The following is a 113,478-nucleotide window of genomic DNA, read 5'->3' on the forward strand; positions in this document are numbered from 1 at the left end:
CCGGGCGTCTCGCACCAGCACGCGGTCCTGGTCCAGCAGCCGGACGGCAGCTGGGCGGTCGTCGACCAGAACTCGACGAACGGCACCACGGTGAACGGTGGCGAGGAGCCGATCCAGCCCTTCGTCCCGGTACCGCTGCAGGACGGGGACCGGGTGCACGTGGGCGCGTGGACGACGATCACCGTCCGGCGGGGCTGAGCGTCGGCGCCCCTCCGGGGGCGCGCCCCGTCCCGTCACGTCTCCGTATCCTCTCCGGGTCCTAAGCCTGGAGTCCTCGGTCACCCCGTCTGAGACCATGGAGGGGTGACAGAGATTCGGCGCGGCACGCTTCAGGAGAAGACCTTCTACGAGCTGGTCGGCGGGGAGGAGACCTTCCGTCGGCTGGTCCACCGTTTCTACGAGGGTGTCGCCGAGGACCCGCTCCTGCGGCCGATGTATCCGGAGGAGGACCTGGGGCCGGCCGAGGAGCGGCTCACCCTGTTCCTCATCCAGTACTGGGGCGGCCCCACGACCTACAGCGACAACCGCGGCCACCCCCGGCTGCGGATGCGGCACGCGCCGTTCACCGTGGACCGGGCGGCGCACGACGCCTGGCTGCGGCACATGCGGGTGGCCGTGGACGAGCTCGGCCTCTCCGCCGAGCACCGCGAACAGCTCTGGAACTACCTGACCTACGCGGCCCAGTCGATGGTCAACACCCCCGACTGACCGGCGTCGTGCCGCCGGCGGTCAGCGGACGCTGACGCCCAGCGCCCCGAGTCCCGCCCGCCGTACGGCGATCGACCCGAACGGGGTCCGCAGCCGCAGCCAGGCCCCCGAGGACAGCAGCACGACCTCGTCGCTCGAGTCGGCGGCGTCGGCCGCACCGGACGTCCGCAGGAAGCCGAGGGACTGGGCGGCATGCACGGCCCGTACCGGGAGCGGGGTGCCGCCCACGGTCCGGGACCAGATGTCCCGCCCGATCCGGTCGAGTTCGGCGCGGGTACGGCCGTCCGGGGCCAACTCCTCGGTACGGGACCGGAATTCACCGACCGCGGCGGTGACGGTGGCGCGCAGCGCCTGCGGCGCGGGCAGCCCCGGCTCGGGCCGCCAGCCGCCCCGCGGCGGCAGCACCCCGGCCCACGGTGGCCCGGTGACCGCCTTCGGCACGGCGGCCGTCGCGGCCCGTTCGTCCAGCGACTCCAGCAGTTCGCCCGCCGACACGGTCACGTCGAGGGTGACGTCCAGGCCGTCCTCGTAGGGCTTGGCGAGCCGCACCGCGCGGATCGCCAGCACCTCGAAGGAGGGGGGCCGTCCGAAGACGGCGAGCGCGGTGCCGACCGCCTGCAGCCGTACCGCGGCCGAGCGGTCGTAGCGGAGCAGCCGGGAGAGGAAGGCGGCGAGGTCCGCCGCCTCCCCGTCGTCGGCGAGGTGGAGCACCGTCATGCGGCGACGGCCTCCTCCTTGTCCTCGTCGCGGTACTCCGCGAGGAAGTCCCGCTCCTCGGCGGTGATCCGGCGCGGCCGTCCGGCGTCGAAGTCGAACGGCACGATCACCGTCGAGGCCCGTACGTAGACCAGGTCGTCGTCCTTCACCTCGTAGGTGACGGTGAAGGACGCGGCCCTGATCTCGGTGACCCACAGCTCGATGTCGACCGGGTGGTGCCGGTGGACGAGCTGCCGTTTGTAGTCGATCTCGTGGCGCGCCACCACCGACCCCTGCTTGAAGTCCTTGTCCGGGCGGAACAGGAAGTCGATACGGGCCTCCTCCAGGTACCGGAGGAAGACCACGTTGTTGACGTGGCCGTACGCGTCCATGTCCGCCCAGCGCAGGGGGCAGCGGTAGATGTGGCGCAAGATCGATCAGCCCCGGGTCAGCTTCTTGTAGGTGGCACGGTGCGGACGGGCGGCGTCCGGGCCGAGCCGCTCGATCTTGTTCTTCTCGTAGGACTCGAAGTTGCCCTCGAACCAGAACCACTTGGACTCGCCCTCGTAGGCGAGGATGTGGGTGGCGACCCGGTCCAGGAACCAGCGGTCGTGGGAGACGACGACGGCGCAGCCGGGGAACTCCAGGAGCGCGTTCTCCAGGCTGGAGAGGGTCTCCACGTCCAGGTCGTTGGTCGGCTCGTCGAGGAGCAGCAGGTTGCCGCCCTGCTTGAGGGTGAGCGCGAGGTTGAGGCGGTTGCGCTCACCGCCGGAGAGCACACCGGTCGGCTTCTGCTGGTCCGGGCCCTTGAAGCCGAAGGCCGACACGTAGGCGCGGCTCGGCATCTCGACCTGGCCGACGTTGATGTAGTCGAGCCCGTCGGACACGACCTCCCACAGCGTCTTCTTCGGGTCGAGGTTGGAGCGGCCCTGGTCGACGTAGGAGATCTTGACGGTCTCGCCGACCTTGATGTCGCCGGAGTCCGGCGTCTCCAGGCCCTGGATCATCTTGAAGAGGGTGGTCTTGCCGGCGCCGTTCGGGCCGATGACGCCGACGATGCCGTTGCGCGGCAGCGTGAAGCTGAGGCCGTCGACGAGGACCTTCTCACCGAAGGCCTTGTTCAGCTTGTCGACCTCGACGACGATGCTGCCGAGCCGCGGGCCCGGCGGGATCTGGATCTCCTCGAAGTCCAGCTTCCGCATCTTGTCGGCCTCGGCGGCCATCTCCTCGTACCGCGCGAGACGGGCCTTGGACTTGGCCTGGCGTCCCTTGGCGTTGGAGCGGACCCACTCCAGCTCCTCCTTGAGGCGCTTCTGCCGCTTGGCGTCCTTCTGGCCCTCGACCTTGAGACGGCTCGCCTTGCTCTCCAGGTAGGTGGAGTAGTTGCCCTCGTAGGGGTAGGCGCGGCCTCGGTCGAGTTCGAGGATCCACTCGGCGACGTTGTCCAGGAAGTACCGGTCGTGGGTGATGGCCACGACGGTGCCGGCGTACTTGGCGAGGTGCTGCTCCAGCCAGTTCACCGACTCGGCGTCGAGGTGGTTGGTGGGCTCGTCGAGGAGCAGCAGGTCGGGGGCCTCCAGCAGCAGCTTGCACAGCGCCACACGCCGCTTCTCACCACCGGAGAGCGTGGTGACGGGCCAGTCGCCGGGCGGGCAGCCGAGGGCGTCCATCGCCTGCTCCAGCTGGGCGTCGAGGTCCCAGGCGTTGGCGTGGTCCAGGTCCTCCTGGAGCTTGCCCATCTCGTCGAGCAGCGCGTCGGAGTAGTCGGTCGCCATCAGCTCGGCGATCTCGTTGAACCGGTCGAGCTTGCCCTTGACCTCGGCGACACCCTCCTGGACGTTCTCCAGGACGGTCTTGTCCTCGGTGAGCGTGGGCTCCTGCATGAGGATGCCGACGCTGTACCCCGGCGAGATGTAGGCGTCGCCGTTGGACGGCTGCTCCAGCCCCGCCATGATCTTCAGCACGGTCGACTTACCGGCACCGTTCGGACCGACGACGCCGATCTTCGCCCCCGGCAGGAAGTTCAGGGTGACGTCATCGAGAATCACCTTGTCGCCGTGCGCCTTGCGCGTCTTGCGCATGGTGTAAATGAACTCAGCCAAGAGAAACCGTCCGGCAGCTTGAAATCTGGCAGTGGGCAGATACACCCCATCTTGCCTGACGTCCAGCCTCGGGTGTTAACCCGTTCGGTCCGGGGGCTGTGACCTGGGGGTTCGTCGGGCGGCGCGGTAGTGCGTTCGTCACTGTGGGGCACGGCGGGGCGCTGCGGGGTGCTGTGGGGCGGCGTCACGGCCGTGGCCGTGGCCGGAGAGGCGGCGGGCGGGCGGGGGCGGAACGCTTCGGTGGTGGTGTGCGTCGTGCTTCTTCGGGGCGCGGGGGTCGTGCCCCGGAGAGGGGAGACCGGGTGGGTACGGGCGGCTTCGCCGAGTGGACAAGGCGGTTCGAGGACGAGCGTGAGCGCAGACGCGTACAGGGTGATCCGGACTGGGGGCGGGGCGCGACGCTGCATCCGGCGGTGTGGGCCGGCGTCCAGCGTTTCCAGGTCGGGGAGGACGGTGACGGCGGCAACCTGATCGGCAAGGCGGACCAGGCAGGTGACGCCGACTACGGGGCGGCGGTGCGGCTCTTCGTCGCGGAGGAGCAGAACCACGCCCGGCTGCTGGCCCGGCTGCTGGCAGCGGGGGGCGTGCCGACGCTGGCCGGGCACTGGAGCGACGCGGTCTTCGTACGGCTGCGGCGCCTCATGGGCCTGCGCCTGGAGCTGCTGGTGCTGATGATCGCGGAGGTCGTGGCGCTGCGTTACTACCGGGCCCTGCGCGACGGCACCGACGACGCGCTCACCACGGAGGTGGCGGGGCGGATCCTGTCCGACGAGGAGCGCCACGTGCCGTTCCACTGCGACCGGCTGCACGCCTCCCTGGCGGAGCTGCCCCGCGCCGTGCGCCGCCCGGTGATGGGCCTGTGGCGGCTTCTTCTGCTCGCCGTCTGCGCGGTCGTCGCCACGGACCACGGACCGGCGCTGCGGCGCCTCGGCACCGGGCGCCTGCGGTTCGTACGGGATGTCATGGCCTCGTCCCACGCGGTGGTCTCCGCGGTGCTGACGGCCGCCCCGGGCGTACGGCGGCAGGCGGTCCGGGACCGGTCCGGGGTCTGACGGTTCGGCACCGGGGAGTTCCCGGCTCTCTTCGACAGGACAGCGCTCGGGGAGGGGCGCACGCTGGGAGAGGCGAAAGGTCTCTCATGCCACGGTCGATGCGTGCGCTGGTAGCGGGTCGGGTCGGTGAACCGGGCGATGTGCTGCGGCTGGAGTCCCGGCCGGTTCCCATGGCGGAGGCCGGCCAGGCGCTGATCCGGGTGACGGCGACTCCGGTGCACGCCAGCGATCTGCATGTGCTGCGCGGCCGTTACGGCTTCTCCCCCGGGTTTCCCGCGGTCGGGGGGTACATGGAGTGCGTGGGCCGCGTCGAGGCCCTCGGTCCGGGCACCGAGGGGCTGCGCATCGGCGAGCGCGTGGTGGACGTCGCGATCCCGGCGGTACCCGGGCCGCGGGTCGACGGCACCTGGCAGGAGTACCTCGTCGCCGACGCGTCCAGGCTGCTGCCGGTCCCGGACCGGCTGAGCGACTCCGACGCCTGCCAGCTCGCCGTCAACCCGTTGACCGCGCTGCTCCTGGTGACCCGCGAGCTCGACGTGCAGCCGGGTGAATGGCTGTTGCAGACGGCCGCGGGCTCCACCGTCGGCCGGCTCGTCGTCCAGCTGGCCGGGCATCTGGGGATTCGGACGATCAACGTGGTGCGGCGGCGTGACGCCGTCGAGGAGATCAAGGCGCTCGGTGGCGACGAGGTCGTCTGCACCGAGGACGAGGACCTGGTGCAGCGGGTGGCCGAGATCGCCGGACCGGCCGGCGTGCGCAAGGCCACCGACTGCGTCGCCGGGGAGCTGGGTGCCCAGGTGTCCCGGGCACTGGCTCCGGGCGGAGAGGTCGTGGTCTACGGCGCGCTCTCCACCCATCGGCAGACCGACCCGGCGGCGTTGACGATCCCGGTGTCGGCGCGCTCGCTCATCTACGAGACCAAGGTGGTCCGCGGGTTCTGGCTGAACCGCTGGTTCGGTACCGCCTCCCCCGCGGATGTCGTGGACGCACTGTGCGAGGTGCGCAGCCTCGTCGTCCGTGGCGTGCTGGCCATCCCCGGGGGCCGGCCGTTCCCGCTCGAACGCTTCGCCGAGGCCGTCTCGTTCGCCGAGGCGCCCGCGCACGGCGCCAAACCGCTTCTCGTTTTCGAGGACGTCTTCGAGAACGTCTTCGGGGACGGCCGCTAGCGGGATCGCAGCGCCTTGTGCAGGAGGAGGGCGGTCACGGCGACCGCTCCCGCGGCCCCGGCCGAGCGGTACGCCCGGGAGGAGCGCCAGGACAGCGCGGACCAGCGGGAGTTGGCCGAGAGGACGGACCCCGTGCTCAGCCAGGAGGCTGCCGAGGCGAAGGACAGGGCCGAACCGATCGAGCCTGCCGAGAGGGCGCTGCCGATCGAGCCGACGGAGAGGGCCGAGCCCACCGACCCGATGGAGAGCACGGAGCCCACCGAGCCGATCGACAGCACCGAGTCGTGGGACCACAGGGACAGGATGGAGTCCGGGGACGACGGCCTGCCGGGTGCGGGTGAGTTGGTCATGACGTCATGGTGCCCGCCCGGGAGTCAGTCGGTCTGCTGATTCTCCCGCTGACGGAGAATCACCAGGACCGCGCCGCCGATCACCACCAGGCCGATGGCCACGCCCGTGATCACGCCGGTCGCCGAGTCGCCGCCGGTCGCGGCCAGGTTGACGTCGGAGGCGGTGCCGCCGACCGACGCCGGGCTGGGCTCGCTGAGGGTCTGAGTGGCGAGGCCCGCGTCGCTGCCCTGGGTCTTGCAGTCGAGGACACCGGTGAAGCGGCGTTCGAGGCCGTTCGGGCCGGTGATCGTGAAGTCGTAGGCCTGGTCCTCCTGGAGCGGTACGGTCACCGTCCGCGAGGTGTCGGCGGGGATGCTGTACTCGGTGCTCACCAGCTCGAAGGTGAACGGCTTGTCCCCGGTGTTGGCCGCGGTGATGTCCACGCCGCTGCGGGCGCAGTTCTTCTCGGCCGACAGTGCCGGTATCGCGCCCTGGGCCGCCCAGGTCGCGTTCGCGGTCGCGGCGACCGTGGACTCGCTGGAGCCGGCCAGGATCTGCGTCTGGCTGCGGCTCCCGGAGGTGAAGGCCCGGCCGACGGGGACCGTCGTCGACGCCTGGACGGTCAGTTCGGCGGAGCTGTCCGCCGCGTCGTCGGGGACCTTGAAGTACAGCTCGGTGCCGTCCTGCGCGGTGGTGACCGGCTTGCCGGCCTTGTCGGTGATCCGGACGCCGCTGAGGGCCGCGTCGGACGGCGGGACCACGGTGACCGTACGCGCGTTGGTGTGCACCGTCACCGGGCCGAGCAGGCCGCCGGGGCGGCCGGAGACGGCCGGCGGGGAGAGGGCCAGCGAGGCCTGCGGCTCGTTCTGGCCGCGGGCGTTCTTCTCCAGGTAGTCGGCGAGCTTCTCGGCCTGCGGGTCGACGGCGTCGACGTCCGCGCCGTCCGAGAAACGCCAGATCGCCACCTGGGTGCCGGCCGCCGCGTCCTGCTCGGTGAGGCCGGCGGCACCGGCCTTGCGGGCCAGCGCGGCGAGGTCGTTGACCTGCGGGTAGGAGTTCTGCAGGATCCAGCGGATGTCGCCGGCGTTCTTGTTGGCGCCGAGCGAGGTGCCGCTCCAGGCCGTCTCCTGGTACTTGGCGTCCCGCTGGGCGGGGTTGTGGAGGTCGACGCAGTACGTCTGGAGCGTGCCGCCGCCGTCCACGGACATCTCGAACAGGCCCGCGGCCACCTGCTCGTCGCCGCTGTCGCCGTGGACCACGGCCTCGCCGTAGGTCTTCAGGCCGTTCATGGTCGCCGTGGCCCCGCTCTGGTTCTGGGCGGTCCCGTCGTCGGCCGCGGCCCGGCCGGCGCCGGTCAGCGCGACGGCGGCCACCAGTCCGGACACCAGGGTCGCGGCGCCGAGGCGGGCCATGCCTCTGACGGCCACGGCGGTGCCGTAGTGCCTGGTGGACGCGCGAGGCGCCGAGGAACCAGAGAACGCAGCGAGCACAGAATTCCCCTTCGAGCAGGACCCGTTGGACGCGGGGGGTGGTCCCACCAGCAGAATCAGCGGCCCCAGGGGCCATGCCCGGCATCCTATGGATCAGCCGGACCGGCCTTTCCCGGTGAGATGGTCCGATGAGCGATCCGATCCGTAATCGTTATCGCGGAGACGCGAGCGAGCCGGGCACAGGCAGGGCTTGTCGACAAATCCACCCGTCGTGAGGGCGGGTGTCGCGGAGCGCATGCGCCGGCAAGCCGTCAACAGGCCGCGAACGGAACCGGCTTCACGGTGCGTCACGGCGTGTCACGGCGTCGCCGCCACCGCCATCGTCATCGCCACCGGCTCCGGCTCCGGCTGTTGCTGGGCGGGCGGGTCGGGGGACTCCACCGGTGCCTCCCAGTCGGGTTCCGGGCGCGGTGGTGCCGGAGCCGTCGTGTCCGGCCTGCCGGTTCGCCGGAAGGCCGCCGTGCCGCGGGCGAGGTCGTGGCCGATCGCCACCGCGTCGATGTCGGCGGAGGTCCGCTGCTGGCCCTCCCGGGTCTCGGTGCGCACCTTCAGCCGTCCCTGTACGACGACCGGGTCGCCGACCGCCAGCGAGGTCGCCGCGTTGGTGGCGAGCTGCCGGTTGGCCCACACCGTGAAGAAGTTGGTGTGGCCGTCCGTCCAGGCGTTCTTCTCGCGGTCCCAGTAGCGCGCGGTCACCGCCAGCCGGAACCGGGCCGACGGACCCGCCGCCAGCTCCCGGAACACCGGCTGCGTCGCCACGTTGCCCACCGCGCAGACCATCGTCTCGTTCATCACGAACCCCTCCCTCGCCCGGCCGCCGCGGCCGGGCGGATCCGCGTACGGGTCCGTCCCGTACGGCGGTGTCCACCACGGCGACCGCGTGCGGGGGATGCGTCCGCGGACATCCGCTTGCGTCTGCGTGCATCCGCGTGCGTCCACGTACATCCGGGTGCGCCCCTGCAGGTCGCGATCGCCGTGGGACCAGACTGCCGCCGCCGGACCGGGCCCGCCGAGCGCTGTGGACCACCGCCGGCCTGTGGAAAACTCCACCACCCGGACGAGTGACCCCCGTCCCCCCGGACGGAGCCTCACCCCGGCTCGGGCCTCACCCCACTCCGGCGCCCGTCCGCGTCACCCTCGCGTACTGCTCCCGCACCTCCTGGTACCGCAGCAGCTCCGCCGCCACGGGGTCCAGCACCCGGGCCCGGCCGCAGCCGGCCGCAGCCTCGCGGAGCCGGCGTTCCGCCTCCGTGCCGTACCGGCGGGCCGGACCGCGGGCCGCCATCCGGCAGCCCCACTCGACCAGCGGGCCGCCGATGATCCCGGAGACCATCAGCAGCACCGGAACGCCCAGGTTGGGCGCCGTCACCCCGGTGATCTGGCCCATCAGCCACAGCCCGCCGACCACCTGAAGGAGCGTCATCGCGGCCTGGGCCAGCACCGCCACCGGCCACCAGCCCGGCCGCGGTGGCCGCCCCGGCGGCAGCCCGGCCCGCGCCGCCAGGTCGTCGAGCGCCTCCGGAAGGCCCTGCGAGCCGCGTACGGCCGCCTCGCGCACCGCCTGCGCCCAGGGCGTGGGCAGCCCGGCCGAGGCCCGCTCGGAGACCGTGCGCACCGCCTGCTCGACGCGCTGCCGCGCGGTGGCCTCCACCTCCGGCTGGGCCTTCTGCAAGCGTCCGGTCTGCGGCTCGCCGCGCTTCTGGTACCAGCGCCACAGCCGCAGCCAGGGCGTGCCGCAGGCCCGGTTGGCGTTGCGCCGCCAGGCCCGCTCGGCGGCCTCGCCCGCGGCGGTGGCGCCGACCGCGTCCGCGAGCCGCCCGGCGAACTCGTCGCGCGCCTCCTCGGTGAGCCCGGCGCGCCTGCCGGTGGCGTAGACGGGCCGCAGCCGGGTCGCGGCGGCGTCCACGTCGGCCGCGACCCGGCGGGCCGCCGCACCCCGCTCGGAGACGAACTGGCCGAGCACCTCGCGCAGTTCGCCGACGCCGTCGCCGGTGAGCGCGGACAGCGCGAGCACGGTCGCGCCCGGGTCGCCGTACTCGCCGAGGGCGATGCCGTCGTCGTCGAGCAGCCGGCGCAGATCGTCCAGGACCTGGTCGGTGGCCTCGCCGGGCAGCCGGTCGGTCTGGTTGAGGACGATGAACATGACCTCGGCGTGGCCGGCCATGGGCCGCAGATAGCGCTCGTGGAGCACGGCGTCGGCGTACTTCTCGGGGTCGACGACCCAGATCACCGCGTCGACGAGTTTCAGGATCCGGTCGACCTGCGCGCGGTGCTGGACGGCGGCCGAGTCGTGGTCGGGCAGGTCGATCAGGACCAGCCCGCGCAACTGGGCGTCCGCCTCCGGGTTGTGCACGGGACGGCGGCGCAGCCGGCCCGGGATGCCGAGCCGGTCGATGAGGGCGGCGCTGCCGTCGCTCCAGCTGCACGCGATGGGCGCCGCGGTGGTGGGCCGGCGTACCCCGGTCTCCGAGATGGCGACTCCGGCGAGCGCGTTGAACAGCTGGGACTTGCCGCTGCCGGTGGCGCCGGCGAGGGCGACCACGGTGTGCTGGCCGGAGAGCCGGCGCCGGGTGGCCGCCTCGTCCAGGACCCGGCCGGCCTCGGCGAGGGTGTTGCTGTCGAGACGGGTGCGGGAGAGGCCGACGAGTTCGCGCAGGGCGTCGAGGCGGGAGCGCAGCGGGCCGTCGTACGCGAGCGGGGCGGGGGCCGGGGCGCCCGGACCGCGGGTCTCCACGACGGGGACGGCGGCCTTGGCGGTCTCGGTGACCCGGCGCGCGATGAGGCCGTCGTCCCACACGTCGTCGTCGGCGGCCGGATCGTCGGCGCCGGGCGGGCGGTCGTCGGTGGTCGCGGGAGGCGCGGTGGTCGCGGGGGCGGGCGGACGGTCGTCGGCCGGCTCCCGTTGCTCCCGCACGCGTGCGTGCGGGACGTTCTCGGTGTCGGCGGCCGACCCGGCGGTGTCGGCCGCCGCGGCGGCCTGCCTGGCTCCGGAGGCGGCTCCGCGGGCTCCGGCGGTATCCGCGTACGCCTCGGCCGCCTCCGCCGACTCCGCCGCCTCGGACGGCTTGGACGACTTGGACGGCTTGGATTCCTGGGGGTCCTGGTGGCCCTTGGGATTCCTGGGGTCCGTTCGGGTCTCGTCCCGGTGCTGGGTGCCGTCCGGGGCCCGGTCTCGTGCGGGCTCCCGTACGGCGTCGGGCGCGCTGTCCGCCGCGGTCGCTCGCGCGGCCGGTGCGGCGGTCTCGAAGTCGCTGGAGTAGTCACCGGTGAAGTCACTGGTGTGATCCATGTGTTCCATGTGATCCGTGTGGTCGTGGTCAGTGACGGCGGTCACCGGTCACCTCTCCTTCTGCAGGACGGACAGGGCGGCGATGAGTTCGGCCTGGGGTTCGGGATGCACGTCGAGGGCGTCGAGCGGCGCGAGGCGGCGCTCACGCTCGGCGTGCAGGACGCGGTCGACGTGCTCGGTGAGCAGCCGTCCGGCCCGGTCGCGCAGCCGCAGCGCGCCGTGGGCGCCGATGCGCTCGGCGAGCCGCTCCCCCGCGGCCTTGGTGCGCCGGCCGCCGAGCAGCGCGGTGGCGACCAGGGCGGCGACGGCCTCGGAGTCCGGGGCGACGCTGCGGTCGAGCTCGCGCACCTCGTCCTCGGCGTACTCCTCCAGCTCGCGCCGCCAGCGCCGGACGGCGAGGCCGATGCGGTGCTCGGCGCTCTCCAGGGACGGGTCGCGGTCGGTGAGTCCGGGGGCGGAGGAGGCCGGCTCGCGGCGCCAGGTGTCGTCGACGCGTTCGTCGGCGGCGGTGACGGAGCAGAGCAGCAAGGCGGCGAGGCTCTCCACCAGGGCGTCCAGGAGTTCGTCGGCGGAACAGTCGAGGGGGTAGGCGCGCCAGCGCTTGAGGGCGTCGCCGGCCAGGACGGCCCCGCTCTGCAGGCGTCCTCGCACGCGCGCGTGCTCGCTGTCGTACGCCGTCTCGACGGCGGAGGTCAGGCGCAGGGCGGCGGCGTACTGGGCGGCGGCGGCGCCGGCCAGTTCGGGCATGCGGGCCTTGAGGGAGTCGAGGAGGCCGTGGGCGGTCCTGGCCAGGGTGTGGCTGCGGGCGCCGGGGTCCTGGGCCTGGTGGAGGAGCCAGGCGCGCAGCGGGGCGACCGCGGTGGCCGGGAGCAGACCGCCGCCCCAGGCCGACTCCGGCAGCTCGGGCACGGTGAACCGGGGTACGTCACCGAGTCCGGCCTTGGTGAGGAGGGCGCCGTACTGCCGGGAGACCTCGGAGACGACCGTGTGCGGGACCCGGTCGAGGACGGTCACCAGGGTGGCGTCGTACTCCTTGGCGGTGCGCAGCAGGTGCCAGGGGACGGCGTCGGCGTAGCGGGCGGCCGTGGTCACCATCACCCAGACGTCGGCGGCACAGATGAGTTCTGCGGCGAGGACGCGGTTGTCGACGACCAGGGAGTCGATGTCGGGGGCGTCCAGCAGGGCGAGGCCGCGCGGGATGCTGTCGGCGGTCTCGACGCGCAGCACGCGTGCGGAGTTGTCGCCGGGGAGGAAGGGGTCGTCGCTGGGCTCCTGGTGCGGTACCCACTCTCGGGTGAGGTCGGGCAGCACGCGCATGCCGCTGAACCAGTGATGGTCCTCCGGATGACAGACCAGGACCGGTGTGCGGGTGGTCGGCCGCAGCACGCCCGCCTCGCTGACCCGGCGGCCCACCAGTGAGTTGACGAGGGTCGACTTGCCGGCGCCCGTGGATCCGCCCACCACGGCCAGAAGCGGCGCTTCGGGCTCTTTGAGGCGGGGCACCAGATAGTCGTCGAGCTGTGCGAGCAGTTCGTCGCGGTTGGCACGCGCGCGTGGAGCCCCCGCCAGGGGCAGCGGGAAGCGTGCGGCAGCGACACGGTCGCGCAGGGCGGAGAGTGTGTCGAGCAGCTGAGGCCGTACGTCCAAGGTCACCACATGCGAAGAATGCCCAATTTTAGGGGAATTCTGAAGCATATAGACATGTCTGCGTGCCGACAGGACACAACGGGCGGAAGGGGCGACTGGGACGGAGGCACAGTCCAGGCATAACGAGTGCACAACACCCGGTGCGTCGGGCGCCAAAAGCGATGCACGATTCGTACCTGCCTGCGATTATCAGGACCGCTTCACCGAACCTCCACATTGAGCCACGGAGGCGAAGCAACAGGGACACGGATCGGGGAGTTCTATCCTTGTCCCCGGCAACGTCACGGACCCGCCCCACCAGGGCAGTGCGTACGAGGCCAGCACAGCCGGCCCCCGTAGCTCAGTGGATAGAGCAGGCGCCTTCTAAGCGCTTGGCCGCAGGTTCGAGTCCTGCCGGGGGCGCCCTGAGCCACCTGGCCCGCCTGCCGGGCAGCCCCCCGTTCCGAAGTTGGCCAGGAAAAGCCCCTTCGGAGCGGACGGATCGGCCGCCGGCACGGCTCAGGCCCCGGTGGAATCCTCCGGTACGGCCTCGGCGGCGACCTCGTCGACCACGGTACGGGCCTGCCGCTCCGGGACGCCGGCCGCGATGAGCGAGGCGACGGCCGTGCGGGTGCCGTCGTCCTCGAAGACTCCGCCGTTGACCTGTTCCAGCAGGGCGATCGTCATGCCCTCCAGGGCGGCGCCGAGCACCGCGGGCGGGAGGTGGGGGTGGAAGACGCCGTCCCGCTGGCCGCGCTCCACGATCGCCGTGGCCCGGACCCGGGCGGGCGCAAGGACCTCGGCGACGCGTTCCGCGCCCAGGTCCCGGTGGGCGAGGGCCAGCAGCATCCGGTAGCGGTCGCCCACCGGCCACATCGACAGGGAGAAGCGCGCGAGGGCCCGGTCGGCCGGCTCCGCGGACTCCGCTCCCCGTGCCACGGCGGCCTGGAGCGCCTCGGCGGCCTCCTCGGCCAGCGCCTCCAGGAGCGCGGCCCGCCCCGGGAAGTGCCCGAAGAGCGTGCGCCGTACGACACCGGAGGCGCGGGCCAGCTCCTCCAGGGTGATGTCGGGGTTCCGGCCGAGTTCCTGGCGGGCGGTGGCGAGGATCCGCGCCCGGTTGGACCGTGCGTTGCGACGCTGCGGCACGCGGCCGACGGGCTGGGACACGGACAACCTCGATGAAGACCGGACGGACGACGGGCGCCCTCATTCTGGCACGCACGGCCCGAGACGGTGGACAACGTTGTCAGATAGAGCGGGTACGTGGGAGCGGGTACGCGTACCCGATGCCACCGGTGGCCGTGCCGTCGTCCCACCGGTGGCGTCTGCACGGGGCTCAGGTGCGGTCGACCAGTTCGCTCAGGGTCGCGGCCAGTTCGCCCACCGACTGTTCGCGCAGCAGGTGGTGAGCCGGTACCGGGATGTTCAGGGCCGACTCCAGGGTGCGCTGGAGGGTCAGCGCGGTGAGGGAGTCGATGCCCTGGGTGTAGAGGGGGCGGTTGCGGGCGATGCGGTGGGCCGGGGGGATGTCCAGGTGCTGGGCGAGGTTGCGGCAGAGGAACGTCTCGAACACCTGCCTGCGGTCGTCGCCGGAGGTGTCGCGCAAGGCGCCCAGGTCGAGCTCGGTCGTCGGTATGCCTGACACGGTGTCATCGTCCTTTCGGGTGGCGTGGTCGTGGCTGGGAACTGCGCAGTTCGCCGGGGGCGGGGCCGGGACGCGGGCCTGCGCCGTCGGACCACACCAGCCGGAACCGCCAGCGGTGCAGCCGCCAGCCGTCCGGGGTGCGGACCGCCTCGCCCTCGCTGTAGCCGCCGATGTCGAAGCGGCCGTCCGGGTCCGGGCCGTCCTCGTGGTGCACGTGGGACGCGACGAGGTGGACGCGGATCCGGGCGGTGTCCCCCGACAACCGGATGCCGTAGTTGGCGGCCAGGTGGTGGGTGCGGGCGAAGCGGGACTTGCGGTCGTGGTGGAAGGCGGCGGCCCGGTCGCGGCCCTCGACGGTGCCGACCGGGAACTCCAGACGGCAGTCCGGGGTGAAGACCGTGGCCGGCCAGGTGGGGTCGAAGCCGTGGTCGTCCTGGGTGTCGAGCAGGGTGATGTAGCGGTCGACCAGTTCGGCGACCGCGGCACGGTCGGCGAGGGCCCCGAACTCGGCGCGCAGGGCGTCGAGTTCGGAGCGGAGTTCGGTGACCGTGGCGGCGCGGTCGAGGGGCGGGGAGGTCATGGGTCCGGGACTCCGATTCTGTCGGGTATGCGGGGCGCCGGTCGGCTGGAAGCGCCGCGACGGGCCGTCGGTCGACTGCGGCACCGTCGTGGCCGGTCGCGCAGTTCCTCCCCCGGCCCTCGGCCGGGGGCACCCCCAGTGCCCCTTCCGGGGCGCTGCCAGGCCGCAAGAGGGCCGACCGGCCGCGGTGCCGTCCTGGCTCCGCCGGCCTTCGGCCGGGGGTGCCTCCGTCACGCCGCCCGGCCGCCGGTGAGGCGCCAGCCGCGGGGGTCGCGGTGCGCCGCGAGGCGTTCCGGGCGGCGCCAGGCGGCCACCGGGCGGGGTTCCAGGGGGCAGGGGTCCGCCGCGGCCAGGGCGGCGGCGCGGGCGAGCAGGACGGTGGTGAGGGCGGCGAGCTCGGCGGGGCTCGCCTGCCCCTTCACGACCCTGATGACCAGGGCACCGTCCGCACCGTCCGCACCCGCCGGACGCTCCGCGCCCCCGCCGCCGTCCGCTCCCCGCGGGCTCTCCGGCGTGCTCACTGCGGCGGGTTGCCGTGCTTGCGGCACGGTAGGTCGGCCTGCTTGCTGCGGAGCATCGCGAGGGCGCGGATGAGGGTGGAGCGGGTCTCGCGCGGGTCGATGACGTCGTCGATGAGACCGCGCTCGGCCGCGTAGTAGGGGTGCATCAGCTCCGCCTGGTACTCCTTGATCTTCTGCGCGCGGGTGGACTCGGGGTCGTCCGCCGCCGCGATCTCCCGGCGGAAGATGACGTTCGCCGCGCCCTCCGCGCCCATCACGGCGATCTCGTTGGACGGCCAGGCCAGGGCGAGGTCGGTGCCGATGGACCGGGAGTCCATGACGATGTACGCGCCGCCGTAGGCCTTGCGCAGCACCAGGGAGATCCGCGGCACGGTGGCGTTGCAGTAGGCGTAGAGCAGCTTGGCGCCGCGCCGGATGATGCCGTTGTGCTCCTGGTCCACGCCCGGCAGGAAGCCCGGTACGTCGATCAGGGTGACCAGCGGGATGTTGAAGGCGTCGCAGAACTGCACGAACCGCGCCGCCTTTTCGCTGGCGTCGATGTCCAGGACCCCGGCGAACGAGGCCGGCTGGCTGGCGACGAGGCCGACGACCTCGCCGTCCAGCCGGGACAGCGCGCACACCACGTTGGTGGCCCAGCCGGGCTGGATCTCGAAGTAGTCGCCGTCGTCGACGATCTCCTCGATGACGGTCCGGATGTCGTAGACCCGTCCGGGGTCGTCCGGGACCAGCTCCACCACCCGGTCGGTACGGCGGCCGGCCGGGTCCGTGGTCGCCGAACGGGGCGGCAGGTCACGGTTGTTGGACGGCAGCAGCGACAGCAGGTGCCGTACGTCCTCCATGCAGCCGCGCACGTCGTCGTAGGCGAAGTGGGCCACGCCGGAGGCGCCTGCGTGGACGTCGGCGCCGCCGAGGTCGTTCTGGGTGATCTCCTCGCCGGTCACCGCCTTCACCACGTCGGGTCCTGTGATGAACATCTGGGAGATGTCCCGGACCATGAAGACGAAGTCGGTCAGGGCCGGCGAGTACGCGGCGCCGCCCGCGCACGGGCCGAGCATCACGCTGATCTGCGGGATCACCCCGGAGGCGCGGGTGTTGCGCTGGAAGATGCCGCCGTAGCCGGCGAGGGCGGAGACGCCCTCCTGGATCCGGGCGCCGGCTCCGTCGTTCAGCGACACCAGCGGGGCCCCGGCCGCCATGGCCATGTCCATGATCTTGTGGATCTTCTGGGCGTGGGCCTCGCCGAGGGCGCCGCCGAAGATGCGGAAGTCGTGCGCGTAGACGAAGACGGTACGGCCGTGGACCGTGCCCCAGCCGGTGATCACCCCGTCGGTGTACGGCCGCTTCTTCTCCAGGCCGAAGCCGGTGGCGCGGTGCCTGCGGAGCATCTCGACCTCGTTGAACGACCCCTCGTCGAGCAGGAGTTCGATGCGTTCGTACGCGGTGAGCTTGCCCTTGGCGTGCTGGCGCTCGGTGGCGAGGGGGTCGCCGTGGCGGGCGGCCTCCTTCATCAGCCCGAGCTCCTCGATGCGCTCGGCGGCGGTCCACTGGCCGCGGTGCTCACGGTCGTGCAGGCTCTGGCGGCCGGCTCCAGGACCGGCTTTCTGTTCGAGTGACATTGGCGGGTCACGCTCCCCAGTCGGATACTCGGGCGGTCACGCCCACGGACACGGCCACAGGCACAGGCACGGGCACGGGCACAGGCGCGGGCACAGGCACAGGCACGGGCACAGGCACGGGCACAGGCGCGGGCACGGGTACGGGCACGCCCACCGTCCCGTCGGCGTCCAGGTCGACGGTCGCGCCCGCGTACAGCGCGACCGGCGGCACCCAGCGCACGGTGACCTGCTCGGGCGCACCGCCGCGCACCGCGACGGCCGCGTTGTGCCGGGGCCCGGACGGCAGGTCGAGGAGCGTCCAGCCGGCCGGCCTGCGGTGCGGGTCGGCGCCCAGGTAGTCGTGGCCGGGGTCCCGGGAGAGCCCGGTGCCGAGCGCCTTGAGGTAGGCCTCCTTGCGGGTCCACAGCCGCCCGAAGGCCGCGCGCCGTTCGGTGGCGTCGCCGTACCCGGCCAGCTCCGCCTGCTCCCCCGGATGCAGCGCGGGGGTGCAGACCTCGACGGTCTCGGTCCGCGGCAGCCGCTCCACGTCGGCGCCGACGACCGTACGGGAGACGGCGACCACGGCCATGCCGTGGCTGTGCGCGAGGGAGAAGTGCAGCGGCGGCTCGGGGTGGGCGACCGCCGGCCGGCCGTGCGGCTCGGCGCAGCCCGGGCAGGGCTCCCGCACGAACGGCACGGCCTGCGGGGGCAGCCCCAGGTAGCCACCGAGCAGCCGGCGCAGGGCGACGTGCGCGGAGGCGTACGTCACCCCGTCCGCGGGCCGGACGAAGGACGCGGTCCGCCGCCGCTCGGCCTCGCTCAGCTCGGACAGGTCGAGCAGCTCGGCCGCGGTCTCCAGGGCGGCCCGGCGGACCAGCCAGACGTCCAGCTGTCCGGCGGCGGGCAGTCTCGGCGCGACGGCGGGGCCGGCGGGGCCGGCCGTGCCGAACTCCAGGACGGGCATCCGGCCGATCACCTCGGGCTCGGCACGTCGTGCGCGACCAGGTGGTGCTCGTGCCGGCCGGCGTGCTTGTGCGGGCTGTCCTCGGGGCCGAGCTGTCCGGCGAGGCAGTCGACCAGTTCGGCGGCGCTGTTGGCGCGCAGCAGCCGGTTGAGGTTGACGTCGACGCACAGCGCGGCCTCCATCCGGCGCTGGAGTTCCAGGCCGTTGATGGAGCCGATGCCGAGGCTGTTCATCGGGCGGCCCACGGTGTCGATGCTGTCCGGCGCCACCCGCAGCACCCGGGCGAGTTCGCCGCGGACGTACGCGTCGATGAGCCGGGTGCGTTCGGCGAGGCCGACGGTGGCGAGCTGCGCGAGGCTGGGCGGCACCACCTCGACGATCTGGTCGCGCTCGAACTCGTAGTCCAGGTCGTCGAGATCGTCGTCCAGGTCGTCGAAGACCCAGGTCTGCGTTGTCTGGTCCATGGTCATTCCCCGTGGTGGAGTGAGGAGGGTGGGGTGCGGATCAGGCCGGTGAGGCCGACGAGCAGGCCCAGGAAGCCGAGGGCGGCGACCAGGGTCAGCGCCGGCCGGCAGGCCGCCGCCGCGGCGGCCGGTCCCGCGCCGGGCGCCGGCGCGTGGGCGGCGAGCAGGGCGGCGACGAGGGCGACCGCGAGAACCGCGGCGAGCTGTACGGCCGTCTGGTACAGGCCGCTGCCGGTGAGCCGGTCGGCGGGGGTGAGGCGCGACATCGCCTGCATGTTGAGTGCGGCGAAGGAGAGGACGAAGGCGGCGCCGACGAGAAGGAGCGTCGGGAGCATCCGGCCGGGGTAGTCCAACGGCCATGCGTGCGGCCGGAGTTGGAGCAGAGCGCCGGCGAACGCGCAGGCGGCGCCGGCCACGATGAGGCGCGGGGCGCCGAACGTGGCGACCAGGCGGCCGGAGGCCAGCGCGGTGAGCGCCGGGGGCGCGGCGGCCGGGAGCAGGGCGAGCGCGGTGTGGAGGGGGGACCAGCCGGCGAGGGTCTGGGTCTGGTACGTCAGGACGAACAGGAGGCCCAGGTAGGAGCCGTTGAGGCAGGCGGCGCCGAGGGCGGAGCGGAGGAGGGCGGGGTTGCTTCGCAGGGGGGCGAGGTTCAGGAGGGGAGCCGGTGCGTGCCGCTCTACTCGCCAGAGCAGCAGCAGGAGCAGTCCGGCCGCGGTGAGCGGTCCGACGGCTCTCGGGTCGGTCCAGCCGTAGGTGGGGAGTTGGGTGATGCCCTGGACCAGGGCCAGGAGGGCTGCCAACAAGGTGAGGGCACCGGGGATGTCGTAGCGCTGTGCCGTCGTGGCCACGGTGCGGCGCCGTGGGGGCTGGTCGCGCCCACGCGGCGGTAGCCGCACATCCAATACAGCCCCGCGCCCCTTTGGGGCGCGGTCCATCTCTGTCGGGATCAAGTACAGCCCTGCGGCGAAAAGCAGCAGGACCACCGGGGCCGGGAAGGCGAAGGACCAGCGCCAGGAGGTTTCGGTGAGGCAGCCGGAGAGGAGGAGGCCTGTGGTGAAGCCGCCTGCGCCGAAGAGGGTGTAGACGGAGACCGCTCGGGAGCGGGGGCGGCCCTCCGGGAAGTGGCTGGTGATGATGGCCAGACCGGTGGGGGCGGTGAGGGCCGCGCAGAAGCCCTTGGTGAGGCGGGTGGCCAGGAGCAGCCAGGGGTCGTGGGCGAGGGCGCTGAGGACGGAGGCGGCGGCGAAGGCGAGGAGGGCCGCGAGGTAGACGGGGCGGCGGCCGAGGAGGGTGACCACGCGGGCGCCGAAGAGGAGGAGGCCGCCGAAGCCGGCGGCGAAGCCGGTCATCGCCCACTGGGTGACGGTCGGCGGCTGCCCCAGGTCCGTGCCGATGGCGGGCAGCGCCACCACCGCCACGGACACTTCGAGCGCGTCGATGAGCATGTTGCCGGCGAGGACGAGCAGCAGGCCCCACAGGCGGGGGCCGAACCGCTCGTCCGGGCCGCCGGCCACGGGTGACGGAAGGGTCCTGGTCACCGCGTCACCCGAGGAGCGTGCCGCCGCTCGCGTCGACGAAGGAGCCGGTGACCCAGCGGGCGTCGTCGGAGACGAGGAAGGCGATGACGTCGGCGACGTCCTGCGGCTCGCCGACGCGGTTGAAGGCGGACAGCGCGGACATGGCCTGGACGGCCTCGGGGATGTCGAAGAGCGGGTTGCCGTTGCGGGTGATGCCCGGCGCGACGCTGTTCACGGTGATCCCGCGCGGGCCCAGCAACTTGGCGTAATGAAGGGCGAGTTGTTCCACGGCGCCCTTGCTCATGGCGTACGCGATCTCGTCCGGGTTGGCGAACCGGGTCAGCCCGGAGGAGATGTTCACGATCCGGCCGCCGTCGGGCATGTTCACCAGAGCCCGCTGGATGACGAAGAACGGCGCCTTCGCGTTGACGGCGAAGATCCGGTCGAACTCCTCCGGGGTGGTGTCCTCGGCCTTGACCCCGCCCATCACACCGGCGTTGTTGACGAGGATGTTCAGCTCGGTCTCGCCGGTGCGCTCCTTGAGTCCCGCCTCCAGGGCGAGGAACAGCTCGTGGACGTCGCCGGGCGTGCCCAGCTCGGCCTTGACCGCGAACGCCCGGCCGCCGTCCTTCTCGATCCCGGCGACCACCTCGGCGGCGGCCTCCGCGCTGCTGCCGTAGTGCACGGCGACCAGCGCGCCGTCGGCGGCGAGCCGTTCGGCGGTGGCCCGGCCCATGCCCCGGCTGGCGCCGGTGACGAGGGCGGTCTTTCCGGTCAGGTTGCCCATCTTCCTTCTCCTGACGGTCGGTTGTGGTGTGTGAGGGGCGCGTGGATCGGGTGCGAACCAGCGGCCGAGCGCCTCGTGCAGGCCGTCCGCCGTGTCGCCGGCCCAGGCGACGTAGCCGTCCGGCCGGACGAGCACGGCGGCGGCGAGGCCGTCGAGGGGTGCTGCGGGCCGGGCGACGACCGTGTCCACCGACGCCGACCGGTCCGCCGCCGCCCCGGCGAGCGCCGGGTCGGCCACGAGCAGCAACCCGCGGGCCGGGCGGAGCAGTTCGGCCGTGGTGGCCCCGGAGTCGAGCCGCAGCTCCGGCAGCCGCGAGCCGACGAGCACGTCCTCGTCGGCCCTGTCGGCTCCCTCGGCTCCCTCGGCTCCCTCGGCTCTGTCGGCTCTGTCGGCTCCGTGGTCCCCGTACCGCACGTCGAGGCCGCTGATCGTCCCGGCGAGGTGCGCCCGGACCCGCTCGTAGGAGGTGAGTTCGCCGACGACCGAGCGCAGCGACTCCACCTCGGGGCCGCCGAGCAGCAGCCGGGCCTGGGCGCGGATGGCGGACAGGACGCGGCGCCCGACGGCGTGCCGTTCGTCGTGGTAGCTGTCGAGGAGCCCCGCCGGGGCCCGGCCGAGGACGGTGGCCGCGAGTTTCCAGCCGAGGTTCACGGCGTCCTGGAGGCCGAGGTTGAGGGCCTGGCCGCCGATCGGCATCTGCTGGTGGGCCGCGTCGCCGGCGAGCAGCACCCGGCCGGTGCGGTAGTGCTCGGCCTGCCGGGAGGCGTCGCCGAAGGAGTTCACCCACAGCGGGGTGCCGTGGGCGATGTCCTCGCCGGTGACGTCCCGCCAGGCGGCGACGATGTCGGCGAAGCCGGTCTGCGCGGTGCGCGGCGGGGTGCCGAACCGGTGGACCATCACCCGGGTGACGCCGTCGCCGCGCCGGGCGGCGATGGCGAGCCCGTTCGGCAGCCGCTGGAACCGCCGGTTCGGGATGTCGATGCCGTCGACGTCGGCGCGGATCAGCTCGCGTCCGGCGGCGTCGCCGGGGAAGGCGATGCCCGCGAGGCGCCGTACGGCCGACTGCTCGCCGTCGCAGCCGACGACGTAGCGGGCGGTGAACTCCCGCCGGTGGCCGTGCTGTTCGGCCACCACCGTCACGCGGTCCGGGTGCTGCGCGAGGGAGAGGACCTCGTGCCCGCGCAGCACCCGCGCCCCGAGCCGCTCGGCCCAGGCGCCGAGGAGTTCCTCGGTGCGGGTCTGCGGGACCTTCCACTGCCCGGGGTGGGTGCTGGGCAGGGTGAGGTCGAGGGGTAGGCCGCCGAAGTGGCCGCGGGGCTCGTTCGGCGGCGGCTCGGGGTCGGTGAAGCCGCCGGGGCCGTCCAGCAGCCCGCGCTGCCCGAGCAGTTCCATCGTCCTGGCGTGCAGGGTGGAGGCCCGGGACTCCGTCGTCGGGGCGTCCAGCCGTTCCAGGACGGTCACGTCGGCGCCGCCCAGGCGCAGTTCCCCGGCGAGCATCAGCCCGACGGGTCCGGCGCCGACCACCAGGACGTGCGTGTCGACCGCGTCGGCACCGGCCACGGGTCAGCGCCTCGCTTCGGCGTACGCCTTGGCGTGGTCCAGGGTGGCGCGGCTGTTGGTGCTGAGCGCACCCCGGACGTATTCGCGGGCCTCGGCGACGCCCGCCTCGGGACCGAGGATCTTCGCGATGTTCTCCGGGCGCAGCACGACGGTGTGCTGCGAGGAGGCGAAGGTGCCCTCGTCGGTCTCGCGGAAGGTCCAGTAGCCGGTGTGCAGGTTCATCAGGGCCGGCAGGGTGGTCTGCTTGTAGGCGATCTTCCGGCCGTCCAGGCAGACCCGGTACGACTTGGTGGTGTGCGTCGAGCCGTCCTTGGCGCGGGTGTCCATCTCCAGGGTCTGCAGGCCCGGGGTGTCCTCGGTGAGCCGGACGGTCGCCACGTGCGGCAGCCGCTCGGACCAGCGGTCGGCCTCGTTGACGAAGTCGTAGAGGTCCTTGGCGGCACCGTCCACCTGGACGGTGTCCTCGAAGGAGAACGTCAACTCCTCTGAGGCGGTGGCGAGTTCCACGTTGGTCTTCAGCGCGGCCAGCTCGGAGCGGGAGTTGCGGTCGACGGCCTCGTCGATCCAGGCCAGCCCCGCCGGGTCGTCGTCGACGGCGGTGTAGTCGTGCAGCAGCCGCACGCGCGAAGCTCCCTCGCCGGCGGGCTCGATGATCCAGGTGCCGCCCATGCTCGCGACGGGCGGGGTGGAGACGGTCTGCCGGAAGGTGATCCGCAGGCGCTCGGGGTCCAGGACGCGGTGCGAGGTCCAGTTCTTGGCCTCGCCGTTGGCGGTGGCCCAGATCCCGATCAGCTCCTCGTTCCCGGAGCGCTCCAGGTGGTCGACGTAGATGGTCGGCGGGAAGATCCGCGGCCAGTTGGCCACGTCGGCGATCAGCCGGTAGACCTCGGCGGCCGGCGCCGAGACCGTGATCTCGTGCTCGACTTCCTTCGGCTCGGACATGCGTGAACTCCTAGAGGGTGCCGGGGTTTTCAGAAGTTGCCGAGGCCGCCGCAGACGTTGAGGGCCTGCGCGGTGATGGAGGCGGCGGTGTCGGAGGCGAGGTAGCCGACGAGTCCGGCGACCTCTTCGGGGGTGGAGTAGCGCCCGAGCGGGATCTTCGCCTGGAACTTGTCGAGGATGGCGTCCTCGCTGGTGTCGTAGGCGGCGGCGTAACCGGCGCGCACGCGCTGCGCCATGGGCGTCTCGACGTACCCCGGGCAGACGGCGTTGACGGTGATGCCGGTGGGGGCCAGCTCGTTGCCGAGGGCCTTGGTGAACCCGACGACGCCGTGCTTGGAGGCGGAGTACGGCGCCCCGAGCACGACGCCCTGCTTGCCCGCCGTGGAGGCGATGTTGATGATCCGGCCCCGGCTCTTCTCCCGCATGCCGCCGGTGGTGAGGGCGGCTCGGGTGAGGCGGAAGACGCTGTTGAGGTTGGTCTCGACGACGTCGTACCAGAGCTCGTCGTCGATGTCGGCGGTCACCCCGCCGCCGGACCGGCCGGCGTTGTTCACCAGCACGTCGACGGTGCCGTACCGCTCGACGGCGGCCCGTACGAAGTTCTCGATGGACAGCGCGGACCGCACGTCGAGGGTGGTCCCGTCGACGTCGAGGTCCTCGGCGCGCAGTTCCTTGACGGTCCGCTCGACGTTCCCGGCGTCGCGGGAGCCGATGAAGACGCGGTGGCCCTGCCGGGCCAGCAGCCGCGCCGAGGCGAGACCGATTCCGCTGGTGGCCCCGGAGACCAGGGCGACCCTCTGCTGCTGTTCGGACATGTCTGCAGCTCCCTTTCAGGGCATGGGGGAGCCGCCGGCGCCCGGTCAGGACGGGCGCCGGCGGCCGGAGGGGGTGGGGGAAGGTCAGGCAGCGGCGGCGACGTCACCGAGCTGCGTGTTGACGACGGCGAGCAGCTCGCGGGGCGTCTTGGCCTCGGTCACCACGGTGTCGTCCAGCGTGATGTCGTACTCCCGCTCGATGCGCCCGCAGGTCTCCAGGATGGCGAGCGACTCGTAGCTGAGCTCCTCGAAGTCGGTGTCGAGGATGTCCCCGTCGAGATCGACGCTCTCGTCGGCGCCGGCGGCCTCCAGCAGGATCCGCTTGAGGTCGTCGAGGGTGAAGGACTGGGTGGCCACGGTGATCTTCCTTTCACGGCGGAAAATGGAAACGCCCGCCGTGCCCTCCCCGGGGGGCCGGGACGGCGGGCGGGTCTTTTGAGGGGCTGGGGTCGGCGGGGCTGGGGGTGGGGACGCTTACCGGCGCTTGCAGGGTGCCGCCGCGCCCACCCGTGCCACCCCAGCGGCACGACTGCCCGCAGTTACGCTTTCAGGGGCGCGGGGAACTGCGCGAGCACCCCCCACCGGCCTGCGGCGTAGCGCCTGCCAGCAGCCAAGTTTTTGTCTTTCAGGGGCGCGGGGAACTGCGCGGTCAGCCCCCACCGGCCCGCAGCCGCGCCGCCGGGCGTAGCCCCACGGCGGGGGCGTTACGCGCGTACGACCATCGCGGAGTTGAAGCCGGCGTAGCCGCGGGCCAGCACCAGTGCTGTGCGTACCTCGGTCAGCCGGGGCTCCCCGACCACCAGGTCGAGGTCGTAGCCCGCCTCGGGCGAGACGTTCACCGTCGCCGGTACCACGCCGTCCCGGACGGCGAGCAGCGCCGTCGCGACGTCCAGCGGCGCCGCCCCCGAGTACAGCCGCCCGGTCATCGTCTTCGGCGCCGTCACCGGCACCCCGTGCGGCCCGAACACGTCACCGATCGCATCCGCCTCCACCCGGTCCAGCTCCGGCACGGCCGCCGCGTCGGCGAACACCACGTCCACGTCGGCCGCGTCGGCCCCCGCGTCGGCGAGGGCCAGCTCGATCGCCTTGCGCAGCCCCGGCGGCCGTTCGCTCCCCGGCGCCGGGTCGAACGTCGCGCCGTACCCCGCGATCTCCCCGTACACCCGGGCACCGCGCCGTACGGCCGTCTCCTCGGCCTCCAGGATCAGGATCGCCCCGCCCTCGCCGGCCACGTGCCCGGCCGCGGCGGGGTCGAACGGCAGGTAGGAGCGGTCCGGCTCCTCCGACGTGGAGAGCCGGTCGCTGGCGAGCTGGGCCACCCACCCCCACGGGCAGATGGACGCGTCGATCGCCCCGGAGACGATGAGCTGCGTCCCCTTGCGGATCTGCCGGCGCGCGTGGGCCAGCGCCTCAAGGCCGCCCGCCTGGTCGGAGACGACGACCCCGCTCGGACCCTTCATGCCGTTGCGGATGGAGATCTGGCCGCTGTTGACGGCGTAGAACCAGGCGAACGACTGGTATGCCGAGACGAACTGGCTGCCCTGGCTCCACAGCTTCTGCAGCTCGCCCTGGCCGAACTCGAAGCCGCCGGAGGAGCTGGCGGTGACCACGCCCATGTCGTAGGCGGGCAGGTCGGCGGGCGTGACCTCGGCGTCGGCCAGCGCCCAGTCGGTCGCGACGAGCGCGAGGCGGGTCATGTGATCGGTCTGGGCGAGCAGCCGGCTCGGCAGGTGCTCCCCGGCGCTGAACCCGGGCACCTCGCCGGCCAGTTTCGCCGGGTACCCGGACGGGTCGAACCGCGTGATGCGGCCGATCCCGCTCTTCCCGGCGCGGGCGGCGGCCCAGTAGTCGTTCGTGCCAAGGCCGTTGGGCGCGGCGATGCCGAGCCCGGTCACCACGGTCCGTGCGCTCATGCGGCGGCGCTCCTGTCCGGTCGGGCGAGCACCATCGCGCTCTGGAAGCCGCCGAACCCGCTGCCCACGGTGAGCACCGCGTCGGTGCGGTGCTCGCGGGCGGTGAGCGGGACGTAGTCCAGGTCGCACTCGGGGTCGGGGGTGTGCAGGTTGGCCGTCGGGGGCACGACGTTGTGCTCCATGGCGAGGACGGACGCGGCGATCTCGATGGAGCCGATCGCGCCGAGCGAGTGCCCGACCATCGACTTGATCGAGGAGACCGGGGTCCGGTAGGCGTGGTCCCCGAGGCTCTTCTTGAACGCGGCGGTCTCGTGCCGGTCGTTCTGCTTGGTGCCGGAGCCGTGCGCGTTGATGTAGTCGATCGCGTCGGGGTTGAGGCGCGCCTCGTCGAGGGCGACCGTGATGGCCTCGGCCATCTCCGCGCCGTCGGGCCGCAGTCCGGTCATGTGGAAGGCGTTGCAGCGGGAGGCGTACCCGGCGATCTCGGCGTAGATGTGCGCGCCCCGCCGCTTCGCGGCCTCCAGCTCCTCCAGGACGAACACGGCGGAACCCTCCCCCAGCACGAACCCGTTGCGGGTGCCGTCGAAGGGGCGGGAGGCGTGCTCGGGGTCGTCGTTGCGCGGGGTGGTGGCCTTGATGGCGTCGAAGCAGGCCAGGGTGATCGGGGAGATCGGGGCGTCGGTGGCGCCGGCGATCATCGCGCAGGCGGAACCCTCGCGGATCAGCTCGACGGCGTGGCCCACGGAGTCGAGCCCCGACGTGCACCCGGTGGACACGACCGTGGCCGCGCCCTCCGCCCCCACCGACCAGGCGACCTCGGCCGCGAACGAGCTGGGCACCAGGTAGTTGTAGAGATGCGGGACCGCGTAGGTGTGGTCGACGAGGTCGAGCCGGCCGCCGTCGCTGACCACGCGGTACTCCTGGTCGAGCCCCATGGTCGCCCCGACGGCGCTGCCGATGGTGACCCCGATCCGGTGGGGGTCGGCGCCGGACAGGTCGAGCCCGCTGTCGGCGAGGGCCTCGCGGGCGCTGACGACGGCCAGTTGCGCCGCCCGGTCCATCCGCCGTATCTCCTGCGGGCCCAGTCCGTGCTCCTCCGGGTCGAAGTCGACCTCGGCGGCGACCCGGGAGCGGAAGGAGGCCGGGTCGAAGAAGGTGATGCCGCGGGTCGCGGTGCGGCCCTCGCTGAGCAGGTTCCAGAAGTTCTTGGTGCCGACACCGCCGGGGGCGATGACGCCGACCCCGGTGATGACCACTCGCCTGGCGTTCACGCCCGGCCCTCCCAGTCGTAGAAGCGCGTGGCGACCGCGTCGGCGGGAGACCGCCAGGTGGCGGGGTCGTACGCCTCGATGAACGGCTTCAGGTCCTCGCTGATCCGCACGAACCGCGGGTCGCTCTTCGCCTCCTCGATCAGCTCACCGCCGTTGTCGGTGTCGAAGTGCTGGAGGTGGAAGTACAGCCCGCGGTACGCGAACAGCTCCCGCCGCCGCGTACCCATCAGATGCGGCATCTCGGTCCGGTCGAACTCCCCGAACAACCGCGCCACTTCGCCACTGCTACCCGGTTCCATCCGGGCCACGATCAGAGTGCTGTGCATGGGGTTCTCCTCAAAAGAAGGCCAGCAAAAAGCGCCCCTTCAGGGCGCGCGAACGTATCGATGGGCGCCAGCGACAGCGCCCCATAGGGGCGCTGGGGGTGCCCCCGGCCGAAGGCTGGGGGAGGAACTGCGCGACAAGCCACGACGGCGGGGCAGCCGCACGACGACGGACCGCGGCGCTGCCTCAGCGCGCAGACCCGAACCACCGCTCCAGCGCCATCGGCAGATCCGCATGACTACCCGGCGCCACCCAGGCCACGTATCCGTCCGGCCGCACCAGCACCGCGGACGTGCCCTCCAGCTCCCCGTCGGCCGGCACCGCCGTGATGACGTCCACCCGGTCCCGCCACGCCCAGGCCCGCTCCCGCAGCCGCTCGTTGTCGACGAAGTCGAACAGCACGCCCCGCCCGCCGCGCAGCGCCTCCGTGCTGGAGGAAACCCTCCGGTGCCCGGTGAGCGGCACGTTCGGCAACCGCCGCCCGAGCAGCGCGCCCGCGCCCCCGTCGAGGTCGTAGCGGATCTCCAGGCCGGAGACCATCGCCGCCAGGTGCCTGCTGACCTCGGGGTAGCGGATCAGCTCGTTGAGCACGTCGCGCAGCGGCTGCACCTCGGGCCCGGACAGGAACAGCAGCCCCTGTGCCCGGGTGTTCATCATCAGCCGCTCGCCGACCGGGTGCCGTTCGTCGTGGTAGGTGTCGAGCAGCGTCTCCGGCGCCCTCCCCCGCACCACCGCGCCCAGCTTCCAGCCGAGGTTCACGGCGTCCTGGATGCTGGTGTTCATGCCCTGACCGCCGGCCGGCAGGTGGATGTGCGCGGAGTCGCCGGCGAGCAGGATCCGGCCGCGCCGGTACTCGGTGACGAGCCGCGTGCCGTCGCCGAAGGACGACACCCACACCGCCTCGGCGTGCGAGATGTCGTCGCCGGTCAGCCGCTGCCAGGCCGCCGCGGCCTCCGCCCAGGTCGGCGGCTTGTCGCGACGCTGCGGCGGGGTGCCGCGCTCGCAGATGATCAGCCGGGTGATGCCGCCGGGCAGCGGTCCGACCATCACCATGCCGCCGGGCAGGGTCTCCCCGATCATCCGGGGCTCCAGCTCGATGCCCCGCACGTCGGCGAGGTACATCTCCAGCGTCGACGGGGTGCCAGGGAAGTCGAACCCGGCGGCCTTGCGGATGGTGGACCGGCCGCCGTCGCAGCCGACCAGGTACTCGGCCCGCAGCCGGTGCACGCCCTCGGGGCCGCGCACCTCGACCTCGACGCTGTCCTCCTTCTCCTTGACGGAGAGCACGTCGTGCCGGCGCCTGATGTCCGCGCCGAGCCGGCCGGCCCACTCCTCCAGGACGGTCTCGGTGACCGACTGCGGGATCGTTTTGGCAGCCTGGTGGGCGCCGTCCAGGACACCGAAGTCGACCGGCAGGCCGCCGAAGTGGCCCACGTTGCTGACCTCGATGTCGCCGAAGCGGGGCAGCAGGCCGCGCTGGTCGAAGACCTCCATGGTGCGGGCGGTGAAGCCGAGTCCGCGCGACTCTCCGGTGCGCGCGGGCAGCTTCTCCAGGACGATGACGTCGGCGCCCGCGAGCCGTAGCTCGCCCGCGAGCATCATGCCGGCCGGACCGGCGCCCACGACGATGACTTGTGCGTCCATGACACTCCTCGGGAACGGTTCCGTACGGCCCCGTCGGGGAGACCGTCGGCGAAGGCGAACTGTCAGCGGTACAGGCGGCCGATCGCCCGGTTGGCCACGTGCGAGGCCGCCGCGTGCCGCGGGTCGGGCGCCAGCGCCTCGTGCCGCACGGCGACCTCGGCGAGCTTGATGGCGTGCTCGTCGCCGATCTGGACCGCCTCGGCGAACAGGGCGGCCGGGTCGGGGACCTCGGGCAGCGGGGCCGCGGGCCGGGGCACGGCGTGGAACCAGTCGAGCATCGTGCGGCTGACGGCCCGCGCCACCCGGTACGACGGCCACCGCTGCTCCGCCGGCAGGTGCTCCACGACCAGCCGTACGGCGGCGGGCCCGGTGACCGAGTGGATCAGCGGGACCGGGTGCGGGAGGGAGAGCGTGGCGTAGATCCCGGAGAACTCGGCGACGAGCTCGTCCAGCGCCCGTACGACGTCACCGCCGTCGCCCCCGGCCTCCTCGACGACGACCCCGCCCTCCGCGTACCGGGCCGCCCAGTACCCCAGCCCCTGGGCCAGTTCGGCCCGTTGGAGGCGGTTGTCGGGGCCGGCGGTGACCACCGCGCGGACCGCGTGCGCGGTGCGGATCACCCCGTGCGTGAGCACCCCGGACATGCCGGGCAGCAGCCGGGGCCACCAGCGGGCCAGGACGTCGGTCCACTCCCCCTCGGCCAGTTCGCGTTCGAACAGGGCGGTCCAGTCGGCGACCCGGCCGAACGCGCCGAGCGCCTGCCGCCAGTCGGCCTCGTCGGCCGGGTCGAGGGCGAACCGCCGTTCGGGCACGTCGTGGAAGGTGTGGCTGCGCAGATGGCCCTCCACCCAGCCGGGCACCTCGTCGGCGTAGCCCATGTGGGCCAGGGCCTCGGCGGCCATCGGCGCGTGGTTGACGAAGCTGCGCCCGTGCTCGTATCCCACGGAACGCAGCCGTTCCAGGGCACCGTTCATGGCGTCGGAATAGGTGAGTGCTGCCAAAGCGATCAGTCCTCGATCGGTCCTGGATCAGTCCTTGATGTCGCAGATCGCGACGCCCGCGGCGAGGGCCTGCCCCACCTCGGCGGCGATCCCGGTCACGGTGCCGGACCGGTGCGCGGCGAGCGGCTGTTCCATCTTCATGGCCTCGAGTACGACGACCAGGTCGCCCTTCTCGACGGTCTGCCCCTCGGTGACGGCGACCTTGACGACGGTGCCCTGCATGGGAGAGGCGAGGGTGTCCCCGGAGGCGGCGGGCGCCGGGCCGCCGCTGGTGCGGCGGCGGGACCGGGGCGCGGCGGCGGCCCCCACGGGCGTCCGGTCGGGGACCCTGCCGAGCACCGCGGGCAGCGAGACCTCCAGCCGGTGTCCGCCGACCTCGACGACCAGGGTCTCGCGGCCGGCGTCCTCGGTCTCGGCACCGGCGGCCGGAGCCGCCGCGTAGGCCTCGATCTCGTTGACGAACTCGGTCTCGATCCACCGGGTGTGGATCCGGAACGGGTCGCCGGTGAAGGCCGGGTCCCTGACGACCGCCCGGTGGAACGGGATCGCCGTGGCCATCCCCTCCACCCGGAACTCGTCGAGCGCGCGGGCGGCCCGTTGCAGGGCCTCCGCGCGGGTGCGGCCGGTGACGACCAGCTTGGCCAGCAGCGAGTCCCAGGCGGGGCCGATCACGCTGCCCGACTCCACGCCCGCGTCCAGCCGCACCCCCGGACCCGACGGCGGTTCGAAGACCGTCACCGTGCCCGGAGCGGGCAGGAAGCCCCGGCCCGGGTCCTCGCCGTTGATGCGGAACTCGAAGGAATGGCCGCGCAGTTCGGGGTCGTCGTAGCCGAGTTCCTCGCCGTCGGCGATGCGGAACATCTCGCGGACCAGGTCGATGCCGGCGACCTCCTCGGTCACCGGATGTTCCACCTGGAGGCGGGTGTTGACCTCCAGGAAGGAGATCGTGCCGTCCTGGCCGACGAGGAACTCGCAGGTGCCCGCACCGACATAGCCGGCCTCGCGCAGGATGGCCTTGGACGCGCGGTACAGCCCGGCGGTCTGCTCCGGCGTCAGGAACGGTGCCGGAGCCTCCTCCACCAGCTTCTGGTGGCGGCGCTGCAGCGAGCAGTCACGGGTCGATACGACCACGACGTTGCCGTGCCGGTCGGCGAGGCACTGCGTCTCGACGTGCCGCGGCCGGTCCAGGTACCGCTCCACGAAGCACTCGCCGCGTCCGAAGGCGGCCACCGCCTCCCGCACCGCCGACTCATAGAGCTCCGGCACCTCCTCCAGGGTCCGGGCGACCTTCAGCCCGCGCCCGCCGCCGCCGAAGGCCGCCTTGATGGCGATCGGCAGACCGTGCTCCTCGGCGAAGGCCACGACCTCGTCGGCGCCGTTCACCGGGTCCGGGGTGCCCGCCACGAGGGGCGCGCCGGCCCGCTGGGCGATGTGCCGGGCGGCCACCTTGTCGCCGAGGTCGCGGATGGCCTGCGGGGGCGGACCGATCCAGGTCAGGCCCGCGTCCAGGACCGCCTGCGCGAACTCCGCGTTCTCGGAGAGGAACCCGTAGCCGGGGTGGACAGCGTCCGCGCCGGTCTCCCGGGCGGCCCGCAGCACCTTGCCGATGTCCAGGTAGCTGGTGGCCGGGGTGTCACCGCCCAGCGCGAAGGCCGCGTCGGCGACCCGGACGTGCAGGGCGTCGCGGTCCGGGTCCGCGTAGACGGCGACGCTGGCGATCCCGGCGTCCCGGCAGGCTCTGGCGACGCGGACGGCTATCTCGCCACGGTTGGCGATGAGCACCCTGCGCATGTCAGGACGCCTGCCGGGCGTGCTGGAAGCGGTCCGCGCCGGTCTCCAGCGGGCCCAGGGAGCCGTCGAAGAAGATCAGCGGCTCCAGGCCGTGCTCGGGGACGCCCAGCTCCACCACCTCGCCGATGACGATGTCGTGGTCGCCTGCGGTGTGCACGTCGACCGTGGTGCAGGTCAGGTGGGCGAGGGCCTCGCTGAGCACGGGCAGCCCGTCCTCGGTGAAGTGGTGCGGGACACCCTCGAAGGCGCCCGCACCCGCGCCGGCCCGGCGTCCGGCGAAGTGCCGGGCCAGCGGCTGCTGCCGTCCGGACAGGAAGTTCACGGTGAAGCCGCCGCTCCGCTCCAGGAGCGTGTGCAGCCGGGACTGGTGGTGCAGACAGAACAGCACCAGCGGGGGTTCCAGCGAGACCGAGGTGAACGAGTTGACGGTGGTGCCGTCCGCGTCCCCGTCGGGGCCGGTGGTGATGACCGTGACGCCGGTCGTGAACAGGCCGCACACGCGGCGCAGATCCAGCGGTTCGACGGGCCGGGTCTCTTCGGCGCGGGTCAGCGACCGCGCTGCTGCGGACATGCGCATCCCTTTCTGGCTTGGCTGGCAGTGGTCAGAGGAGCTTGCGGACCTTGGCGCCGGCCTTGAGGATGCCGAGCAGGAACTCGCGGCCGACGCTGTTCATCTCGGCGGGGGCCTCGACGGAGGCCCAGTACAGGAAGCGGGCCATGGTCAGCGTGGACGGGTAGATGAACCGCTGTTCCTCGTCCTTCCAGCCGAAGACCGGGTTGACGACCGGGGAGTCCTTGAGCAGCCCGAAGACGATGTCGGCGGCCTCGTCGCCGGAGAGCGCGCCGGCCTCGTACTTCTCGCAGGTCTCGGCGGTGGACTCCAGGATCCGCTTGAAGGAGTCGCTCTGCGGCCACCACAGGCCCGGGTGGGCCACCTTCTCCAGCTCGTCGAAGTGGCGTGTGTCGTGGTCCTTGAAGTGCTTGAGGCGGGCCCGGGTCAGCCGCATGGTGCCGGGGGTGATGAAGGAGCCCCAGACCCGGAAGACCGCGTTCCAGAGGCGGAAGTGGGAGAACGCGATGAAGGAGCTGTTGACCAGGTCGTCGTTGTACTGGAGCAGTCCCTGCTCGACGCGCTCGACGTACTCGAAGCGCTCCGCGGAGAAGTCGCCGTCCTTGAGGGCGGGGATCAGCCGGGAGGTGAGCGCGTCGACGACCTCCATGGTGTTGGACAGGCCGCGGGAGAAGAGCGGGTCGAGGAAGCCGGCCGCGTGCGACATCAGGCACCAGCGGTCGCCGATGGTCTGCTTCGAGGAGTACTGCAGCCGGTCGGTGGAGATCCACTCGCGGACCCGGGTGGCGCCGTCGAACTGGCGCTTCACCGCCGGGTACTTGTCGAGGAAGGACTGGAACTCCTGTTCCGGTGTGAGGTCCTTCGGCTTGGGGTAGGTGCGCTCGTCCATGGTCAGGCCGACGCTGCACAGCGGGTTGCGGGACTTGGGGTGGTTGTCGAACGGGATGATCCAGAACCAGCCGCGCTCGATGAGGTGGTGCATGGTGCCGGTGTGCCAGTCGGCCGGCGGGCGCAGCTCCTGGGGGTGGCCGCTGACGTCGTCGAACCGCTTGATGCCGACGTAGTGCGTGAACATCGAGCGGGAGTGGTGCTTGAAGCGGGCGGTGGGCTTGTCGCGCAGGTCGAACTTGTCGGCCAGCGGCGAGCGGAAGCCGGAGGCGTCCACCAGGTACTTGGCCCGGTACAGCTCGGGTTCGGCGCCGGGGGCGGCGCTGCGGCCGAGGACGGTGACGCCGTCGTCGTCGAACTCGACCTCGTTGGCCCGCCAGTTCTGCCGGGGGGTGCAGCCGTACTTGACGGCGACGTGGAACATGAAGGCGTCGCTGTCCTGCCGGAACATGTGGCTGTTCTGGTGGAATATCTTCGGCAGGGCGAGCTGGGTGGCCTCGCGCGGGTTCGGCTCTTTTCCGACCTCGTGCTTCATGAAACCGAAGTGGGCCTTCGTGCCGAAGGTGGGGCCGATGTCACGGGTGGAGGCCTCGACGCTCGCCAGGCTTTTCAGCTCGGGAATGTCGTGGCGTTCGGCGAGGATGTGGATCCATTCCACGAGCTGCGGGGTCATGGACTCGCCGATGGCGAAGCGCGGGTGCGCGGCGGCGTCGACCAGCAGCACCTTGGCGCCGTGCCTGGCCAGGACGGCACCGGTGACGGAGCCGGCGAGGCCCGAGCCGAGGATGATGACGTCGAAGGTCATGTCCTCGGGTATGCGCGCCGGTTCCGGCGCGCCGTCGGTCTTCTGGGCGACCATGACTGTCTCCTTCGTCGAGGGGCGGTGCGCAACGGGAAATCAGCATGAAAAAAGGCCCCTCGCGGCCCTTGCGGAAAGAATCCGGAAGGGCGGTGCGAAGAGCCTGGAAAAGGGCGCGGGAAATCCGCTGAATTAAGCGTGACATCCTTTGGCCAGAGGGTCAACCCCTGACGGAAACGGATGACTTGGGATTCTCGCTGAATGCCGGACCGGAATGTGTCGGGGCCAGGAGTTTCAGCAGCAGTCCGCGCAGTTCGTCCGCGCCGCCCGGGCCGAGCATGGCGGAGACGTCCGCGGCGAGCCCGGCGACGGCGCGGGCCACGACACCGAGCTGCTCGCGGCCGAGGTCGGTGACTTCGAGGGCGTAGCGGCGCCGGTCGTGCGGGTCCCGGCCGCGGCGCACCAGGCCCAGCCTGACCAGTTCGTCGACGAGCTGGGAGGCGGCGGGTCCGGTGATGGCGAGCAGTTCGGCGAGCCGCTGCTGGGCGATGGGCCCGAGCACGTCGAGGGCGGAGAGCGGGCCGTAGTGCCGCACCCTGAGGCCGGTGCCGGCCAGCTTGTCGTCGCCGTGCTTGCGCAGCCGGTGGTGGGCCTGCCCGACCAGGTACTCGGTGCCCTGCACGAGGGGCTGCGCGGACTCGGGCAGCAGCCGGGCCAGCAGCTCGTCGAGCCGGGCGGTCTCCTCGTCCGTCAGTACGGCGGTGAGCCGGGCGTCCCGCTCGGCGACCGCCCGCCGGCTGGCCTCGACGGCCTCGCGCCCCCGGTCGGTCAGGGAGAGCACGTACTGGCGCCGGTTGTCGGGGTTGCGGGTGCGCCGGACCTCGTCGCGGGCCTCCAGCCGGTCGATGACGCCGACCATGATGGTGCGGTTGATGCCGAGCCGTTCGGCGAGGTCGAGCTGGGACTCCCAGTCGCGGCCGGTGAGCGCGTCGAGGACCAGGAAGTCGCGGGGGTCGCTGTCGCCGCCGTCGTCGGTGGCGGCGAACTGCGCGTAGACGCGGCGCAGGAGGTAGCCGATGAAGTCGGTGAGCGCGTCCGGGAGGACGCCGGGGACCTCCGCGGTCTGCTCGGTCCGGGTCACCGGGCCGCGCTCGTCGTCGCTCTCGTACCGCAAGACAGCACCTCCTGCCCGAGTATATCGACGGCTTGCCGACCGGCGCCGACACCGACACCGGCTGCGGCACCGGCACCGGCACCGGCTGGGGGGAACCGGGAACCGGCGACCCCGCCCGGAAGTGGTCAGGGCGGGGCCGCCGGGGTCGGTCACAGGGCGACGGGCGGGTGCTCGGCGTCCTGCTGCTGGGGGCGGGTGCCCGGGAGGGTGGCCAGGGCCACGACCAGGGCCAGCAGGTAGAAGGCGCCGCCGAGCAGGAACCCGTACGAGTAGCCGGTGGTGAGGGCGTGCGGGACGCTGCCCGGCAGCTCGTGGTCGGTGATCGCGGTGGCCGCCGCGGCGAGGGCGGCGAGGCCGATGGCGCCGCCGATCTGCTGGGCGGTGTTGACCAGGCCGGAGGCCGCGCCGGTGGCCTGCGGGGCGACCCCGCGGACGCTGACGATGGTGACGGCCACGAAGACCATGCCGAGGCCGAGGCCGGCGACCAGCTGGGCCGGCAGCAGCGCGGCCCACGGGGTCTGGCCGGGCTCGATGAGGCTGAACCAGACCATGCCTGCGGTGCCGATCAGCAGACCGAGGGCGATCACGTTGCGCTCGGGCAGCTTGGCGAGCAGCTGCGGGCCGACGCCGCCGGCCGCGATGCCCATGCCGAGGGCGAAGGGCAGGTAGGCGACGCCGGTGACCATCGGGGCGTAGCCCTTGACCAGCTGCATGTAGAGGGTCAGGAAGTAGAAGGTGGCGAGCATGCCCGCGCCGACCAGGAACATGATCAGGTTGGCGCCGACGCGGCTCTTGTCGGCGAGCACCCCGCTCGGGATCATCGGCGCCCTGCTGGAGCGCTGGATGAGGACGAAGGCGAGGATCAGGACGAGCGCGGCGCCCAGGCCGATCAGGGTGACGCTGTCGCCGAAGCCCTTGTCGCCGGCGCGGTTGATGGCGTAGACGAGCGAGCCGAAGCCCAGGGTGGCGGTGAGCGCGCCGGGCACGTCGACCTTGCCGCGCTCGCGCTCGCCCTCCTTGAGGACGCCGGTGCCGAACAGGACGGCCAGGGCGATCGGGATGTTCACGAACATCACCCAGCGCCAGCTCAGGTACTCGGTGAGCGCGCCGCCGAGCAGCAGGCCGACGACCGAGCCGAGGCCGCCCATCGCGCCGTAGACGCCGAGCGCCTTGTTGCGGGCGGGTCCGGCCGGGAAGGTGGTGGCCAGCAGGGACAGGGCGGTGGGGGCGGCGATGGCGGCGCCCGCACCCTGGATCACGCGGGCGGCGATGAGCAGTTCGCCGCTCTGGGCGAGGCCGCCGAGCAGCGAGGCGGCGGTGAACAGGACCAGGCCGGTGCGGAAGACCCGGCGGCGGCCGAAGAGGTCACCGGCGCGCCCGCCGGCCAGCAGCAGACCGCCGAAGGCCAGGGCGTAGGCGGTGACGATCCAGCCGAGGCCGGACTCGCTGAGCCCGAGGGCGCTCTGCATGCTGGGCAGGGCGACGGCGACGATCGTGTTGTCGAGGACGAGCATGAGCTGGGCGGCGGCGATCACGAGTAACGCCAGTCCGAGTTTGCCGTCCTGCTGCGGCGGGGCCGCGGCCTTGGGGACGGCCTGAGTGCGGTCTTGCAGCGACATGGGATGTCTCCGTGTCTGTCTCAGGGTTGGGGGGTGTCGAGCGGAGCGCGGAACCCTCGGGATCCGGTCAGCGGGTGGCGGAGGGGGTCTTGGGGGTCCAGACGGCGAGGTCCTCGTAGGCCTTGCGCCAGTCGTTCTCGTAGGCGTTGCGCAGCGGCTCGGGCATCTTGCCGAGGATGTGGGCGACCTTCGCGGCGTCGATGTCGTCGAGCATCCAGGGCAGGTAGCGGGCCGAGTCGTCCCCGATCCGGGTGCGCTGCTCGGCGGAGAAGTCCGCCCACTGCTCCTGGGAGAGCGTGATGTCCATGAGCTGGAGGGCGTCCCGCTCCTCGTGGTCGAGGTGGCCGCCGAGCTTGGTGTAGAGGGTGTCGGTCAGGCCGGTCAGGCGCTCCGGTCCGGAGTCGCGGTCGGCGAGAGCGGCGTCGATGTCGGCGAGGAGCGGGTCGATGACGCCGTGCTCGGCCTCCATGTCGGCGAGCAGGGCCAGTTCGGCGTCCTTGCCGACCAGCGCGGCCTCCATGACCGGCCAGATCTTCACGTCCTCGGAGGTGTGGTGGACGGTCAGGAACTTCTTGAACAGCTCCCAGCCGACCGCGGTGCTCAGCACGTGCCGGGGGTCCTCGTCGACCCGCGCGGTGATCCGGGCGATCCGCTCCAGCTCGCGGCGGAGCGCGTCATGGATGGCGAACATCATCGTCATGTCGAGGTTCTTGAAGTCCTGGCTCATCGTTCTCTCCCTCACTGCTGCGTCGTACTGCGAGAGTATCGTCAACCTGCTTATCTATCAAGCTTCCAACTAGCAATATGCCAACCATCAGGGCCGGAACTATTCGCCGGTCGGCGGCTGACGCCACTGCCGTGCCCGAAGGCGCAGGTCAGCGGGTGCTCGCGGGCTCCAGGGCGGGCTCGTCCTGGCCGGTTCCGGCCGGTTCCGGCTCGGAGTCCTCGTCGATGCCCTTGCGGATCCAGGTCAGCGCGGGGCTGGTCATGGCCGTGGTGAGCAGCGCCATCAGCACCAGGACGGTGAACAGCTCCGGCCCGATGACACCCAGCCCGAGCCCGATGTTGAGCACGATCAGCTCGGTCAGGCCACGGCAGTTCATCAGCGCGCCCAGCGACATGGAGTCCCGCCAGTCCCGGCCGGAGAGCCGGGCCGCGAGCGTGCCGCCGCCCCACTTGCCGGCCACGGCGACGGCGAGCACGGCAGCCGCCCACAGCCACTGGGTGCCGTTGCCGCCCAGCAGTCCCACGTCGGTCTTCAGACCGGTGCTGACGAAGAACAGCGGCAGCAGCGCGGGCACGGCGAAGGCCCGCATCCGGGCCGCGGTGGCCTCGATCCGGCGGCTGCCGCGCGGGGTGACCACGCCGAACAGGAACGCGCCGAACAGCGCGTGCACCCCGATCCGGTCGGTGGCGTACGCGGCCAGGCTCAGCCCGCTGAACAGCACGACCAGCACGACCCCGTCGGCGTAGCGGTGTTCCGCCCGTGCGGCCCATCTGGCCAGCAGCGGCCGTACGACGAGGAACATCACGGCGGTGAAGACGAGCGCGTACCCGGCGGTGGTCAGGGCCTCCACGGGCGAGTTGCTCTTCGTCACCGCGACCACCGCGGCCAGCAGGCACCAGGCGCTGACGTCGTCCACGGCCGCGCTGGCCATGGCGAGTGCGCCGATCCGGGTCCGGTACAGGCCCCGGTCGGTCAGGATCCGGGCCAGCACCGGGAACGCGGTGATGCTCATCGACACCGCGATGAACAGCACGAACGGCAGCTTCCCGGTGCCGGGCGGCGCGAGGTCGCCGTACATGCCGAGGGCCAGCAGCGTGCCGAGCACCAGCGGGAGCGCGATCCCGGCCTGGGAGACGGCGACGGCCGTTCTGCTGTTGCCGCGCAGGGACTTGAGGTCGAGTTCGAGTCCGACGAGGAACATGAACACGAGCAGGCCGATGTTCCCGAGCACGCCGATGTACGGCAGCGCCGACTCCGGGAACAGCCATGCCTGGCCGGCGGGCCAGAGCCAGCCCAGCAGGGACGGGCCGAACAGGATGCCGACGAGTATCTCGCCGACGACAGGGGGCTGCCCGAACCTCCTGAGCAACTGCGCCCCGGCCCGACAGGCAAGGATCACCACGGGCACGGCGACGAGCAGAGGGGTGAGCGGATCGGGGGCGGCGGCTGCCATCGCGTCTCCTATTCACAGAGGGGATCAGGTGACGCGCCCCGTAGGGGCGCGGGGAACTGCGCGATCAGCCACATCGGACCTGTGGACGGTCCACCACGGATCACGGCACTTTCTGCGCATCGCCGTGCCGGGCACGGTCGTCGAACGGCCGCTGCGCCGTCGTGGCTGGTCGCGCAGTTCCCCGCGCCCCTGAAAGGGGCGCGTTGTCGGCGCCGGGACTTTCACGTGCCGTAGGGACGCGCCGCCTTGGCCTCGCGCAACGCGTCGGCCCACCAGCGCAGCTGGTCCAGCATCAGCTTGGCCGCGGCCTCGGCGCCCTCCGGCTCCGCCGGAAACGTGCCGTCGGTGTCGTAGTGCTCCAGCACCCGCGGGAACGTCACGACGTCCTTCATCCCCACGCAGTGGAACTCGGCGAAGATCTGCCGCAGATGCTCGATCGCCCGCACCCCGCCGGCCATGCCGAGGCCGTAGCCGACGAACCCGACCGGCTTGGCCTCCCACTCGCTCTGGAAGCTGTCGATGAGGGTCTTCAACGGCCCGGGAACGCTCCGGTTGTACTCCGGTACGACGACCACGTACGCCTCCGCCCCGGCCAGTCGGGGCCGCAGCGCCGCCGCCCGCGGGTCGGTCTCGTCGAGGCTCGCCGGCAGCAGGTGCTCGGCGACGTCGACGACGTCCAGGACCAGGTCGTCGCGGCGGGCGGCGACCCGCGCGAACCAGCCCGCGACGTCCGGGGCGAGCCGCCCGTCGCGGGCGGAGCCGACCAGCAGCGCCACCCGGACCGGCCGGGTGACCAGACCGGCGGCGGTCACGGCCGGGCCGCCCGCAGTCGCGCCGGTGCCTCGACCGGCGTCAGCGCGAGGAACTCGGTGGCCTCGACCCGGGAGAGGATCCGCCGGGTCAGGGCGGGCATCTTCGTCGTACCGTCGTCGGTGAAGACCACCGGTCCGGTGACCCGGATCCGGCGGCCACGCGTGGTGATCTCGCAACCGCCCGCCGCCAGCACGTTCTTGACCCAGTCGGAGCCGGGTCCGTAGGGCAGCGTGATGACGATGTCCGCGCCGCGCCGGAACAGCTTGACGGGCGTGGCGAACTCACGCCCTGACTTACGGCCGCGGTGGTGAACCTTCCCGAAACCGGGCAGCCGGCTGAACAGCGGCCCGACGAAATGGTTGGCGAACCGCCGGTTGAAGCGGGCGACTTTCCTGTCGATCGGCATGTCTCAAGTCCCTTGCTCCGTCGGGTCCTTGGCGTTCTGGTGGGTCTTTCGGCAGATGTCGGCGCCCGGCCCCCGCCGCCGTCAGCGGGGGCCGGGCGCGGCCGGGGCGGCGGATCAGGCCGCGGGCCTGCCCGCAGCGGGACCGCCGGCCGGACCGCCGGCCGGGGTCAGCGGGCCGCCCGGCTTGCCGCCGGACTTGAGGAAGCGCTCCAGGGAGAAGTTGTCGACGATGCCCCAGCGCTCGGCGATCCGGTCGCCCTCGAAGCGGAACCAGATGATCGCCTGGTGCTGCACCTGCAGCCCGGTCGGCTGGATGCCGATGAACGGGCCGGTGTGCCGGCCGTGCATGACCCAGCGGATGGCGGCCTTGTCGCCCATCGATATGAAGTCGAGGATCTCGTACTTGATGTCGCTGAACGCGGACTGCTGGATCCGGATGGTGTGCTTGAACGCCTCCGGGCCGCGCATGGAGTCGTCGTGGCTGCCGTGGTTGCGGAAGTCGGCGGTGAGGTAGCGGTCGGCGGCCGACAGGTCGCCGAGGTCCAGGCCCTCGTGGAAGACCTTCTCGATCAGTTCCTTCTGCTGGTCCGCGGTGAGCGTGGTCGGCATGGGTGCGTTCTCCTCTGCTGAAGTGGCGCCTGATGTGGCGGCCGAAGTGGCGGCCGAAGCGGGCGGGTTTCCCCGGGTGTCGAGGGTCTTGCGGTCGACCTGGGTGACCCCTCTGGGCACGGCGCCGGTGGTCCACACGATCCGCAGCCGCAGCCGGTCGAACCGCCAGCCGTCGGGGGTGCGCCGGGCCGTGCCGGTGAACCGGCCGCCGAGCTGGAAGTACTGCGTGGGGTCCGGCGGCAGCGGCGAGCCGTGGTGCACGTGGGAGGCGATCAGGCTCCAGCTCAGCTCGGCCCGGTCGCCGTCGACCTCGACCTGGGTCTCCGAGCCGTGGTGGTGGGTACGGCCCCAGCGCGCCATGATCTCGGTGGTGAAGCCGGACACCCCGGCAAGGCCCCGGTGGCTGCCCACCGGGAACGTCATCTCGACGTCCTCGGTGAACAGGGACCTCGCCCAGGTCTCGTCGAAGCCTCCCTCGTCGAGGCCGGCCAGGTAGCGCCCGGCCAGGTCCCGCAGGCTCAGCACGTCGGTGAGGCGGGCGACCTCGGCCGTCATGACACCCGGCGCGCTTCGGTCCGGGCGTCCGTCGCGTAGATCACGACGTCGTCGGGGCCGTGCACGACGGCCTTGCCCTCGCCGGTGAGCGCGTCGCCGTCGTGGCGGGCCGCGATGTCGATCTGGATGTAGGCGGCCCGGTGGCCGTTGGGGCTGATCTGGGTGACGTCGAGGTTGAAGTCCTCGCGCAGGGAGAACTCCAGCGAGTCGTCGCCGGTGACGGTCCAGGCGCCGGTGCCGGTGCTCTTGCGCGTGGTGACCGAGAGCGAGCCGTCCGGGGCGAAGGCGACGGTGTACTCGTCCACCTCGCCGTCGTGCGTGACCGTACCCGTCCATTGACCGACGGGTGTCCAGGTGGAAACAGGCATCGACCACACTTCCTCAAGTCGGGGCGGAGAGAAAACAAAAAATCCGCGCCCCGGTCGGGGCACGGATTTCGGGAAGGATGCCACGGGCTTGAATGCAGAAGCCCGGGAGAAGCGCCGCCGCCGTCAGGGCATGGGGGCGCCGAAAAGAGTGTGACACCTCTGTTCGGTTGCGTCAACTTCCCTTTAGGTGAAGCGAGTTGACAATCAGGCGGGTAATCGAAGAAGCCCCCGCGGCAGGGGGGATGGGCCGCGGGGGCTGCTTCGCACCGGATCCCCGCACGGATCCGGTTTCTTGCGGGTGATGGTCGGTGAATTCTGAAGAGCCGGTCGAATTAACTGCGGTTACCGGGTCTCGCGCCGCTTATTCGGTCTCGTTCCTGCGCGCCAGTGCGAAGAGTTCGTCGAGGTCGTACTCGGCCCGCCGGGGCCCGCCGTGGCGGGTGAGTTTGCCGCGGCTGGCCCATTTGCGGATGGTCGCCTGGGTGACGCCCATCGCGAGGGCGGCCAGTTCCGTGGGGACCGTGCGCGGCTTCGCCGGTCCGGTCGCCTCCTCGCCCGCCTTCGGCCGGTCCGGTTCCGTCATGTCGCCGCCACCTCCCGCGCCCGGTTCGCGACCAGCAGCCACTGGCGCGGCGGCAGGGCGTGGCCGGCGTCGCAGGCGACCTGGTCCGGCACCCGGTCGCCGCCGTCCGCCGGCAGCACGCCGTAGAGCGTCCCGGCGCACTCCGGCCGGGTGCACGCGCCGAGGGCGAACCGGCGCACCGGGCCCGGGCCGAGCAGCCGGCCGAAGTCGGTGCGGAGTTCGGCGAGTTCCTCGTCGAGGTCGGCGCCCGCCGGATGCCCGGCGAACCAGGGCAGCTGCCCGCGCAGGAACCCGACCAGCGCGGGCACCCCGCGGCCGGCGGGCCGGGCGCCGGTGCGCTCGTCCACGACGAGCCGTGCCCACAGCGCCATGACCTCGGCCGTCCGGGCCCGCAGGGCCAGCGCCCGTTCGTCGAGGACGATGCCGACGGTGGCCCGGCTGCCGCTCACCCGCTCGCGCAGCACCGGCGCCCCGGGCGCCAGCGCCTGGTCGCTCTCCCGGTACAGGTCGAGCAGGGTGCGCAGCCCGCCGTCGATCCGGTCCAGGCAGCGGACGCAGATCCGGCCGCAGCGCCTGCGGCAGTCGCGGCTGACGTGGTCGTCCGTGAGTCGCTCCGGCTCTTCCATTCGGATCCCCCGAATCCTCGGTCCGTGTGGAACTGCGTCCAGTCTCCGGGGGGCCGGCGGCCGGTTCAACGCACGGCGGTTCAGGCTTCCCACAATCCTCCGCAGCTCTGTCAGCGGAGTGTCAAACCTGTGCCAAGTGGCCGGATTTGAACCCTGTTACAAACAGACCTGTCTGATTGAGGACCAACCCGAACCTTCGCTCGTCGCGCATGTTTCCGGACAACCATGCCCGTAGCCTGGGAAGTTGGGATCCTGTGGAGATCATGCGGAGGTGGGTCACCGCCGGGGTCCTCCCATGAAACAGGCATGGTTGTATGATTCTTACCACCATTGGCACCGGTGCCCGCAGGCAGTGCATGTACCGGGCACACTGTTGGCAGGGAAGGCGGGTTCGACCTGATGCAGGCGCGATCCGAGCACACGCGTCAGGCTCTCGTCCATGCCACCGCCGAGCTCATCGCGGACGGTCGGCTGTCCGACGCGGGACTGGTCAACATCTGCCGCCGGGCCGGGGTCAGCCGGGGGGCGCTCTACCACCACTTCTCCTCCACCACCGCGCTGACCGCGGCCGTGTACGAGGAGGCGAGAGCGCGGGTGGAGGCGCTGACCGAGGAGGCTTTCGCGGGGCCGGCGGCGGACGCGCCCAAACGCTTTCTGTTCGCGCTCGGCGAGGCCATGCGCACCGAGAAGGTCGTCCGGGCCGGCATGCAGCTGGCCGCGGACGGCTCCGCCGGACCGCCCCGGCTCCGCGACGACCTGCTCGCCGCGGTCCACGAGCGGGTCGCGGAGGCACAGAAGGAGTCCGCGGAACCGGCCGCGGACCTCGCCGACCTGACGGTGGTGATGGCCGCGGGCATCGAGACCCTCGGGCACACCGACCCGGGCTGGTGGGACGGCGACATCACCCAGCGCCTGTGGCGGCTGCTGCGCCCGCTGTTCGACCGGGACCGGCCGCCCGGCCGGGGCGGCGAGCGCAGGATCTGAGAGCGGGCCGGTCACTCCTCGGGCGGCGTCGTGCGCAGCCGCCCGACCAGGCCCGGCGTGGCGAGGCCGGGCAGCAGGAACTTCCACAGGACGCTGGTGCGTTCGGGCAGGTCGGCGCGGCCGGTGTAGGCCTGGGACATGATCTGCAGGCCGGTGAAGGAGCCGACGATCAGCGAGGTCGCCTCGCGCACGTCCACCCCCGGCAGGATCTCGTCCCGCTTCTCGGCCTCCTGGAGCAGCGCCAGAATGGCGTCCATGGACTGCTCGTAGGTGGTCTGCGGCGGGCAGTCGAACGACGTCTGCTCCGTGGTCAGCCGCACGCTCGCGCGCAGCACCGCGTCGTGCTGCAGGCGCCGGGCGAACTCCAGCGTCAGGTCGATCACCGACTGCAGCCTGACCGGCCGTTCGGGCACTTCCAGGGCCTCGGCGTGGGCCTGCACCAGGGCCAGCGCGATGGCCTCCTTGGAGGGGAAGTGGTGGTAGAGGGACCCCCGGGTGAGTCCGGTGCGGGCCAGGATCTCGTTGGTGCTGGCGGCGTCGTAGCCGCGCTCGTCGAAGACCTGGGCCGCCGCCTCCAGGATCGACCGCCGTGACCGCTTGCCGCGTTCCTGCTGAGCCATGCCAGATCCTTACGCTCTCCCACTGAATTCAACAGACTGGTCTGTATCGTAAGCCGCACGGCGGGCCTACGGTCAGTACCACGGCGGGAGTTGTCAGAAAGCGATTCCCCGGTCGCGCGCCGGAACCGGGCATGACCTCGGCGGACGCGCGGAAGGGCTACGGGCTGCCGATCCGGAAACCGACCCCCCGGACGGTGACGATCCAGGCAGCCGAGCCCAGTTTGCCGCGCAGGGTGCCCACATGGGTGTCGACCGTACGGCCGCGCGGCGACCAGGCGTCGTCCCACACCTGGGCCATGATCTGGCGGCGCGGGATCACCGTGCCGGGCTGCGAGGCCAGCAGGTGGAGGAGGTCGAACTCCTTGCGGGTCAGGTCGAGGGGCCGTCCGTCGAGGGTGGCCGTGCGGGCGCCGGGGTCGATGCACAGCGGCCCGTGGGCGACGACCCGGCCGGCGGCCGGCTGGTCCGCCGGCCGCACCCGCACCCGGCGCAGCACCGCCTCCATCCGGGCCAGCAGCTCCCGGAACCCGTACGGCTCGACCAGGTAGTCGTCCGAACCCGCCTGGAGGCAGAGCACGCAGTCGAGCTCCGAGCCGCGCGCGGTGACGGCGATGATCGGCAGGTCGCTGACCGCCCGGATGCCCCGGCACACCTCGAGCCCGTCGAGGTCGGGCAGGTCGAGGTCGAGCAGCACCAGGTCGGCCTCGCCGTGGCCGCGCAGCGCCTGGGCGCCGGTGGTCGCGCCGTGGGTGGCGTAGCCGTGCCGGGCCAGCCCCTGCCGGAGGGGGTCGGCGGCCCGGGGGTCGCTCTCCACGACCAGGACGTTCAGCGCTCCCGCCCGGGGCGCGCCGTAGGCGGGGGCCGGGCGGGCCGGCTGCCCGGCCTGGTGGCCGGCCGGGTGCCCGACCGGGACGAGCGGGCCGTGCGAGCGGTGGTGCCGCGGCGCCGGCGCCACGAGGTCCGCGTACTGGCGGTTCATCTGCTCCCCCTGAGGCACATCCACGTCATCTCGGACTGCGGGTTCACCACCAGACCGTACCAAACAGACTTGTCTGATTGTCAACTGCCGAGGCTCCCCGGCGCGGCGCCCGAACCCCTCGTCACGACCCCTACCGTGAGCTGCGATTTCGCCGGAATACCGGACAAGTGGGAAGCGATACTCCGTTAAGTCTGGCCACGGAAAGACTTGACCAAGGACTATGCACCTCCGGCGAATCATACAACCTTGCACGTTTCGCGGTTGCAATGCCGACATAACGGTCGACTGACATCGATGGCAGACCCTCAGGACCCCCCGACTCGCCCAAGAAATCGCTGCGCCTCTTGCAAAACCGGACCGACCTGTCTGTATCTTGTGGTGCAGAACGTCGGCCACGGGGGGTGACAGCCGACGTACGGCTTGTTGCCCCCTCCTTTCCGTCACACCGACACAGGAGCGCTGCACATGCCGCACCTCACCGACCGGGCCATCGCCCCGAAGCCGCTGCTTCCCGGACTGACCACCACTGTGCCGCGTGAGTACGTCCACCGCGCGGCGGTCTCCGAAGTCCTGCTCACCGGCTGGGAGCGCGACGAGTCCCCGGGCGCCGACGGCTTCGACGGCTTCGTCGTCCGGGCCCAATGGCCGCGCAGCCACGCGCTGTTCGCCCCCGACGGCGGATACCAGGACCCGATGCTGCTGATCGAGTCGATCCGCCAGATCGGATCCCTGCTCGCCCACGCCGAGTTCGACGTGCCGTTCGGCCACCAGTTCCTCATGTCTGACATGTCCGTGACCGCCGAGCCCGACCTGCTGGTCACGGACGCGGTCCCCACCGACGTCGAGATGCACGCGGTCTGCCGGGACGTCGTGCGCCGCGCGGGCCGGCTGCGGGAGATGCGCTACGACGTCACCGTGGTCCGGGAGAACGGGGCCCGCGCCACCGCCTCGGCCGCGTTCCGCTGCATGAGCCCGGAGGTGTACCTGCGGATGCGCGGCGAGCGCCCCACCACCACCGACCGCACCCCGCCGCCGGCCCTCGACCCGGCCACCGTGGGCCACGCCACCGCCCGGCACGTCGTCCTGTGCGCAGCCGTGCCCGGCACGTACGGCAGATGGGAACTGCGGGTCGACACCGCGCACCCCACCTACTTCGACCACCCGGTGGACCACATACCCGGCATGTTCCTCCTGGAGGCCGCCCGGCAGGCCGCGCACGCCCGCACCGGGGCACCCTGCGCCCTGCTGCTCGGCATGCGCAGCGAGTTCACGCGGTACGCCGAACTGGACGCGCCCTGCTGGATCACGGCCGACCCCGAACCGTACGGCGACTCCGGCGACCTGCTGGTACGGGTGCGCGGCAGCCAGCGGCAGGAGACGGTCTTCACCGCCGAACTCGTCCTGCGGCCCCGTGTCCGCTGACCCCGACCGCTCCCCGGGAGAGTCCCCGTGCCCGTCCTTCTCATCACCGGCGCCTCCGGGTTCGTCGGGGCCCATGTGACACGCGAGGCACAGCGCCGAAGGGCCGGCCTCCGGCTCATGAGCCACCGCCGGTCCCTGCCGTGGTCCTGTACCGGGGCGCGGACCGTGCACGCCGATCTCACCGACCCCGGCTCGCTGCGCGGGGTGTGCGACGGGGTCGACGTACTCCTGCACTGCGCGGCGCAGATCGGCGGCAGCGCCGCGGCCAACGAGGCGGTCAACGCGCGTGGCACGGCGGCGCTGGTCGCCGAGGCGCGGCGGGCCGGAGTGCACCGGATCGTCCAGCTCAGCACGGCCTCGGTGTACGGCCGCGGCACCTTCCGCGGGGACCGGCCCGAGGAGCTCGACCGCAATCCCGGTTCCGTCACCTCCCGCACCCGCGCGGCGGCCGAGGACGCGGTCCTCGCGGCCGGCGGTGTGGTGCTCCGGCCGCATCTGGTCTTCGGCGTGGGAGACACGTGGGTCGGTCCTTCCCTGGCACGGCTGCTGCGGGCCCTGCCGGGAGAGGTGGCCGGCTGGCTGTCGCGGGCGTCGGTCATCGGCGCGCCGGACCTGGCCCGGCTGCTGGTCGCCACCGCGCTGGCGCCGGACGGGGTCCTGACCGCACGGGTCTACCACGCGGCGGATCCGGCGCCGGTCACCGTGGGCAGTGCGCTGCGGGCGGTCGCCGGCTGTGCGGGGATCGACTGGCCGCGGGACAACCTCACCGTCGAGGGGGCCAAGGCGATCCTCGCGGCCAAGGGGGTCGCGCCGGGCACGCTCGACATCCTCACGACGGACCACTTCTTCGCGGCCGACGCGCTCTGGTCGGAGCTCGGTCAGTGTCCGGGCGGCGGGTTCGACACGTGGTTCGGCCGTGCCGAGCCGTGGTACCGGTCGGTCCTCGCGGCGAGGTGAGATTCCGCCCGGCACCTTTTCCGTGCGGCGAGTTGCCGTGCGCCGAAGAGGGTGCCGGGACAGGTCGCCGGGCGACCGCGGGTGGATTCCGGCTGGTCGCGCAGTTCCCCGCGCCCCTGAAGGGGCGTTGCCGACGTCCGGGCTTACCGCGGGCGCCCCGGTACGGCGGCTGTCCCAGGGGGTGTCCCGGCTCCGGCCCTTGGAGTGATCGTCCGGTGATCGGCGTGACCAGCCGCAGGTCGGGGCGTTGAAAGGGGAGTGCGGCGGCTGGTCCTGCCGCCGCACTCCCCGAGCAACAAGAAGGAGAACGTGATGTCTCGCATCGCGAAGGCCGCCGTCGTGGCACTCGGCACCGGCGCTGTGGTGATCGGCGGGGCCGGCCTGGCCCTGGCCGACGCGGGTGCCAACGGCGAGGCCGTCGGCTCGCCCGGCGTGGTGTCCGGCAACGTCATCCAGGTTCCGGTCAACATCCCGGTGAACGTGTGCGGCGACACCATCGACGTGATCGGTCTGCTGAACCCCGCGTTCGGCACCACCTGCGTCAACGAAGGCCACCTCAAGGCCGGTGACGGCAAGAACGGCGGCTACGGCTCCTGAGCCACCGCCCGCGAAGGAGCCCCGGCGCCCAGGGCGCCGGGGCTCCTCCCGTGTCCGGGGCGCCTCAGGCGTACCGGTAGATCCGGCTCACGTCCTCCAGCGACTCGGGGGTGACGTCCCACGGCGGCAGCTTCCCGCCCCGGTCGACGATCCGGCCCCGCTGCGGGTCGCCGGGGCCCGGCGGCTCCGCCGGCAGGTAGCGCTGCCCTCGGTGCCGGGCCTGCCAGCGCTCCCACTGGAGGTCGAGGAAGGCGTGGTGGAACCAGAAGACGGGGTCGTTGACGGAGGCGCCGCCGAGCATCGCCCCGCCGACCCAGCGGTGCACCCGGTTGTGGTTGTGCCAGGACTCCTTGCCGCTGCCGGTCCCCCAGCCCTCCAGCCGGTTGCGGAAACCCCGGGTGGCCGTCGAGTCCCACGGCGGGACGTCGTAGGCGGGGTCGGCCAGCGCCCGGTCGAGTTCGGCCCCGGTGGGCAGGTCGATCGGGTCGCGGGCCCGGCCCAGGTCCCGGGCGAGGAACTCGCCGTCGGTGATGCCCTCCGTGAGGGTCCAGTGCCCCGCCGCATAGGCGAAGGGACCGGTCATCACCTGCTGGTCGCGGGCCCGGCCGTTGCCGCCGAGCAGGTCCTTCGTCCAGGGCACGCCGGACGCCGAACGGTCCTTCGTCCAGTCCCAGTACGGCACCGTCACCGACCCCTCGACCCGGCGCAGGGCCTGCTCCAGGTCGAGCAGGAAGCGGCGGTGCCAGGGCAGGAAGGAGGGCGCCATGTGGGCGGCGCGCAGTCCGTCCTCGCCGTCGGGGGTGTAGTAGTCGATGTGCGTCCGCACGAAGTCGTCGTACTCGCCCCGCCGTTTGACCTCCAGGAACGCCTTCACGAGCCGCCCCCGTTCGGCGGCCGTCAACCTGCTGACGTCCTTACGCACGTACGCCATGGTCTCCCCCCATGTGCATGTGTCCCGCGCCCGTCGGGCCCGGATCGCGCAGCCGCTGCCCCGGGCCCATCTCGTCGACGGCCGCCCGGGTCGCCGCCAGCGGGGTCGGGTACGAGCTGTAGTGGTCGACCATGCTGAGCCAGCTGCCGTCGGCCCGCCGCATCAGGTGCAGCGGCCGGCCGTCCACGGTGACCTGCCACTCGCCGTCGTCGACGGTCCGCTCCGCCGCCGGGACGAGGGCGCCGCGGATGCGGCGGCCCCGGTAGGTCTCGTCGAAGGAGGTGCCCGTCGCCCGGCCCGCCGGGGGCGACGGGCGGGAGGCGGCGACGACCGGCGCGAACGCCAGGGCGACCACGGAGGCGAACAGCCCCCGGGCCGCCTCGCGCCGCGTCGGTCTGCCCGCCCCTGCTCTGCCCGGCCGCCCGGCTCCCGGCTCCGCGCCCACCGCCACACCACCGACTGAGACGACCATGCTCACTCCTCGTCCGGTTCACCCGACCGCTGTCGGTACGGGTAACCGTCCGAGGGGCCGCGCGGTCACCGCCGCACTGCCGTCCGGGGCGGGCACGGCCGACGGGCCGTGCCGCGAGGAGGGTTACCTGCCGGTGCCGGGGCCGGCACCCAGGTCGCCGCCGACGACCGTCTGAAGGACCGGGGCGAGCACCCCGACCTCGGGCATCTTCAGGTGCGGCACGCCGTAGTGCTGCGGGTCGGGTGCGCTGAGGGGCGCGTCCAGCGCCAGGCCGGGGGTGAGGGTGCGCAGGTCGGAGGCGGGGATGTCGACGCCGACGTGGTCGAAGCCCGGGCCGAGGGCGCGCGGCAGCGGCACGCCGAGGGCGACGCCGGGCAGCCGGCCGGTCAGCGGCACCTGCGGGAGCGCACCCTCCGGGACGAGCCGGCCCTCGACGTAGCGGGGTCCCTCGGGGACGCCGGGGACCAGCAGCGGCAGCTCCATGCCGAGCTTGGGCATCTGCGTGCCGAGGGACTTCTCGACGCCGTCCAGAGGTACGGGGACGGGTACCCCGCCGGTCGCGGCGGCGGGCGTGGCGGCGGCACCCATGGCGACGGCGACGCCCGCGACGACGACGGCAAGGGTTCCTCGGGTGGTCGGCTTCATGTCAGGAAGGGCCTTTCGGGCTGCGAGAGGAGCGACGTCCGTACCGGGTAACGAGCCGGGAATCGGCATCAGTTCACAATTCGCCCGGGTGCAGCATTAGTCGGCTGTTCGCCAATCGACCGGCCGCTGATCAGCCGGTCCAGAAGTCCCACCAGCGGGTCAGGATCAGCATGCCGACGACTCCGGTGTGCAGCACCGGCGCTACCCAGGTGAACTCGTCGAGGAAGTCCCGCAGTCCGCGCGGCGCGGGCAGGAAGCGCCGGCGTACGGCGAAGGAGGTGACGTACCAGAACAGGACGATGGTGGCGACCCAGGCCAGGCAGCACCACAGGCACAGCGCGCCGATCCGGTACAGCGACTGGAACTGAAGCCAGGTGACGAATCCGATGCCGAAGGCGCAGCCGGCGTCGAAGGCCAGCCAGTACCAGGCGGGGAAGCGGGCGCCGGCCAGCAGGCTCACTCCGACGCAGATCACGACGGCGTAGGAGACCAGGCCCAGCATCGGGTTGGGGAACCCGAACGCCGAGGCCTCAGCGCTCTTCATCACGCTGCCGCAGGACACCACCGGGTTGAGGCTGCAACCGGGCACGAAGTGCGGGTTCTCCAGGAGCTTGAACTTGTCGAGGGTGATGACCCAGGAGGCCAGCAGCCCGGCCGCCCCCGCGACCACCGTCAGCAGCGCGAACCCCCGCCCGGCGCCCGCGGTCCTCGCCATCAGCCGCGCAGGCTGCGGGCCGGCAGGACGACGTGCGCGGCGGCCGTCAGGGTCTCCTCGGCTCCGGCGAAGTCCTTCAGTGCCTCGGGGGTGACGGGCTTGCCCGGCTCGCCCTCCGGCCACGGGCGGGTGGTGAACACCAGGTAGGCGTAGCCGCGTTCGCCGACCGCGGCGAGCCACTCCGGGGGCGCGGGGCACTGGGCGTTGAGCGGGGCCAGGCTGAGCACGGCCTGGCCGGCCTCGACGAGCAGGGTGACGGGCAGACCGGGGCGCGCGTTGCCGTCGACGAGGTCGCCGCCGACCGGCAGCCCGTTGTTCGCCAGCAGCGCCTCGATCGCGGTCGCGGTGGCCCCGGGACCGCCCTCGGCGTCACCGAGGGAGTAGGCCAGCAGATAGGGCATGTCGCTGCCGTCGGGGGCCTCGCCGCTCCAGGCCAGCACGACGAGGGTGCCGAGGTCGGCGAGGCGGAACGGGCGGGTTTCGCTTGGGGTTGAGGTCACCGCGCGACCCTATCGACGGGCGGTGCGGCGGCCGGGTGCCCGCTCACCCGGTCGGCGGACGCCCACCGGCCCGGCCACACGAACGAGGGACACCCCGCGGTGTCCCTCGAACGCTCCCGGCCCGGCGCGGCCCGACCCGGCTCAGCCCTGCAGGGGCAGACCGCCCAGCAGCGGGTTGTGCTGGTTGAGGGCGCCGGCCGCGGTCTTGACCGTGTTGAGCGGGGAGCGCTTGTTCTCGGTGTTGAGCGCGTTCGACTGGTGCCGCAGCGGCATCGCCTGGTTCAGGTCCAGGCCGTCCTTGGTGATCGTGTTCACGGCGCCGTTGAGGCTGGTGGGCGTGAGATCGGAGGTGTTGTGGGCGAACGCGGGCGCGGCGACGCCGACGAGAGCCACGGAACCGGCGACGGCGGCGACGGCCTTCAGCGACTTCATCTTGTTCCTTTCTTCGGCGGCTTTCTGCAACGCAAGCCACCCGGGGCAAATCCGACATCATGCCCAACGACGTCCCCGCGGGCCGGAAACCCCGTTTCCGGAAGACATATGAGATCCCGCAGACACCGGCAGACACCGGCCGGCCCGGGCACGGTCCGGGGAAAGGCCGGAAAACACGGACCGGCCGTCCGCCCGCGGGGTGCGCGGGCCGACGGCCGGCCGAAGGGAACAGCCGCTGCGTCAGTCGCTGACGCAGGTGTTGCCGAAGGCGGGGTTCAGCAGGCCGATCACGTCGATGGTGTCGCCGCAGACGTTGACCGGCACGTGGATCGGAACCTCGATCACGTTGCCCGACAGCACACCCGGGGAGTGGGCGGCGGCGCCGTTCGCGCCGCTGTCGGCGGCAGCCGCACCGGCACCGCCGGCGACGGCCGCGACGGCGGCGGTGGACAGGACCAGGCCCTTCGCGATACGCGACATGGAGAGGTCTCCTTGGGGTCGAAACAAACATTCGGGCGGTTGCCCAGCGCTGTGTCAACGCGTGGCACCGTCCCGGGTTGTGCCGCCGAAAGGGTGATCTCCGGGGAGCCGCCTTCACGACTCCGACACACTTGCCCTGTTTTGACGGATTAATACGGATAGCGATTAGAGTTGCGAACCTCCCGACTTACCCGTATTGGCATCACATCGCACTCATCCCGCACCCCCGTCTCCCCGCCTCCCCGCCTCCCCGCCTCCCGGAAAGAACGAAGCCGGTCATGCGCAATCCCCTGGGCCCGCTGCTGCGCCGTGCGTCGGCGAGCGCGCTCGTCCTCGCCTCGGTCTGGGCACCGGGCACCGCCGGGGCGACGGCCCCGCCCGCCCCCGAGGCTCCGCGCATCCCCTTCGCCGAGCGCTACCACGCGGTGCAGCACGGCGGTTTCGCCCGCGCGGCCAACGCGTCCGTCAGCTGCCGCACGCTGCCCGGCGCGCCGTCCGAACCGCCCTGCCAGGCCGCACGGGAGGGACAGGTCCCGGCGGTGAACGGGGACTTCGACATGTTCTACGTCGACGTCGACGACGACCCCGACACGTACAACTCCTCCCGCGCCGAGCTCCGGCTGCCGGCGGGCTCCCGGGTGACGTACGCACGGCTGTACTGGGGCGGCAACCTGCTGGTCGGGGAGCAGAAGCCGGCCGCGGACGACGGGCGGGTGCTGATCGCCGAACCCGGCGGCGCGTACAAGGAGTTGCTCGCGGACACGGTCGTGGGCCACCGCACGGGCCGCGGCGCCGACGCCTTCCAGGCCTCGGCGGACGTGACCACCCTGGTCCGCTCCAGCGGATCCGGGCTGTGGACGGTCGGCCAGGTGAACGCTGCCGCGGGACGGTCCAGGTCCGGCGCCTGGGGCGGCTGGACGCTGGTCGTGGCGTACGAGGACCCGGCGCAGCCGCTGCGCACACTCTCCCTCTGGGACGGCTTCAGCTCCCTCGACACGCCGGTCGAGGTACGCCTGAACGGGCTACACGCCCCGCGTGGCGCCGACGGCATGGTGGGCCTGGTGGCCTACAACGGCGACCGGGGCGGCACCGGCGACTCGCTCACCTGCACCACCGCCGGGCACGCACCCGTCCCGCTCCGGGACTCCGCCGACCCGGCCGACGACGTACTCAACTCCACGATCAACGAACCCGGCCCGGTACGCGCCCGGCGTGAGCCCGCGTACGCCAACACGCTCGGCTACGACTCGGATGTGTTCGATCTGGGCACCGGTCTCGCCCAGGGCGGTGACCAGCTGAGCTTCCGGCTCGTTTCCCAGCGCGACGCGGCGTGGGCGGGCGCGCTCTTCGCCGCCGTGGAGGCGCAGTAGTACGCCGCGTTCCCGCCCGCAGTCCCGAGCGCGCCCCCCGTGAGCGAGGAATCCGCGTATGCACCGATCAGCCACCGACCCCCGGCCACGGGTCCTTCACCTGGCGCAACCCGTCGAGGGCGGCGTGGCCCGGGTTGTCCTGGACCTGGCGAAGGCCCAGCTCACGGCCGGTCTGCGGGTCACGGTGGCCTGCCCCGGCGGTGAACTGGCCGAGCGCGCGCGGGACCTGGGCGCCGAGGTGCACGGGTGGCACGCCGACCGCTCCCCGGGCGCCGGTCTCCCGGACGAGGTACGACGCCTCGGCCGGCTCCTCGACGAGGTACGGCCCGCGCTGGTGCACGCGCACAGCGCGAAGGCGGGCCTCGCCGGACGGCTCGCCGTACGCGGGCGCGTCCTGACCCTGTTCCAGCCGCACGCCTGGTCCTTCGAGGCCGTCGGCGGAGCCACCGGCGCGCTGGCGCTGAGGTGGGAGCGGTGGGGCGCGCGCTGGGCGCACCGGGTGCTGTGCGTCAGCGAGGCCGAGCGCGCGACCGGCGTGCACGCCGGTATCCGCGCCCGGTACACGGTCGTCCCGAACGGCATCGACACCGAGCACTTCACCCCGGGCACCCCGGGCGCCCCCGGCACCGCGGGCTCCCCGGCCGCCCCGGGTGCCCTCGCCTCCCCCGGCTCCCCGGCCGGCCCGGGCGAGCGGGCCGGGCGGGCTCCCCTGGTCGTCTGTGTCGGGCGGCTGTGCCGGCAGAAGGGGCAGGACGTGCTGCTGCGGGCCTGGCCCGAGGTGCTGCGCCGGGTGCCGGACGCCCGGCTGGCCCTGGTCGGCGACGGACCCGACCGGGAGGCGCTGGGCCGGCTCGCCGCCGCTGCCACTCCCCCTGCCTCCGTCGCCGCCCCGGTCGAGTTCGTGGGCCCCGTCGCGGACGTCCGCCCCTGGTACCGGGCCGCCGACCTGGTGGTGCTGCCCTCGCGCTGGGAGGGCATGGCGCTCGCCCCGCTGGAGGCGCTGGCCTGCGGGCGCCCGGTGCTGGTCACCGACGTCGACGGCGCCCGCGAGAGCCTGCCGCCCGGCCAGGCGGCGCACTGCCTGGTCCCGCCGGGGCGGCCGGGTGCGCTGGCCGGGGCCGTCGCCGCGCTGCTCCTCGACCCGGTGCTGCGCGCCTCGCTCGGCGACCGGGGGCGCCGGCACGTCCTGTCCACGCACGACGTGCGGCGCACGGCGGAGGCGGTCGCGGAGCTGTACCGCGAACTCCTCGGCGGGCTGCCGCTGGTGTCCTTCGAGCGCAGGGAGTCCATCCACTCGTGACCGCGGAAAGCACCGTCCCCTCCCCCGGCGCAAAGCCCCGGGACCACGGACTCTCGCCCGTCTCCGTCCTGCCGCCGCGCACCGCGGGCGGCTTCCGGTTCCCGCTGCGCAGGCCGCCCGCGCGGCCCGCCTCCCCGGTGCCGCTGCTCGCCGCCGACCTGGGTGCCGCGCTGCTCGGCGCCGCCGCGCTCGACGAGGCCGTCCGGCGGCCGGTCCTGGTCGGTCTGCTGCTGGCCGGGGCGATACTGCTGCGACCGCAGACCATCCGGCGGATGACCGGGATCCTGGACGAACTCCCGGCCGTCTGCGGCCGGATCGCCGTCGTCTGGCTGGGCCTGGCCGCGGCCGTCGCCGCCTGGGACCCGGACCGGGCGCTGACCGGGCGCGTCCTGCTCCTCGGCTTCGCCCTGCACGCGGCGACGGCCGGCGCGGGCCGCGGCCTGGTGCACTGGCGGCGCCGCCTCGCCCTGCTGCGCCGGCCGCGCGCCGCCCTGGTCATCGGCCCGGCCGCCACCGCCCAGCGGGTCGCCGCCGCCGTGCTGCGCCACCCGGGCTGCGGGGTGCGCCCGGTCGGCGTCGTCGCCGAACACCCCGCGGGCGCCGAGGGCCTGCCCGTGCTGACCACCGGCGAGGAGGTGGAGCGGGCCCTGATCCAGAACGGGGTCCGGGCCGTCCTCACCGTCCACCCCGCCGTCCGCACCCAGCAGGGCCCGCTGCTGCGGGCGCTGGCCGAGTCGGGCTGCGTGGTGTGGGAGGTCGACGCGGACTCACCGGCGTACGAGATGCGCGACCAGCTCGCCGGGTTCTCCTGCCGCCGCCTGGAGATGGGCTCGCGGCGGCGCGGCAGCGTCGGCAAGCGGGTCCTGGACATCGCCGTCTCCGGGGCGGCGCTGGTGCTGGCCGGACCCCTGCTGCTGGTCTGCGCGACGGTGCTGCGGATCACCGACGGGCCGGGGGTCGTCTTCCGGCAGGAGCGGATCGGCAAGGACGGCCGTCCCTTCACCCTGCTGAAGCTGCGCACCCACCGCCCGGTCGACGCGCACGAGGCCGCCACCCGCTGGAGCGTGGCCGGCGAGATCAAGATGAGCCGCTTCTGCCGCTTCCTGCGCCAGACGTCCCTGGACGAGCTGCTCCAGCTGTGGAACGTGCTCTGGGGCGACATGAGCCTGGTCGGCCCGCGCCCCGAACGGCCTTACTTCGTCGGCCAGTTCAGCCAGAGCTACCCGGGTTACGCGGCCCGCCACCGGATGCAGACCGGCATCACAGGACTCGCCCAGATCAACGGGCTGCGCGGCGACACCTCCATCGAGGACCGGGCCCGCTTCGACAACGCCTACATCGACAACTGGTCGCTGTGGCAGGACGTCTGCATCCTGCTGCGCACCGCAGCAGCGCTCGTGCGCTCGACGGGGAGCTGAGAATGAGCTTCGCACTGTCGCCGGCCAGGCCGCTGCGGCTGCCGCCGGTCCTGGCCGCGGTCGCGGTCCTCGCGGTCCTCGCGCTGCCGCTCGCCCCGGGCGGCGAGGAGAGCGGTGCGGGACCCGCCGACGCGGTGTCCGCCCTCGTGGTGCTGTACGCCGCGCTGCGGGCGGTACGGGAACGGCGGCGACCGCTGTCGGCGACGGCCGCGCTGGTGCTCGGCATGCCGGTCGTGGGACTGGCCGTCGCGGCCATGGGCGCGGCCTCGCCGGGCGCCGGGGTGACCGGTCTCGGCCGCTACCTCCAGGTGTTCGTCCTGGTCCCCGCCGCCGTCGTGCTGCTGGTCCGGGACCGCGCCGACTTCCGGCTGCTGGCCTGGTCGTTCGTGGGGCTGGCGGTCTGGCAGGGCGCGGTCGGCGTGCACCAGTACGTCACCGGGACCGGGGCGTCGTACCAGGGCGAGGAGATCCGCGCGGTCGGCACGTTCGGGCCGCAGGACGTGATGGGCATGGCGACGGTGGTGTCGTTCGGTCTGGTCTGCGCGCTCGGGCTGACGCTCGGGCACTCCCCGGTACGGCAGCGGGTGGCGGCGGGGGCGTGTGCGCTCGGGCTGCTGCTGCCGCTGGCCGTCTCCTTCAGCCGGGGCGCCTGGATCGCGACGGTCCTGACCTGCGGGGTGCAGCTCGCCCTGGCCGGGCTGCGGCGGGCGCTGAAGGTGGCCGCGGTCGCGGTCGCGGCCGGCGTGGTGCTGGTGGGCGGCTTCGGGGTCGGCACGGCGATGCTCCAGGAGCGGCTCAGCAGCATCGGGCAGGTCACGGACGCGCCGGACCAGTCGGTGGTCGACCGGTACACGCTGTGGGCGGCGGCGACGGGGATGTGGCGGGAGCACCCGGTGACCGGCGTCGGCCTGAAGAACTTCCCCGCGTACCGGGACTCGCACGCGTCGCTGGCGCTGTCGTCCGGGAGCGACACGGAGGGGGCGGGGGCGGCGTACCGGAAGCAGCCGCTGCTGTCGCCGCACAACATGTACCTGCTGGTGCTCAGCGAGCAGGGGCTGCTCGGGCTGCTGGCCCTGGCGGGCAGCTGGCTGGCGCTGCTGGCGTGCGGGCTGCGGGGGCTGTGGCGGGTGCGTGCGGGGGACGGGCTCGACTGTGCGCTGGTGGGGTGCGGGTTGCTGATCTGGCAGCTGGTGGATTTCGCGTACGCCGACATCGGGGGGCCGTCGACGGTTCTCACGGCGGTGGTGTTCGGGGCGGTGGCGTGGTGGGCGTTGGTGGGGGCGGAGCGTGCGGGATGACGGTGACGCCGGGGGTGCCGGATGTGGAAGGGCCGGAGGTCGACTGCGGGCCGGTGGGGGTTGAGCGCGCCCACGCGGCGGAGCCGCAGATGTCGTCGCCCCGCGCCCCCGAGCAGCAGGGAGTCGACGGCGCCGGAGCTGAAAGTGCACCGCCCACTCGTGGATTCCTCGCCAAGGCCGCTCTGGGCACCGCCGTCTTCTCGGTGCTCGGGTCGTTGCTGGGGTTGATCCGGGACCAGTCGCTCGCGCGGCTGTTCGGGGCCGGACGGGACACCGACGCGTTTCTCGTCGCGTGGACCGTGCCCGAGTTCGCGGCGACGCTGCTGATCGAGGACGGGTTGGCGTTCGCGCTGGTGCCCGCCTTCAGCCTGGCCCTGGCGCGCCGGGGGCAGGGGGCGCCCGGCGATCCCGTCCGGGCTCTCGTCGTGGGGACGCTGCCCAAGCTGGCCCTGGCCTTCGCCGGGGTCGGCGCGCTGCTGATCGGCGGGGCGCCGCAGCTCGTGGAGGTGCTCGCGCCCGGGCTGCGGGATCCCGGGCTGGCCGTCGGCTGCACCCGGCTCACCGCCACCTGTGTGCTGACCTTCGGGCTGGCCGGGTACTGCAGTGCCGCCCTCCGCGCGCACCGGAGCTTCCTCGCCCCCGCCGCGATCTACGTCGCCTACAACGCGGGCATCATCGCGGCGATGTTCGCGCTCGGCGGCCACTGGGGCGTCAGGTCGGCGGCGTTCGGGGTGGCGGCCGGGGGCGCCCTGATGGTCGTCGTACAGGTCCCGGCGCTGCTGCGGCAGTTGCGCCACCGGCCCAAGGCGCGGGAGGAGGGCGTGACCGGGACCGGGGAACGCCCGCTGAACGTGGCGCTGATGGCCACCGTGCTGCTGTTCGCGCTGTGCCGGCAGTCGCAGGTGCTGATCGAGCGGTTCCTCGCCTCGCATCTGCACTCCGGGGCCATCTCGCACCTGAACTACGCGCAGAAGGTCGCGCAGATCCCGATGACGATGTCGATGATGCTGTGCACGGTCACCTTCCCGGTGGTGGCCCGGGCGCTGGCCGAGGGCGACACCGAGCGGGCCCGGAGCCGGGTCGAGCGGGATCTGTCGGTGGCCGCGAGCGTGGTGCTGCTCGGCACCGCCGTGGTCGTGGCCTGCGCGCCGCAGCTCATCCGACTGCTGTTCCAGCGCGGGGCGTTCACCACCGCCGACACCGCGGCCACGGCCGATGTGATGCGCGTGTACGCGCTCGGGCTGCTCGGGCAGACCCTGGTCGGGGTGCTGGTCCGCTCCTACTTCTCGGCGGGCCGCGCCACCTGGTACCCGGTGGGCGCGATGGCCGCCGGGATCGTGGTGACCTCGTGGATCGGCGCCCTGACGGTCGGCCGGTACGGCGTCACCGGCATCGCCGCCGCCAACGCCGCCGGCATCACCGCCACCGCCGTGCTCCTGCTGGCCGGGACGGGCCCGCGCAGCGTCCCGATCCGTACCCGGCGGGTGCTCGTCGAGCTGAGCCGGCCGGTGCGGGCGGCGGTCGCCGCGACCGCCGTCGGGATCTTCGCCGCCGCGCAGCCGGCGGACCCGCTCACCGGTCTGGCCGCAGGCGTCACGGCCGTCACCGTCGTCTTCGTCCTGCTCGGCCGGGCCCTGGACGCCCAGGGTTTCGCACCCGCACTCCGTTCCGTAGCCACCGTCACCCGAAGGCTCGCGCATGCCGTCTTCCATTGAGTCCGCCGCGAGGGCCGGACGCGTCACCGGCCCGGTCCCCTGGGTCGCCATGTACCACTCCGTGGGCGACTGTTCCGACGACCCGTACCGCGTCACCGTCTCCCCCGCCCGGCTGGAGAAACAGCTGGGCTGGCTGCGCCGGCGGGGGCTGCGCGGGGTGTCGGTGTCCGCGCTGCTGGCGGCCCGGGCCCGCGGCGAGGGGCGCCGGCTGGTGGCGCTGACCTTCGACGACGGGTACGCCGACTTCCTCGACCACGCCCTGCCCCTGCTCGACCGCTGGGGCTGCGGTGCCACCCTGTTCGTGCTGCCCGGGCGGCTCGGCGGCGACAACGCCTGGGACCCGCTGGGCCCGCGCAAGCCGCTGCTCACCGCCGACGGTGTCCGGCGGGCCGCCGGCAGCGGGGTGGAGATCGGCTCCCACGGGCTCACCCACGTCGACCTGACGAAGGCCGACACGGAGACCCTGCGGGCCGAGACCGCGGACAGCCGGGCGCGGCTGGAGGAGCTGGTCCAGGCCCCCGTCGAGGGCTTCTGCTACCCCTACGGCAGCGTCGACGAGCGGGCCGTCGACGCCGTGCGGGACGCCGGGTACGGCTACGGCTGCGCCATCGACCCGGGCCCGCTGGGCGGCCCGCACGCGCTGCCCCGCGTGCACGTCGGGCAGCACGACCACGCCGTACGCCTCTTCCTGAAGTACCGGCTGCACCGGCTGCGCCGCCGTCCCGTCGAGGGGCTGTGAATGAAGGCGCTGCATGTCATCACGGGCCTCGGGGTCGGCGGCGCGGAGCAGCAACTGCGGCTGCTGCTGCGGCATCTGCCGGTCTCCTGCGACGTCGTCACGCTCACCAACCCGGGGCCGGTCGCGGACGGTCTGGCCGCGGACGGGGTGCGGGTGGTCCACCTGGGGATGGCCGGGAACCGGGACCTGGCCGCGCTGCCCCGCCTGGTCCGGCTGATCCGCGGGGGCCGCTACGACCTGGTCCACACCCACCTGTACCGGGCCTGTCTGTACGGCCGGATCGCCGCGCGCCTGGCGGGGGTCAGGGCGGTCGTCGCCACCGAGCACTCCCTGGGCGACTCGCAGCTGGAGGGGCGTGAACTGACGTCGGGCGTACGGGCGTTGTACCTGGCGGGTGAACGGCTCGGGCGGTCCACGGTGGCCGTCTCGCCGACCGTCGCCGAGCGGCTGCGCCGGTGGGGGGTGCCGGGGCCGCGGATCGAGGTCGTCCCGAACGGCATCGACCTGGACCGCTTCCGCTTCGACCCGGACCGGCGCCGGCGCGTCCGCGACCGCCTCGGCATCCCGCGGGACGCCTGGGTCGTCGGTGCCGTCGGGCGGCTCGCGCCCGGCAAGCGGTTCGGCGTCCTGGTCGAGGCGCTCGCCCGGCTCCCCGGCGACTGCAGGCTGCTGCTGGTGGGCGGCGGCCCGGAGGAGGAGGCCCTGCGCAGCACGGCGCGGGCGGCCGGGGTCGACGGCCGGGTGGTGTTCGCGGGCGAGCGGCCCTACGCCTCCGACCGCGCCGAGGACCCCGACCTGCCCGCCCTCACCTCCGCCATGGACGTGTTCGCCTCGCCCTCCGCCGAGGAGGCGTTCGGTCTCGCGGTGGTCGAGGCGCTGGCCGCCGGACTGCCCGTGCTCTACAGCTCCTGCCCGGCCGTCGAAGACCTGCCGCCGGCCGCCGCCCCGGGCGCCCGCCGCGTCCCGGGCGGTGCCGCCGCCTACGCCGGGGCGCTGGCCGCCGTCCGCGCCGCGGGACCCGGCCCGCGCGGCGTGCCGGACGCCGCCCGTCACTACTGCATCACCCGCAGCGCCGCCCAGCTCATGGACGTCTACGCGGCAGCACTCGCCACCACACCTCAGGGAGCCAGTACGCCATGACCGAGAACACCGTCCGAGCACCCCGCCCGTTCCCGCGCGCGATCCCGCCCTGGTCGCTGCTGGCGGCCGGCGTCCTCGCCGGCGGGCTGCTGGGCGGCGCCTACGGCGTGCTGACGCCGCCCAGCTACACGGCGACCGCCTACGTCATCGCCGTCACCGCCGACAAGTCCGACACCGCGTCCGCGCAGGGCTTCGCGCAGGCCTACGGCCGGGTCGCCACCCAGCTCGCGGTGCTCGGGGACGCGCAGATGTGGGCCGGGGTGCCGCTGAAGACGCTGCAGAGCAGTGTGCAGACGGAGACCTCGCCGGACGCGCCGATGGTCGCCGTCTCGGCCACCTCGCCGCACGCCCTCCAGGCCACCGACATGGCGAACGCGGTGGCCCGCTCGCTCATCCAGCACGCCGACGACACCAAGAGCGACACGAACGTCGAACTCCTCCAGTTCTCCCGGGCGCCGAAGCCGACCACGCCGACCTCCACGTCCTCGAAGGTGACCGCTCTGGTGGGCGCGAGCGCGGGCGGGCTGCTGGGCGGTCTGGTGCTCCTGGTCCGGCCCCGGCGCCGGGTGGCGGAGGCCGCCTTCCAGGCCTCGGTGCCCGGCCCGGCCGTCGCCGCCGACGTACACGGACAGCTGTGACGACGACGGCCCACCCGACGCTCGCCGCGTACACCACCGAACTCGTCACCGACGAGGGCGCCTTCGCCGAGCTGGCCCCGGCCTGGGGCCGCCTCTACCGGCGGTGCGGCACGGCCACCCCGTTCCAGAGCCACGCCTGGCTGCACTCCTGGTGGCGCTCCTACGGCACCCCCGGCCGGCTCCGCCTGGTCCTGGTCCGCTACGGCGGTGAGCTGGTCGGCGCGGCCCCGCTGACGCTGGTGCACCGGCCGCTGCCCACGCTGGTGCCGCTGGGCGGGGCGATCTCCGACTACGCGGACGTGCTGCTCGCCGACGGCGACGACGGCCGGGTGGCGGGCGCCCTCACCCGGGAGCTGGCCGAGGCGGCCCGGACGGCGCTGATCGACTTCCGCGAGGTGCGGCCCGGCGGCGCGGCGGAGCGGGTCTACGAGCGCTGGAGCGGACCGTGCCGGAAGGTGCCGGACTCCGTCTGCCTGGAGCTGCCGGCTGTGCCGATGGAGGAGCTGGTCGGCCGGCTGCCGTCCGGCAAAGCCCAGCGGGTGCGCGCGAAACTGCGCAAGCTGGGCTCGCTCGGGGTGCGCCGGGACGTGGTGCCGCCCGACGGGGTGGACGCGGCGCTGCGCCGCCTCCTCGACCTGCACCGGCTCCAGTGGCAGGGGCGGAAGGTGACCACCGAGCACCTCCAGTCCCGGTTCCAGGAGCATCTGGTGCGCTCGGTGGGGCCGATGGTGCGGTCCGGGGACGCGGTGGTCACCGAGTTCCGGCTCGACGACGAGGTGGTCGCCGTCGACCTGACCCTGCTGGCGCCGAGTCTCGCCGGCGGCTACCTGTACGGGGCGCATCCGCGGCTGCGGGAGCGCAAGGCGGACGTGGCGGTGATGCTGCTCGACGCCTGCGCCCAGCACACCGGCACCGGTGAGCGGGGCGCGCTGAGCCTGCTGCGCGGCGACGAGCCGTACAAGCACCACTGGCGGCCCCTGCCGGTCGTCAACCAGCGGCTGCTGCTGGCCCGGCGGCGCACCGCCCCGCTGCTGACGGCGGCGCTGTGCGACGCCGCCGCCCGGCAGCGGATCAGGGAGGTGCGGCAGCGGTGGAAGGAGCACCGGCAGGAGTAGGCGGTGCCGGGCCGGTCCGTGCGTCAGTCGAGGCTGAAGCAGAGCTCCCCGCCGAGCCAGTACGCGATCCAGGAACCCAGGTCCAACGACGTGCAGCCGGACGCGGGCGTGGCACTGGGCGTGACGGCCGGGGGCGAGGTGCCCGGCGACGGGGACGGTGGCGGGGTCGGTGTCGGTGTCGGCTTCTGCGTCGATGTCGGGGGCGGGGTCGTGGTGTCGGTGCGGCCGAAGAGGGCTTCGCGGTAGACGCGTGCGGAGCGCGGGTTGACCGAGCACTGCCAGACACCGTGCGGGCAGTAGTCGGTCAGCGTGTTGTACAGCGGCTTGTGCTCGTCCATCCAGGCGAGCATCCGCCGCATGTACTCGGCGTTGTCCCCGTTGCGGAAGAGACCCCATTCCGGATAGGAGATGGGTTTTCCGTGGGCCTTCGCGAAATCGACGTGCTGCTGAAGTCCGTAGGGTTCCCGCACCTGTTGGTCGAAGGAGAGTCCGGTCGGCTGGTCGTAGGAATCCATGCCGATGATGTCGACCGTGTCGTCCCCGGGATAGCACTGCGTCCACGGAACGGCGTCGCGGCCCCGGCTCGACGTGAAGTCGAACCTGAATTTCTGGCCCGGCACCGCACGCATGGTGGTGACGATTCTTTTCCAGTACGCCTTCCAGGCCTCCGGGTCGGGCCCGCAACGATGGGTGTAGGTAATGCCGTTCATCTCCCAGCCGAGCACGATGACCGTGTCCGGGACGCGCAGCTCCACCAGCCGCTCGGCCAGGGCCCGGAAGTGGTGATCGAAGTCCCCGGCGGCACCCTGCCGCAGCAGCGAGCGGACCTCGTCGTCACCGATGCCCTCCTCGTTGCGCTCCTGCATGGGCACGTTCAGGACGAGCGTCCGGTCGGCCTTCTCCCGTCGCCAGTGCGCCCAGACGTCCAGGAAGCCGGGGGCGCCCTCGATGTCGGCCCAGCGGTTGCCGGGCAGATACGTGTGCGCGACCTTGAGCTCGGTGCCGCCGAGCCAGCTGCTCAGCTGGGCCATGCGGGCGACGCCGAGCGGGCCGGAGTCGAGGAACGCCCCGAAGGCCGGGGGCGTCGCCCTGGCCGCCGCGCCGACGGCCGGTGCGTCGGCGGCCGGGGCCGGGGTCAGGGTCGGGGTCGGCAGCGGAGCCGCTGATGCCGGGACGGACGTCGTGGGGGTCGGGACGGCTGTCGCGGACGCCGGAGCCGGTGGGCCGGTGATCCGCGCCGCCCCCGCACCCACGGCGAATCCCGGGCCGGTCGCCAGGGCCGCCGAGGCGGCGACGACGGCCGCCGCGGCCACGGCCGGCCGATACCACCGGAACCGCGTCCGCTTTCGCAGCTGTGGGGCCATGCCTGCTCCTTTCTCCACCAGTACGCGTACTCGTCCGTTCGCAGCACCCCTGAGGAAGTGCCAGTTACTGACACTCAGTCATATCAATATGAATTCCGCCAGTGCGGTTGCGGCTTTCGGGTACCCCGAGCGCCCGCACGGGTGAACAGACGCAAAGGAAATGGTCCGTGTCGCTGCTAGACATCCGGGTCCCCGCGGTTCTGCTGCGGATCGACCGGAATCCCTTTCACCACGGCACCCTGGGGGCCGTGCGCTCGCTCGGCAGAGCCGGGGTGGAGGTCCACGTGGTCGCCGACTCCGCGGGCAGCCCGGTCCGCAGGTCCCGCTTCGTACGGCAGCTGCACCCACCGCCGGCGCCGGGCGCGTCGCCCGCCGACATCGCGGCCGTGCTGCGCCGGGTGGCGGCGCGGATCGCCCGTCCCGCGGTACTGATCCCGATGGACGACGCGAGCGCCATCGCGGCCGGCCGGCTCCGCGCCGACCTCGCGCCCGCCTACCTGCTCCCGCAGCAGCCTGGCACCCTGCCCGAACGCGTCGCCGACAAGGCCGAGTTGGCGGAGGTGTGCGCGGCGGCCGGGATCCCGCACCCGCCGACCCTGGTCCCGGACAGCGCCGAGCAGGCCGCCGCCGCGGTCCGGCGGCTCGGGCTGCCGGTGATCGCCAAGTGGAGCCGGCCCTGGCTGCTGCCGGCCGGGGCCGGGCTGCGCAGCACGGTCGTGGTGCGCTCGGCGCAGGAGGCGGTGGAGCTGTACCTGCGCAGCGAGGAGGCGGGCAGCAGGCTGCTGCTCCAGGAGTTCCTGCCGCCGGGCCGGGACCGGGACTGGTTCTTCCACGGCTACGCCGACCGCACCGGGCAGGTGCGCGCGGGCGGCCCCGGCCGCAAGCAGCTGGCCTGGCCGCGGGGCGCCGGACTGACCGCGGTCGGCCTGTGGACGCCCAACCCGCAGGTCCGGGCGCTGGCCGAGCGGCTCACCGGCGAGCTGGGCTTCCGGGGCATCTTCGACCTGGACTTCCGGCGCTGCGGCAGCACCGGCCGCTACCACCTCCTCGACTTCAACCCCCGTCCGGGCGCCCAGTTCCGGCTCTTCGCCGACAGTGCCGGCCTGGACGTCGTACGCGCCCTGCACCTGGACCTGACCCACCGTCCGCTGCCGGACGGGGTGCCGCTGGCCGGGCGGGCGTTCGTGGTGGAGAACTACGCGCCGCTGAGCGCGCTGCGTCCGGCCCCGCGCGGGCGGGAGCTGGCCTGGTCCGCGCCGGACGACCGGGGGCCGGGCCTCGCGATGTGGGCGCTGTGGGGCCGGCACGTGGCGGGCCGGCTCCTCGACCGGCTGCGCGACGGGACGGCCGTCCGGCCACCCCACCCGCACACGCCCGTGGTCCGCCAGGCCGGGGAACCCCTCGTGCCCGCGCCCCAGGCGGCGGAACCCCTCGTGCCGGCCGCCCAGCCCGCGGAACCCCTCGTGCCCGCGGCCCGGGACGAGGAAGTCACCGTGCCCGCGGCCCGGGAAGTGGAACCCCTCGTGCCCGCGGCCCGGGACGAGGAGCTCACCGTGCCCGCGGCCCGGGACGAGGAGCTCACCGGTGTGGCCGGGGTCCCCGCCGCGCCCGGTGTGGCCGGCCTCTCCGGTCTGCCCGACCGGTCCGACGACGAGAAAGCGAGCAGCTGCTGATGTACGACCTGCTGGTGGTGGGCGCGGGCCCGTACGGCCTGTCCATCGCGTCCCACGCCGCGGCGGCGGGCCTGAACGTGCGGGTCTTCGGCCGCCCGATGGCGTCCTGGCGCGACCACATGCCCCGCGGGATGTTCCTCAAGTCCGAGCCCTGGGCCTCCAACCTGTCGGACCCCGAGGCGCGTTGGCGGCTGGACGTCTACTGCGCGGGCCGCGGCGTGACCGCCCGGCACGGGCAGCCGATCCCGCTGGACATGTTCGCCGAGTACGGCCTGTGGTTCGCCCGCAACGCCGCACCGCCCGTCGACGAACGCATGGTCACCCGGGTCGCGCCGCGCGCCGGCGGCTTCGAGGCGACGACGGCGGACGGCGAGGCCGTGCGCGGCCGGACGGTCGCCCTCGCCATCGGCGTGCTGCCGTTCGTGGAGATCCCGGCCGCCGTGCGCGGCCTCTCCCCCGACCTGGTCACGCACAGCAGCCACCACGCCGGCCTGGACCGGTTCCGGGGCCGGGACGTCACGGTGGTCGGCGGCGGTCAGGCGGCCCTGGAGACGGCCGCGCTCCTCGCCGAACTGGGCGCCCGGGCACGGGTGCTGGTGCGCGCGGACGAGCTGTTCTGGAACGAGGTGCCGCCGCCCTGGCAGCGCCCCTGGTGGCAGTCGGTGCGCGCCCCGCACAGCGGGCTCGGCCCCGGCTGGCGGAACTGGTTCTACTCCGAGCGGCCCGGCCTGTACCGGCGGCTCACCGAGCCGACCCGGACCCGGATCGCGGCGAGCGCCCTCGGTCCGGCCGGTGCCTGGTGGGTGCGGGAGCGGGTGGAGTCCGGGGTGGAGGTGCTGCTCGGCCGCGAGATCACGGCGGCGCGCGCGACGGCGGGCGGGGTGCGTCTGGACACCGCGGTGCGCGGTGGCGGGGTGGGCACCCTGGAGACCGAACACGTCATCGCGGCCACGGGGTTCAGGGCGACCCGGGGGCGGCTCGCGCTGCTCGCCGACGATCTGCGGACGACGCTGGTGACCGGGGCCGACGGGGCGCCCGAGGTGGGCCGGGACTTCGAGTCGTCGTATCCCGGGCTGTTCCTGGCCGGTCTGGTCACGGCGGCGGGCTTCGGCCCGGCGATGCGCTTCGTGCACGGCGCCGGCTTCACCGCGCCGACGCTGGTGCGCGGGGTACGGCGGCGGCTGCGCTCGGGGCCGGCCGGCTGGGGCGTCCCGGCCGGGCGGCGGGAGTCCGCGCCGGACACGGTGCGGAGCTGACGGACGGGTGCATGAGGCGGCCCCGGAACGCGGATGCGAAGGATCGGCGTTCCGGGGCCGGCCGTGCCTCAGCCCGGGGGCTGGTGCGCTGCGTGACGTCGTCAGACGTTGGCGCAGGTGCCGGCGAACGACGGGTTCAGCAGCGCGATGACGTCGACGGTGTTGCCGCAGACCTCGACCGGGACGTGGACCGGAACCTCGATCACGTTGCCGGAGACGACGCCCGGCGAGTTGGCGGCAGCACCCTCCGCACCGGCGTCGGCGAAAGCGGGGACGGCACCGCCCAGCGCCAGAATCGCGCCGGCGACCACAGCAGCGGTCTTCTTCATGGACTTTCCCTTCTCTGCGGTCATGCCCGTATGTCGGCCGAAACCGAGCGAGCACAGCTTGAACGGCTCGCACCATGACCGGCAGGCTGTAGAACGAGGAATAGACAGCCGAAGAAACTACGGAACGGTTGCCGGGGGTTAATTCACTCGAACGCCCTCTCCGAATTGACACGGAGAGAGGAAACGCTTTTCCAGGCGGCCGGAATCCCCGGAACACGACGAAAGCCCGCCCGGGCGGCGCATGAACGCGCACCGCCCGGGCGGGCTTCACAGGACCGGGGTCACTGGTTGGCGACGCCGTTGGCCGCGAGGACCGCGATGTCACCCAGGACGTGCGACACCGGCTCGTCGCCCTTGGCCTGGGTGGAGTTCTCGGCACACTGCTGGTTCTGCGCCGCGGACAGGACCGGGATGTCCTGGGCCACCCCGACCGCGGCGATGATGCCGAGGATCCCCTGGGCGTTCGCCTTCGCGGGCAGGCCGACGCAGAGCTTGTTGAGCGAGCTCTGGACCAGGGTGGCCTGCGGGCTCATGGTGCCCTTGGTCACCGAGTTGCCGAACGCCTCCTTGGCACCGTTCCCGCTCGCCGAGGTGGTGCCGTGGTCGTTGCCGGTGGCAAGCGCCTGGGGGGCTGCCGCCGCCGACACGCCTACGACGGACACGGCGACCGCCGCCGCGGCCATTGCCTTCTTCAGCATTTCGCTATTCCTTTCCCGGCCCTCGGGCCAAGACGGACGTTCCTGCCCGGCATCAACCGCCCGCAACCGGAATGGTTGCGGCACCGGGCGGCACGTCACCCGTTCGGACCGACGGCCTCCCGGAATTCCCCGGAATCCCGGGCCTGACCGGATGCGAGGAATTCCGGGCGATGGGCCATTGGAGTGAAGCGGAGCAACCAACCGGAGCGCACGCAGTTGACCAGTGCGCTCCGGTGGACGGGGTGTCCTCAGAAGGGAACTGACAAGTGATCAAGAAGGTTCTGGCCGCCGCCGCAGTAGCAGCCTCCGTCGTCGGCGCCTCCGCTGCCGCCGCCTCGCCGGCCCTGGCCACCGGCAACGACCACGGCACCACCTCCGCCAGCGGCAACGGCGCCCAGCAGGCGTTCGGCAACTCCGCCACCTACGGCAACATGAGCCCCCAGCTGGCGCTCATCCAGGGCTCCTTCAACAAGCCCTGCATCGGCCTCCCCGCGAAGCTGAACCTCCAGGGCCTGGTCGGCCTGGGTGCCGTCGGCGTCCTCCAGGACGTGCCGATCCTGTCCGCGCCGCAGAACCAGCAGTGCGTCGAGAACTCCACCCAGGCCAAGGGCGACGAGCCGCTGTCGCACATCCTGGACGACATCTCCGCGCTGTCCGCGAACGGCACCGGCAACAAGTAGTCCGGAAGTACGCCGGACCCCGGTTCGGGCGCACCGGTCGGTTGATCGGACTGCGCTCCGCCAATCGGGGCATACCACGCAACCTAGGCGAATCCGGGTAGGTTGACGATCACGCAGCTCCTCCCCGGAGCCCGCCTTTCGAAAGGGAACAAACATGAAGAAGCTGTGGGCAACCGCGGCTGTCGCCGTCACCGTCGCCGGTTTCGCGGCCACGGCCGCTCCCCAGGCCCTGGCCACCGGCAACGACAACGGCACCACCTCGGCCAGCGGTAACGGCGCCAAGTCGGAGTTCGGCAACTCGGCCACGTTCGGCGACCTGAGCCCGCAGCTCTCGCTGGTCCAGGGATCGCTGAACAAGCCGTGCGTCGGCCTCCCGCTCAAGGCGAACCTGCAGGGTCTCGTCGGTGCGGTCGCCGTCGGCGTCGCCCAGGACGTGCCGATCCTGTCGGCGCCGCAGAACCAGCAGTGCGTGGAGAACTCCACCCAGGCCAAGGGCGACGAGCCGCTGTCGCACATCCTGGACGACATCTCCGCCCTGTCGGCGAACGGCACCGCGAACCAGTAGTCCGCGGACACCGCGGGCGGCGGGCCACCGGTTCCTCCGGTGGCCCGCCGCCTTTTTGCTCACCCTTCGCTCACCTGCGGTACAGCGCCTCGATCTCGTCCGCGTAGCGGGCCGTCACCGCGTGCCGCTTGACCTTCAGGGACGGCGTGAGCAGGCCGTTCTCCTCGTTGAACTCGCCCTCCACCAGGACGAAGGCCCGGATCGACTCGGCACGGGAGACGGCCAGGTTGGCGTGGTCGACCGCCTTCTGCACCTCGGCCCGCATCCGGTCGTCGCGCACCAGCCCGGCGAGCGGGGTGTCCGCCGGCAGCCCCCGTACCGACAGCCAGTGCGCGACCGCCTCGGGGTCCAGGGTGACCAGGGCGGCGACGAACGGCCGGTTGTCGCCGACCACCAGGCACTGGCCGACCGGCGCCCGGCTGCGCAGCCGGTCCTCCAGGACGGCCGGGGAGACGTTCTTGCCGCCGGAGGTCACCAGGATGTCCTTCTTGCGGCCGGTGATGGTGAGATACCCGTCCGCGTCCAGCGCCCCGAGGTCGCCGGTCTCGAACCAGCCGTCGTCCGCGAGCACTTCGGCGGTCGCGGCCGGGTTGTTCCAGTAGGCCCCGAACACCACGGGCCCCTTCACCAGCACCTCGCCGTCGTCGGCGATCCGCACGGCCGCGCCCGGGATCGGCTGCCCCACCGTGCCGGGGCGCGGGGCGAGCGGCGGCACGATCGTGGCCGCCGCACTGGTCTCGGTCAGGCCGTAGCCCTCGTAGACGACGATGCCGGCCGCGTGGAAGAACAGGCTCAGGTCGCGGTCGAGCGGTGAGCCGCCGCTGATCGCGTACCGCATCCTGCCGCCGAGCTCCTTGCGGATCCGGCGGTAGACCAGCAGGTCGTACAGCGCCCAGGCGGCGTACAGGCCGGGCCCGGGGCCCTTCCCCCTGCCGAGGAACTTCGCCAGGTGGGCCGTGGCGAACCGCACCCCGGTCCGCTCGGCGCGGTCGAAGGACGCGGCCCGCCCGATCTTCTCCGCCGTCGCCCGCCCGGTGTCGTGGATCTTCTCGAAGAGGTACGGCACCCCGACCAGGAACGTCGGCCGGAACTCCCGCAGCGCGGGCCGGAGTTCGTCCGGCTTCACGCTCGGGAAGTGCCCCATCTCGATCCGGCCCAGCAGGCAGGCGATCTGGAGCGTACGGCCCAGGATGTGGGCGAGCGGGAGGAACAGCAGGGTGGACGCGGTCCGGCCGGTGACCGCCTGGAAGACGGGGTGCAGCAGCTCGACCGTGTTGGCGGCCTCGGCGTGCAGGTTGGCGTGGGTGAGGACGCAGCCCTTGGGGCGGCCGGTGGTGCCGGAGGTGTAGCAGACGGTGGCGACCGTGCCGGGGGTGACGCCGGCGCGGCGCTCGGCCACCTCCTCGTCCGGGACGCCCTGGCCGATGGCGGTCAGGTCGGCGAGTGCACCGGTGTCCAACTCCCAGATCCTTGGCGGGTGTTCGTGGGCGGCCGTGGCGGTGGTGACGGTGGCGGTGTGCTGCGCGGTCTCGGTGACGACGTGGCGGGCGCCGGAGTCCCGGACGATCCACTCCACCTGGTCGGCGGAGGAGGTGGGGTAGACCGGCACGGTCACGCCGCCGGCCGCCCAGACGGCGAAGTCGAGGACCGTCCACTCGTAGCGGGTACGGGACATGACGGCGACGCGGGCGCCTGCGGCGAGGCCGGCGGCGATCAGTCCCTTTGCCGCGGAGGTCACTTGGGCGGCGAAGGCTTCCGCGGTGACCGGTCCTTCGCCGCGGCGGATCGCGGTGGCGTGGGGGTCCGCTGCCGCGTTGGCGTAGGGGAGGTCGGCGAGGGAGCCGGTGGTGAGCGGGGCGGCGAGGGGCGGGCGGCGCGCCTCCCGCACGACCCCGGCCTCGTCCTTGATGACTTCGACCTTGCCGCGGTCGGCCAAGTCGCTGCGTTGACGTGCTCGTTCGAGGTCGCTGCGTACGCTCATGGGGCGTCAACTTACTCGGAAGTAAGGGGAGGTCAATGGGTCTCGCCGTAGGGGATGCGGTGGTGCGCCGGGTGCGGGTGGGTGGGGGCTGGTCGCGCAGTTCCCCGCGCCCCTAAAGGGGCACTGCCTCACTGATCGCTGTTGAGAGTTCGGCGACGTCCTTGTCCTCAGTCACCTCTGCCAGAGTGGTCGCCCGGGACAGGAGTTTCGAGAGGCTCGGTGCTCCCGGCATGCCGTATTCCCCGTGCGTCAGCGCGTCCGCGAAGTACGCCGCCACTGCCGTTACCTGGAAGCGGGGGGAGGCCGACCAGACGTCGTCGTGCAGGGCGTTGGTCTCCATCGAGCCCGTGTTCTCGTGGGGGGAACGGGTGTGGGGGTCGAGCCAGCGGACCGTGGCGGTGGCGAGGTGGCCGGTGGTGCCGGGGACGGTGCGGACGGCGTAGAGGGCGGTGACCGTGTGGCCGGGGCCGATCTCGCCGCCGTCCACCTGGTCGTTGCGGAAGTCCTGGTCGGCGACCTTACGGTCCTGGTAGCCGATCAGGCGGAAGTCGGCGACCGTGTGGGGGTCGAAGGCGACCTGGGCCTTGGCGTCGCGGGCCACCAGGTCGATGTTCTGCGGGAGCCGGCGGCAGAAGACGTCGGCGGCGGTCGCGGTGTCGGAGACGTACACCGTGTGGCCGTCGCCCTTGTCGGCCAGGCGTTCCATGAGCGCGTCGCCGTAGTCGCTGCCCACGCCGACGCCGAACAGGGTGATGCCGTACTCGCGGCGGTCGCCGTCGATGCGCCTGAGGATGGCGTTCGGGTCGGTCTCGCCGTCGTTGGCGAGGGCGTCGGAGATCAGGACGACACGGTTGGTGGCGTTCTTGCGCAGCCCCTCGACGGCGGTGGCGTAGCCGGTCTCGACGCCCTCGCCGAGGTTGGTGGAGGAGAGCGGGGCGAGGCCGTCGACGGCGTCGTGGATCTCGGCGCGGTGGCCGCCGAGGCGGGTCATCGGGAGGACCGTCTCGGCGTGTTCGCTGAAGGTGACGAGCGCGACCGAGTCGTCGTCGCGCAGCCGGTCGGTCATCGTGTCCAGCGACTTCCTGGCCAGGTCGAGGCGGCCCGGTTCGCCCATGGAGCCGGAGACGTCGATGACGAAGGTGAGGGCGGCCGGGGGGCGTTGGTCGGGATCGTCGGCGGGGCGGGTGGCGAGGCCGACGCGGACCAGGGACCAGTCCGGCTCGCTGGTACGGGCGCCGTCGACGGTGACCGTGAAGCCGTCGTGCTCGGGGGTGCGGTAGTCCTGGCGGAAGCTGTTGACGAACTCCTCGGGCCGGACGGTCGAGGGGTCGGGGCGGTCGCCGTCGGCGAGGGTGCGCCGGGCGTAGCCGTAGGAGGCGGTGTCGACGTCGAGGGCGAAGGTGGAGAGGTGGTCGGAGGGTGCGGCGGTCTCGTCGCCCGCGGCCCGGGAGGGGGCCGGGGCGTCGGTGGCGGTCGTGTACTTCGGGCCGTTCGCGTGGTTCTCGTCCGCGCCGCAGGCGGTCAGCAGCAGGGTGCCCGCGGTGGTGAGGGCGAGCAGTGCCGCGCACGTCTGTCGTCGGGTCCGGTGTCGGTTCATGGCTGTGCCCCCTGTGCCGGTCGGAGTCGACTTCCTGACCTGTCCTTCTGACCTGTCGTCGACTGTGACGGCGCAGGGGGCCGGAACGTGCGCCCCGATGCGTTGCGGATGCATCTCGAACCGGCCACGGACCAGGGGTTTCGAGGCCGGAGGGAGATCGTCCGGTGATCTAGGAGACGATGTCCTTGCGGGCGAAACCCCGGAAGGCCAGGGCGAACAGCACCAGGGCGTACGTTATGGAGACGGCCGTGCCCTGGATCATGCCGGACCACTCCAGGTGGGGTTGTACGGCGTCCGCCCAGGCGAACTGCCAGTGCGCGGGCAGGAAGTCGCGCCAGTGGCCGAGGGCGGTGACCGCGTCCAGGACGTTGCCGACGATGGTCAGGCCGACCGCGCCGCCGACCGCGCCGAGCGGGGCGTCGGTCTTCGTGGAGAGCCAGAACGCGAGGCCCGCGGTGACCAGTTGGGACAGGAAGATGTACGCGACGACGATCGCGAGGCGCTGGGCCGCGGTGGTGGTGTCGAGTGAGCCGCCGGTGGGGATCTGGAGCGGCCCCCAGCCGTAGGCGGCGGTGCCGACGGCCAGGGCGACCAGCGGCAGCAGGATCATCGCGGCCAGGCTGAGGCCGAGCGCGACGACCAGCTTGGACCAGAGCAGCCGGGCCCTCGGCACGGGTGCCGCGAGCAGGTAGCGCAGCGAGGACCAGCCGGCCTCGGAGGCGACCGTGTCCCCGCAGAACAGGGCGACCGGGATGACCAGCAGGAAGCCCGCCGACACGAACAGGTTGACCGCGGCGAAGTTCGCGCCGGACGCGGTGGCCGTGTCCAGGAGGGTGACCTGGCCGTTCTCCCTGCCCGGCTGGCCGCCGATGGCGAACGCGATCAGCAGCACGAACGGCAGTACGGCGAGGATCCCGCCCATCACCAGGGTGCGGCGGCGCTTGAGCTGGCGGACCAGTTCGACGCGGAGCGGCAGGGTGCGGCCGGCCCGGTAGCCGGAGGCGACCGCGGCCTTCTCGGTGAGGGTGCCCGTGCTGCTCATGCGGAACCTCCGATCAGGGTCAGGAAGGCGTCTTCCAGACGGCGGTGCGGACCGACCGACGCCACCGGCACGTCGAGCCGGACGAGTTCGGCGACCAGACGCGGAGCGCTGCCGCCGGGCTCCATGCGGACGAGCAGGCCGTCGTCCGTGCTGGTCACGGAGGCCACGCCGGGCAGCGCGGCCACCTTCTCCACGACCGGCTCCTCCACGGGGGTGCCGGTGCCGACGAGGAGGGTGTCGCCGGAGCCGATGATCTCGGCGACCGGTCCGGCCTGGACGAGCCGGCCGCGGTCCATCACCACGAGGTGGGTGCAGGACTGCTCGACCTCGGCGAGGAGATGGCTGGAGACGATCACGGTACGGCCGGCGGTCGCGTAGCGGATCATCACCTCGCGCATCTCGCGGATCTGCGGCGGGTCGAGGCCGTTGGTGGGTTCGTCGAGGATGAGCAGGTCCGGCAGGCCGAGCATGGCCTGGGCGATGGCGAGGCGCTGCCGCATGCCCTGCGAGTAGGTGCGGACCGCGCGGGCCAGCGCGTCGCCGAGGCCGGCGATCTGCAGGGCCTCTTCGAGGTGGGCGTCCTCCGGGGGGCGCCCGGTGGCCTGCCAGTACAGCTCCAGGTTCTCCCGGCCGGACAGGTGCGGGAGGAAACCGGCGCCCTCCACGAAGGCGCCGACCCGGGAGAGGACGGGGGTGCCGGGGCGGATGGCGTGGCCGAAGACCCGGATCTCGCCGCCGTCCGGCTTGATCAGCCCCATCAGCATGCGCAGGGTGGTGGTCTTGCCCGCGCCGTTCGGGCCGAGGAGGCCCAGCACCTGGCCCTTCTCGACGCGGAAGGACAGCTCCCGGACCGCGTACCGGTCGGTCGAGCCCTTGTAGCGCTTGCTCAGGTCCGTTATCTGGAGCGGGACTTCGGCGAGCGCCGGGTCGGCGGCCGGTCCTGCGGTGCGGCGGCGGCCGGTGAACAGCAGGGCGAGGGCGGCCAGCGCGCCGGCCGCCGGCAGCCACCACACCCAGGCGGGCAGCGGTGCGGCGGCCGTGTCCACCTGGGGTGCCGTCGGCACGCTCAGGGGGCTCTTGAGGGTGACGGTGTAGGTGGCCGGGGCGGTCGGGGAGGCGTAGCCGAGGTCGGTGGAGGCGAGGACCAGGCGGAGCCGGTGGCCCTTCTGCACCTCGTGGTCGATGGCCGGGAGGGTGATCGTGACGTCCTGGCCGGCCTTGGCGCCCTCGACGCGGACGGGGGCGACCAGCTGGGAGGGCAGCACCTGCTGGGTGCCGTCGGGGCCGACGTCGTACACCTTGCCGAAGAGCACGGCGTCGTCGGCGGTGGAGGTGAGGTGGACGGTGGCCGTGGGGGCGCCGGTGATCTGCACGTTGTCGGTCATCGGTGCCGAGTCGAAGCGGGCGTACTGGCCCGGGAAGTCCAGGGAGACGCCGACGCCGAGGGAGGAGAGCTGGGAGAGGCCGCCGCCGCCGAGGCCGGGGAGCGCGGAGACCGCGGGCGGGCTGGCGCCGGCCGGGTTGTCGACGCGCTGGGTGCCGCCCTTCAGGGCGATGTCCTTCCGGTCGCTCTCCAGGCCGGGGTAGCTGTCGGCGGTCGCGCCGCGCAGCTGGGCGGCGCCGTCGGTGGAGTCGACGCCTCCGGTGCGGGTGACGCGGAAGGCGGGTCCGGTGTCGGTGGCCTTCTCCCCCTTCAGGTACCGGTCGAACCACGACGTCACCCGGCCCTCGACGCGGCTGGTCTCCAGGTCGCCGCCGTCGTGGCCGCCGGCGATCCAGTCGACGTCGACGGGGGCGCCGTTGGCCTTGATGGCCTTCGCGGCGGCGTCGGACTGGTTGAGCGTGAAGAGGGAGTCGGTCTGGCCCTGGAAGAGCAGCGTCGGCACCTTGATGCGGCTGCCGACGGCAGACGGTGAGCGTTCTTCGAGGAGCTTGACGGCAGCCGCGTCCGGCTTGCCCGACTCGGCGACCCGGTTGTACATCGCGCACAGCTCGGGCTGGAAGTCGGCGCAGCCGCCGCCGGTGTTGAAGAAGATCCCGGCCCAGAGCTTCTTGAAGACGCCGTTCGGGAACAGGGCGTCGGAGAGGTTCCAGTACGTGATGGACGGGGCGATGGCGTCGACCCGGTCGTCGTAGCCGGCGGTGAGGAGGGAGATCGCGCCGCCGTACGAGCCGCCCGCCATGCCGACGCGCGGGTCGCCGGGCTTGTCGAGCTGGACCTGGGGCTGCTCGGCCAGCCAGTCGATGAGCTTGGAGACGTCGGCGACCTCGCCCTTCGGGTCGTTGAGGCCGATCTTCCCGGTGGACCTGCCGAAGCCGCGGGCGGACCAGGTGAGGACCGCGTAGCCGTCGCGGGCGAGGTCCTCGGCCTCGGTGCGCATGTCGTCCTTGCTGCCGCCGAAGCCGTGGGCGAGGAGGACGGCGGGGCGTCGGCCGGTGCCGGCGGCGGTGAAGAACGAGGTGTCCAGCCGCACCCCGTCCACTGCCATGACCTGGTCGGTCCGGTGCACCGGGGTCGGGTCGTCGGAGGCGACGGCCGTCCACGTACCGGCGCCGGCCAGCACGACGACGACGGCCGCGGCGGCCAGCAGCCGTCGCGGCCGTCCGAGCAGCGCTCGTAGGCCGGGGGGTCGAAGATCCATGCTTCAACGGTACGGGCCCGCACGGACATCCGATGCCGACGGTGGGCTGAACAGCGGGCCATCCCCGAGGAGTACGAGCCCGTCCCCACATACTTCGCCCGCGGTACACCGACCCACCACCGGCCCCGCTCCCGCCGCCGCACCCAGTCCCGTGGATTCCGGCGGCGCCGAACCGGCCGGTGGATCCCCGCGGGCCCGGTGGGGGCCGGTCGCGCAGTTCCCCGCGCCCCTGAGGCCGGGCATCCGCCCCGGCACTCACAACCCACCCGCCGCTGCACCGCCCGATCCCCACCACCCCACCCGATCCGGTCGCCCCATCCCATCCCGCCGCAACGGCGATCAGACACGACGGCGGAATTCGGCGGCGCCGAACCGGCCGGTGGATCCCCGCGGGCCCGGTGGGGGCCGGTCACGCAGTTCCCCGCGCCCCTGAGGCCAGGCATCCGCTCCGGCACCGCCGGGCTCGGCCGCCGGGCGTCAGGCCTGGGTGTCGTCCGGGATGGAGACGACCCAGTGGGTTTCCTTGCGGGGGCGGAGGTAGAAGGCCCAGTAGAGGGTGGCGGCGGCGGTGATGCCGCCGGTCCAGAGGAGGTAGGTCGTTTCCTGCTGGGTGAGGATGTAGGCGAGGACGACGATGAGGAGGAGGGGCATGGCGGGCCAGAGGGGCATGCGCCAGGCGGGGGTGTGCTTGTGGTGGCCGCGGCGGGAGAGGAGGGCGGCGACGGCGACGAGGAGGTACATGCCGGTCACCGAGACGCCCGTGACGCCGTAGAGGGTGTCGAGGTTGACGAAGCAGAGCACGGCGCCGGGGACGCCGACGGCGAGGGTCGCGACCCAGGGGGAGCCGAAGCGGCCGAGGCGGGACAGGGCGCTGTTGACCGGGGCCGGCCAGGCCTTGTCGCGGGCCGAGGCGAACAGGACGCGGGAGTTCTGGATGACCATGACGATGCCCGCGTTGATGATCGCGAGGGCCACGCAGAGGCTGACGAAGGTGCCGACCGCCGAGTTGGACCAGGCGGTGACCATGGAGCTGATGTCGCCGCCGGTGAGGGCCTTGAGGTCGGTCGCGCCCATGGTGATCGCGGCGACCGGGACGAGGATGACCACCGTGGAGATCGCGAGGGTGGCGAGGACCGTGCGGGCGACGTTGCGGCGCGGGTTCTCCAGTTCCTCGGAGAGGTAGACCGCCGTCGAGAAGCCCTGGGTGACGAAGAGGGCGATGGCCAGGCCGGAGACGACCAGCATGGCGGTGACGGTGGTGGTGTGGCCGCCGGTGTCCGCGACCTGCATGGAGGTGAGGCTGCCGACGCCGCGGTGGCTGTGGGAGAAGCCGAGGACCGCCACCACGCCTGCCGCGATGACCTCCAGGACCAGGAAGATGCCGGTGATCCAGGCGTTGGCGCGCAGGTCCAGGAGACCGGCGAGGGTCGCGAGGAGCATCACGCCGGCGCCGGTCATGGCCGGGTCGAGGTGGACGATCGGGGCGAGGTAGTCCGCCGTGCCCATCGCGATCACCGGCGGCACGATCATCACGACGAGGAGGGAGAGGACGAAGACCAGCCAGCCGGCGAGGCGGCCCGCCATCGTGGAGACCATCGCGTACTCGCCGCCCGCACTGGGGATGAGGGTGCCCAGCTCCGAGTAGCAGAAGGCCACGGCGATACAGAGGAGGGAGCCGATGGCGATCGTGAGGGCGGTGGCGGTCCCGAGCGAGCCGAACAGGTCGGGGACGACCACGAAGAGCGTGGAGGCCGGGGTGACGCAGGAGAGGGTGAGCAGGGTGCCGCCGACCACGCCGATCGAGCGCTTGAGCTTCTGCGGGCTGTCCGAGACCTCCGCGGAGGCCGTCTCAACAGGGTGGAGCGTGTCGGTCATGAAGCGGTTCCGATCGACTTGAGCGGCGAGGAATGTCGGCCGGGAGTGCTATCGCCTCCGGCGGCTCGTCTTGTGCGTCTCTTCGTCCGCTCCCGGTTGCGATGCATGGAACCCCGACGAAAACCATCACGTCAATGGTCGTTAACCTACGGAATCCGTAGATCTACTCGGCGTTTTCCGCGTAAACGGCAGCACCAGGGGGGCCATTCCATGGCGTCGGCCCGTACGGGAATCGCAGCACCGGCGTCAAAAAAACATGAGGACGTCCGGTATCCGGACCTGTCAGTGTGTCCCGTTAGAGTCATCGACAGCAGAACTCACAATCGAATCACAGCAATGGGTGGGGACTCATGAAGCTGAAGTACACCGCTGCCTGGGTGGGGTTCACGGCGGCGGCGATGGTCGCGGTGTCCGCGTGCGGTTCCGACGGCGTGAAGTCGGCGTCCTCGGCCGTGAACAACGCGGACAAGATCATGGCGCTCCTGTCGCACGCGACCGACCGGACCGACAAGCTCGGCTCGGCGAAGGTCAGGATGAGCACCGACAGCGGCACGGGCACCCCGATCACGATGGACGGCACCTTCTCCTGGGGGGACGGCCTGGCGATGGACGTCCGGATGGACACCAAGGCCGCCAACATGCAGGCGCTCCAGCACAGCGCGACGATCCGGACGCTGTTCGTGAAGGGCGCCTACTACTACAACGTCGACCCCCAGCCCTCCGGCCCGCTCAAGGGCAAGGAGTGGATGAAGGTCGACGCGTCGGCGCTCTTCGGCGCCAAGGGCGCCCAGGCCTTCAGCGGGAGCAGCGAAGGCAACCCGGCGGCCATGATGAAGTACCTCAAGTACACGAGCGACGTGAAGGACCTCGGCAAGGAGACCGTCGACGGGCAGAGCACGGCCCACTACCGGGCCGTCGTCGACCAGGCGCAGCTGGGGAAGTACAAGGACGCCTACGGCAGTGACGGCATGAACGCGCTGACCGGCGGCGCCACCTCGGTGACGATGGACGTGTGGATCGGCGCCAAGGACCTGCCGGTCCGCCTGAAGGAGGACTTCGGCAAGGCGACCGTGACCATGGACTTCGAGAAGTTCGGCGCCACCGCCCCGGTGCAGGCCCCGCCCGCCGCCCGGACCGCCGACCTCACCAAGGCGGTCGAGGACGCGCGGAAGAAGCAGAGCTGACTCCGGAAACGCCGGTGCCCCGGCCCTCCTCGGAGGGACGGGGCGCCGTACGGCCTCAGTGGTTGCGCGGGAAGCCCAGGTCGACGCCGGACGGGGCCTCGGACGGGTCCGGCCAGCGGGTGGTGACGACCTTGCCGCGGGTGTAGAAGTGCGTGCCGTCGTTGCCGTAGATGTGGTGGTCGCCGAAGAGCGAGTCCTTCCAGCCACCGAAGGAGTGGTAGCCGACGGGGACCGGGATCGGGACGTTCACGCCGACCATGCCGGCCTCGATCTCCAGCTGGAAGCGGCGGGCGGCGCCGCCGTCCCGGGTGAAGATCGCCGTGCCGTTGCCGAACGGGGAGGAGTTGATCAGCGCCACGCCCTCCTCGTACGTCTCCACGCGCAGGACGCACAGGACCGGGCCGAAGATCTCGTCCTGGTAGGCCTTGGCGGTGGTGGGCACCTTGTCGAGCAGCGAGATGCCGATCCAGTGGCCGTCCTCGAAGCCCTCGACCGTGTAGCCGGTGCCGTCCAGGACGACCTCGGCGCCCTCGGCGGCGGCGCCGGAGACGTAGGAGGCCACCTTGTCGCGGTGGACGGCCGTGATCAGCGGGCCCATCTCGGAGGTGGGGTCGTTGCCGGGGCCGATCTTGATCTTCTCGGCGCGCTCGCGGATCTTCTCCACCAGCTCGTCGCCGATCGCGCCCACGGCGACCACGGCCGAGATGGCCATGCAGCGCTCGCCGGCCGAGCCGTAGGCGGCGGAGACGGCCGCGTCGGCCGCCGCGTCCAGGTCGGCGTCGGGGAGCACCAGCATGTGGTTCTTGGCGCCGCCGAGGGCCTGGACGCGCTTGTGGTTGGCGGAGGCGGTGGTGTGGATGTAGCGGGCGATCGGCGTCGAGCCGACGAAGGAGACCGCCTTGACGTCCGGGTGCTCCAGGAGGCGGTCGACGGCCACCTTGTCGCCGTGCACGACGTTGAAGACGCCGTCGGGCAGCCCGGCCTCGGCCAGCAGCTCGGCGAGCTTGAGCGAGGCCGAGGGGTCCTTCTCGGACGGCTTCAGGACGAAGGTGTTGCCGGTCGCGATGGCGATCGGGAACATCCACATCGGGACCATCGCCGGGAAGTTGAACGGCGTGATGCCCGCGACCACGCCCAGCGGCTGGCGGATCGAGGAGACGTCGACGCGGGACGCGACCTGCGTGGACAGCTCGCCCTTCAGCTGCACGTTGATGCCGCACGCCAGGTCCACGATCTCCAGACCGCGGGCGACCTCGCCGAGGGCGTCGCTGTGCACCTTGCCGTGCTCGGCCGTGATCAGCTCGGCGATCGCGTCCCGGTTGGCGTCCAGCAGGGCGCGGAAGCGGAACAGGATCTCCGTGCGCTTGGCCAGCGAGGACTGGCCCCAGGTCACGAAGGCGTCCTTGGCGGCGGCGACCGCGGCGTCGACCTCGTCGACGGACGCGAACGCGACCTTCGTGGTGACCGCGCCGGTGGCCGGGTCGGTGACCGGCCCGTAGTTGCCCGACGTGCCGTCGACGGACTTGCCGCCGATCCAGTGGTTGACGATCTTCGTCATGACCGGTTACTCCTTCACAGATGGCGGCGTCGGGTGGAGACGTGCCGTTCGTAGAGCTCACGTGCCTTGACCGCGGCTGATCGGGTCGCGGTCTCGGCCACAGGTACATCCCACCAGGCCTGCGCGGGAGGCGGGCCCGACACAGTGTCGGCCGTTTCGGTCTCCACGTAGACACATGTGGGAGTGTCGGCGGCCCGCGCCTCGGCGAGCGCCGAGCGCAGGTCGCGGACGGTCTTCGCGCGCAGGACGCGCATGCCGAGGCTGGCCGCGTTGGCGGCCAGGTCGACGGGGAGCGGGGCACCCGTGAAGGTGCCGTCGTCGGAGGGGAAGCGGTACGCGGTGCCGAACCGCTCGCCGCCCACCGACTCGGAGAGCCCGCCGATGGAGGCGTAGCCGTGGTTCTGCACCAGCAGCACCTTGATGGCTATCCCCTCCTGCACGGCGGTGACGATCTCGGTCGGCATCATCAGATACGTCCCGTCGCCGACCAGCGCCCACACGTTCCGCTCCGGCGCCGCGAGTTTCACCCCGATGGCGGCCGGTATCTCGTAGCCCATGCAGGAGTAGCCGTACTCCAGGTGGTACTGGTCCCGGGACCGGGCCCGCCACATCCGGTGCAGGTCGCCGGGGAGCGAGCCGGCCGCGTTGATCAGTACGTCGGTGTCGTCGACGAGCGCGTCCAGGGCGCCGAGGACCTGCGGCTGGGTCGGCCGGATGTCCGGCTCGTCGGCCTCGTAGCAGGCGTCGACGCGCTGTTCCCAGCGCTCCTTGTCCTCGGTGTACTCGGTGACGTACGAGTCGGCGGTGCGGTGGCCGTCGAGGGCCTGCTTCAGCTCGGTGAGAGCGCTGCGGGCGTCGGCGACCAGGGGCAGGCCGGCCAGCTTGTGGCCGTCGTACGCGGCGATGTTGAGGTTGAGGAAGCGGACGTCCGGGTTCTCGAAGAGGGTGCCGGAGGCCGTGGTGAAGTCGGTGTAGCGGGTGCCGATCCCGATCACCAGGTCGGCGGTGCGGGCGAGTTCGTCGGCGGTGGCGGTGCCGGTGTGGCCGACGCCGCCGACGTCCTGCGGGTGGTCCCAGCGGAGCGAGCCCTTGCCGGCCTGGGTCGAGGCGACCGGGATGCGGGTGGCCGCCGCGAACTCGGCCAGGACGGCCTCGGCGCGGCTGTGGTGGACCCCGCCGCCGGCGATGACCAGGGGCCGGCGCGCGGTCCTGACCGCCGTCACGGCCGCGGCGAGTTCGGCGGGGTCGGCGCCCGGCCGCCGTACGGTCCACACCCGCTCGGCGAAGAACTCCTCCGGCCAGTCGTACGCCTCCGCCTGCACGTCCTGCGGGAGGGCGAGGGTGACGGCACCGGTCTCGACGGGGTCGGTGAGCACCCGCAGGGCGGCGAGGGCGGAGGGGATCAGCTGTTCGGGGCGGTTGATCCGGTCGAAGAACTTCGAGACGGGGCGGAGGGTGTCGTTGACGGACACGTCGGCCGCGTGCGGGACTTCGAGCTGCTGGAGGACCGGGTCGGCGGGGCGGGTGGCGAAGACGTCGCCGGGGAGGAGCAGGACCGGGAGGTGGTTGACGGTGGCGAGGGCGGCGCCGGTGACCAGGTTGGTGGCTCCCGGACCGATGGACGTCGTCACGGCGTGCGTGGCGAGCCGGTTGGACTGACGCGCGTAGCCGACCGCCGCGTGCACCATGGCCTGCTCGTTGCGGCCCTGGTGGAACGGCATCTCGTCGCCGTGCTCCAGGAGCGCCTGGCCGAGGCCGGCCACGTTGCCGTGGCCGAAGATGCCCCAGGTGGCGCCGATCAGGCGGCGGCGCTCGCCGTCCCGCTCGGTGAACTGGACGGCGAGGAAGCGGACAAGCGCTTGCGCGACGGTCAACCGAATCGTCATCGGTAGCCCTCCGTATGGTCCGGGTGGAAGCAGATCCGCCACTCCCGCGTCGCACCGGGCCCCGCCATGACGTTCAGGTAGTACATGTCGTGCCCGGGCTGCGCGATCGACGGGCCGTGCCATCCGTCGGGAACGAGCACGGCGTCGCCGGAGCGGACCTCGGCGAGGACGTCCGTACCGCCCTCACGGGAGGGGAATACGCGCTGATACCCGATACCGTTCGGTCCGTCGATCTCGAAGTAGTAGATCTCCTCCAGCTCCGACTCCTCGCCGGGCCGGTGCTCGTCGTGCTTGTGCGGCGGGTACGAGGACCAGTTGCCGCCGGGCGTGATCACCTCGACGGCGATGAGCTTGTCGCAGTCGAAGGCGGACGCGGAGGCGAAGTTGCGCACCTGCCTGGCGCTGGTGCCGCTGCCGCGGTCTTCGACGGGGACCTCCGGCGCGGGGCCGTAGCGGGCGGGGAGTTGTCGCTCGCACTTCGCTCCTGCCAGGGCGAAGCGGCCTCCCGCGCCGGAGGCGATCTGGACCTGGGCGTCCCGGGGCACGTACGCGAAGTCGGAGACTCCGCTGAACACGCTTTCCCGGCCCAGGATCTGGAACTCGTTTCCCTCTGTTCGCACCGTACAACCGCCCTGTAGCGGAAGCACGATCCACTCGCTGTCCCCGGTGGTGAACAAATGCGTTCCGCCCGGGGGCAGTTCGACGATCCTCAGGCTGCTGTGCGCCCAACCGGCCCTCTTGGGGTCGATGTCGAGCGCGTACTGGGCGTTCGCGGTCGAACCCTTGGTGAGGTGCAGCTCGTTGGTCGTCATCTTCTCGCCCTCACAGGAGTCCGACAGCGGTGTCCACGGCGGCGGCCACGTCGCCGTCCGCCGGGTACAGCAGCGAGCGGCCGACCACCAGGCCGCGCACGGTGGGGAGTTGCAGGGCGCTGCGCCACTTCTCGTACGCACCGGCTTGTTCCTCGACGGAGCCCCCCACTTCGCCGCCGAGCAGCACGGCGGGGAGCGTGGACGTCTCCATGACCTGGGCCATGTCGTCGGGGTTGTCGGTGACCGGCACCTTCAGCCAGGTGTAGGCCGAACTCCCGCCGAGGCCGGAGGCGATGGCGATGGACTTGGTGACCGCCTCGGGGGACAGGTCGTTCTTGACCTTGCCCTCGGGGGTGCGCCTGCTGATGAACGGCTCGACGAAGACCGGCAGCCGGCGCGCGGCCATGTCGTCGATGGCGCGGGCCGTGGACTCCAGGGTGGTGAGGGAGCCCGGGTCGTCGTAGTCGATGCGCAGCAGCAGCTTGCCGGCGTCGAACCCGAGGCGCTGTATGTCCTCGGCACGGTGTCCGGTGAAGCGGTCGTCGAGCTCGAAGGAGGCGCCCTGCAGTCCGCCGCGGTTCATCGAGCCCATGACGACCTTGCCGTCGAGGGCGCCGAGCAGGAGCAGGTCGTCCAGGATGTCGGCGGTGGCGAGGACACCGTCGACGCCGGGCCGGGACAGCGCCAGGCAGAGCCGTTCGAGCAGCTCGGCCCGGTTGGCCATGGCGAGTTTGTCGCCGCCCACGCCGAGGGCGCCGCGGGCCGGGTGGTCGGCGGCGACGATCATCAGCTTGCCGTCCTCGTTGAGGAGCGGACGGCGGACGCGGCGGGTGGCCGCCTCGGCGATGGCCTCGGGGTGGTGGGTGCGGGTGTGGACGAGCGCGGAGACGTCGACCTTCACCTGCGGGGCGGGGACGCCGTCGCCGTCGCCGTCACCATCACGGGGGTGCGCGCCCGCGACGCGGCCGGCCCTCACAGCACCGCTCCGGCGGCGAGCGCGGCGTCGATCTCGTCGCCGGTCGGCATCGCGGAGGAGCACTCCAGACGGGAGGCGACGATGGCGCCGGCGGCGTTGGCGTGCCGCATGATCTTCTCCAGGTCCCAGCCTTCGAGGAGGCCGTGGCAGAGGGAGCCGCCGAAGGCGTCCCCGGCGCCGAGGCCGTTCAGCACGGTGACGGGCAGGGGCGGGACCTCGGCGGAGTCGCCGTCGCGGCTGACCGCGAGGACGCCCTTGGGGCCCTGCTTGACGACGGCGATCTCGACACCGGCGTCGAGGAGCGCCTGGGCGGCGGCCTGCGGCTCGCGTACGCCGGTGGCGACCTCCACCTCGTCGAGGTTGCCGACGGCGACGGTGGCGTGCTTGAGCGCCTCGGCGTAGAACGGGCGGGCCGACTCGGGGTCCTTCCAGAACATCGGCCGCCAGTCGAGGTCGAAGACGGTCGTGCCGGACTTGGCGCGGTGGGCGAGGGCCGCGAGGGTCGCCGTGCGGCTGGGCTCCTCGCTCAGGCCGGTGCCGGTGATCCAGAAGATGCGGGCCGCACGGACGGCGTCGAGGTCCAGGTCGTGGGCGTCGATCTCCAGGTCCGGGGCCTTGGGCTGCCGGTAGAAGTACAGCGGGAAGTCGTCCGGCGGGAAGATCTCGCAGAACGTGACCGGGGTGTTCAGGCCGGGGACCGCGGTGACCCAGCGGTCGTCCACGCCGAAGCCCTGGAGTGCCTCGTGCAGGTAGGCGCCGAAGGCGTCGTCACCGGTGCGGGTGATGACGGCGGTGCTGCGGCCGAGGCGGGCCGCGGCCACGGCCACGTTCGTCGCCGACCCGCCGAGGAACTTGCCGAAGGACGACACCTGGGCGAGCGGGACTCCGGTCTGGAGCGGATAGAGATCCACCCCGATCCGCCCCATGGTGATCAGGTCGTACGCCATCGGCTTCCCTTCGTCATGGCTCTCCCGTGGTTTGTAGTCCGGGAGGGGAGGTCGTGTCAATGGTTTGTCCGGACATTCTGACGAGAAGCGGTGGCTAGGGGCCGACAGCGCCTACGGGGGCGGGGGTGCGGTGAGTGGGCGGGTGCGGGCCGGGGGTGGCTGGTCGCACAGTCCCCCGCGCCCCTTCGGGGCGCCGATGTCAACGCGCCCCGCCGATGAGCCGGCATGTACCTATGCCCCGGCTGTGTCACAAACTCCCCCCTTGTGTCACACATGTCACGCATACGCGGACTCTCGGTCACACCCGGTTCACAGCCACTTGCGGACAGTCACGCTCCGTCGTTCACCGGGCACAGGCTTTGTGATCGCCAGCGCAGCGCCCGGCTCCCCCGACGACCGCCTCAGGTCGCCCCCGCGGTGCGCGCAGGGAGGTGCATCCCATGACCGACCGACGGCTCTGGTCCTACAAGGAGATCGCGGCGCACATCCGGGTGCAGCCGGACACCGTCCGGTCCTACCGCAAGCACGGGCTGCTGCCGCCGCCGGACCATGTCGAGGGCGGCAAACCCTACTGGTACGCCGACACGGTCCGGGCCTGGGTCGCCTCCCGGCCGGGCAACCGGGGGCGCAGAGACATCTGAGCCCGGTCGCGGGGGCCCGTCAGGCCCAGGGCTCGATGACCGTCACCCCTGCCGCCGGCGCCGCGCCCATCGCCGCGAGGGCCGCCGGGGCCGCGTCCAGGGTGATCGCCGAGGTGACCAGGAGGTCGGGGCGGAGGGTGCCGGCGCGGACCAGTTCGAGCATGGCGGGGTAGGTGTGGGCCGCCATGCCGTGGCTGCCGAGGAGCTCCAGCTCCAGGCCGATCGCGCGGGCCAGCGGCACGGGGGTGTTGCCGTCCGGGGACGGCAACAGGCCCACCTGGACGTGGCGCCCGCGCCGGCGCAGGGAGTTCACCGAGGCGGCCGAGGTGGCGGGTGAGCCGAGGGCGTCCAGGGAGAGGTGGGCGCCGCCGGAGGTCAGGTCGCGGACCACCGCCGCGGGGTCCCCGACGTCCGACGCGTTCACGGCGTGGGCCGCGCCGAACTTCCTTGCCAGGTCCAGGGCTTGGGGCGACACGTCGACCGCCGCCACCCGCGCCCCCGACGCCGCCGCGATCATCACCGCGGACAGGCCCACGCCCCCGCAGCCGTACACCGCCACCCACTCCCCCGCCGCGGCCCTGCCCTGCTGCACCACCGCACGGAAGGCGGTGGCGAAGCGGCAGCCCAGGGAGGCGGCGGTGGCGTACGACATGTCGTCCGGGATCGCCACCAGGTTCACGTCGGCGTGGTCCAGCGCCACGTACTGGGCGAAGGAGCCCCAGTGGGTGAAGCCGGGCTGGGTCTGGCGTTCGCAGACCTGCTGGTCGCCGGCCGCGCAGGACGGGCAGCTGCCGCAGGCGCAGACGAAGGGGACGGTGACCCGGTCGCCGGGGTGCCAGGCGGTCACTCCGGCGCCGACCTCCTCGACGACCCCGGCCAGTTCGTGGCCGGGGACGTGCGGGAGGGTGATGTCCGGGTCGTGGCCCTGCCAGCCGTGCCAGTCGCTGCGGCAGAGGCCGGTGGCCTCCACGCGGACGACCACTCCGTGGGGGGCCGGGCGGGGGTCGGGGACGTCCCGTACCTCGGCGGGGGTCGCGTAGTGGTCGAAGACGACTGCTCGCATCGCGCGGGCTCCTTTCGGGGGCTGCGCGAAGGCTAGACGCCGCGGGGGTCCTGTTGCAGCGCCAGTTCCGGCTCATCGTGGCTGGTCGCGCAGTTCCCCGCGCCCCTTTGGGGCGCCTCCGGCGCCTGGTGTTCGCCCTCGCTCAAGCCGAACCGGTCGTGGAAGCGGCGCAGGGGGGCCGGGGCCCACCAGGTGGCTTTGCCTGTCAGGCGCATGATGGCCGGGACCAGGAGGCTGCGGACGACCATCGCGTCCATGAGGACGGCCAGGGCGATGCCGAGGCCGAGCATCTTGGTGTTGGTGACCCGGGAGGTGCCGATCGCCACCATCACCACCGCCAGGATGACCGCCGCCGCGGTGATCAGGCCCCCGGTGCGCTGGAGGCCGAGCCGGACCGCCCGTTCGTGGTCGCCCGTCCTGTCGTACTCCTCCTTGATGCGGGAGAGCAGGAACACCCCGTAGTCCATCGAGAGGCCGAAGGCCACGCAGAACATGAGGACGGGGAGCGTGGTCTCGATCGAGCCGGGGCTGGTGAAGCCCAGCAGGTTCGAGAGGTGGCCGTCCTGGAAGACCCAGACGACCGCGCCGAACATCGCCGTCAGGCTGAGCGCGTTGAGCACGACCGCCTGTACCGGGATGAGGACGCTGCCGGTGAGGAGGAAGACCAGCAGCAGGGTGACGACGGCTATGATCGCCGCCGCCCAGGGCAGGCGCTCCCCGATGGCATGCTTGGAGTCGACCAGGACCGCGGCCGTGCCCGTCACCTTCGTGTCGAAGGGGGTGTTCAGCGCGCGCAGTTCGCCCACCAGGCGCTGGGCGCCGACGTCCACCGACTCGCCCTCCGGCTGCACCGTGAAGTACGCCGCGTCGCCCTTGACCAGCGGTCCGGCCACTCCGGCCACCTCCGGCAGGGCCGCCACCCGCTCCTTGTAGGCCGTGTACTGCGCCTGGGTCGCCCCGCCCTCGGCCAGGACTTCGAGGTCGCCGCCGGGGTTGCCGGGGAAGTCGTCCCGGATGTGCTGCTGGACGACGTGGGACTCGGCGCCGGCCGGGAGCTGACGGTCGTCCGCGGTGCCGAACTTCACGCCCAGGAACGGCAGTCCGAGGACGATCAGGAAGGCCGTGGTGGCGACGGCGAAGAGCGGGGCCCTGCGCATCACCAGGGTCGCGGCGCGGGCCCAGGCCGTGCCCTCGGCGCCGGAGGGGCGTGCTTCCCGGCCCCTGCGGAACAGTCTGCGCAGATCCAGCGCGTTGACCCGGTCGCCCAGCAGGATCAGGGCCGCCGGGAGCAGGACCAGGGCGGCCCCCGCGGCCAGCAGGACCACCGCTATGCCGGCGTAGGCGAAGGAACGCAGGAAGTACTGGGGGAAGACGAGCATCGCCGCGAGGGAGACGGCCACCGTCAGGGCCGAGAAGAGCACGGTGCGGCCCGCGGTGCGCAGGGTGGTGCCGACGGCCGTCAACGGGTCGGCGCCCGTGGCCAGTTCCTCGCGGAAGCGGCGGACGATGAAGAGGGCGTAGTCGATGGCGAGGCCGAGGCCGAGGGCCGTCGTCAGGTTCATCGCGAAGACGGAGACGTCCGTGAAGGACGTGATGCCGCGCAGGACCGCGTTGGTGCCGAGGATGGCGACGATGCCGATGCCGAGCGGGAGCAGGGCCGCGATCGCGCTGCCGAAGACCATCACCAGCAGGACCAGGGTGATGGGCAGGGCGATCAGCTCGGCGCGGGCCAGGTCCTCCTTGATGGTCGTCTGCATGTCGCTGCGGACCGCCACCATGCCGCCGACCTTGACCGTCACCGGTCCGTGCGTGCCCCGGTAGTGCGGGGCGATGCGGTCCAGGGTGTCGGCCGCCGTCTTCTCGTCACCGGTGATGCGCGCGGCGATCAGTGCCTCGTGGCCGTCCTCGGCGCGCAGCGACGGCGACCTGCTCTGCCAGTACGAGCCGACGCCTATGACGCCCTTCTCGCCGGAGAGGCGGGTGACCAGGGCCTTCGCCTCCGCCGCCACCGCCGGGCCGTCCACCGAGCCGCCCCGCGCGTCCACCAGCAGGAGCAGGTTGGGCTGGGAGTCCGGGAACTCGCGCTCCAGCGCCTTCGTCGCGTACGTCGACTCGGCGGCCGGGTCCTCCCAGCCGCCGCTGCCGAGCCGGTCGGCGACCCCGCTGCCCGCCAGCACGGCGAGCGCGGTGATCACCAGGGCGAGCAGCAGCGAGAGCCGGGGGCGGGCGGTCACGAACCGGGTCCAGCCCCCTGGCCGGGCCCCGCTCCCGGCCTCCGAGGGCTTGTTGACTTCGGTCATCCTGCGGTGTCCCCTTCACCCTGACCACTGCCTGCCGGTACGCATCCGCTTCGTGCGCAGGGCAGCATGGGTCGGCCATTGCCAACTAGACTGGCAAACACGAGTCGTCGCTCGCGTTCCATCAGAATGCGAGCGACCGCTCGCGTTTGTCAATCGCGTGCGAAGAGCTGGGGATAACGCGTGCCCGACAAGCCCGACATGCCGGAGCGGCCCGACGCCGCCGGCCCCGACGACCCCGCCGGCACGGCCACAGCCAAGGAGCAGCCGCGCCGCCGGCAGGCCCGCGGCGAGCGGCGCATCCAGCAGCTGCTCGAAGCCGCCGCGTCGGTCTTCTGCACCTCGGGCTACACGGCCGCCAGCACCAACGCCATCGCCCGCGAGGCAGGCGTCTCCCCCGGCACGCTCTACCAGTTCTTCCCGAACAAGGAAGCGATCGCGATCGAGCTGGGCGACCGGCTCATGCACGACCTGCGGGACACCTACGGCGAGGCGCTCGCGCCGATCGACCCCGGCATCTCACTGGCGGACGCGGTCGACGCCACCGTGGACCGCCTCACCGCCTTCAACACCGAACACCCCGTGTTCTTCGCGCTGATGCACGGCCCCGACGTGCCCGGCGGGATCGCCGAGGCCCACGACGCCCTGCACACCAACCTGCTCGGCCGTATCGAGGGCCTGCTCGCCTCGCTCCTCCCGCCGGACGCCGACAGGGCCGACATCACGCGCACGGCGCACGTCAGCCTCGGCATCTACAAGGCGGGGCTGGAGCTGGTGCTCGGCCACGAGGGCGCCGAGCGCCAGGCGTACATCCAGGAGATCAAGGACGTCCTCACCCGCTACCTGGAACCCCTCGTCGGCGACCGGCTCGGCCACCCCTCCCGCTGACCGGCCACCATCCGATCGGCCACCCCCTCGAACCACCCAGACTGCGACATACGACACATCTGCCTAAAGTGCGGGTAAATCGGGCCGATCCCGATTCGGCGACCTGCTTCGTCGATCGCGATGCGCCGATCCCTGGCCGACGAGCGCCACCCGCACCCGCAGGAGCACAAGGGGGACCCGCCGTGACCCACTCTCCGCCGCCCGGCCGGCCGCAGGCCCGCATCCCCGGCCCGCTGCAGCCGCCACCGCCGTACCCCCGCATCCGCGCCGGCCTGTGGAGGCGCTGTCTCGGCGGCGGGCTCGCCCTGTGGGCGCTGACCGCGGTGGTCACGTACGCGACGAAGAACACCACCCTGCTGCCGACGCTGATCCTGCTCGGCAGCTTTCTCGTCCCGGTCGTCTTCGTGCTGTGGGCGTACGAGCGGCACGGCCGCGACCTCGGGGTCAGCGCGATCCTCGGCTGTTTCCTGACCGGTGGCACGCTCGGGGTGCTGGGCGCCTCGGTGATGGAGTCCTACCTCGTCCGGCCGTCCTGGGGGATGTTCGTCGGCGTCGGCCTGATCGAGGAGGCGGTGAAGCTCGGCGCGCTGGTGTTCGTGCTGCGCCGGATGCCCGGGATCCGGGGCATGCGGGCCGGGCTGGTGCTCGGCGCCGCCGTCGGCTTCGGCTTCGCGGCCCTGGAGAGCGCCGGGTACGCGTTCGACGCGGCCGTCTCCACCGAGGGCGTCGACCTGCGCGCGCTGGTCGAGACGGAGATCCTGCGCGGGGCGCTCGCCCCCTTCGGGCACGGCCTGTGGACGGCGATCGCCGGCGGTGTCCTGCTCTCCTTCCGCCGCCCGAACGGCCGCTTCCGCGTCACCGCCCCGGTCGTCGCCGCCGGCCTCGGGGTCGCCCTGATGCACGCACTGTGGGACTCCACGCACGGCATCGCGATCTGGCTGGTGGCGCACCTGGCGGGCACCGGGCTGGACCGGCAGCTGTTCGTCGAGGGGTACATCCCGCGCCCCAGCGCCGCGCAGGAACACCTTTTCACGGTGTTCTCGGTCGGGCTGCTGGTACTCGTCTCGCTGCTCGGCATCGCCTGGGTGCTCTCCCTGACGCGCCGGGACCCCTCTTGGAGAAATACCCCCTAGGGGTATAGTGTGACAAGAGTGGGGTTCCCTCGTGGGCCCCATCGGCCCCACACGCCTCGACGAGGAGAACGACATGACCGCCCAGACCGACACCCCGGGCTCCGTGACCGCCGTCTACAAGGTGACCGGCATGAGCTGCGGACACTGCGAGGGTTCCGTCTCCGCAGAGATCTCCGGGCTCCCCGGCGTCAGCTCGGTGACGGCCGTCGCGGCCAGCGGCGAGGTCACGGTCGTCTCCGCCGCCCCGCTCGACGAGGAGGCGCTCCGCGCCGCCGTCGACGAGGCGGGCTTCGAGCTCGCCGGCCGCGCCTGAGCACCGGAAGCCTGAGCACCCGAACACCCCGCAGCACAAGCACCGCAGGCAGTACGTACGACGGAAACGTATCTCCCCGCCGGACCGTGCCGACCAGCTGATACTGGCTCCGTGCGGTCCGGTCCGTTGTCTGGAGTCCGGACATGACGACCAGCACCACCACCAGCACCGCGCAGACACCGACACCCATAGCCCTGCCACGCCCGGCCGACGGCGAGTCCGAGGTCGAGCTGCTCATCGGCGGGATGACCTGCGCCTCCTGCGCCGCCCGGGTCGAGAAGAAGCTCAACCGCATGGACGGCGTCACCGCCACCGTGAACTACGCGACCGAGAAGGCGAAGGTCACATACCCCCAGGGGGTTCAGGTCGCCGACCTGATCGCCACGGTCGTGAAGACGGGCTACACCGCCGAGGAGCCCGCACCCCCGGAGCCGGAACAGGAGCCGGGACAGGAGACCGGGGCCGGGCGGGATCCCGAGCTCGCCGCCCTGCGCCACCGCCTCCTGGTCTCCGTCCTGCTCGCCGCCCCGGTCGTGCTGCTCGCGATGGTCCCGGCGCTCCAGTTCGACAACTGGCAGTGGCTGTCGCTGACGCTCGCCGCCCCGGTCGTGGTCTGGGGCGGCGCGCCGTTCCACCGGGCCGCCTGGACCAACGCCCGGCACGGCGCCGCCACCATGGACACCCTGGTCTCGGTCGGCACGCTGGCCGCGTTCGGCTGGTCGCTGTGGGCGCTGTTCTTCGGCGACGCGGGCATGGCCGGGATGCACGACGAGTTCCGGTTCACCGTCTCCCGGATGGACAGCGCGTCCACGATCTACCTGGAGGTGGCCTCCGGGGTCGTCGCGCTGATCCTGCTCGGCCGCTACCTGGAGGCACGCTCCAAGCGGCGCGCGGGGGCGGCCCTGCGGGCGCTGCTGGAGCTGGGCGCCCGGGACGTGGCGGTGCTGCGGAACGGCCGTGAGGTGCGGGTTCCGGTGGCGTCCCTGGCGGTCGGCGACCGGTTCGTCGTACGGCCCGGGGAGAAGGTCGCCACCGACGGGACCGTGGTCGAGGGGGCGTCCGCGGTGGACGCGTCGATGCTGACCGGCGAGTCCGTGCCGGTGGACGTGACCGTCGGGGACGCCGTCACGGGCGCGACCGTGAACGCCGGCGGGCGGCTGGTCGTCGCGGCGACCCGGGTCGGCGCGGACACGCAGCTCGCGCGGATGGCGCGGCTGGTGGAGGACGCGCAGAACGGCAAGGCCGAGGTGCAGCGGCTCGCCGACCGGATCTCCGCGGTCTTCGTCCCGGCCGTCATCGTCGTCGCGCTCGCCACCTTCGGGGTCTGGCTGGGCGTCACCGGGGACACCGCCGCCGCGTTCACGGCCGCCGTCGCCGTCCTGATCATCGCCTGCCCGTGCGCCCTGGGCCTGGCCACGCCGACCGCGCTGATGGTCGGCACCGGACGGGGCGCCCAGCTCGGCATCCTGATCAAGGGCCCGGAGGTCCTGGAGTCCACGCGCCGGGTCGACACCGTCGTGCTCGACAAGACCGGGACGGTCACCACCGGGCGGATGAGCCTCCAGGAGGTGTACGCCGTCCAGGACGCCGACGCGGACGAGGTGCTGCGGCTCGCGGGCGCCCTCGAACACGCCTCCGAGCATCCGGTCGCCCGGGCGATCGCCACGGGGGCGGCGGAGAGGACCGGCACGCTGCCCGCGGTCGAGGATTTCGAGAACGTCCCCGGGCGGGGCGTACGGGGGCGCGTGGAGGGCCGTGAGGTGGCCGTGGGGCGCCTCTTCGACGTGGTGCCCGAGGAGTTGGCCCTGGCCCGCTCCCGGGCCGAGCAGGAGGGGCGTACGGCCGTCCTGGCCGGTTGGGACGGGCGGGCCCGGGGCGTCCTCGCCGTCGCCGACACGGTCAGGGAGACCAGCGCCGAGGCGGTCCGGGAGCTGCGCGCGCTCGGACTGACGCCGGTGCTGCTGACCGGGGACAACCGGGCGGTGGCCGAATCGGTCGCGCGGGCGGTCGGGATCACCGAGGTCGTCGCCGAGGTGCTGCCCGAGGAGAAGGTGGACGTCGTACGACGGCTGCAGCGCGAGGGACGGACGGTCGCGATGGTCGGCGACGGCGTCAACGACGCGGCGGCGCTGGCCACCGCCGATCTGGGGCTGGCGATGGGCACCGGGACGGACGCGGCGATCGAGGCCGGCGACCTGACCCTGGTGCGCGGGGACCTGCGGGTGGCGGCGGACGCGATCCGGCTCTCCCGGCGGACCCTCGCGACCATCAAGGGGAACCTCGGCTGGGCCTTCGGCTACAACGTGGCCGCGCTCCCGCTGGCCGCCGCCGGCCTCCTCAATCCCATGATCGCCGGGGCCGCGATGGCTTTCTCGTCGGTCTTCGTGGTGACCAACAGCCTGCGGCTGCGCACCTTCCGCTGAAAGTTACCGGCGGTTCGGCCCAGTGGATGTATGAGTCCCCCTAGAGTCCAACGCGCACCTCACATAAGCTCTTCACAAGGCTCGCGCATCATCCTTACGCTTGAGCTCCGATCACCATATCGGGGCTCTTGCGCATCTATCGGACAGATGCAAGAGACGCAGATCACAGTGATGTGAACGTAACCATCGAAGGGGTTCGAAGGTCTAAGTTGGCGATGTCAGAGATGCGTCTTGGGGGGCGCTGACCTGGCATCTGGGGATGTCTTGGGGGACTTCCTCAGAGATGCGTTGCCGGGGCACGTACGACGGGAAGCTTTGAGCGGCCCTCCCGTGCCGTACGGGTCCCGGCAGATCGCACCGCATCACTGGATCAAGTACGGCGAGTTCTGCTCGTTGTGCACACAGCAGCGATTCAGGCGCTGCCGTACCGAGCGCCCGGCCGGATCCCGTGGGGGGAATCCGCACCGGGACACGGGAAGGCGCCCTGGTCGCCGGCCCGTGGGGGGACCGGCGCTCCAGGGCGCCTTCTGCTGTGCCCGTATGGTCGCTAGCGCGCTCAGCGCTCCTCGACCGGCACGAAGTCACGCTCCACGACGCCCGTGTAGATCTGGCGCGGGCGGCCGATGCGGGAGCCCGGCTCCTTGATCATTTCCTGCCACTGGGCGATCCAGCCCGGGAGGCGGCCGAGGGCGAACAGGACCGTGAACATCTCGGTCGGGAAGCCCATGGCGCGGTAGATCAGGCCGGTGTAGAAGTCGACGTTCGGGTAGAGGTTGCGCGAGACGAAGTAGTCGTCGGAGAGCGCGTGCTCCTCCAGCTTCAGCGCGATGTCCAGCAGCTCGTCGGACTTGCCGAGCGCCGAGAGGACGTCGTGCGCGGCCGACTTGATGATCTTGGCGCGCGGGTCGAAGGACTTGTAGACCCGGTGGCCGAAGCCCATCAGACGGACGCCGTCCTCCTTGTTCTTCACCTTGGTGATGAACGAGTCGACGTCGCCGCCGTTGGCCTGGATGCCCTCCAGCATCTCCAGGACGGACTGGTTGGCGCCGCCGTGCAGCGGGCCCCAGAGCGCGGAGATACCGGCGGAGATCGACGCGAACATGTTCGCCTGCGACGAGCCGACCAGGCGGACCGTCGACGTCGAACAGTTCTGCTCGTGGTCCGCGTGCAGGATGAGCAGCTTGTCCAGCGCCGAGACGACGACCGGGTCCAGCTCGTAGTCCTGCGCCGGCACCGAGAACGTCATGCGCAGGAAGTTCTCCACGTAGGAGAGGTCGTTGCGCGGGTAGACGAACGGGTGGCCGACCGACTTCTTGTACGCGTACGCGGCGATGGTCGGAAGCTTGGCGAGCAGGCGGATGGTGGAGAGGTCGCGCTGCTTCGCGTCGAACGGGTTGTGGCTGTCCTGATAGAAGGTGGACAGCGCGGAGACCACCGACGACAGCATGGCCATCGGGTGCGCGTCCCGCGGGAAACCGCGGTAGAAGTTCTTGACGTCCTCGTGCAGCAGCGTGTGCCGCGTGATCTCGTTCTTGAACGTGGTGAGCTCGTCCACGGTCGGCAGCTCACCGTTGATCAGCAGGTAGGCCACCTCCAGGAAGGTGGAGCGCTCGGCCAGCTGCTCGATGGGGTATCCGCGGTACCGAAGGATGCCCGCCTCGCCGTCGAGGTAGGTGACGGCGGATTTGTAGGCAGCGGTGTTGCCGTAGCCGCTGTCCAGGGTCACAAGGCCGGTCTGCGCCCGGAGCTTCCCGATGTCGAAGCCCTTGTCACCGACGGTGCTGTCGACCACCGGGTAGGTGTACTCGCCGTCGCCGTACCGCAGTACTACAGAGTTGTCGCTCACGTCTTCCCTCACCGACGTAGTGCCTCATCTTCGAGGTGCCCTGACTGTCTCTACCATCCCCCATTTGGCTCAGGAGAGTGCACTCGGGGTCGACCGTTGGGCCCATCGGCGGCACTCAGTGCCGCCAACCCGCTCATCCTGCCCCCTCGTCTCGTCATCTGGAAGGGCTCTGTGACCTTCACGACTCATTTGATCGATCATTTTTCCGGAGATCGCTCCGGCCGAGCCGGAAGTCCAGTGCCGTACAGCGCCGACCTGCCGACACCGTGCGTACCGCCTGGCCGATCGCCTTGCGCGAACCGACGAGGACGACGAGGTTCTTGGCCCGGGTGACCGCCGTGTAGAGCAGGTTCCGCTGCAGCATCATCCACGCTCCCGTGGTGACCGGGATCACCACCGCGGGATATTCACTCCCCTGTGAACGGTGGATGGTCACCGCGTAGGCGTGCGCCAGTTCGTCCAGTTCGTCGAATTCGTACGGCACCTCCTCGTCCTCGTCGGTCAGCACCGTGAGGCGCTGGTCGACCGGGTCCAGCGAGGTGACCACGCCCACGGTGCCGTTGAAGACGCCGTTCTCGCCCTTCTCGTAGTTGTTGCGGATCTGGGTGACCTTGTCGCCGACCCTGAACACCCGCCCGCCGAACCGCTTTTCGGGCAGCTCGGGCCGGGCCGGGGTGATGACCTGCTGGAGCAGGCCGTTGAGCACGCCGGCGCCGGCCGGTCCGCGGTGCATGGGGGCGAGCACCTGTACGTCCCGCCGCGGGTCGAGCCCGAACTTGGCCGGAATGCGCCGGGCGGCGACGTCCACGGCGAGTCTGCCCGCCTCCTCCGTCTCGTCCTCCACGAAGAGGAAGAAGTCCTTCATGCCGTCGGTGACGGGGTGTTGTCCCGCGTTGATCCGGTGCGCGTTGGTCACCACGCCCGACTGCTGGGCCTGCCGGAAGACCTGGGTGAGCCGGACGGCGGGGATCGGGCCGCCGTCGGCGAGCAGGTCCCGCAGCACCTCCCCCGCCCCGACGCTGGGCAGTTGGTCCACGTCTCCCACGAAGAGGAGGTGCGCACCGGGCGGTACGGCCTTGACCAGCTTGTTGGCGAGGAGCAGGTCGAGCATCGACGCCTCGTCCACCACCACCAGGTCGGCGTCGAGCGGCCGGTCCCGGTCGTAGGCCGCGTCCCCGCCCGGCTTCAGTTCGAGGAGCCGGTGCACGGTCGACGCCTCGGCGCCGGTCAGCTCGGCCAGCCGCTTGGCGGCCCGCCCGGTCGGCGCGGCGAGCACCACCTTCGCCTTCTTCGCCCGCGCCAGCTCCACGATCGACCGCACGGTGAACGACTTGCCGCAGCCGGGCCCGCCCGTCAGCACCGCGACCTTCTCGGTCAGCGCCAGCCTGACGGCGGCCTCCTGCTCGGGGGCGAGGTCGACGCCGGTACGGTCCTTCAGCCAGCCGAGCGCCTTGTCCCAGACGACGTCCCGGAACGACGGCATCCGGTCGTCGTCGGTGCGGAGCAGGCGCAGCAGCTGGGCGGCGAGGGCGGCTTCGGCCCGGTGGAAGGGGACGAGGTAGACGGCGGTGACGGGTTCGGCGTCCGGGTCCGGGCCGGGGACCTTCTCCCGTACGACACCCGGGTCCTCCCCGTCCTCGGGCGGCGCGGCCAACTCGCCGAGACAGTCGATGACAAGGCCGGTGTCGACCTGGAGCAGCTTGACCGCGTCCGCGATGAGCCGCTCCTCGGGCAGGTAGCAGTGCCCCTGGTCGGCGGACTGGGACAGCGCGTACTGGAGCCCCGCCTTCACCCGCTCCGGGCTGTCGTGCGGGATCCCCACCGACTGGGCGATCTTGTCGGCGGTCAGGAACCCGATGCCCCACACGTCGGCGGCGAGCCGGTACGGCTGGTTCTTCACGACGGAGATCGACGCGTCCCCGTACTTCTTGTAGATCCGCACGGCGATCGACGTCGACACCTCGACGGTCTGGAGGAAGAGCATGACCTCCTTGATCGCCTTCTGCTCCTCCCAGGCGTCGGCGATCTTCTTCGTCCGCTTCGGCCCGAGCCCCGGCACCTCGACGAGCCGCTTCGGCTCCTCCTCGATGATGCGGAGGGTGTCCACCCCGAAGTGCTGGGTGATCCGGTCGGCGAACACCGGCCCGATGCCCTTGACCAGCCCGGATCCCAGATACCGCCGGATCCCCTGGACGGTGGCCGGCAGCACGGTCGTGTAGTTCTCGACGGTGAACTGCTTCCCGTACTGCGGATGCGACCCCCACCGCCCCTCCATCCGCAGCGACTCCCCCACCTGCGCACCGAGCAGCGCCCCGACGACCGTGAGCAGGTCACCGGCGCCTCTGCCGGTGTCGACGCGGGCGACCGTGTACCCGTTCTCCTCGTTGGCGTAGGTGATGCGTTCGAGCACGCCTTCGACGGTGGCAAGTCGTCGTTCGCCTGTCGGGGTCTCCGTCTGCTGAGCCATGATCCGACGGTACCGGTGGGCTCTGACAGCGCCCTCCGCATCCATGTCGGATTCCTGCCAGCCGTGGCCCGGGGCCGGGTGGTTGAGTCGTCCCCATGACGACGAATCACCTCCTCCGTGACCTGGCCCTCGCCTTCCGTGCCCGCCACGTCCCCGGGCGTCCGCTCGTCCTGCCGAACGCCTGGGACGTCACGAGCGCCCGCCTCGTCGAGGACGCGGGCGCCGCCGCGGTCGCCACCACGAGCGCGGGCCTGGCCTGGGCCCTGGGCGCGGCGGACGGCGACCGCCTCGACCGCGACCGGGCGCTCACCGCGGTCGCGCGCATCGCCGAGGCGGTACGGGTGCCGGTGACCGCCGACATCGAGACCGGGTACGCGCCGGACGCCGCGGGCGTCGGCGACACGGTCCGCGCGGTGATCGCCGCGGGCGCGATCGGCGTCAACATCGAGGACGCGCTGTACGGAAGCGGCGAGGGTCCCCTGCGAGCGGTCGCCGAACAGGCCGAACGCATCGCCGCCGCCCGCGAGGCCGCGGACGCGGCGGGCGTACCGCTGTTCGTCAACGCCCGCATCGACACGTTCCTCAGCGGCGCCGGCGCGGTCGCCGAGACCCTGGAACGGGCCTCGGCGTTCCTCGCCGCGGGCGCCGACGGGATCTTCGTCCCCGGAGCCGTCGACCCCGACACCGTCAAGGCGCTCGTCGCGGGCATCGACGGCCCCCTCAACGTCATGGCGGGCCCCGGCGCACCCCCGGTCGCCGACCTCGCCGCACTCGGCGTCGCCCGCGTCAGCACCGGCTCCGCCATCGCCCAGGCCGCGCACGCGGCGGTCCGCAGGGCCGCGCGGGAACTGCTGGAGACCGGCACCTACGAGTCCCTGACCGGCGGACTGGACTACGGCGACCTCAACGACCTGCTGGGGCGCCGGTCCGGGTGACGCGTGCGGGCCTGTCTCTCCGCGGTTGTCGCCGTCGTCCGGGCCCGGGGCGCGAGCCGGCCGCCACGGTGGTCCGGTCCACCTTCCGCGGACTGGCCATGTCCCGGCGGCACGGGAACCTGGTGTGATGGCGCTGATTCCGCCGACGAAAGGCCGTGCTGACCATGCCGCCGCGCAACCGCTCGTTCGTCCAGGTCGACGTGTTCTCGACGCAGCCCTATCTCGGCAATCCGGTCGCGGTCGTCCTCGACGGGGCCGATCTGACGGATGAGCAGATGCAGCTCGTGGCCCGGTGGACGAACCTGTCCGAGACCACGTTCGTGGTGGCCCCCACCGTCGCCGGGGCCGACTACCGGCTGCGGATCTTCACGCCGGACGGCGAGCTGCCGTTCGCCGGGCACCCCACGCTCGGATCGGCGCGCGCGTGGCTGGACGGCGGCGGTGTGCCGCGGCACGCGGACCGGATCGTGCAGGAGTGCGGTGCCGGGCCGGTCACCGTGCGCCGCGGGGAGGGCGTGCTGTCCTTCGCCGCACCGCCGCTGGTGCGGGACGGCGTGCTCGACGACGGGTACCTGGAGCGGATCACCGGCGCGTTCGGCATCGCACGGGACCGGGTCCTCGCCCACCAGTGGGTCGACAACGGGCCGGGGTGGGCCGTGGTCCGGCTGGCCACGGCCGAGGAGGTGCTCGCCCTCGAACCCGACCTCTCCCGCATCCCGGACGCGATGGTCGGCGCGATCGGGGCCTACCCGGAGGGCTCCCCGTACGACTTCGAGATGCGGACCTTCGCGCCGCGCTGCGGGGTGCCCGAGGACCCGGCCTGCGGCAGCATGAACGCCGCCGTCGGGCAGTGGCTCACCGCGACCGGCGCGGCTCCCGCCGCCTACCGGGTCTCGCAGGGCGCGCGCGTGGGACGGGCCGCGACCATCGAGGTCAGCGCGGACGCGGACGGCACGGTGTGGGTGAGCGGTGCCACCAGCGTGTGCATCCGCGGCACGATCAGGATCTGAGCACAGAATTGCGTGATTCCTCCCTCTAGCACAATCCTGCGCCCCGACCGGGGCGCAACATGCTGCCAATCTTGCCGTGCGTCGCTCGTTTCGACGTGTCCGTCGGTCACCCTTCACCACGTCACACCGACCGACCACGGAAGGGCACGCCACCATGCCGGGCAGCAGCACAGTCACCGTCCACGCCGATCGCGGGGTTCTTCCGCAGCGCGCCGTGGCGACGCCCATCTACCAGACGGCGGCCTTCTCGGCCCCGGACGGCGACACGTTCGCGCGGGCCGCCGTCGAGCCGCGCGGCCAGGACTTCTACACCCGCTTCGGCAACCCGAACCACGCCCAGGTCGCGGCCGTCGTCGCGGAGCTGGAGGGGACCGAGGCGGCCATGGTGACCGCGTCGGGAATGGCCGCGCTCACCACCGCCGTACTGGCCCTGGTCTGTGCCGGTGACCATGTCGTCGGGCAGCGGTCGACGTACGGCGGTACGGCCTCGGTCCTGCTGAACCTGCTGCCCCGGTTCGGCGTGACGACCACACTGGTCGACCAGACCGATCCGGCCGCGTTCGCGAAGGCGCTGACCCCGCGGACCCGCCTGATCCTGGTGGAGACCCCGAGCAACCCGCTGCTCCAGGTCACCGACCTGCGCGCCGTCACGGACCTGGCCCGCGCGCACGACGTCCTGACGATGGCCGACAACACCTTCGCCACCCCGCTGAACCAGCGCCCGGCGGACTTCGGCGTCGACCTGGTCTGGCACAGCGCGACCAAGTACCTCAACGGCCACAGCGACGTCTCCGCCGGCGTGCTGGCCGGCCCGGCCCGGCTCCTCGACCGGGTCTGGGACACCGGCCTGCTCACCGGTGCCGTGCTCGGGCCGTTCGACGCGTGGCTGCTGCTGCGCGGGATGCGCACCCTGCCGCTGCGGATGCCCCGGCACAACGCCAACGGCCAGGCGCTCGCGGAAGCCCTGGACGCCCACCCGGCCGTGCACCGGGTGCACTATCCCGGCCTGGCCTCGCACCCGCAGCACCGGCTGGCGGTCAGTCAGATGAGCGGGTTCGGCGGGGTCCTGGGCATCGAGTTCACCGGCGGCTTCGAGGCGGCCGACGCGTTCCTCGGCCGGCTGCGCTACGCCCGCCGGTCGGCCAGTCTCGGCGGCGTGGAGTCGCTGGCCGTGCACCCGGCCTCCATGTGGCGCGGCATGCTCAGCGAGGACCAGATCAGCGCCTCGGTCCCGCCGGGCCTGGTCCGGCTGGCCGCGGGCACGGAGGACACGGCCGACCTGGTCGCCGACGTGCTCGCGGCGGCCGGTGCGGAAGGTGCGGTGGGCCCGGGAGCCGAGGGCACCCGCGCGTGAGTCAGAGCGTCTTCATGGTGACGTAGCTGCTCACCGTGGCGACGCCGGGCAGGTCGGCCAGCCGGTTGGCGTGGAAGTCCTCGTAGGCCGGCAGGTCGGCGACCTCGACCTGGAGCAGGTAGTCGTAGTTGCCGGTGACGTGGTGGACGTGGACCACCTCGGACAGCTGGACGACCGCGCGTTCGAACGCGGCCACGTCACCGCGGTTGTGCCGCATCAGGCGGACGCCCGCGAACACCCGGAGGCTGCGGCCGACCGCCGCCGGGTCGATCTCCGCCCGGTAGCCGCGGATCACCCCGCTCTCCTCCAGGCGGTGCACGCGCCGCAGGCACGGTGACGGCGACAGGCCGACCCGCGCGGCGAGCTCGGCGTTGCTGATCCGCCCGTGCTCTTCGAGCACGGAGAGGATGGACCGATCCACATCATCCATGGGGGCAGATTATTGCCCGTCTGCCCCTGGTTACCACAATCCGATGCCCCGCACCGGCGCAATTTCCTGCCGACGTTGCCAGGATCGGCTTACATCCACGCGCCGCCCGGCAAGACTTGTCCGCATCGCCAATCAGGGCAAAAGCCAACTTTTCCTGAAGGAGTTCTCTGATGAGGATCCTGCTCACCGGCGGCACCGTGGTCAGCATGGACCCGGCCGTCGGCGATCTCGAACGCGGTGACGTGCTGATCGAGGACGGTGTGATCGCCGCGGTGGCCGAGTCGGTCGACGCCCCGGACGCCGAGGTGATCGACGCGACCGACCGGATCGTCATGCCCGGCTTCGTCGACACCCACCGGCACACCTGGCAGACCGCGTTCCGCGGAGTCGGCGCGGACTGGACGTTCCCCGAGTGGGCGCAGGCGATGCACAGGACGCTCAAGCCCCGGTACCGACCCGAGGACGTCTACCTGGGCACCCTGCTGGGCCGCCTGGAAGCCCTGCACTCCGGGGTGACCACGATGCTCGACTGGTTCCACTGCGCGCAGAGCCCCGAGCACGCGGACGCCGGGGTCGCGGCGCTGCGGGACGCGCCGGGGCGGTCCGTCTTCTGCCACGGCGCGGGATGGGGCACCACCGGCTCGGTCGAGGCCGAGATCCGCCGCGTGCGGTCCGTGCTCTCCGGGGACGACGCGCTGCTCACCATGGCGTTCGGACTGCGCGGCGCGGAGGACACCTCCTTCGGCACCGTCGCCGCCGAGCTGGAGCTGGCGGCCGAACTCGGCCTGCGGAGCAGCCTGCACGTCGAGTCCGAGGGGATCCGGCGCCCGGTCGCCGACCTGCACGAGCACGGCCTGCTGCGGGACACCACGACGTTCGTGCACGCCAACGGGCTCGGCGACGACGAGCTGCGGATGCTCGCCGACGCCGGCGCCACCGTGTCCGTCAGCCCGGACGTCGAGCTGAAGATGGGGTTCGGGTGGCCGATGACCGGCCGGATGCTGGCCGCCGGCCTGCGCCCGACGCTCTCCGTGGACGACGTCCCGTCGGTCGGCGGCGACCTGTTCTCCACCATGCGCACCGCCTACGTCGTACAGCGCGGCCTGGACGGCGGCCTCGACTCCCGTGACCTGCTGGAGTTCGCCACCGTCGACGGCGCCCACGCCCTGGGCCTCGCCGCCCGCACCGGCAGCCTCACGCCCGGCAAGGACGCCGACGTGATCCTGCTGCGCACCGACGACCTCACCGTCTTCCCGGTCACCGACCCGGCCGCCACGGTCGTCGCCGCAGGTCACCCGGGCCTGGTCGACACGGTGCTCGTCGCGGGCCGGGTGGTCAAGCGCGACGGCGCCCTGGTGGACGTCGACCTGCGGGCGCTCCGTGCCCGCCTGCTGGCGTCCCGGGACCGGGTCGCGGCGGCGGCCGGCGTCCCGCTGGACGGCACCTGGCACCCGCAGCCGAAGACGGCGTGACCGTGACCGCAGCCGGGACGGTGCGCCGACCGTAAAAATCCGGCCGTTCCGGTGGCGAGAACCGGCCAGGACGGTGATGGTGGGCGGCGGGGAAATTTTTCGCGCGCAGGGAGAACCCGAGATGCCCGAAGTCACTACTCCGTACCCGACCGGGACCCCGTGCTGGGTCGATCTGATGGCGCAGGACCAGCAGGCCGCGCTGGACTTCTACCGTGACCTGTTCGGCTGGCAGGGCGAGGTCGGCGGGGCCGACTTCGGCGGCTACGCGGTCTGCACGCTTCAGGGCAAGCCGGTGGCCGGCATCGGCTCGGCCATGGCGCCCGAGGGGCAGCCGGAGCCGCCGACCGTCTGGACCACCTATCTGGCCAGCACCGACGCACAGGCCACCCAGGACACGATCGTCTCGGCGGGCGGCACGCTGATCGCCCCGGTGATGGACGTCGGCGACATCGGCCGGATGCTGATCGCCGCCGATCCGCAGGGCGCGGTGTTCGGGGTGTGGCAGCCGGGCGACTTCCACGGCGCGGGCGTGGTCAACGAGCCGGGCGCGCTGATCTGGAACGAGCTGAACACCAGCGACGTGCCCGGCGCCACCGGCTTCTACGGCGAGTCCTTCGGGATCGAGATCCAGCCGATGGAGGGCGCCGGCGGGAACTACTGGTCGCTGAACGTCGGCGACCGGGGCGTCGGCGGCGCCGCCCAGCTCGGCGACGACCGCCCCGGCGTCCCGCCGCACTGGCTCACCTACTTCGCGGTCGACGACGTCGACTCCACCGTGGACGCCCTGGTCAAGCGCAACGGCACGGTGTTCCAGCCGCCGTTCGAGATGATGGCCGGCCGCATGGCCGTGGTCGCCGACCCGCAGGGCGCGACCTTCGCGGTGTTCAAGCCGAAGCCCATGTGAGCCGCCGACGGCAGAGCAACACCTTCCCGAAAGCACCAGAACCCGGCCCCCTTCCGCTTTCCGAACCGCCCGGGATACCCCTGAGGTGACCGGCGGTACCGGAACGGAAGGGGACGGGGACATGGGGACCGGGCAGGCCGAGCACGGCTGGCGGGTGGACGGGCGCTGCACGAACTGCGACGTGGCGAGGCAGCTCGCCCCGGGGCTCGTCGGGGAAGTGGCGGGGCGCTCGGCCGTACTGCGCCAGCCCCGCGACGCGGCGGAGGCGAAGCTTCTGCACGCGGCGGCGCACGCCTGCCCCACCCGGTCCGTGCGGCCTCCGGGAGGGCGGCTCGACCCGGCACGGGACCCGTTCCCGATGCCCCTGGACGACACCGGCGCCGACACCGGCGCCGTGCTGCTGTGCGGGCACAACTCGCCGCACACCGCCGGAGCCAACTCCTACCTCCTGCGCCGCCCCGACGGTACGTCGATGTTGGTCGACACCCCCCGCTGGAGCCCGGCACTCGCCGCCCGCTACGAGGCGCCGGGGTCCGTCACCGACGTACTCCTCACCCACCGCGACCACGCCGCGCACGGCCGCCGCTACGCCGACCGGTTCGGCGCCCGGCTCTGGATCCACGAGGGCGACCTCGCCGCCGCCCCGGACGCCGACCGGGTCCTGCGCGGCACCGAACCGGCCGAGATCGCCGACGGCGTCCTCGCCCTCCCCTTCCCCGGGCACACCCGGGGCAGCGTGCTCTACCTCGCCGACGGGCGGTACTGCTTCAGCGGCGACAGCTTCTACTGGTCGCGTACGACGGCGGACGTCGAGGTGGTCGACAGCGTCACCTGGTACTCCGTCCGCGAACTGGCCGCCTCGCTGACCCGGGCCGCCACCGAGGGGCTGCGCTTCGAGTGGCTGCTGCCGGGACACGGCGACCGCCGTCACCTCCCCCACGAGGAAATGGCCGCGCGACTACGGCATCTGGCGGCCCGCACCCGCGAACTCCGGCCCCGTCCGGTGGACTTCACCGCAGTCCGCTGGTGAACCCCCGTCTCCCGGGTTCACCCCCCGTCCGGCGCCGCGCGGTGGTAGGACAGGGCTGCGTACCGGTCCCGCCGGCAAGGGGAGTTGGGCATGACGGCACAGAACATCGACGATGTCGTGGACGGACTCGCCGGGATCGTGCGGGAGGCCGAGCGCACGGGTGACCGGATCGGGTACTTCGCGGCGCTGTACCGGCAGGTGACCGTCGAGATACGCGCCGCCATACACAGCGGGCAGTTCGACGACGGCCCCCGCATGGACCGCTTCGACACGCTCTTCGGCAACCGCTACTTCGACGCGTACGACGCCTGGCGCCGGGACCGGAGCGGGCCGCGCTGCTGGCGCGAGACGTTCGGGCTGCTGGACGACGCCGACACGGTCATCGTCCAGCACCTGGTCCTCGGCGTGAACGCGCACATCAACCTCGACCTGGCGATCGCCGCCGCGGCGACCGTCCCGGACCAGGACATCCAGGTCCTGCGCCACGACTTCCTGCTGATCAACGACATCCTCGCGCGGGTGGTGCTGGCGGTGCAGGACTCCGTCGACGCCCTGTCGCCCCTGCTGTCGCTGCTGGACAAGGTCGGTGGCCGCACCGACGAGCGGATCCTCGACTTCAGCGTCCGCGAGTCCCGCCAGGAGGCCTGGTACAACGCCGTCCTGCTGGCCGGGCAGAACGAGGCGGAGCGCGCGGCCACCGTCGAACGGCTCGACACCCGGGCCACCGTGCTCGCCCGGCTGATCGCACGGCCCGGCGGCATCGTCCGCCCGGCCCTGGAACTGATCCGGCACACCGAGAGCGCCGACGTCCCGGCCGTCGTCCGTCACCTGGACAGCGCCGTGCAGGAGACCTCCACCGCCCGGCAGGGCACCACGGGGTGAGGCCCCCGGGCGACGGGCGGGGGTCAGCCGAGGACCGAGCCCGTGAGGTCGAGCGTCATCCGGTTACCCCAGTCGTTGGTGACGACCGTGTGCGGGCCCTCGTAGTGCACTCCGACGAACGGGTTGGAGTGGAACATCATGGCGACCCACCTCAGTGAACGGTCGGCGCCGAGGCGTGCCAGGTAGCCGATGTTGCCCATCCCGCCGCCCCCGCCGGACAGCCAACCCGATCCGTCCGGCAGCGGGCTCTCGAAGCAGGTGTCCACCCCGGTGACGCCGTGCGCCTCGATGGCCCGGGCCACGTCGAACGGTCCCCCGACGCGGAAGGGGACCGGCTGCCCGGCGTCAGGGTGGTAGGCCCCGGGACCCTCGACATACAGCTCCAGGCCGGTGTCGTCCGACCGGTACAGCCCGTCGTGAAACGGCATTTCGCCGGCCTTCCAGAGCCCTTCGACCCTTCCCACAGCCCACACCACCCGTCACTGCCAGGACCGCCACTCGTCCGGCGAGCCGCTCCCGGCCTCCGTTCGTGACCGCCTGGAGGAAGGCGGGGATGCAGGCCGGACCGCACCCCAGTATGCGCAGGACGAGGTCCCGGACGCAGACCGTCAGGAACACCGGCCCGCCCTCCGGTCACGATTGGATTTCGGCCATCGCCGGGGCCTTGCGCCATCGGCGTGTAATCGATTCCAATCCTCGGTACACGAAGTCGTGTAATCGATTCCACGAGGAGGTGGAGCGGCGATGGCGAGTATCAAGGACGTCGCCGCCGAGGCGGGCGTTTCCGTCGCCACGGTGTCCCGGGTCCTGAACGACCATCCGTCGGTCAGCGACGACGCCCGTACCCGCGTGCTGGCCGCCGTACAGGCGCTGGGCTACCGCCCGAACGCCGTCGCCCGCTCCCTGCGCACCGACCAGACCCGCACCCTCGGCCTGGTCATCAGCGACGTGATGAACCCCTACTTCACCGAGCTGGCCCGCTCGGTCGAGGAGGCGGCCCGCGCCCTCGGCTACAGCGTCATCATCGGCAACGCCGACGAGCGGCCGGAGCTCCAGGACCACCACGTACGGACGCTGCTCGACCGGCGGATCGACGGGCTGCTGGTCTCCCCCACCGACGGCGGCTCGCCGCTGATGCTGGAGGCGGCGCGGGCCGGGACGCCCATGGTGTTCGTCGACCGGTGGATCCCGGGCGTCGACGTGCCGGTGGTGCGGGCGGACGGGCGGGCCGCGATCCGCGACCTCGTCGCCCACCTGTGCGGGCTGGGGCACCGGCGGGTCGCGATCATCGCCGGGCCGGCGGCCACCACCACCGGCAGCGAACGTGTCCAGGCCTTCCGCGAGGCCCTCGCCGAGTACGGCGTCCCCCTCCCCGACGCCTACATAGGCCAGGGCGACTTCCAGGCCGAGAGCGGGCGGCGGGTCACCGAGGGGTTCCTCGACCTGCCCGAGCCGCCCGAGGTCGTGTTCGCCACGGACAACCTGATGGCGCTGGGGGCACTGGACGCGGTGCGCGCGCGGGGGCTTCGGGTGCCAGGTGACATGGCACTGGCCGCCTTCGACGACATCCCCTGGTTCGTGCACACCGACCCGCCCGTCACCGCCATCGCCCAGCCCACCGGCGAACTCGGCCGGGCCGCCGTACGCGCGCTGGTCGACCGCATCGAGGGCCGGCCGCCCAGGTCCGTCACCCTCCCCGCCCGGCTCGTCGTCCGCCGTTCGTGCGGCGAGGGCCGCGGCGAGATCCCCGACCCCCACCCCCCGCAGTCCCCCACCCCTGTGCAAAGGAGCACGTCGTGAGCAACCCGGACGAGTTGCTGCGTATCGAGGGCATACGGAAGTCCTTCCCCGGCGTGGTCGCGCTCGACGGCGTCGACTTCGACCTGCGCCGGGGCGAGGTGCACGTACTCCTCGGTGAGAACGGCGCGGGCAAGAGCACCCTCATCAAGATGCTCTCCGGCGCCTACACCCCCGACGCGGGGCGGATCCTGGCCGGCGGCGAGGAGGTGCGCATCCATGGTGCGCAGGACTCCGAGCGGCTCGGGATCGCCACCATCTACCAGGAGTTCAACCTCGTACCCGACCTCACGGTCGCCGAGAACATCTTCCTGGGGCGGCAGCCGCGCCGCTTCGGGATGATCGACCGGAAGCGGATGGAGGCCGACGCCGAGGTCCTGCTGACGCGGGTCGGCGTGAACGTGTCGCCACGCGCGCGGGTCCGTGAACTCGGTATCGCCCGCCTCCAGATGGTCGAGATCGCCAAGGCGCTCAGCCTGGACGCGCGCGTGCTCATCATGGACGAGCCGACCGCCGTGCTCACCTCGGAGGAGGTGGAGAAGCTCTTCACGATCGTGCGCCAGCTGCGCGCGGACGGGGTCGGGATCGTCTTCATCACGCACCACCTGGAGGAGATCGCCGCCCTCGGGGACCGGGTCACCGTCATCCGTGACGGGAAGAGCGTGGGCCAGGTGCCCGCCGTCACCCCGCAGGAGGAGCTGGTCCGGCTGATGGTCGGGCGGTCCATCGAGCAGCAGTACCCGCGGGAGCGGGGCGAGGCCGGTGCGGCGCTGCTGTCCGTGGAGGGGCTGACCCGGGACGGCGTCTTCCACGACGTGAGCTTCGAGGTGCACGCCGGGGAGGTCGTCGGCATCGCCGGGCTCGTGGGCGCGGGCCGTACGGAGGTCGTACGGGCCGTGTTCGGGGCCGATCCGTACGACAAGGGGGCCGTGAAGGTCTCCGGTGCGGCGCTGCGGCGGCACGACGTCAACGCGGCCATGACCGCCGGGATCGGGCTCGTCCCCGAGGACCGCAAGGGGCAGGGGCTGGTGCTTGACGCCTCCGTCGAGGAGAACCTCGGCCTTGTGACGCTGCGCAAGGCGACCCGGGCCGGGATCGTCGACCTCAGGGGGCAGCATGTGGCCGCCGAGCGGATCGCCGGGCAGCTGGGCGTGCGGATGGCCGGGCTCGGCCAGCACGTGCGGACGCTGTCCGGCGGCAACCAGCAGAAGGTCGTCATCGGCAAGTGGCTGCTCGCCGACACCAAGGTGCTGATCCTCGACGAGCCGACGCGCGGCATCGACGTCGGCGCCAAGGTCGAGATCTACCAGCTGATCAACGAACTCACGGCCGCCGGGGCCGCCGTGCTGATGATCTCCAGCGATCTGCCGGAGGTCCTCGGGATGAGCGACCGGGTGCTGGTGATGGCCCAGGGCCGGATCGCGGGCGAACTGGCCGCGGAGGACGCCACCCAGGACGCCGTCATGTCCCTCGCCGTGAGCACCCCCACCACGACTGACAAGACCGACAAGGAGGCCGGACGTGGCCACTGACACGCTCAAGAGCGGGAACGCGGGCGCCGGTGGCGTCTCCGGCGTGCGCCGGCTGCTCCTCGACAACGGCGCGCTCACCGCGCTGATCGTTCTCGTCATCGCCATGTCGGCGCTGTCCGGGGACTTCCTCACCACCGACAACCTGCTCAACGTCGGCGTCCAGGCGGCCGTGACGGCCATCCTGGCGTTCGGCGCGACGTTCGTGATCGTCGCGGCGGGCATCGACCTGTCGGTCGGCTCGGTGGCGGCCCTGTCGGCCACCGTGCTGGCGTGGAGCGCCACCTCGCACGGGGTGCCGGTGTTCCTGGCCGTCGTCCTCGCGGTCGCCACCGGCATCGCGGCCGGTCTCGTCAACGGTTTCCTCATTGCCTACGGCAAGCTGCCGCCGTTCATCGCGACGCTCGCGATGCTGTCGGTGGGGCGCGGTCTGGCGCTGGTGATCTCCGGGGGCTCCCCGATCGCCTTCCCCGACTCGGTCTCGCACCTCGGTGACACCCTCGGCGGCTGGCTGCCGGTGCCGGTGCTGGTCATGGTCCTGATGGGGCTGATCGCGGCCTTCGTGCTCGGCCGGACCTACATCGGGCGCTCGATGTACGCGATCGGCGGCAACGAGGAGGCCGCCCGGCTGTCCGGGCTGCGGGTGAACAAGCAGAAGCTCGCCATCTACGCGCTGTCCGGGCTGTTCGCGGCCGTCGCCGGCATCGTGCTGGCCGCCCGGCTGTCCTCGGCGCAGCCGCAGGCCGCCAACGGCTACGAACTGGACGCCATCGCGGCGGTCGTGATCGGCGGTGCCTCGCTGGCCGGCGGCACCGGCAAGGCGTCCGGCACGCTGATCGGCGCGCTGATCCTCGCGGTGCTGCGCAACGGCCTCAACCTGCTCAACGTCTCGGCGTTCTGGCAGCAGGTCGTCATCGGCGTCGTCATCGCGCTGGCCGTCCTCCTGGACACCCTGCGCCGCAAGGCCGGGGCCACCCCGCTCGCCGCCGGCACCGGGGGCAGCAAGGGGAAGCAGGCCGGGACGTACGCGCTGGCCGCGGCCGTCACGGTGGCCCTGGTGGCCGCGACCTCGCTGCTCCACACGGGCTCCTCGTCGAGCAACCCGAAGATCGGCCTGTCCCTGTCCACCCTCAACAACCCGTTCTTCGTGCAGATCCGGGCCGGTGCCCAGGCCGAGGCGAAGAAGCAGGGCGTGGACCTGACCGTCACCGACGCCCAGAACGACGCCTCGCAGCAGGCCAACCAGCTCCAGAACTTCACCAGTTCGGGGCTGGGCGCGATCATCGTCAACCCGGTCGACTCGGACGCGGCGAGCAACTCGGTGAAGGCCGCCGACAAGGCGGACATCCCGGTCATCGCCGTCGACCGTGGCGTCAACAACGCGAAGACGGCGACGCTGGTCGCCTCCGACAACGTCACCGGCGGTGAGCTGGCCGCGAAGACGATCGCGGAGAAGCTCGGCGGCCAGGGCAAGATCGTGATCCTGCAGGGCCAGGCCGGCACCTCCGCCGCCCGGGAGCGGGCGCAGGGCTTCGCCAACGGCCTGAAGGCCTACCCCGGTATCCAGGTGGTGGCCCAGCAGCCGGCCGACTTCGACCGCACCAAGGGCCTCGACGTGATGTCGAACCTGCTCCAGGCCCACCCGGACGTCCAGGGCGTCATCGCCGCCAACGACGAGATGGCCCTCGGCGCCATCAAGGCGCTGGGTTCCAAGGCCGGTTCGTCGGTCTCGGTGATCGGCTTCGACGGCACCCCGGACGGCCTGACCGCGGTGAAGAACGGCACGCTGTACGCGTCGGTGGCCCAGCAGCCCAGCCAGCTCGGGAAGATCGCCGTGGACAACGCGCTGAAGGCCGTCAAGGACCAGAAGATCCCGTCGGCGATCAAGGTGCCGGTGAAGGTGGTCACGAAGGACAACGTGGCCGGTTTTACGGGCTGAGACACCAGGGAGGCGGCCGGGCGGTTGAATTGAGCCCCCGGCCGCCTCGCTCCGTCCGCCGCCCAGCCGTCCAGCCGCCTGGTCCGTCCAGTCCGTTTAGGGAGTCAACCGATGTACGACTACGACCTCCTGGTCGTGGGTTCGGCCAACGCCGACCTGGTGATCCGTGTCGAGCGGCGGCCGGGCGCGGGTGAGACCGTGCTCGGCGGCGACCTCGCCACGCACCCCGGCGGCAAGGGTGCCAACCAGGCGGTCGCGGCTGCCCGGCTCGGTGCCCGTACCGCCCTGCTGGCCCGGGTCGGCGACGACGCGCACGGCAGGCTGCTGCTCGACTCGCAGCGGGCGGCGGGTGCGGACACGGTGGGCGTGCTGGTGGGCGGGGCGCCGACGGGGGTCGCCCTCATCACCGTGGATCCCTCCGGGGACAACAGCATCGTCGTCTCGCCGGGCGCGAACGGCCGTCTCACGCCGGCGGACGTGCAGGCCGCGGTCAGTCTCTTCCACGCCTCCCGGGTGGTCTCCGCGCAGCTGGAGATCCCGCTGGAGACGGTGCTGGAGGTCGTACGGAACCTGGCCCCCGGCAGCCGATTCGTCCTCAACCCCTCCCCG

Annotated in this window: 104 protein-coding genes and 1 tRNA gene (2 of these 105 running past the window's edge); 39 read left to right on the forward strand and 66 right to left on the reverse strand. The window is 72.5% G+C overall.

The genetic code is table 11. The features are described from left to right. Positions 1-198, forward strand: partial view of an FHA domain-containing protein gene (locus tag AB0D74_RS09895; protein WP_362582517.1) — the 3' end only. 1,485 nt of this gene lie to the left of the window's left edge; 198 of the gene's 1,683 nt are visible here — the last part of the coding sequence; its start codon lies beyond the left edge, outside the window; its stop codon occupies positions 196-198. A 105-nt stretch (positions 199-303) separates the two neighbouring features. Further along, positions 304-708: a globin gene (locus AB0D74_RS09900; RefSeq protein ID WP_362582520.1), complete on the forward strand. Its 405-nt coding sequence runs from the start codon at positions 304-306 to the stop codon at positions 706-708. A 21-nt stretch (positions 709-729) separates the two neighbouring features. Here AB0D74_RS09900 and AB0D74_RS09905 read toward each other — a convergent pair whose 3' ends face one another. The 3 genes from AB0D74_RS09905 to ettA are packed head-to-tail and all read right to left on the reverse strand — an operon-like array spanning position 730 to position 3,506. Continuing rightward, positions 730-1,425, reverse strand: coding sequence for a hypothetical protein (locus AB0D74_RS09905; protein ID WP_362582522.1), 696 nt, complete (start codon positions 1,423-1,425; stop codon positions 730-732). Then, positions 1,422-1,835, reverse strand: a complete 414-nt coding sequence (locus tag AB0D74_RS09910; RefSeq protein ID WP_362582525.1) for a thioesterase family protein — start codon at positions 1,833-1,835, stop codon at positions 1,422-1,424. Before AB0D74_RS09910 ends, AB0D74_RS09905 begins: the two co-directional genes overlap by 4 nt. Before the next feature lie 6 nt (positions 1,836-1,841). Further along, positions 1,842-3,506, reverse strand: a complete 1,665-nt coding sequence (gene ettA / locus AB0D74_RS09915) for an energy-dependent translational throttle protein EttA (RefSeq protein ID WP_362582528.1) — start codon at positions 3,504-3,506, stop codon at positions 1,842-1,844. A gap of 302 nt (positions 3,507-3,808) precedes the next feature. On the opposite strand from ettA, the gene AB0D74_RS09920 reads away from it, so the two are divergent. Together AB0D74_RS09920 and AB0D74_RS09925 are read left to right on the forward strand one after the other, a co-directional pair. Beyond that, positions 3,809-4,558 (forward strand): ferritin-like domain-containing protein, encoded by a 750-nt coding sequence (locus tag AB0D74_RS09920; RefSeq protein WP_362582531.1) that lies wholly within the window; start codon positions 3,809-3,811, stop codon positions 4,556-4,558. Positions 4,559-4,656: 98 nt separating this feature from the next. Further along, positions 4,657-5,724 carry a zinc-dependent alcohol dehydrogenase family protein gene (locus AB0D74_RS09925; RefSeq protein ID WP_362582534.1) on the forward strand — a complete coding sequence of 356 codons (1,068 nt, stop codon included), beginning with the start codon at positions 4,657-4,659 and terminating at the stop codon, positions 5,722-5,724. Here the strand turns inward: AB0D74_RS09925 and AB0D74_RS09930 are convergent. The 5 genes from AB0D74_RS09930 to AB0D74_RS09950 form a co-directional block, all read right to left on the reverse strand. Further along, entirely contained in the window at positions 5,721-6,074 is a 354-nt protein-coding gene (locus AB0D74_RS09930) for a hypothetical protein (RefSeq protein ID WP_362582537.1), read from the reverse strand. The two genes, AB0D74_RS09925 and AB0D74_RS09930, sit on opposite strands and share 4 nt — an antisense overlap. A gap of 24 nt (positions 6,075-6,098) precedes the next feature. Continuing rightward, a complete protein-coding gene (locus AB0D74_RS09935; protein ID WP_362583083.1) occupies positions 6,099-7,466 on the reverse strand; it encodes a Cys-Gln thioester bond-forming surface protein in 1,368 nt (455 codons plus the stop codon). Positions 7,467-7,841: 375 nt separating this feature from the next. Beyond that, the gene (locus tag AB0D74_RS09940; RefSeq protein WP_362582540.1) at positions 7,842-8,336 is read right to left on the reverse strand and encodes a single-stranded DNA-binding protein; all 495 of its coding nucleotides are present in this window, start codon (positions 8,334-8,336) and stop codon (positions 7,842-7,844) included. Between the two features lie 313 nt (positions 8,337-8,649). Next, positions 8,650-10,833 carry a YfjP family GTPase gene (locus AB0D74_RS09945; protein WP_362582543.1) on the reverse strand — a complete coding sequence of 728 codons (2,184 nt, stop codon included), beginning with the start codon at positions 10,831-10,833 and terminating at the stop codon, positions 8,650-8,652. 48 nt (positions 10,834-10,881) lie between these two features. After that, on the reverse strand, positions 10,882-12,489 hold the full coding sequence (locus tag AB0D74_RS09950) for a dynamin family protein (RefSeq protein WP_362582546.1): 1,608 nt from the start codon (positions 12,487-12,489) through the stop codon (positions 10,882-10,884). Positions 12,490-12,809: 320 nt separating this feature from the next. Between AB0D74_RS09950 and AB0D74_RS09955 the strand changes: the two genes are divergently transcribed. Continuing rightward, a tRNA-Arg gene (locus tag AB0D74_RS09955) sits at positions 12,810-12,882 on the forward strand. Positions 12,883-12,978: 96 nt separating this feature from the next. On the opposite strand, the gene AB0D74_RS09960 is transcribed toward AB0D74_RS09955, so the two are convergent. From AB0D74_RS09960 to AB0D74_RS10105, 30 genes are all read right to left on the reverse strand, one after another. Next, a complete protein-coding gene (locus AB0D74_RS09960; RefSeq protein ID WP_362582549.1) occupies positions 12,979-13,626 on the reverse strand; it encodes a TetR family transcriptional regulator in 648 nt (215 codons plus the stop codon). Positions 13,627-13,795: 169 nt separating this feature from the next. After that, complete coding sequence (locus AB0D74_RS09965; RefSeq protein ID WP_362582552.1) at positions 13,796-14,104, reverse strand: acyl carrier protein; 309 nt, start codon at positions 14,102-14,104, stop codon at positions 13,796-13,798. Between the two features lie 4 nt (positions 14,105-14,108). Beyond that, positions 14,109-14,684, reverse strand: coding sequence for a nuclear transport factor 2 family protein (locus tag AB0D74_RS09970; protein WP_362582555.1), 576 nt, complete (start codon positions 14,682-14,684; stop codon positions 14,109-14,111). 230 nt (positions 14,685-14,914) lie between these two features. After that, positions 14,915-15,205, reverse strand: coding sequence for an acyl-CoA carboxylase subunit epsilon (locus AB0D74_RS09975; RefSeq protein ID WP_362582558.1), 291 nt, complete (start codon positions 15,203-15,205; stop codon positions 14,915-14,917). After that, positions 15,202-16,713 (reverse strand): acyl-CoA carboxylase subunit beta, encoded by a 1,512-nt coding sequence (locus tag AB0D74_RS09980; protein WP_362583085.1) that lies wholly within the window; start codon positions 16,711-16,713, stop codon positions 15,202-15,204. Before AB0D74_RS09980 ends, AB0D74_RS09975 begins: the two co-directional genes overlap by 4 nt. A gap of 115 nt (positions 16,714-16,828) precedes the next feature. Continuing rightward, entirely contained in the window at positions 16,829-17,764 is a 936-nt protein-coding gene (locus tag AB0D74_RS09985) for a 4'-phosphopantetheinyl transferase superfamily protein (protein ID WP_362582561.1), read from the reverse strand. A gap of 8 nt (positions 17,765-17,772) precedes the next feature. Then, complete coding sequence (locus AB0D74_RS09990) at positions 17,773-18,228, reverse strand: acyl carrier protein (protein ID WP_362582564.1); 456 nt, start codon at positions 18,226-18,228, stop codon at positions 17,773-17,775. Between the two features lie 2 nt (positions 18,229-18,230). Continuing rightward, positions 18,231-19,766: an MFS transporter gene (locus AB0D74_RS09995; RefSeq protein WP_362582567.1), complete on the reverse strand. Its 1,536-nt coding sequence runs from the start codon at positions 19,764-19,766 to the stop codon at positions 18,231-18,233. Positions 19,767-19,770: 4 nt separating this feature from the next. Continuing rightward, on the reverse strand, positions 19,771-22,092 hold the full coding sequence (locus AB0D74_RS10000) for an SDR family oxidoreductase (protein WP_362582570.1): 2,322 nt from the start codon (positions 22,090-22,092) through the stop codon (positions 19,771-19,773). Positions 22,093-22,095: 3 nt separating this feature from the next. Further along, positions 22,096-23,034: an aromatase/cyclase gene (locus AB0D74_RS10005; protein ID WP_362582573.1), complete on the reverse strand. Its 939-nt coding sequence runs from the start codon at positions 23,032-23,034 to the stop codon at positions 22,096-22,098. Between the two features lie 29 nt (positions 23,035-23,063). Beyond that, positions 23,064-23,849, reverse strand: a complete 786-nt coding sequence (gene fabG, locus AB0D74_RS10010; protein ID WP_362582576.1) for a 3-oxoacyl-ACP reductase FabG — start codon at positions 23,847-23,849, stop codon at positions 23,064-23,066. 84 nt (positions 23,850-23,933) lie between these two features. Beyond that, positions 23,934-24,206, reverse strand: a complete 273-nt coding sequence (locus AB0D74_RS10015; protein WP_351500603.1) for an acyl carrier protein — start codon at positions 24,204-24,206, stop codon at positions 23,934-23,936. 347 nt (positions 24,207-24,553) lie between these two features. Beyond that, complete coding sequence (locus AB0D74_RS10020) at positions 24,554-25,762, reverse strand: ketosynthase chain-length factor (RefSeq protein ID WP_362582580.1); 1,209 nt, start codon at positions 25,760-25,762, stop codon at positions 24,554-24,556. After that, positions 25,759-27,033 (reverse strand): beta-ketoacyl-[acyl-carrier-protein] synthase family protein, encoded by a 1,275-nt coding sequence (locus AB0D74_RS10025; RefSeq protein WP_362582583.1) that lies wholly within the window; start codon positions 27,031-27,033, stop codon positions 25,759-25,761. Before AB0D74_RS10025 ends, AB0D74_RS10020 begins: the two co-directional genes overlap by 4 nt. Then, positions 27,030-27,359 (reverse strand): TcmI family type II polyketide cyclase, encoded by a 330-nt coding sequence (locus AB0D74_RS10030; protein ID WP_362582586.1) that lies wholly within the window; start codon positions 27,357-27,359, stop codon positions 27,030-27,032. The genes AB0D74_RS10025 and AB0D74_RS10030 overlap by 4 nt, the downstream gene beginning before the upstream one ends. A gap of 184 nt (positions 27,360-27,543) precedes the next feature. Then, positions 27,544-29,001, reverse strand: a complete 1,458-nt coding sequence (locus AB0D74_RS10035; RefSeq protein ID WP_362582589.1) for an FAD-dependent monooxygenase — start codon at positions 28,999-29,001, stop codon at positions 27,544-27,546. Positions 29,002-29,063: 62 nt separating this feature from the next. Next, positions 29,064-30,002, reverse strand: coding sequence for a hypothetical protein (locus tag AB0D74_RS10040; RefSeq protein WP_362582591.1), 939 nt, complete (start codon positions 30,000-30,002; stop codon positions 29,064-29,066). Between the two features lie 27 nt (positions 30,003-30,029). Further along, positions 30,030-31,793 carry a biotin carboxylase N-terminal domain-containing protein gene (locus AB0D74_RS10045; protein ID WP_362582594.1) on the reverse strand — a complete coding sequence of 588 codons (1,764 nt, stop codon included), beginning with the start codon at positions 31,791-31,793 and terminating at the stop codon, positions 30,030-30,032. Between the two features lies 1 nt (position 31,794). Next, complete coding sequence (locus AB0D74_RS10050; protein ID WP_362582597.1) at positions 31,795-32,364, reverse strand: flavin reductase family protein; 570 nt, start codon at positions 32,362-32,364, stop codon at positions 31,795-31,797. 31 nt (positions 32,365-32,395) lie between these two features. Further along, positions 32,396-34,111 (reverse strand): FAD-dependent monooxygenase, encoded by a 1,716-nt coding sequence (locus AB0D74_RS10055; RefSeq protein WP_362582600.1) that lies wholly within the window; start codon positions 34,109-34,111, stop codon positions 32,396-32,398. A 160-nt stretch (positions 34,112-34,271) separates the two neighbouring features. Next, positions 34,272-35,192 carry a MarR family transcriptional regulator gene (locus tag AB0D74_RS10060; RefSeq protein ID WP_362583088.1) on the reverse strand — a complete coding sequence of 307 codons (921 nt, stop codon included), beginning with the start codon at positions 35,190-35,192 and terminating at the stop codon, positions 34,272-34,274. 182 nt (positions 35,193-35,374) lie between these two features. After that, on the reverse strand, positions 35,375-36,844 hold the full coding sequence (locus AB0D74_RS10065) for an MFS transporter (protein WP_362582603.1): 1,470 nt from the start codon (positions 36,842-36,844) through the stop codon (positions 35,375-35,377). A gap of 67 nt (positions 36,845-36,911) precedes the next feature. Beyond that, entirely contained in the window at positions 36,912-37,571 is a 660-nt protein-coding gene (locus AB0D74_RS10070; protein ID WP_362582606.1) for a hemerythrin domain-containing protein, read from the reverse strand. Between the two features lie 148 nt (positions 37,572-37,719). Next, on the reverse strand, positions 37,720-39,024 hold the full coding sequence (locus tag AB0D74_RS10075) for a cation:proton antiporter (RefSeq protein WP_362582609.1): 1,305 nt from the start codon (positions 39,022-39,024) through the stop codon (positions 37,720-37,722). Between the two features lie 221 nt (positions 39,025-39,245). Further along, positions 39,246-39,836 (reverse strand): NAD(P)H-dependent oxidoreductase, encoded by a 591-nt coding sequence (locus tag AB0D74_RS10080; protein ID WP_362582612.1) that lies wholly within the window; start codon positions 39,834-39,836, stop codon positions 39,246-39,248. Then, positions 39,833-40,243 carry a nitroreductase family deazaflavin-dependent oxidoreductase gene (locus tag AB0D74_RS10085; protein WP_362582615.1) on the reverse strand — a complete coding sequence of 137 codons (411 nt, stop codon included), beginning with the start codon at positions 40,241-40,243 and terminating at the stop codon, positions 39,833-39,835. The genes AB0D74_RS10080 and AB0D74_RS10085 overlap by 4 nt, the downstream gene beginning before the upstream one ends. Before the next feature lie 114 nt (positions 40,244-40,357). Continuing rightward, positions 40,358-41,407, reverse strand: a complete 1,050-nt coding sequence (locus AB0D74_RS10090) for an ester cyclase (protein WP_362582618.1) — start codon at positions 41,405-41,407, stop codon at positions 40,358-40,360. Then, positions 41,404-41,775 (reverse strand): dehydrogenase, encoded by a 372-nt coding sequence (locus AB0D74_RS10095; RefSeq protein WP_351959117.1) that lies wholly within the window; start codon positions 41,773-41,775, stop codon positions 41,404-41,406. Before AB0D74_RS10095 ends, AB0D74_RS10090 begins: the two co-directional genes overlap by 4 nt. A 361-nt stretch (positions 41,776-42,136) precedes the next feature. Continuing rightward, a complete protein-coding gene (locus AB0D74_RS10100; RefSeq protein ID WP_362582622.1) occupies positions 42,137-42,358 on the reverse strand; it encodes a hypothetical protein in 222 nt (73 codons plus the stop codon). Next, complete coding sequence (locus tag AB0D74_RS10105) at positions 42,355-42,984, reverse strand: OvmZ protein (protein WP_362582625.1); 630 nt, start codon at positions 42,982-42,984, stop codon at positions 42,355-42,357. Before AB0D74_RS10105 ends, AB0D74_RS10100 begins: the two co-directional genes overlap by 4 nt. Before the next feature lie 399 nt (positions 42,985-43,383). Between AB0D74_RS10105 and AB0D74_RS10110 the strand changes: the two genes are divergently transcribed. Continuing rightward, a complete protein-coding gene (locus AB0D74_RS10110) occupies positions 43,384-43,968 on the forward strand; it encodes a TetR/AcrR family transcriptional regulator (RefSeq protein WP_362582628.1) in 585 nt (194 codons plus the stop codon). Positions 43,969-43,979: 11 nt separating this feature from the next. On the opposite strand, the gene AB0D74_RS10115 is transcribed toward AB0D74_RS10110, so the two are convergent. Together AB0D74_RS10115 and AB0D74_RS10120 are read right to left on the reverse strand one after the other, a co-directional pair. Next, entirely contained in the window at positions 43,980-44,588 is a 609-nt protein-coding gene (locus AB0D74_RS10115; RefSeq protein ID WP_362582631.1) for a ScbR family autoregulator-binding transcription factor, read from the reverse strand. A 157-nt stretch (positions 44,589-44,745) separates the two neighbouring features. Further along, positions 44,746-45,567 carry a response regulator transcription factor gene (locus tag AB0D74_RS10120; RefSeq protein ID WP_362582634.1) on the reverse strand — a complete coding sequence of 274 codons (822 nt, stop codon included), beginning with the start codon at positions 45,565-45,567 and terminating at the stop codon, positions 44,746-44,748. A gap of 465 nt (positions 45,568-46,032) precedes the next feature. Here AB0D74_RS10120 and AB0D74_RS10125 point away from each other — a divergent pair, with 465 nt between their 5' ends. From AB0D74_RS10125 to AB0D74_RS10135, 3 genes are all read left to right on the forward strand, one after another. Beyond that, entirely contained in the window at positions 46,033-46,989 is a 957-nt protein-coding gene (locus AB0D74_RS10125) for a ScbA/BarX family gamma-butyrolactone biosynthesis protein (RefSeq protein ID WP_362582637.1), read from the forward strand. Positions 46,990-47,016: 27 nt separating this feature from the next. Then, on the forward strand, positions 47,017-47,946 hold the full coding sequence (locus tag AB0D74_RS10130) for an NAD-dependent epimerase/dehydratase family protein (RefSeq protein ID WP_362582641.1): 930 nt from the start codon (positions 47,017-47,019) through the stop codon (positions 47,944-47,946). 312 nt (positions 47,947-48,258) lie between these two features. Continuing rightward, on the forward strand, positions 48,259-48,543 hold the full coding sequence (locus tag AB0D74_RS10135) for a chaplin (RefSeq protein ID WP_362582644.1): 285 nt from the start codon (positions 48,259-48,261) through the stop codon (positions 48,541-48,543). Positions 48,544-48,607: 64 nt separating this feature from the next. Here the strand turns inward: AB0D74_RS10135 and AB0D74_RS10140 are convergent, their stop codons facing one another. The 7 genes from AB0D74_RS10140 to AB0D74_RS10170 form a co-directional block, all read right to left on the reverse strand. Further along, positions 48,608-49,474 (reverse strand): tyrosinase family protein, encoded by an 867-nt coding sequence (locus tag AB0D74_RS10140; RefSeq protein ID WP_362582647.1) that lies wholly within the window; start codon positions 49,472-49,474, stop codon positions 48,608-48,610. Continuing rightward, a complete protein-coding gene (locus AB0D74_RS10145; protein WP_362582650.1) occupies positions 49,458-49,946 on the reverse strand; it encodes a tyrosinase family oxidase copper chaperone in 489 nt (162 codons plus the stop codon). Before AB0D74_RS10145 ends, AB0D74_RS10140 begins: the two co-directional genes overlap by 17 nt. Before the next feature lie 123 nt (positions 49,947-50,069). Then, positions 50,070-50,591 (reverse strand): hypothetical protein, encoded by a 522-nt coding sequence (locus AB0D74_RS10150; RefSeq protein ID WP_362582653.1) that lies wholly within the window; start codon positions 50,589-50,591, stop codon positions 50,070-50,072. Between the two features lie 130 nt (positions 50,592-50,721). After that, entirely contained in the window at positions 50,722-51,306 is a 585-nt protein-coding gene (locus AB0D74_RS10155) for a vitamin K epoxide reductase family protein (protein ID WP_362582657.1), read from the reverse strand. Next, complete coding sequence (locus tag AB0D74_RS10160; protein WP_362582660.1) at positions 51,306-51,806, reverse strand: DUF5949 family protein; 501 nt, start codon at positions 51,804-51,806, stop codon at positions 51,306-51,308. Before AB0D74_RS10160 ends, AB0D74_RS10155 begins: the two co-directional genes overlap by 1 nt. 141 nt (positions 51,807-51,947) lie before the next feature. Then, positions 51,948-52,238, reverse strand: a complete 291-nt coding sequence (locus tag AB0D74_RS10165) for a hypothetical protein (RefSeq protein ID WP_362582663.1) — start codon at positions 52,236-52,238, stop codon at positions 51,948-51,950. 240 nt (positions 52,239-52,478) lie between these two features. Further along, complete coding sequence (locus AB0D74_RS10170; RefSeq protein WP_362582666.1) at positions 52,479-52,718, reverse strand: chaplin; 240 nt, start codon at positions 52,716-52,718, stop codon at positions 52,479-52,481. 278 nt (positions 52,719-52,996) lie between these two features. On the opposite strand from AB0D74_RS10170, the gene AB0D74_RS10175 reads away from it, so the two are divergent. The 9 genes from AB0D74_RS10175 (at position 52,997) to AB0D74_RS10215 (ending at position 63,451) form a co-directional block, all read left to right on the forward strand. Then, complete coding sequence (locus AB0D74_RS10175) at positions 52,997-54,088, forward strand: DUF3344 domain-containing protein (RefSeq protein WP_362582669.1); 1,092 nt, start codon at positions 52,997-52,999, stop codon at positions 54,086-54,088. A 58-nt stretch (positions 54,089-54,146) separates the two neighbouring features. Further along, on the forward strand, positions 54,147-55,388 hold the full coding sequence (locus AB0D74_RS10180) for a glycosyltransferase (RefSeq protein ID WP_362582672.1): 1,242 nt from the start codon (positions 54,147-54,149) through the stop codon (positions 55,386-55,388). Continuing rightward, a complete protein-coding gene (locus tag AB0D74_RS10185) occupies positions 55,385-56,806 on the forward strand; it encodes an exopolysaccharide biosynthesis polyprenyl glycosylphosphotransferase (protein WP_362582675.1) in 1,422 nt (473 codons plus the stop codon). The genes AB0D74_RS10180 and AB0D74_RS10185 overlap by 4 nt, the downstream gene beginning before the upstream one ends. A 2-nt stretch (positions 56,807-56,808) precedes the next feature. Further along, the gene (locus tag AB0D74_RS10190) at positions 56,809-58,104 is read left to right on the forward strand and encodes an O-antigen ligase family protein (RefSeq protein ID WP_362582678.1); all 1,296 of its coding nucleotides are present in this window, start codon (positions 56,809-56,811) and stop codon (positions 58,102-58,104) included. 89 nt (positions 58,105-58,193) lie between these two features. Beyond that, positions 58,194-59,819: a lipid II flippase MurJ gene (locus AB0D74_RS10195; protein WP_362583091.1), complete on the forward strand. Its 1,626-nt coding sequence runs from the start codon at positions 58,194-58,196 to the stop codon at positions 59,817-59,819. Further along, a complete protein-coding gene (locus AB0D74_RS10200) occupies positions 59,803-60,558 on the forward strand; it encodes a polysaccharide deacetylase family protein (protein ID WP_362582681.1) in 756 nt (251 codons plus the stop codon). Before AB0D74_RS10195 ends, AB0D74_RS10200 begins: the two co-directional genes overlap by 17 nt. Further along, positions 60,559-61,698 carry a glycosyltransferase gene (locus AB0D74_RS10205; RefSeq protein ID WP_362582684.1) on the forward strand — a complete coding sequence of 380 codons (1,140 nt, stop codon included), beginning with the start codon at positions 60,559-60,561 and terminating at the stop codon, positions 61,696-61,698. Beyond that, positions 61,695-62,336 (forward strand): lipopolysaccharide biosynthesis protein, encoded by a 642-nt coding sequence (locus AB0D74_RS10210; RefSeq protein ID WP_362582687.1) that lies wholly within the window; start codon positions 61,695-61,697, stop codon positions 62,334-62,336. Before AB0D74_RS10205 ends, AB0D74_RS10210 begins: the two co-directional genes overlap by 4 nt. Next, positions 62,333-63,451, forward strand: a complete 1,119-nt coding sequence (locus AB0D74_RS10215) for a GNAT family N-acetyltransferase (RefSeq protein WP_362582690.1) — start codon at positions 62,333-62,335, stop codon at positions 63,449-63,451. Before AB0D74_RS10210 ends, AB0D74_RS10215 begins: the two co-directional genes overlap by 4 nt. A 23-nt stretch (positions 63,452-63,474) precedes the next feature. Here the strand turns inward: AB0D74_RS10215 and AB0D74_RS10220 are convergent, their stop codons facing one another. Next, the gene (locus tag AB0D74_RS10220; RefSeq protein WP_362582693.1) at positions 63,475-64,815 is read right to left on the reverse strand and encodes a glycosyl hydrolase; all 1,341 of its coding nucleotides are present in this window, start codon (positions 64,813-64,815) and stop codon (positions 63,475-63,477) included. Between the two features lie 167 nt (positions 64,816-64,982). Here AB0D74_RS10220 and AB0D74_RS10225 point away from each other — a divergent pair, with 167 nt between their 5' ends. Continuing rightward, a complete protein-coding gene (locus AB0D74_RS10225) occupies positions 64,983-66,488 on the forward strand; it encodes an ATP-grasp domain-containing protein (protein WP_362582696.1) in 1,506 nt (501 codons plus the stop codon). Then, entirely contained in the window at positions 66,488-67,744 is a 1,257-nt protein-coding gene (locus tag AB0D74_RS10230; RefSeq protein WP_362582699.1) for an FAD-dependent oxidoreductase, read from the forward strand. The genes AB0D74_RS10225 and AB0D74_RS10230 overlap by 1 nt, the downstream gene beginning before the upstream one ends. Before the next feature lie 101 nt (positions 67,745-67,845). On the opposite strand, the gene AB0D74_RS10235 is transcribed toward AB0D74_RS10230, so the two are convergent. Together AB0D74_RS10235 and AB0D74_RS10240 are read right to left on the reverse strand one after the other, a co-directional pair. Further along, positions 67,846-68,097, reverse strand: coding sequence for a chaplin (locus AB0D74_RS10235; protein ID WP_362582702.1), 252 nt, complete (start codon positions 68,095-68,097; stop codon positions 67,846-67,848). A gap of 257 nt (positions 68,098-68,354) precedes the next feature. Further along, complete coding sequence (locus AB0D74_RS10240; RefSeq protein ID WP_362582706.1) at positions 68,355-68,771, reverse strand: rodlin; 417 nt, start codon at positions 68,769-68,771, stop codon at positions 68,355-68,357. A 266-nt stretch (positions 68,772-69,037) separates the two neighbouring features. On the opposite strand from AB0D74_RS10240, the gene AB0D74_RS10245 reads away from it, so the two are divergent. Together AB0D74_RS10245 and AB0D74_RS10250 are read left to right on the forward strand one after the other, a co-directional pair. Beyond that, complete coding sequence (locus tag AB0D74_RS10245; protein WP_362582709.1) at positions 69,038-69,451, forward strand: rodlin; 414 nt, start codon at positions 69,038-69,040, stop codon at positions 69,449-69,451. 154 nt (positions 69,452-69,605) lie between these two features. After that, on the forward strand, positions 69,606-70,016 hold the full coding sequence (locus tag AB0D74_RS10250; protein WP_362582712.1) for a rodlin: 411 nt from the start codon (positions 69,606-69,608) through the stop codon (positions 70,014-70,016). Positions 70,017-70,086: 70 nt separating this feature from the next. Here AB0D74_RS10250 and AB0D74_RS10255 read toward each other — a convergent pair whose 3' ends face one another. The 5 genes from AB0D74_RS10255 to AB0D74_RS10275 form a co-directional block, all read right to left on the reverse strand. After that, positions 70,087-71,997, reverse strand: coding sequence for an AMP-dependent synthetase/ligase (locus AB0D74_RS10255; protein ID WP_362582715.1), 1,911 nt, complete (start codon positions 71,995-71,997; stop codon positions 70,087-70,089). A 112-nt stretch (positions 71,998-72,109) separates the two neighbouring features. Beyond that, on the reverse strand, positions 72,110-73,594 hold the full coding sequence (locus AB0D74_RS10260; RefSeq protein ID WP_362582718.1) for a von Willebrand factor type A domain-containing protein: 1,485 nt from the start codon (positions 73,592-73,594) through the stop codon (positions 72,110-72,112). Between the two features lie 169 nt (positions 73,595-73,763). Then, the gene (locus AB0D74_RS10265; RefSeq protein WP_362582721.1) at positions 73,764-74,636 is read right to left on the reverse strand and encodes an ABC transporter permease; all 873 of its coding nucleotides are present in this window, start codon (positions 74,634-74,636) and stop codon (positions 73,764-73,766) included. Then, positions 74,633-77,278 (reverse strand): CocE/NonD family hydrolase, encoded by a 2,646-nt coding sequence (locus AB0D74_RS10270; RefSeq protein ID WP_362582724.1) that lies wholly within the window; start codon positions 77,276-77,278, stop codon positions 74,633-74,635. Before AB0D74_RS10270 ends, AB0D74_RS10265 begins: the two co-directional genes overlap by 4 nt. A 477-nt stretch (positions 77,279-77,755) precedes the next feature. After that, positions 77,756-79,153 (reverse strand): APC family permease, encoded by a 1,398-nt coding sequence (locus AB0D74_RS10275; protein WP_362582727.1) that lies wholly within the window; start codon positions 79,151-79,153, stop codon positions 77,756-77,758. A 350-nt stretch (positions 79,154-79,503) separates the two neighbouring features. On the opposite strand from AB0D74_RS10275, the gene AB0D74_RS10280 reads away from it, so the two are divergent. Beyond that, positions 79,504-80,337, forward strand: a complete 834-nt coding sequence (locus AB0D74_RS10280; protein ID WP_362582730.1) for a hypothetical protein — start codon at positions 79,504-79,506, stop codon at positions 80,335-80,337. Positions 80,338-80,392: 55 nt separating this feature from the next. Here AB0D74_RS10280 and mmsA read toward each other — a convergent pair whose 3' ends face one another. From mmsA to iolC, 5 genes are all read right to left on the reverse strand, one after another. Next, positions 80,393-81,895 (reverse strand): CoA-acylating methylmalonate-semialdehyde dehydrogenase, encoded by a 1,503-nt coding sequence (gene mmsA / locus AB0D74_RS10285; protein ID WP_362582733.1) that lies wholly within the window; start codon positions 81,893-81,895, stop codon positions 80,393-80,395. A gap of 14 nt (positions 81,896-81,909) precedes the next feature. Continuing rightward, positions 81,910-83,781 (reverse strand): 3D-(3,5/4)-trihydroxycyclohexane-1,2-dione acylhydrolase (decyclizing), encoded by a 1,872-nt coding sequence (gene iolD, locus AB0D74_RS10290; RefSeq protein ID WP_362582736.1) that lies wholly within the window; start codon positions 83,779-83,781, stop codon positions 81,910-81,912. After that, entirely contained in the window at positions 83,778-84,593 is an 816-nt protein-coding gene (gene iolB, locus AB0D74_RS10295) for a 5-deoxy-glucuronate isomerase (RefSeq protein ID WP_362582740.1), read from the reverse strand. The genes iolD and iolB overlap by 4 nt, the downstream gene beginning before the upstream one ends. A gap of 10 nt (positions 84,594-84,603) precedes the next feature. Next, positions 84,604-85,494, reverse strand: a complete 891-nt coding sequence (locus AB0D74_RS10300; protein WP_362583093.1) for a deoxyribose-phosphate aldolase — start codon at positions 85,492-85,494, stop codon at positions 84,604-84,606. A 71-nt stretch (positions 85,495-85,565) separates the two neighbouring features. Then, the gene (gene iolC / locus AB0D74_RS10305; RefSeq protein WP_362582743.1) at positions 85,566-86,516 is read right to left on the reverse strand and encodes a 5-dehydro-2-deoxygluconokinase; all 951 of its coding nucleotides are present in this window, start codon (positions 86,514-86,516) and stop codon (positions 85,566-85,568) included. A 440-nt stretch (positions 86,517-86,956) separates the two neighbouring features. Here iolC and AB0D74_RS10310 point away from each other — a divergent pair, with 440 nt between their 5' ends. Beyond that, positions 86,957-87,157 carry a MerR family transcriptional regulator gene (locus tag AB0D74_RS10310; protein ID WP_189261342.1) on the forward strand — a complete coding sequence of 67 codons (201 nt, stop codon included), beginning with the start codon at positions 86,957-86,959 and terminating at the stop codon, positions 87,155-87,157. 19 nt (positions 87,158-87,176) lie between these two features. Here AB0D74_RS10310 and AB0D74_RS10315 read toward each other — a convergent pair whose 3' ends face one another. Next, positions 87,177-88,220 carry a zinc-dependent alcohol dehydrogenase family protein gene (locus AB0D74_RS10315; protein WP_362582747.1) on the reverse strand — a complete coding sequence of 348 codons (1,044 nt, stop codon included), beginning with the start codon at positions 88,218-88,220 and terminating at the stop codon, positions 87,177-87,179. A gap of 32 nt (positions 88,221-88,252) precedes the next feature. Next, on the reverse strand, positions 88,253-90,520 hold the full coding sequence (locus AB0D74_RS10320; protein ID WP_362582750.1) for an MMPL family transporter: 2,268 nt from the start codon (positions 90,518-90,520) through the stop codon (positions 88,253-88,255). Between the two features lie 198 nt (positions 90,521-90,718). On the opposite strand from AB0D74_RS10320, the gene AB0D74_RS10325 reads away from it, so the two are divergent. The 4 genes from AB0D74_RS10325 to AB0D74_RS10340 all read left to right on the forward strand — a co-directional run bounded on the left by AB0D74_RS10325 (position 90,719) and on the right by AB0D74_RS10340 (position 95,274). After that, positions 90,719-91,405: a TetR/AcrR family transcriptional regulator gene (locus AB0D74_RS10325; RefSeq protein ID WP_362583096.1), complete on the forward strand. Its 687-nt coding sequence runs from the start codon at positions 90,719-90,721 to the stop codon at positions 91,403-91,405. Between the two features lie 182 nt (positions 91,406-91,587). Beyond that, on the forward strand, positions 91,588-92,538 hold the full coding sequence (locus AB0D74_RS10330) for a PrsW family intramembrane metalloprotease (protein WP_362582753.1): 951 nt from the start codon (positions 91,588-91,590) through the stop codon (positions 92,536-92,538). A 73-nt stretch (positions 92,539-92,611) separates the two neighbouring features. Continuing rightward, positions 92,612-92,851, forward strand: coding sequence for a heavy-metal-associated domain-containing protein (locus tag AB0D74_RS10335; RefSeq protein WP_362582756.1), 240 nt, complete (start codon positions 92,612-92,614; stop codon positions 92,849-92,851). A 143-nt stretch (positions 92,852-92,994) separates the two neighbouring features. Beyond that, positions 92,995-95,274, forward strand: coding sequence for a heavy metal translocating P-type ATPase (locus tag AB0D74_RS10340; RefSeq protein WP_362582759.1), 2,280 nt, complete (start codon positions 92,995-92,997; stop codon positions 95,272-95,274). A gap of 556 nt (positions 95,275-95,830) precedes the next feature. On the opposite strand, the gene AB0D74_RS10345 is transcribed toward AB0D74_RS10340, so the two are convergent. Together AB0D74_RS10345 and AB0D74_RS10350 are read right to left on the reverse strand one after the other, a co-directional pair. Next, entirely contained in the window at positions 95,831-97,120 is a 1,290-nt protein-coding gene (locus tag AB0D74_RS10345; protein ID WP_362582763.1) for a citrate synthase, read from the reverse strand. A gap of 178 nt (positions 97,121-97,298) precedes the next feature. Further along, the gene (locus AB0D74_RS10350; protein ID WP_362582766.1) at positions 97,299-99,587 is read right to left on the reverse strand and encodes an ATP-dependent RecD-like DNA helicase; all 2,289 of its coding nucleotides are present in this window, start codon (positions 99,585-99,587) and stop codon (positions 97,299-97,301) included. Between the two features lie 95 nt (positions 99,588-99,682). Here AB0D74_RS10350 and AB0D74_RS10355 point away from each other — a divergent pair, with 95 nt between their 5' ends. The 3 genes from AB0D74_RS10355 to AB0D74_RS10365 all read left to right on the forward strand — a co-directional run bounded on the left by AB0D74_RS10355 (position 99,683) and on the right by AB0D74_RS10365 (position 102,886). Next, positions 99,683-100,522 (forward strand): isocitrate lyase/phosphoenolpyruvate mutase family protein, encoded by an 840-nt coding sequence (locus AB0D74_RS10355; protein WP_362582769.1) that lies wholly within the window; start codon positions 99,683-99,685, stop codon positions 100,520-100,522. A 164-nt stretch (positions 100,523-100,686) separates the two neighbouring features. Beyond that, complete coding sequence (locus AB0D74_RS10360) at positions 100,687-101,532, forward strand: PhzF family phenazine biosynthesis protein (protein ID WP_362583099.1); 846 nt, start codon at positions 100,687-100,689, stop codon at positions 101,530-101,532. A gap of 154 nt (positions 101,533-101,686) precedes the next feature. Then, positions 101,687-102,886 (forward strand): aminotransferase class I/II-fold pyridoxal phosphate-dependent enzyme, encoded by a 1,200-nt coding sequence (locus AB0D74_RS10365; RefSeq protein WP_362582773.1) that lies wholly within the window; start codon positions 101,687-101,689, stop codon positions 102,884-102,886. 1 nt (position 102,887) lies between these two features. On the opposite strand, the gene AB0D74_RS10370 is transcribed toward AB0D74_RS10365, so the two are convergent. After that, on the reverse strand, positions 102,888-103,316 hold the full coding sequence (locus AB0D74_RS10370) for an Lrp/AsnC family transcriptional regulator (protein ID WP_362582776.1): 429 nt from the start codon (positions 103,314-103,316) through the stop codon (positions 102,888-102,890). Positions 103,317-103,486: 170 nt separating this feature from the next. Here AB0D74_RS10370 and AB0D74_RS10375 point away from each other — a divergent pair, with 170 nt between their 5' ends. The 4 genes from AB0D74_RS10375 to AB0D74_RS10390 all read left to right on the forward strand — a co-directional run bounded on the left by AB0D74_RS10375 (position 103,487) and on the right by AB0D74_RS10390 (position 107,604). Continuing rightward, positions 103,487-104,788, forward strand: coding sequence for an amidohydrolase family protein (locus AB0D74_RS10375; RefSeq protein ID WP_362582779.1), 1,302 nt, complete (start codon positions 103,487-103,489; stop codon positions 104,786-104,788). 121 nt (positions 104,789-104,909) lie between these two features. After that, positions 104,910-105,692, forward strand: a complete 783-nt coding sequence (locus AB0D74_RS10380) for a VOC family protein (protein WP_362582782.1) — start codon at positions 104,910-104,912, stop codon at positions 105,690-105,692. A gap of 121 nt (positions 105,693-105,813) precedes the next feature. Then, positions 105,814-106,722, forward strand: a complete 909-nt coding sequence (locus AB0D74_RS10385) for an MBL fold metallo-hydrolase (RefSeq protein ID WP_362582785.1) — start codon at positions 105,814-105,816, stop codon at positions 106,720-106,722. A gap of 90 nt (positions 106,723-106,812) precedes the next feature. Continuing rightward, positions 106,813-107,604: a DUF5995 family protein gene (locus AB0D74_RS10390; RefSeq protein WP_362582789.1), complete on the forward strand. Its 792-nt coding sequence runs from the start codon at positions 106,813-106,815 to the stop codon at positions 107,602-107,604. A 23-nt stretch (positions 107,605-107,627) separates the two neighbouring features. On the opposite strand, the gene AB0D74_RS10395 is transcribed toward AB0D74_RS10390, so the two are convergent. Further along, positions 107,628-108,032, reverse strand: coding sequence for a hypothetical protein (locus AB0D74_RS10395; RefSeq protein WP_362582792.1), 405 nt, complete (start codon positions 108,030-108,032; stop codon positions 107,628-107,630). Positions 108,033-108,348: 316 nt separating this feature from the next. Between AB0D74_RS10395 and AB0D74_RS10400 the strand changes: the two genes are divergently transcribed. From AB0D74_RS10400 to AB0D74_RS10415, 4 genes are all read left to right on the forward strand, one after another. Next, positions 108,349-109,404 (forward strand): LacI family DNA-binding transcriptional regulator, encoded by a 1,056-nt coding sequence (locus AB0D74_RS10400; RefSeq protein WP_362582795.1) that lies wholly within the window; start codon positions 108,349-108,351, stop codon positions 109,402-109,404. Next, positions 109,401-110,933, forward strand: a complete 1,533-nt coding sequence (locus AB0D74_RS10405; protein WP_362582798.1) for a sugar ABC transporter ATP-binding protein — start codon at positions 109,401-109,403, stop codon at positions 110,931-110,933. The genes AB0D74_RS10400 and AB0D74_RS10405 overlap by 4 nt, the downstream gene beginning before the upstream one ends. Then, a complete protein-coding gene (locus AB0D74_RS10410) occupies positions 110,923-112,869 on the forward strand; it encodes a substrate-binding domain-containing protein (protein WP_362582801.1) in 1,947 nt (648 codons plus the stop codon). The genes AB0D74_RS10405 and AB0D74_RS10410 overlap by 11 nt, the downstream gene beginning before the upstream one ends. 111 nt (positions 112,870-112,980) lie before the next feature. Further along, positions 112,981-113,478 carry the 5' portion of a ribokinase gene (locus tag AB0D74_RS10415; RefSeq protein WP_362582804.1) on the forward strand. The gene runs 405 nt beyond the window's last position, so only the first 498 of its 903 coding nucleotides appear in the window; its start codon is at positions 112,981-112,983; the stop codon falls past the right edge of the window.

The sequence above is a fragment of the Streptomyces sp. NPDC048278 genome, from assembly GCF_040652195.1.
Taxonomy (GTDB): Bacteria; Actinomycetota; Actinomycetes; order Streptomycetales; family Streptomycetaceae; genus Streptomyces.

Coding starts and splice junctions, on each gene's coding strand:
- AB0D74_RS09905 (WP_362582522.1), bottom strand. CDS start 1,425: ATGACGGTGCTCCACCTCGCCGACGACGGGGAGGCGGCGGACCTCGCC.
- AB0D74_RS09925 (WP_362582534.1), top strand. CDS start 4,657: ATGCGTGCGCTGGTAGCGGGTCGGGTCGGTGAACCGGGCGATGTGCTG.
- AB0D74_RS09930 (WP_362582537.1), bottom strand. CDS start 6,074: ATGACCAACTCACCCGCACCCGGCAGGCCGTCGTCCCCGGACTCCATC.
- AB0D74_RS09935 (WP_362583083.1), bottom strand. CDS start 7,466: ATGGCCCGCCTCGGCGCCGCGACCCTGGTGTCCGGACTGGTGGCCGCC.
- AB0D74_RS09940 (WP_362582540.1), bottom strand. CDS start 8,336: ATGAACGAGACGATGGTCTGCGCGGTGGGCAACGTGGCGACGCAGCCG.
- AB0D74_RS09945 (WP_362582543.1), bottom strand. CDS start 10,833: ATGGATCACACCAGTGACTTCACCGGTGACTACTCCAGCGACTTCGAG.
- AB0D74_RS09970 (WP_362582555.1), bottom strand. CDS start 14,684: ATGACCTCCCCGCCCCTCGACCGCGCCGCCACGGTCACCGAACTCCGC.
- AB0D74_RS09980 (WP_362583085.1), bottom strand. CDS start 16,713: ATGAAGGAGGCCGCCCGCCACGGCGACCCCCTCGCCACCGAGCGCCAG.
- AB0D74_RS09985 (WP_362582561.1), bottom strand. CDS start 17,764: ATGCCCGTCCTGGAGTTCGGCACGGCCGGCCCCGCCGGCCCCGCCGTC.
- AB0D74_RS09990 (WP_362582564.1), bottom strand. CDS start 18,228: ATGGACCAGACAACGCAGACCTGGGTCTTCGACGACCTGGACGACGAT.
- AB0D74_RS10005 (WP_362582573.1), bottom strand. CDS start 23,034: ATGTCCGAGCCGAAGGAAGTCGAGCACGAGATCACGGTCTCGGCGCCG.
- fabG (WP_362582576.1), bottom strand. CDS start 23,849: ATGTCCGAACAGCAGCAGAGGGTCGCCCTGGTCTCCGGGGCCACCAGC.
- AB0D74_RS10020 (WP_362582580.1), bottom strand. CDS start 25,762: ATGAGCGCACGGACCGTGGTGACCGGGCTCGGCATCGCCGCGCCCAAC.
- AB0D74_RS10030 (WP_362582586.1), bottom strand. CDS start 27,359: ATGCACAGCACTCTGATCGTGGCCCGGATGGAACCGGGTAGCAGTGGC.
- AB0D74_RS10035 (WP_362582589.1), bottom strand. CDS start 29,001: ATGGACGCACAAGTCATCGTCGTGGGCGCCGGTCCGGCCGGCATGATG.
- AB0D74_RS10045 (WP_362582594.1), bottom strand. CDS start 31,793: ATGCGCAGGGTGCTCATCGCCAACCGTGGCGAGATAGCCGTCCGCGTC.
- AB0D74_RS10050 (WP_362582597.1), bottom strand. CDS start 32,364: ATGTCCGCAGCAGCGCGGTCGCTGACCCGCGCCGAAGAGACCCGGCCC.
- AB0D74_RS10055 (WP_362582600.1), bottom strand. CDS start 34,111: ATGGTCGCCCAGAAGACCGACGGCGCGCCGGAACCGGCGCGCATACCC.
- AB0D74_RS10065 (WP_362582603.1), bottom strand. CDS start 36,844: ATGTCGCTGCAAGACCGCACTCAGGCCGTCCCCAAGGCCGCGGCCCCG.
- AB0D74_RS10070 (WP_362582606.1), bottom strand. CDS start 37,571: ATGAGCCAGGACTTCAAGAACCTCGACATGACGATGATGTTCGCCATC.
- AB0D74_RS10075 (WP_362582609.1), bottom strand. CDS start 39,024: ATGGCAGCCGCCGCCCCCGATCCGCTCACCCCTCTGCTCGTCGCCGTG.
- AB0D74_RS10085 (WP_362582615.1), bottom strand. CDS start 40,243: ATGCCGATCGACAGGAAAGTCGCCCGCTTCAACCGGCGGTTCGCCAAC.
- AB0D74_RS10090 (WP_362582618.1), bottom strand. CDS start 41,407: ATGACGGCCGAGGTCGCCCGCCTCACCGACGTGCTGAGCCTGCGGGAC.
- AB0D74_RS10095 (WP_351959117.1), bottom strand. CDS start 41,775: ATGCCTGTTTCCACCTGGACACCCGTCGGTCAATGGACGGGTACGGTC.
- AB0D74_RS10100 (WP_362582622.1), bottom strand. CDS start 42,358: ATGACGGAACCGGACCGGCCGAAGGCGGGCGAGGAGGCGACCGGACCG.
- AB0D74_RS10105 (WP_362582625.1), bottom strand. CDS start 42,984: ATGGAAGAGCCGGAGCGACTCACGGACGACCACGTCAGCCGCGACTGC.
- AB0D74_RS10110 (WP_362582628.1), top strand. CDS start 43,384: ATGCAGGCGCGATCCGAGCACACGCGTCAGGCTCTCGTCCATGCCACC.
- AB0D74_RS10115 (WP_362582631.1), bottom strand. CDS start 44,588: ATGGCTCAGCAGGAACGCGGCAAGCGGTCACGGCGGTCGATCCTGGAG.
- AB0D74_RS10120 (WP_362582634.1), bottom strand. CDS start 45,567: ATGAACCGCCAGTACGCGGACCTCGTGGCGCCGGCGCCGCGGCACCAC.
- AB0D74_RS10125 (WP_362582637.1), top strand. CDS start 46,033: ATGCCGCACCTCACCGACCGGGCCATCGCCCCGAAGCCGCTGCTTCCC.
- AB0D74_RS10135 (WP_362582644.1), top strand. CDS start 48,259: ATGTCTCGCATCGCGAAGGCCGCCGTCGTGGCACTCGGCACCGGCGCT.
- AB0D74_RS10140 (WP_362582647.1), bottom strand. CDS start 49,474: ATGGCGTACGTGCGTAAGGACGTCAGCAGGTTGACGGCCGCCGAACGG.
- AB0D74_RS10145 (WP_362582650.1), bottom strand. CDS start 49,946: ATGGTCGTCTCAGTCGGTGGTGTGGCGGTGGGCGCGGAGCCGGGAGCC.
- AB0D74_RS10150 (WP_362582653.1), bottom strand. CDS start 50,591: ATGAAGCCGACCACCCGAGGAACCCTTGCCGTCGTCGTCGCGGGCGTC.
- AB0D74_RS10155 (WP_362582657.1), bottom strand. CDS start 51,306: ATGGCGAGGACCGCGGGCGCCGGGCGGGGGTTCGCGCTGCTGACGGTG.
- AB0D74_RS10165 (WP_362582663.1), bottom strand. CDS start 52,238: ATGAAGTCGCTGAAGGCCGTCGCCGCCGTCGCCGGTTCCGTGGCTCTC.
- AB0D74_RS10170 (WP_362582666.1), bottom strand. CDS start 52,718: ATGTCGCGTATCGCGAAGGGCCTGGTCCTGTCCACCGCCGCCGTCGCG.
- AB0D74_RS10175 (WP_362582669.1), top strand. CDS start 52,997: ATGCGCAATCCCCTGGGCCCGCTGCTGCGCCGTGCGTCGGCGAGCGCG.
- AB0D74_RS10180 (WP_362582672.1), top strand. CDS start 54,147: ATGCACCGATCAGCCACCGACCCCCGGCCACGGGTCCTTCACCTGGCG.
- AB0D74_RS10190 (WP_362582678.1), top strand. CDS start 56,809: ATGAGCTTCGCACTGTCGCCGGCCAGGCCGCTGCGGCTGCCGCCGGTC.
- AB0D74_RS10195 (WP_362583091.1), top strand. CDS start 58,194: ATGTCGTCGCCCCGCGCCCCCGAGCAGCAGGGAGTCGACGGCGCCGGA.
- AB0D74_RS10200 (WP_362582681.1), top strand. CDS start 59,803: ATGCCGTCTTCCATTGAGTCCGCCGCGAGGGCCGGACGCGTCACCGGC.
- AB0D74_RS10205 (WP_362582684.1), top strand. CDS start 60,559: ATGAAGGCGCTGCATGTCATCACGGGCCTCGGGGTCGGCGGCGCGGAG.
- AB0D74_RS10210 (WP_362582687.1), top strand. CDS start 61,695: ATGACCGAGAACACCGTCCGAGCACCCCGCCCGTTCCCGCGCGCGATC.
- AB0D74_RS10220 (WP_362582693.1), bottom strand. CDS start 64,815: ATGGCCCCACAGCTGCGAAAGCGGACGCGGTTCCGGTGGTATCGGCCG.
- AB0D74_RS10230 (WP_362582699.1), top strand. CDS start 66,488: ATGTACGACCTGCTGGTGGTGGGCGCGGGCCCGTACGGCCTGTCCATC.
- AB0D74_RS10235 (WP_362582702.1), bottom strand. CDS start 68,097: ATGACCGCAGAGAAGGGAAAGTCCATGAAGAAGACCGCTGCTGTGGTC.
- AB0D74_RS10240 (WP_362582706.1), bottom strand. CDS start 68,771: ATGCTGAAGAAGGCAATGGCCGCGGCGGCGGTCGCCGTGTCCGTCGTA.
- AB0D74_RS10250 (WP_362582712.1), top strand. CDS start 69,606: ATGAAGAAGCTGTGGGCAACCGCGGCTGTCGCCGTCACCGTCGCCGGT.
- AB0D74_RS10255 (WP_362582715.1), bottom strand. CDS start 71,997: ATGAGCGTACGCAGCGACCTCGAACGAGCACGTCAACGCAGCGACTTG.
- AB0D74_RS10260 (WP_362582718.1), bottom strand. CDS start 73,594: ATGAACCGACACCGGACCCGACGACAGACGTGCGCGGCACTGCTCGCC.
- AB0D74_RS10265 (WP_362582721.1), bottom strand. CDS start 74,636: ATGAGCAGCACGGGCACCCTCACCGAGAAGGCCGCGGTCGCCTCCGGC.
- AB0D74_RS10270 (WP_362582724.1), bottom strand. CDS start 77,278: ATGGATCTTCGACCCCCCGGCCTACGAGCGCTGCTCGGACGGCCGCGA.
- AB0D74_RS10275 (WP_362582727.1), bottom strand. CDS start 79,153: ATGACCGACACGCTCCACCCTGTTGAGACGGCCTCCGCGGAGGTCTCG.
- AB0D74_RS10280 (WP_362582730.1), top strand. CDS start 79,504: ATGAAGCTGAAGTACACCGCTGCCTGGGTGGGGTTCACGGCGGCGGCG.
- mmsA (WP_362582733.1), bottom strand. CDS start 81,895: ATGACGAAGATCGTCAACCACTGGATCGGCGGCAAGTCCGTCGACGGC.
- iolD (WP_362582736.1), bottom strand. CDS start 83,781: ATGACGATTCGGTTGACCGTCGCGCAAGCGCTTGTCCGCTTCCTCGCC.
- iolB (WP_362582740.1), bottom strand. CDS start 84,593: ATGACGACCAACGAGCTGCACCTCACCAAGGGTTCGACCGCGAACGCC.
- iolC (WP_362582743.1), bottom strand. CDS start 86,516: ATGGCGTACGACCTGATCACCATGGGGCGGATCGGGGTGGATCTCTAT.
- AB0D74_RS10310 (WP_189261342.1), top strand. CDS start 86,957: ATGACCGACCGACGGCTCTGGTCCTACAAGGAGATCGCGGCGCACATC.
- AB0D74_RS10315 (WP_362582747.1), bottom strand. CDS start 88,220: ATGCGAGCAGTCGTCTTCGACCACTACGCGACCCCCGCCGAGGTACGG.
- AB0D74_RS10320 (WP_362582750.1), bottom strand. CDS start 90,520: ATGACCGAAGTCAACAAGCCCTCGGAGGCCGGGAGCGGGGCCCGGCCA.
- AB0D74_RS10325 (WP_362583096.1), top strand. CDS start 90,719: ATGCCGGAGCGGCCCGACGCCGCCGGCCCCGACGACCCCGCCGGCACG.
- AB0D74_RS10335 (WP_362582756.1), top strand. CDS start 92,612: ATGACCGCCCAGACCGACACCCCGGGCTCCGTGACCGCCGTCTACAAG.
- AB0D74_RS10340 (WP_362582759.1), top strand. CDS start 92,995: ATGACGACCAGCACCACCACCAGCACCGCGCAGACACCGACACCCATA.
- AB0D74_RS10350 (WP_362582766.1), bottom strand. CDS start 99,587: ATGGCTCAGCAGACGGAGACCCCGACAGGCGAACGACGACTTGCCACC.
- AB0D74_RS10355 (WP_362582769.1), top strand. CDS start 99,683: ATGACGACGAATCACCTCCTCCGTGACCTGGCCCTCGCCTTCCGTGCC.
- AB0D74_RS10360 (WP_362583099.1), top strand. CDS start 100,687: ATGCCGCCGCGCAACCGCTCGTTCGTCCAGGTCGACGTGTTCTCGACG.
- AB0D74_RS10365 (WP_362582773.1), top strand. CDS start 101,687: ATGCCGGGCAGCAGCACAGTCACCGTCCACGCCGATCGCGGGGTTCTT.
- AB0D74_RS10370 (WP_362582776.1), bottom strand. CDS start 103,316: ATGGATGATGTGGATCGGTCCATCCTCTCCGTGCTCGAAGAGCACGGG.
- AB0D74_RS10375 (WP_362582779.1), top strand. CDS start 103,487: ATGAGGATCCTGCTCACCGGCGGCACCGTGGTCAGCATGGACCCGGCC.
- AB0D74_RS10380 (WP_362582782.1), top strand. CDS start 104,910: ATGCCCGAAGTCACTACTCCGTACCCGACCGGGACCCCGTGCTGGGTC.
- AB0D74_RS10385 (WP_362582785.1), top strand. CDS start 105,814: ATGGGGACCGGGCAGGCCGAGCACGGCTGGCGGGTGGACGGGCGCTGC.
- AB0D74_RS10390 (WP_362582789.1), top strand. CDS start 106,813: ATGACGGCACAGAACATCGACGATGTCGTGGACGGACTCGCCGGGATC.
- AB0D74_RS10395 (WP_362582792.1), bottom strand. CDS start 108,032: ATGCCGTTTCACGACGGGCTGTACCGGTCGGACGACACCGGCCTGGAG.
- AB0D74_RS10400 (WP_362582795.1), top strand. CDS start 108,349: ATGGCGAGTATCAAGGACGTCGCCGCCGAGGCGGGCGTTTCCGTCGCC.